Here is a 108,937-nt window from a genome sequence, read left to right as displayed (position 1 = left end):
TTGGCCTTCTCGATCACCATTTCGGCGACCTGCACGTGGCGCGTCGCCGGCTCGTCGAAGGTCGAGGAGACGACCTCGCCGCGCACCGAGCGCTGCATGTCGGTCACTTCCTCGGGCCGCTCGTCGATCAGCAGGACGAGCAGGAACACCTCGGGGTGATTGTCGGTGATCGCCTTGGCGATGTTCTGGAGCATCACCGTCTTGCCGACGCGGGGCGGCGCGACGATCAGCGTGCGCTGGCCCTTGCCCTGCGGCGAGACGATGTCGATCACCCGTGCCGACTTGTCCTTGACCGTCGGATCGGCCGGATCGAGCGTCAGCTTCTGCTCGGGATAGAGCGGGGTGAGGTTGTCGAAATTGACGCGGTGGCGCACCGCATCGGGATCGTCGAAATTGACCGACACCAGCCGGGTCAGCGCGAAGTAGCGCTCGCCATCCTTGGGCGCGCGGATTTCGCCCTCGACCGTGTCGCCGGTGCGCAGGCCGAATTTGCGGACCTGGTTGGGCGAGACATAGATGTCGTCTGGGCCGGCGAGATAATTGGCCTGGGCGCTGCGCAGGAAGCCGAAACCGTCCTGGAGCACTTCGATCGTGCCCTCGCCCATGATCTGTTCGCCGTTTTCGGCCTGGGCCTTCAGGATGGCGAACATGATGTCCTGCTTGCGGAGCGTCGAGGCGCCTTCGACGCCGAGCTCCTCCGCCATGCTGACCAGCTCTGCCGGGGGGGTTTTCTTCAAGTCTCTGAGATGCATGGGAGAATCCGAATGCAATGAATGTGGGGAGAGCGTCGGTCGGCTGACAAGCGGACAATCGAGGCTAAAAGGAGGGAGCCGCCCCCGGTAAGGGACGACAGCGCGGATTTAGGTGGGCGACCGAGTCAAGTCAACCGGGATCAGAACGGCTTCACGACGGCCAGCACAACGATCACGACGACCGCCAGCGCCGGCAGCTCGCCGAGCAGCCTGAGCGTGCGGGTCGTGGCCCGGGTCTCGCCCCTCGCCAGCTTGCGCGCATAGCCGACCGCCCAGCCATGATAGCCCGACAGCAGCAGGACGAAGGTCAGCTTGGCATGGAGCCAGCCCAGTCCCGGCTGCCCGTCGACCAGCCCGACATTCAGCGCAAGCGCGATGCCCAGCAGCCAGACGATGATCAGCGACGGCGTCAGGATCATCCGGCGCAGCAGCGCCTCGCGCTTTTCCCAGGCCAGCGCCTCGGGCGTGCCCAGCGCGTCCTGGTGATGGACCAGATAGCGCGGCAGCAGGAACAGCCCCGCCATCCAGAAGATGACGAAGATGATGTGCGCCGCCTTCACCCACAGATAGGCCTGGCCCAGAAAACCGGTCATCGCGTTCCTCTCAGCCGGGCCAGCAGCTGTTCGACATGCGCGATCGGCGTGTCCTGCTGGATTCCGTGGCCCAGATTGAACACATGCGGCCGTTCGGGGAAAGCCGCAAGGATGCGATCGATCGCGCTGTCCAGCGTCGCACCGCCGGCGATCAGCGCGAGCGGATCCAGATTGCCCTGAACCGGCAGCCCCTGCGGCAGTTCGGCATTCGCCCAGGCCGGATCGACCGTCTCGTCCAGTCCGATCGCATCCGCGCCCGTCTCGCGCGCATAGGCGACCAGCTTGCCGCCCGCGCCCTTGGGAAAGCCGATCACCTTCACTGTTGTACGATCGTGCAACGCGGCGATGATCCGCTGCGTCGGGGCGATGACCCAGCGTTCGAACTGCGCTGGCGACAGGCTGCCCGACCAGCTGTCGAAAAGCTGCACCGCCTCGACGCCGGCATCGATCTGGCCGATCAGATAGTCGATCGTCGCATCGGCGATCCGGTCGACCAGCGCCTGCATCAGCCCGGGGTCGGCATAGGCCAGGCGTCGTGCCTCGGCCTGCTCGCGGCTGCCCTGGCCGGCGATCATATAGGTGGCGACCGTCCAGGGGCTTCCAGCGAACCCGAGGAAGGTGACCTTGGGGTCCAGCTCAGCAGCGACGCGGCGGACGGTGGCGTAGATCGGCTCGAACTTCGATGCGTCGGGTTCGAGTCCGTCGAGGATCTCGCGCGCGGCGATCTTCGGCGCCAGGCGCGGGCCCTCGCCGGTTTCGAACCAGAGATCCTGTCCCAGCGCCATCGGCACGATCAGGATGTCGGAGAACAGGATCGCACCGTCCATTTCGAACCTGCGAATGGGCTGGAGCGTGATTTCGGCCGCAGCCTCGTCATCCATCGCGAGGGCGAGGAATCCCCCCTTCTCGGCCCTCAGAGCGCGATATTCGGGCAGGTAACGCCCGGCTTGGCGCATCAGCCACACCGGCGGCACGGTTTGACGGACGCCATTCAGCGTTTCGAGCAGGGGTTTCGCGTCAGGAAAGCGAGTCAGCGGAAATTCCAATAACAATAAGATGAGAATCCAAGAGTTGTTGGAGTCTGTTGGTGCGTGGAAGCCGGGATTTATGCGTCCATCCGGATTCTGCCAACAGCTTGACTCACATCGGCCCTCGGACTCGCCGGGATTCGGCCACGCCATCCCCGTTTTCCACAGCCTGTGGGCGGGAACGCGCATCTGGGGACGGGGTTGTGGATATCCGAGCATGGAATCGCCGATTCCGGGACGCTTGGCCCGTGCCTTGTGTTGCGGTAGCGCCTGTCCCCATGTTTTCCACAGACCTGTCCAGCTGATGCGGCTGCACCTTCATCTCCTGTCGGATTCGACCGGCGAGACGCTCGAGAACATCGCCAAGGCGGCGCTCGCCCAATATGACGATGTCGACATGCAGCGGCATTTCTGGCCGATGGTGCGCAGCGAGGCGCATCTCGAGCGAATCATGGCGGAAATTTCGCAAAATCCGGGACTTGTGCTTTACACGCTGGTCAATCCCGAGATCCGCCGCACGCTGGAAAGCCGCTGCCGCGTGATGGGGCTTCCCGCCGTCGCGCCGCTCGATCCGGTCAACCACGCACTGTCCAGCCTGCTCGGGCAGGAAGCCAAGGCGCGGCCGGGGCGTCAGCACACGCTCGACGCCGCCTATTTCGCGCGCGTCGACGCGATTCAGTTCACCATCGCCCATGACGACGGCATCGGTGCCGAGGATTGGGAGGAGTCGGACATCGTCCTGGCGGGCGTCTCCCGCTCGTCGAAGACGCCGACCTCGATCTATCTCGCCAATCGCGGCTACAAGACCTCGAACATCCCGATCGTGGTCGAGTCCCCGCCCCCGCCCGAACTCTTCACGCTGAAGCATCCGCTGGTGGTCGGGCTGACGACCAGCGCCGACCGGCTGGTGCAGATCCGCCGCAACCGGCTGCTGTCGCTCAACCAGCAGCCCGAGACTGCCTATGTCGACCAGGACTCGGTCGCGCGCGAGATCGCCTTTGCCCGGCGGATGTTCGCCGACAATGGCTGGCCGGTGATCGACGTCACCCGGCGGTCGATCGAGGAAACCGCAGCTGCGATCATCCAGCTGTGCAACGAACGGACCTTGTCCAAGGGGCGCGACGAATGAAGCTGATCCTTGCCTCGCAGAGCGCGTCGCGGCGGGCGATGCTCGATGCGGCGGGCGTGCCCTATGAAGCGGTCTCGCCCCAGGTCGACGAGGAGTCGGCCAAGGCTGCGCTGAGGGCGCAGGGCATTTCGCCGCGCGACCTGGCCGACGCGCTTGCCGAACTAAAGGCGCTGAAACTCTCCCACCTCGATCCGACTGCTCTGGTGCTCGGCGGAGACTCGCTGGTCGCGCTGGCCGACGGGACCTTGCTCGACAAGCCGGTCGATCGTGACGATGCTGCGGCGCATCTGCGCGCCATGTCGGGGACCTCGGTCGATCTCTATTCGGCTGCGGTGATTGCGGAAGGAGGGCGACCGGTCTGGCGCCATGTCGACCGCGCACGGCTGATGGTCCGGCGCCTGTCCGATGGCTTTATCGACTCATATCTCGACCAGGAATGGCCGGCGATCGCCGGCTGCGTCGGCTGCTTCCGGATCGAGGGGCCCGGCGTCCAGCTGTTCGCGGCGACCCAGGGCAGCCACTTCACCATTCTCGGCATGCCGTTGCTGCCGATCCTCGACTATCTGCGCACTCGCGGAGTGATGACGTCATGACTGTCCATGCCGAGGTGATCGGCGATCCGATCGTCCAGTCGAAGAGTCCGATCATCCATGGATTCTGGTTGAAGGCGCTGGGGATCGACGCGGACTATCGCGCCGAGCATGTGACCCCGGACCGGCTGGGCGACTATTTCGCGTCGCGTCGAGACGATCCCGCCTGGCGCGGCTGCAACATCACCCTGCCCCACAAGCAGGAGGCGCTGGCCTTTGTCGAGGATCGCGGCGGCGTCCGCGAGTCGATCGGGGCGATCAACACCGTGGTCCGCGGCGATGACGGGGCGCTGGTCGGCACCAACACCGATGCCGGCGGCTTCTATGCGCCGATCGCGGGGCTCGAACTGACGGGCGCGCATGCCGTGGTGATCGGCGCGGGCGGTGCAGCGCGGGCGGTGCTTTTCGCACTGTCGAAGTTCGATATCGGGCGGGTGACGATCCTCAACCGCAACGTGCTGAAGGCGGCGGCGCTGCTTTCCAGCTTCGGGATCAAGGGCGATGCCGTGCCGCTCGGCGCGCCGCTGCCGCCGACGACGGCGCTGCTGGTCAACACCTCCGCGCTCGGCATGGTCGGCCAGCCGGCGCTCGAGATCGACTTGTCTCCGCTGCCCGAGGACGCAGTGGTCTATGACATCGTCTATGCGCCGCTCGAAACCGATCTGCTCCGCCAGGCGGCGGAGCGCGAGCTCGATACGGTCGACGGGCTCGACATGCTGATCGGACAGGCCGCGCTGGCGTTCGAACTGTTCTTCGGTGCCGAGCCGCCACGCGACCGCGACGAGGAACTGCGCGTGCTGCTGACGTCGTGATCAAGATCGGCCTCACCGGTTCGATCGGTATGGGCAAGTCGACCGTCGCCGCGATGTTCGCCGAACAAGGCGTGCCGGTGTTCGACGCCGATGCCGAGGTGCACCGGCTGCAGGGGCCGGGCGGGCGGCTGTTGGCGCCGATCGAGTCTGCATTCCCCGGGACGACGGGACCGGACGGCGTCGACCGCGCCAAGCTGCGCGAACGGGTCGTATCCGACTCTGACGCCTTCCGCCGGCTGGAAGCGATCGTCCACCCCGCCGTGGCGGAGGGACGCGCCCGGTTCCTGGATCGGCATCGCGAGGCGTCGATCGTCGTGCTCGACGTGCCCCTGTTGTTCGAGGCGGGGGGCTGGGCCGAGGTCGATCATATCGTCGTCGTTTCGGCACCCGAAGCGGTCCAGCGTGCGCGGGTGCTCGCCCGCCCCGGCATGACCGAGGAGCGGTTCGAAGCGATTCTGGCGCGTCAGATGCCCGATGCCGAAAAGCGCGCGCGCGCCGACCTCGTGATCTCGACCGGGGGCAGCCACGAAGAAACGCGCGACGCGGTGCGGGCGCTGATCGCTTGCCTCTCGGGCGCGACAGGAGGATAAGCGACTCACATGCGTGAGATCGTATTCGATACGGAAACAACAGGGCTGAGCTTCTCGGGCGGCGACCGACTTGTCGAGATCGGCTGCGTCGAACTGGTCAACCGAGTGGCCACCGGGCGGCACTTCCATGCCTATATCAACCCACAGCGGCCGATGCCGGTCGAGGCCTTCCGCGTCCACGGCCTTTCCGAGGTCTTCCTGTCGGACAAGCCGCTGTTCCACGATGTGGTCGAGGATCTGCTCGAGTTCGTCGGCGACAGCCCGATGGTGGCGCACAACGCCAATTTCGACTTCGGCTTCGTCAATGGCGAGCTGAGCCGGTGCGGCCGGCCGATCATCTCGCTCGACCGGATGGTCGACACGCTCACCCTGGCGCGGACCCGCCATCCGGGTGCCAAGCATACGCTCGATGCGCTGTGTTCGCGCTATGGCATCGACCTGTCGCAGCGCACGCTCCACGGCGCGCTGCTCGACGCCCAGCTGCTCGCGCAGGTCTATGTCGAGCTGACCGGCGGGCGCCAGATTACCATGGGCCTTGCGGTCGACGTGCCGGTCATGCGCGAAACCGCCGCCGAGGCGCCGAGCCGGGTCCATATCCGTCCGGCGCGGCATTTCGCGCCGTCACCTGAGGAACTTGAGCGTCACGCAGCGTTTCTTAACAAGTTGGAGGAGCCGCTTTGGGGCAAGGCCGTATCGGGCTGAGCCCCGTTTTGGGGGCCCTCATCTAGTGCGGAGGTAAAACTATGGAAATCCGAGTCTCTGGCCATCAGGTCGACACCGGAGAAGCGCTCAAGCAGCTGGTCGACGACCGGCTCCAGGCGATCGCGAACAAATATTTCTCCCGAGCGCTTTCGGCTCAAGTCACCTTCGGCAAGGGACCCCATGACAACGGCTTCACCTGCGACATCGTGGCGCATGTGATGCAGGGGTTGGTGCTCAAGTCCTCGAACTCCGGCATGGAAGCCAATGGCGCATTCGATGGCGCCGCGGACAAGATCGAGAAGCAGCTGCGCCGCTACACGCGCCGGCTGAAGGACCGCAACGCCAGCCAGGCGATCGCCGTCCAGGAGAATGGCGGCTATGACAACGCCGGCTACACCCTGTTCCAAGAAAGCACCGAAGAGGACGAGGCGTCCGATGCGCCGCTGATCATCGCGGAAACGCGGGTCGACGTTCCCGATGCCACCGTTTCGGACGCGGTCATGATGCTCGATCTGCGCAACACCGCCGCGTTGCTGTTCCGAAATAGCGGGACAGGCGCCTTCAACATGGTGTATCGGCGCGGCGACGGCACGATCGGGTGGGTGGAACCTAATCGCGCCGGATGAATTATAGGGGCGCTCGGGGGAGCCCTGTCCGGAACACATCATGACTGATCTGAGTGACCTGCTCGTGCCGGAGGCGATTGCCTCTGCGATGCCTGCCGCCAACAAGAAGGCGCTGTTCCAGCACCTCGGCGCGGTGGCGACACGCGCCTATGGCCTGGACGCCAAACTCGTGGCGGACAGGCTGGCGGCACGGGAAAAGCTCGGATCGACCGGCTTCGGCGGCGGGATCGCGATCCCGCACGCCAGGCTGGACGAATTGCGATCGGTGGTCGCGATGGTCGCGCGGCTCCCCCAGCCGATCGACTTCGCCGCGGTCGACGAACTTCCGGTCGATCTGGTGTTCACCCTGTTGTCCCCCACCGGGGCGGGCGCCGATCACCTCAAGGCGCTGGCGCGCGTCTCGCGCCAGCTGCGCGACCGAAGTTTCGCGGCGAAGTTGCGCGGTGCCGGGTCGGAGGATGCGATCTACGCGATGCTCGTCGGCGTGGAGGCTCGTGACGCTGCCTGACGATCCCGTCGGCGAGGCGGCGCATTTCCGGGCGCTCGAATCGCTCTACGACTCCGCACCGATCAACCACCTGTTCGAGTCGACGCTCGAGATTCCCGAGGCAGGGGTCGCGCGGATCCGCTTCTCGCTCGACGAACGCCATTTCCATGCGGCCGGCGCGGTCCATGGAACGAGTTATTTCAAGATGCTCGACGATGCCGCCTTCTACGCGGCGAACAGCCTGGTCACCGACCGCTTCCTGCTGACGACCGCATTCAACCTGCTGTTCACCAAGCCGCTGGCCGCAGGGCCGGTGGTGGCGGAAGGCCGCTGGGTCAGCGGGCAGCGTCGCGTGTTCGTGGCGGAAGCGCGGCTGATCGATTCTACGGGCGAGGAAGCGGCCCGCGGCACCGGCACCTTCATGCGGTCGCGCATCGCCCTGGCCGGTCTTCCCGGCTATGGGCGCGACTGATGGCGCGCCTGACCAGCGCGATTCTGGTCAACGCGCTGGTGCGCCGGGCCGGACAGCGGGGCGGATCTGCGATGGTGCTCGCACGCGGCGATGACACCGCCGGGGCGATCCTGTTCGTGACCTTGGAAAAAGGCGTGGATCCAAAGCTTTATGAGCGTGGGATTGGTCCCGACGGGCTGCCTGCCCTGATCCCTTCGGGGCCGCGCGACCTGAGCGACGAACGGGAGGCAACCGCCTATTGGCAGCGCCGCCGCGAGCGCGATTCCGACCTGTGGGTCGTCGAACTGGATATCGCAGGCGCGGAACGCTTCATCGCCGAAACGATCTCGCTCGATTGACTTTAAGGTGCAGTGCGGCGAAAGCGCCCGCACATCATAACAGCGTTGTGCCGGACGGGGTGTGAAATCGTTCGGTTACGCAGTCGGGGGGAAGCCCGGCGGTCCGAGGGAGAAAATGGGGACCGGCCGCGCACCACCGCATAAAAACGAACAAAGATGAATTTCGTGACACGCGCTGCGGTTCTCGCAGCTGTGACTTTCTGCGTTGGTGCCTTCGCCAATGCTTCCACGCTCGAACTGAGCGGCGCGCCCCAGGACGCGCAGGTTCAGGACATCAATGCGCAGGAACACCATGTTGTTCCGATGCCCCCGGCGGTCGAACCGACGCTGGCGCGGGCAGGCGAGATCGTCCAGCCGCTGCCCGAAGCAGATCCTGCCTCTCTCCAGTTTGCCAGCCTTTCCGACGCCGTAGCCGCTCAGGACCACCCCGAGAATGAGGGCGAGGACAGCGAGCTTCACTGCCTGGCCGTCGGCGTCTATTACGAGGCCAAGAGCGAACCCCTTGCCGGCCAGCTGGCCGTTGCCGAAGTCATCCTCAACCGTTCCAATTCCGGCCGTTTCGCCTCGTCGACCTGCGGCGTGCTGACCCAGCGCGGCCAGTTCTCGTTCGTCCGCGGCGGCAAGATCCCGACCCCGCCCGCCAATGCGCAGTGGCGCAAGGCGATGGCCGTCGCCCAGGTCGCCCGCAAGGACCTGTGGGAGAGCCCGGCCGAGGACGCGCTCTACTTCCACGCACGCTACGTGTCGCCGGGCTGGAAGCGCCCGCGCGTCGCAACCGTCGGCAACCACATCTTCTATCGCTGAAGCGCCGGGGGGCGCTCCGGCCCGGCGGCACTGCCGGGCCGGACCCTGCAGGTCCGATTGCACGGACGCTTCCCAGCGTTCTTGAAATGTTCTACAAGGCCGACATGGCTGCGCTCTCTCCCCTGCCCCTGACCCCTGTCGCCGCGCTGCAGGCCACGGACGTGGCGCGCGGGGTTTGCCGCATGCTGCTGCGGCATGACTGTGTGGCGATCGCCGAAGTGCCGCTGGCGGACGGCCGACGCGCCGACCTGATGGGGCTCGACGCGCACGGCAACATCATCATCGTCGAGATCAAGGTGTCGCGCGCGGACCTGCTCGGCGACGCCAAGTGGAACGACTATCTCGCGCATTGCGACCGCTTCTTCTGGGCGGTGCCTGAGGGGTTCGACCTGTCCCCCTTCGCGCAGGAAGCCTTTCTGCCGTCGCGCGCCGGTCTGATCGTCGCCGATCGCTACGACGCGGCGGTCGTGCGCGAGGCGAGCACCGTGCCGCTGGCCGCGGCCACACGCAAGAAATGCACGCTGGCCTTTGCCCGCCGGTCGGCGCGGCGGGTAATCAACCTGCTCGATCCCGATTGCGATCCGGGCGGCTGGTAGGCTTCGTCAGTTGCGCGGCCCCATCGCCGCGCTGTTCGCCCCGCCCCTGGGCGCATCTTCGAGCAGCTTGCGAACGGTCGGCGACCGGCGATCATTCTTCGCATAGTCGCGCGCGCTCATTCCCGCGATGATGTCCGCCTTGTCGGGATCGGCGCCGGCGTCGAGCAGCGCGCGGATCATGTCGACATTGCGCATCTGCACCGCGCGGATCAGCGGGGTTTCACCGCTGGAATTGGCCAGGTTCACATTGGCCCGGTAGCGGACCAGGATCGCGACGCCCTCGCTGAAATTCTGCGACACGGCGATCATCAGCGGAGTATTGCCCTGCCGGTCCTGCGCATTGGGATTGGCGTTTTTCTGCAGCATGAAGCGCAGGTAAAGGCTCTCTCCCTTGCGGGCGAGGATATGGAGCGCGGTCTCGCCGGTGTTGCGGTCCTTGGCATTGACGATCGTCGAGCCGGGCTCATTGGCCATCTTAGTATATTTGCCCGTGTCGTCCTTTCGCACCGCGTCGAGGAAATTATAGCTGTCGGACATCTGCTGCGCGAGCGCGGGCGTGGCGCCGATGAACAGCGCCGAGCAGGCGATGGCGATGCGGATGGCTCGAAACGACATGGCGAGATAACCCCTTAGAAAGCGCCGGAAACGCGGCGCCGCACCTTGCAAGCATGGCGCGATCAGATCAAGGCTGGCGGGATGATGAAGCGCGTATCGATTGCAATGGCACTCACGCTCGCCGCCGTCACGCTCGGCGCCTGCAACGGCAACACCGCGGCGCAGGCCGACAAGCCGCCCCTGGCCGGGGCGCGGATCGGCGGCCCCTTCGCCCTCACCGACCAGGACGGCAAGACGGTGCGCGACACCGACTTTGCCGGCAAATACCGGCTGGTCTATTTCGGCTATACCTATTGCCCCGATGTCTGCCCGACCGACATGCAAAAGATGGGCCGCGCGCTGCGCACGCTGGAGAAACAGGATCCGGCCTATGCCGCAAAGATCCAGCCGATCTTCATCACGATCGATCCCGACCGCGACAAGCCGGCGCAGGTGAAGCAGTTCGTCACCGCCTTCCACCCGCGCATCGTCGGCCTGACGGGGACGCCCGCGCAGATCGCCGCGGTCGCCAAATCCTATGGCGCCTATTTCAAGAAGATGGCCCCCAGCGAGCCGGGCGGCGCCTATCTGATGGATCATGCCGCCACCATCTATCTGATGGGCAAGCAGGGCGAGCCGCTGGCGCTGATCACGCGCGAGATGACCGAGCCCGAGATGATTGCCGAGATCCGGAAATGGGCGAAGTAACCCGCCGCTTCTGGGAGGACACGCCGCTCGAGCAGCTCGACCGTGCCCAGTGGGAGGCGCTGTGCGACGGCTGCGGCAAATGCTGCATCCACAAGCTGGAGGACGAGGATACCGGCGAACTGCTCGCGACCAACGTCGCCTGCCGCCTGCTCGATCGCCGCGAGGGCCGCTGCAAGGATTATCGCAACCGCCGCGCCTATGTCCCCGAATGCGTCCGGTTGACCATGTCGAACGTGCGCGAGATCGAATGGCTGCCCTCGACCTGCGCCTACCGGCTGCGCGCGGCGGGCGAGCCATTGCCCGAATGGCATTATCTGGTGTGCGGCGACACCGAGGCGGTGCACCGCGCCGGCGAGTCCACCCGCGGCTGGACCATCTCCGAGGATGACGCCGGCGACTTCGAATTCCATGTGGTGGACCGCAAATTGTGAGCGGGTCGACCGGGATCGAGGTCGTTCGCAATGCCCGGTCCAAGGGCATGCGGCTGGCGGTCGATCCCCGCAGCGGCCGCGTCCGGCTGACGATTCCGCCGCGCGTGTCCGAACGAAAGGCGCTGGCCTGGGCCGAGGAACAGCGCGGCTGGATCGACCAGCAATGCGCCCGTCTTCCCCAGGGTCGGCCGTTCGTCCCCGGCGCGCGCGTGCCGCTGGAGGATGACGAGATCGAGATCGTCTGGCCGTCCACCGTCGGGCGGATGCCCAGGCTCATCGGCGACCGGCTGGTGTGCGGCGGCCCGCGCGAGGGGCTGGAGCGGCGCGTCGAGCGCTGGTTCCGCGCCGAGGCGCTGCGCATCCTGAGCGACGAGACTGCCGAATATGCCGCACGCGCCGGGGTGACCGTCACGCGGGTGGCGATCGGCGATCCGCGCGGTCGATGGGGCAGCTGCGCCGCTTCGGGCGAGATCCGCTACAGCTGGCGGCTGATCCTGGCCCCCAGCTTCGTACGCCGGGCGACGGTGGCGCATGAAGTCGCGCACCGGGTCCATATGGACCACAGCCCGGCCTTCCACCGCTTCACCGAGACGCTGTTCGAGGCCGATCCGACACCCGCACGGCTCTGGCTGCGAAAGCATGGCGCCGGGCTGCACTGGATCGGGCGAAGCTAGACCGCCCCGGCGCGAGGGCGCCTAATAGCCGGGACGCCTCGCTGGCTCGGCATAGGGCTGGTCGCGCGGATCACGGTAGCGGTCGTCCTGGCGTTGCGGCTGGGTCACCGGCGGACGCGGGACGTCGCGCTGCTGCTGCGGCGGCACCTGCTGGTCGCGCGGATCGCGTGAGTCACGAGGATCGCGCGGGTCCCGGCTCGGCTGCGACGGGTCGTCGCGACCGGTGACGCGGTCATACCAGTCCTTGTCCAGCTCGTCGCCGCGCCCACCGGCTGCCGGATCCTGCGCCGACGCGCCCGGGTCGATGGGATTGCCGTCGGGATCGACGAAGGCGCCATTGTCCGGGCCGGAGAAATATTCGCTCTCATTGTCGCCCTGCCATTCGGGCAGTGTGACATTGGTGTCGAACGCTTCCACCGGCCGGCCAGCTACGGCCTTGCGCATATAGGCGGAAAAGGCCTTGGCCGGGGCGGTGCCGCCCTGCAGCCCGCCGACCGGCTTGGCATCGTCGCGGCCCATCCACACGCCGGTGGTCAGGCCCGAGGAGAAGCCGAGAAACCAGCCATCCTTGTTCGAACTGGTCGTGCCGGTCTTGCCCGCGACCGGGCGGCCGATCTGTGCGGCCTTGCCGGTGCCGGTATTCACTGCGGTCTGCAGCAGGTCGATCATCTGGGCGGCGACATGCGATGCGACCAGAACGCGGCTGGTATCGACCTCATGCTGATAGATGACCTGGCCGTTCGCGGTGACGCGGGTGATGCCATAGGGCGTGACCGCGACCCCGCGCTGGCTGACCGACGCGAAGGCGCGGGTCATGTCGATCAGGCGGACGTTCGACGTGCCCAGCACCATTGCCGGCTGGGTGTTGATCGGCGTGGTGATGCCGAAGCGCCGCGCCATGTCGGCGACCGTGCTGTATCCGACTTCCTGGCCCAGCTTCGCCGCGACCGTGTTGATCGAATAGGCGAATGCGGAGCGCAGCGACATCTCGCCGTTGAACCGGCCCGAGCTGTTGCGCGGGCTCCATCCCGCGATGGTGACGGGCTCGTCGACGACCAGATCCTCGGGCCGATGCCCGGCTTCCAGTGCCGCCAGATAGACGAACAGCTTGAACGCCGATCCCGGCTGGCGCACTGCCTGGGTGGCGCGATTGTAGATCGACGCGACATAGTCCTTGCCGCCGACCATCGCCCGCACCGCGCCGTCGCGGTCGAGGCTGACCAGCGCGCCCTGCGCCGCACCCGGCGCATTGGCGCGGATCGCGTCGTCGGCCGCGCGCTGCATGTTCAGGTCCAGCGTCGTCCACACTTCGAGCGGGGCTTCGCTCTCGTCGATCAGCACTTCGAGCTGCGGCAGCGCCCAGTCGGTGAAATAACGGATGCTGTTCTGCTTGGGCTCGGGCGCCATCTTGACCGACTTGGGGTCGGCCGCGGCTGCCTGGGCCGGGGTCAGCTTGCCCGTTTCCTCCATCACCCGCAGCACCACTGCTGCGCGGTCGACCGCCGCCTCGGCATCGGCGGTGGGCGAATAATGCGACGGTGCCTTGACCAGGCCGGCGATGATCGCCGCTTCCGACAGGCTCAGCTGGGTCGCGGGATGGCCGAAGAAGCGGCGCGACGCGGCGTCGATGCCATAGGCGCCGCCGCCGAAATAGACCTTGTTGAGGTACAGTTCGAGAATCTGGTCCTTCGAGAATTTGCGCTCGATCGCCAGCGCCAGCACCGCTTCGCGAACCTTGCGGCCGACATCATATTTGTTCGACAGGAAGATGGTGCGCGCGACCTGCTGGGTGATCGTCGATGCACCCTGGAGGCGTCGGTCGGTGCCGCGATTGCTGATCGCGAAGCGCAGCGCGCGGGCCAGGCCCTTGGGGTCGACGCCGATATGCGATTCGAACCGGCGATCCTCGACGGCGATGATCGCGTCCTTCATCACCTGCGGAATCCTGTCGCTCTCGATCCACTCGCCATAGCTCGGCCCGAGCGAGACGAGGACGGTGCCGTCGACCGCATGGACGCGGATCATCTGGCCGTTGGGCGATCGCTTCAGGTCGCCATAGCTGGGCAGCGAGCTTCGCGTCGTATAGACGGCGATCAGCAGTGCGATGAGGCCGAGCAGGCCGAGTGCGACTGCTCCCCCCATACTCCACAGAGCAAAGCGTTTCCATTGTGCCGTGCTCGGCCAGCGCTTGGGCATGAAGCTCTTTTTCGTCGCCATTGGTGCGGGTGGATTACGCTCTCGGCCGTCCGCTCACAAGCAGCGACGGATCAGGATGGGTTCGACCCGTGCCGAAGCACGACCCGCTCGTCCGTTTCGAGTGGCGTAGCCCAGGTTAGCGCAGGGTGAACGGAAGCGATCGGCATCGGGCACGCGCGACCAGCCGCCGGCCATGAGCCGCCGAACGAGAACCCATGCTGTTGCGAAGCGCGTGCCGACAGGCGGGCGCGAAGCCTATTCCTTCCAGGCCCACCAGAGCTGGGCGGGAGGAACATTCCACCATTCGACCGCGGAATCGATCTTCGGAATATAGGGCTCGAAGAAGTTCCGGACCTTGGGATTGAACTGATAGACCAGGAACGCGCCGCCCGGGCGCAGTGCCCGTGCGGTCTCGCGCGCGATGGAATCGCCCACGCCGGGGGGCAGGGTCGAGAAGGGCAGGCCCGACAGGACATAGTCGGCATGGTCGAAGCCCTGGCTCTTCAGGATCTCGACCACGTCCTCGGCCGATCCCTGGACCAGGACGAAACGGGAATCGTGAAACGACTGCTTCAGATGCTGGACGAAGTCGGGATTGGGATCGATCGCGATATAGGTCGCATCGGGCTTCAGCCGGTCGAGCACCGCCTGGCAGAAGGTGCCGACGCCCGGACCATATTCGACGAAGACGTCGGTATTCGCCCAATCGACCGGGTCGAGCATCCGACGGATCGTCCGCGCCGAAGACGGGACGATCGATGCGACCATCGCCGGATGCTTCAGGAAGTTCTTCAGGAACAGGCCGCGCGAAGAGGCACTGGACGCGGAACGGCGCTTTGAGCGGCCGAGCGAACGGGACGTCGAATTCATGATTTTTCCCATTGCATGGACTTGCCTCGCCAGTCGAGAGGGAACGGCACCGCCAGGCAATGGTTGCGCCGAACTGCGAACGCTATAGGCCGTGTCGACATGAATATGCGACCGGGGCGGTTCGATACCAGTTTCGCGCTTCTATTCGCGGTGATGCTCGTCATCGCGATGGGAAACACCGCGCTGCAGACGGTGCTGCCGGCGCTGGGACGGCGGCTGGGCGCGCCCGACGCGGTGGTCGCGGCGGTCTTTTCGGTCTCCGCGCTGCTCTGGGTGATTGCCGCGCCCTTCTGGGCGGCACGGTCGGACCGGCACGGCCGGCGGGCGATGGTGCTGGTCGGGATCGGCGGCTTCACCATCTCGCTGTTCCTGTGCGGCCTGTTCCTGATGGCCGGGATCAATGGCTGGCTGGCGCCGCTCGCGACCTTCCTCGCCTTCATACTCGGCCGGGTGATCTATGGCAGCTTCGGGTCGGCCGCGCCGCCGGCGGTGCAGGCGCTCGTCGCCGGCCGCACCAGCCGCGAGGAGCGGACCAAGGCGCTGACGCTGCTTGCCTCGGCATTCGGGCTGGGGACGATCATCGGCCCGGCGGTCGCCCCCTATCTGGTGATCGGCGATCTCTGGCCAGGCGGGCCGGAGGTCGGGCTGGCCGGACCGGCCTTCGCGTTCGCGCTGGTCGGCGGCGGCATCTGGATCGCGGTCATGCGCTATCTGCCGCGCGAGGAACCCGCGACGCATGGCGCCGCCACTGCCTATCCGACGATCGGGGGCCAGAGCAGCGGCGCCAGCGTGACCGCCGCGACAGCCGAAGGAGACGTGGTCAAGATCGGCTATTTCGATCCTCGCATCCGCATCTGGACGATCATCGGGCTGGTGATGGGCCATGCCCAGGCGATGACCAGCCAGGCGGTCGGCTTCCTGGTGATCGACCGGCTCGCGGTCGATCCGGTCGCGGCGCTCGAGCCGACCGGGCTGGTGCTGATGATGGGCGCCGGATCGGCGCTGCTCGCGCAATGGGGGCTGATCCCGCTGCTCGACCTCAAGCCGCGCGCGCTCGCGCTATGGGGCATGGGGATCGCCGCGGTCGGCTGCATCGCCACCGGAACCGCGGAATCGCTCTACGGCATCGCGCTTGGCTATGCGCTCGCGTCCCTCGGCTTCGGCTTCGTCCGGCCCGGCTACACCGCCGGCTCCTCGCTGGCGGTGGGTCCGGAGGCGCAGGGGGCAGTCGCGGGCAAGGTCACCTCGATCAACGGGGCCGCCTTCGTTCTCGGCCCCTCGATCGGGGTCGGGATGTACGAGCTGTGGCGGCCCCTGCCCTATCTCGCCACGGCGGTCGGGCTGATCGCGGTGACGGTCTATGCCTGGGTCAGTCTGACCCCTTCGGTCCGCGACCCTGAAGCATCCCCGGGGCAATGAAGCCGATCGGCTGCATCGACACCGCGCTTGCCTTCATCCGGTCCTTGATCGAGGCATAATCGGCTTCCATCTCGGGCGTGACGGTTGCGCGGGAATCGCGCAGCGCCTCTTCGAAATGGTCCATCGTGACCTCGGTATTGGTCAGCGACTGACGCAGCGCCGCGAGGCCGGCCCGACGCACGACATCGCCCAGATCGGCACCGGTATAGCGCTCGGTCCGTGCCGCGACCTCGCCCAGGTCGACGTCGCTCGCCAGCGGCATCTTCGCGGTCTGGATCGTCAGGATGCGACGGCGACCCTCGGTATCGGGGACGCCGACATAGATCCATTCGTCGAACCGGCCCGGACGCAACAGCGCCGGGTCGATCAGGTTCGGCCGGTTCGTCGCGCCGATCACCACCACCGACTGGAGTTCCTCCAGACCGTCCATCTCGGCCAGGATCGTATTCACCACGCGCTCGGTCGCCTGCGGCTCACCCAGCCCGCCGCCACGCGCCGGCACCAGGCTGTCGAGTTCGTCGATGAAGATGACGCAGGGTGCGACCTGGCGGGCGCGGGCGAACAGCTTGGCGATCTGCTGCTCGCTCTCGCCATACCATTTGCTCAGCAGGTCGGACGATTTGGTGGCGATGAAGTTCGCCTCCGCCTCGCGCGCGACCGCCTTGGCCAGCAAGGTCTTGCCGGTGCCCGGCGGGCCATAGAGCAGGAAGCCTTTGGCCGGCCGGATGCCCAGGCGCCGGAACGCGTCCGGATCCTTCATCGGCAGTTCGACGCTTTCCTTCAGGCGCATCTGCGCATCGTCGAGTCCGCCGACATCCTCCCAGCGCACCGTCGGTGCCTGAACCATCACCTCGCGCATCGCCGACGGCTGGACCCGCCGCATCGCCTCGATGAAATCGTCGCGGGTGACCGACAGCGTGTCGAGTACTTCGGGCGGAATCGTGCCCTCGGACAGATTGAGCCTGGGCATGATCCGCCGGACCGCCTCGATCGCCGCCTCACGGGTCAGCGCGGCGAGATCGGCGCCGACGAAACCATAGGTGGTCCCGGCCAGCTCGTTCAGGTCGACATTCTCGTCCAGCGGCATACCGCGCGTATGGATGCCCAGGATCTCGCGGCGGCCGCGATCATCCGGAACCCCGACGACGATCTCGCGGTCGAACCGGCCCGGCCGGCGCAGCGCCTCGTCGATCGCCTCGGGCCGGTTGGTCGCGGCAATGACGACGACGTTGGCACGCGCCTCCAGCCCGTCCATCAGCGTCAGCAGCTGGGCGACCAGCCGCTTTTCCGCCTCGCCCGACACCTGGCCGCGCTTCGGGGCGATCGAATCGATCTCGTCGATGAAGACGATCGACGGCGCGTCCTTGTTCGCCTGCTCGAACACGTCGCGCAGCCGCTTCTCGGATTCGCCATAGGCAGAGCCCATGATCTCGGGGCCGTTGATCAGGTGGAAATTGGCGTCGCTCTCGTTCGCGACCGCACGCGCGAGCCGCGTCTTGCCGGTTCCGGGCGGGCCATGCAGCAGCACGCCCTTGGGCGGATCGACGCCGAGGCGCTGGAACAGTTCGGGATAGCGCAGCGGCAGTTCGACCATCTCGCGCAGCTGGTCGATGGTCGGGCCCATGCCGCCGATATCGTCATAGGTGACATCCGCGCGGCGATGGGTCTGCAGCTCCTCATATTCGGGACGCAGCTCGACCTCGGTATTCTCGTCGATATGGACGATGCCCTTCGGGCTGGCGGTGATCACCGTCAGCCGGATCTCCTGCAGCGCATAGGCAGGCGCGCGCAGATATTGCGCGACATTGGGCGGCATGTCGGCAACGCGCTGCTGTCCGGCAGTGGCGACGGTGTCGCCCTGGCAGAGCGGACGTCCGAAGAAGGTGCGCTTCAGCGCGGTGCCCGAACCCTGAAGCCTCAGATTGGCCTGGGCCGGGGCAAACACGATCCGCGTGGCCGGTTTGGATTCGGCGCGGCGAACCTCGACGAAGTCGCCCGACCCGACGCCGGCATTGGCGCGCTGCAGGCCGTCGATGCGCAGCAGTTCGAGTCCCTCGTCCTCGGTATAGGGCAGCACCGCGCGCGCCGGCGTGGTGCGCTTGCCGACGATCTCGATCACATCGCCTTCGCTCAGCGCCAGCGCCGCCATCAGGCTGCGTGGCACGTGCGCCAGGCCGCGTCCGCTGTCTTCGGGTCGCGAGTTCGCAACCTGCAGCTTGCGTGCGCCGGCTCGTTCATCATCCGCCATGTCGTGTCGTCTCCCTTGGGCAAGGAAGTCGCAAGATAGGGTCCGGGTTCCGCAAGCGCCACGATCGGCGGACGAACGACGGCCAAAAAAATGGCCGCCCCAAGGGGCGGCCTTTGGAAAGTTTTAGGAGAGGATGCCTGAAAGGCCTGCTCTATATGTGTTGCGGCGCAGCATTGTGCAAGTGCGAAAAGAATCCGATACGGTTGCATGACTTGCAATCGTAACATTGCTGTCGAATAAACACCCGGTGAGCGAAGCGGCGGCCGAGGACGTCGCTGAGCTTGCATCGGAATTGACGCAGTGCACAATGGGACACGCGATGCGACGCTTGCCGCCACTGACTGCCATCGAAGCCTTCGTACAGGTCGCGCGCCTGGGGTCGATCAAGGCTGCTGCCGAGGAACTGGCGCTGTCCTCCCCCGCGCTCAGCCGCCGCGTCCAGGCACTCGAGCGGTTCATCGGCAAGCCGCTGTTCGAACGACGGCATCAGGCGTTGAAGCTGAACGACGATGGCGACCGGTTGCTGACGATGATCGCGCCGGCACTCGATTCGATGACCGACGCGGTCGAGACGATGACCAGCGGCACCGAATTGCTTCGTCTGCGTCTCGGCATCCTGCCGCTGTTCGCGACGCAGCGTCTGATGCCGCATCTTCCCGACCTGAAGCGGCGCCATCCGGAACTCCATCTCGATGTCGACACCGGCGGGCACGGCGTCGCGCGTCTGGGCGACGGGCTGGATGCCGCAATCGTGATCGCGCGCGACATCGATCCGGGTCTCTATGCGAAGCGACTCGACCGAAACCGGGTCCATGTCATCGGCGCGCGGTCGCTGGTCGAGGGGGCGAACCCGATTACCCGGCCCGAACAACTCGCCGGGCTGACCGCGCTGGTCCACCGGGACATGGCCGATACCTTCACCCAGTGGCGGGTTGCCGCGGGGCTGCCGGACCTGGAGCCAGCGGCGGTCGATCACTTCGATTCGGGGACGCTGATGCTGGAGGCGGCGGCGCAGGGTCTGGGCGTCGCCTTCATGCTCGAATCGCATTTCGAGGCGGCGCGCGACGACCGCCTTGTCCAGTTGTTCGACCTGACGGTCGAGAGTCATTACAGCTACTGGTTCGTCTGCCGCCCGCGGGCACTGGCGACGCGGCCGGTCCGTATCTTCCATGACTGGCTGATCGCGGCGCTGGGCGTGGTCGATTAGACCTCGGCCGCGAAGAAGGGCCCTTCCCCGCCAGGAGGAAGGGCCGTTTTTCAATTATTCGGACTTATTCGGCGTGCGCCTTCAGGATCTTGCCGGGAGTGTGCGGCGGCTCGCCCTTGGGCAGCGCGTCGACATATTCCATGCCCTGGGTCACTTCGCCCCACACGGTATATTGGCGATCGAGGAAGGTCGCATCGGCCAGGCAGATGAAGAACTGCGAATTGGCGCTGTTCGGATCGGCCGTGCGGGCCATCGAGCAGACGCCGCGGACGTGCGGCTCGCTGCTGAACTCGGCCGGGAGGTTCGGCTCCTTCGAGCCGCTGGTGCCGGTGCCGGTCGGATCGCCGCCCTGCGCCATGAAGCCGTCGATCACGCGGTGGAACACGACATTGTCGTAGAAACCGGAATTGGCGAGCGTCGCGATGCGCTCGACATGCTTGGGCGCCAGGTCCGGGCGCAGCTTGATCACGACGTCGCCGCCGCTGTCGAGGGTGAATGTGAGGGTAGAGAAGTCGGACATGAAAATCTCCTGGAAACTGGCTCGCAGGTAGGCGCGAAGTCACCGACTTGCAAATCCGCCCCTTGCGCGTAAGGCCCGCAAGTACAGGCGCAGTGGACCCGGGAGGTCGGACGATGAGCGAGACCGATACCGACATCCAGGATGCGCCGACCGTCGCCGAGAGCGAGCTGGACGAGGATGATCGACTGAAGCCCGAATTCGTCCGTGCCGTGCTCGACGCAGTGCAGAGCGGCGACGACGAAACTGCCCGCGCGCTGGTCGAGCCGCTCCACCCCGCCGACATCGCCGACCTGTTCGAGCTCGCCTCGCACGAGGAGCGGCGCGACCTGGCGCGCGCGGTCACCGACCTGCTCGACGCCGACGTCTTCGCCGAGATGAACGATTATGTCCGCGAGGACCTGATCGACGCACTCGACCCGCATCAGGTGGCGGACATCGCCGCCGAACTCGATACCGACGACGCCGTCGCGATCATCGAGGACATGGAGGAAGAGGATCAGCGCGCCGTGCTGCGCGCCCTCGACCCCGACGATCGCGCCGCGATCGAGGAGGCGCTGTCCTATCCTGAGGAGTCCGCCGGCCGCCTGATGCAGCGCGAGCTGATCGCGGTGCCCGAGCATTGGACCGTCGGCGACGTGCTCGACTATCTGCGCGGCAACGAGGATCTGACGACCGATTTCTGGGAGATCTTCGTGGTCGATCCGGCGCACAAGCCGATCGGCACCTGCGAACTCTCCTGGATCCTGCGTACGCCGCGCGGCGTGTCGCTGGGCGACGTCATGAAGCGCGAACAGACGCTGATCCCGGTCGAGATGGATCAGGAGGAAGTGGCGCTGCGCTTCCAGAAATATGCGCTGATCTCCGCCGCGGTGGTCGATCCCAGCGGGCGGCTGGTCGGCATGATCACCGTCGACGACGTCGTCCACATCATCTCCGAGGAAGCGGGCGAGGACGCGCTGCTGCTCTCGGGCGCCGGCGATGGCGACATCAACGAGCCGGTGCTCGATTCGTACAAGGCGCGCGTCCGCTGGCTGATCGCGAATCTCGGGACCGCGCTGGTCGCGGCGACGATCATCAGCCTGTTCGAGGGGACGATCTCCCGAATGGTGACGCTCGCCGCGCTGATGCCGATCGTCGCGGGCGTCGGCGGCAACGCCGGCACCCAGACCATGGCGGTTACGGTGCGCGCGCTGGCGACCAACCAGCTGACCGATTCGAACAGCATGCGTACGATTCGCCGCGAGATCCTGGTCGCGCTGCTCAACGGATCGACCATCGCCATCGTGCTGGGCTGTGCGGTCGCGCTGGTGTTCCAGAACCCGCAGCTGGGCGGCGTCATTGCCGCCGCGATGATGACCAATATCCTGATCGCCGGCATGGCGGGGGTCATCGTCCCTCTCACCCTCGACCGGTTCAATGCCGATCCGGCGGTCGCCTCGTCGATCTTCGTGACGATGACCACCGACTCGATGGGGTTCCTCGTCTTCCTCGGCCTCGCGACCGCCGCTGGCCTGACGGCTTGATCGCGGGCGCCCGCGCACCCAGATCGGAACCATGCCGCTCAGCATCACCAAGGTCGCCTTTGGCTGCGACAGCGTCGACACGCTTGCCGCCCGCATCGCGGCGCGCGCCGCGGTTGCCGACCGGTTCGAAATGACGACCCGCTACCTGCCAAAGCGCCATTCCGAAATCGCCGGCGGATCGCTCTACTGGATCGTCAAGCATCAGCTCGCCGCGCGCTCGCCGATCCTCGGCTTCGGCGAGGCGGAGGGCGGGCGCACCGCGATCATCCTCGAATCAAAGCTGATCCTGGTCCAGGCACGGCCGAAGCGCGCGCATCAGGGCTGGCGCTATCTCGAGGCGGCGGATGCGCCGCTCGATCTCGGCAGCGGCGCGGGTGGCGTCAGCGACCTGCCGCCGCATCTGGCGGGCGAGCTCGCCTCGATGGGATTGATCTAGCGCCTATTTCGCGAGCGTCGGATAGGCGGCGCGAAACGCCGCGACCTTCGGCTTGTCCCAGCGCACGATATAGGGGTGCGAGGGATTTCGCCGCGCGAAATCCTGATGATAGGCCTCGGCGGGGTAGAAGCTGCCCGTTTCGACTTTGGTGGCGATCGGCTTGGCAAAGGCGTGGGCCGCGTTCAGCTGGCCGATATAGGCGCCGGCGACGCGGCGCTGCGGCTCATTCTGCGGAAAGATGGCGGAGCGATAGCTGGGGCCGACATCGGGCGTCTGGCGGTTCACCTCGGTGGGATCGTGCGCGACCGAGAAGAAAATGCGCAGCAGCGTCGCGTAGCTGACTTGTGCCGGATCATAGGTGATGCGGATCGCCTCGGCATGGCCGGTGCGCTCGGTCGACACGCGATCATAGGTCGCGTCGGCACGGCTGCCGCCGGCATAGCCCGCAGTGACCGAGCGCACGCCCTTCACCTGTTCGAACACCGCCTCCATGCCCCAGAAGCAGCCGCCGGCGAACACAGCGCTCTGCAGCCCCTTCGCGCCGCCGACATCGACCTTGGATTTGGGGATGGCGACCGCGCCATCGGCACGCGCCATGCTGGCCGGGACGAGCAATGCCAGTCCGGCCGCCGCCAGCAACGAGAAACCACGGGTCATCGGCGCACTCCTCTTCATCCTCGCGCGGGCCGTCCTAAGGTCGGAAAGCCTGCGCGAAGATGCAAGAGGTCAGCGCAGCGCGGCGCAGGCGGTCTGGATACGCTCGCACGCCTCGCGCAGGATCTCGTTCGACGTCGCGTAGCTGATCCGCATCGCCGGCGAGAGGCCGAAGGCGCCGCCATGGACCGCGGCGACGCGCGCCTCGTCGAGGAAATAGCCGACCATCTCCTCGTCAGTCGTGATCAACTTCCCCTTGGGCGTCGTCTTGCCCATCAGGCCCGAGAATTCGGGATAGACGTAGAAGGCGCCTTCGGGCGTCGGGCACGTCATGCCGTCGATCGCGTTCAGCATCGACACCACCAGGTCGCGGCGGCCGCGAAACGCCTCGTTGCGCTCGACCAGGAAGCTCTGGTCGCCGTTCAGGGCGGCAGTCGCCGCCGCCTGGGCGATCGAGCAGGGGTTGGAAGTCGACTGCGACTGGAGCTTGCCCATCGCCTTGATCAGCCAGGGTGCGCCTCCGGCAAAGCCGATCCGCCAGCCGGTCATCGAATAGGCCTTGGAACAGCCGTTCACCGTTAATGTACGATCGTACAACGACGGGCAGACCTGGGCGATCGTCGCGAACTGGAAGCCGTCATAGACGATATGCTCGTACATATCGTCGGCCATGACCCACACATGCGGGTGCCGCTCGAGCACTTCGCCCAGCGCCTTGAGCTCGTCGGCCGAATAGGCGGCGCCGGTCGGGTTGGACGGCGAGTTGAGCACCAGCCACTTGGTGCGCGGCGTGATCGCGGCATCGAGCTGTGCCGGGGTGATCTTGTAATTCTGGTCGGCGCCCGCCTGGATGAACACCGGCGTTCCGCCCGCGAACTGGACGATGTCGGGATAACTGACCCAATAGGGCGCCGGCACGATCACCTCGTCGCCAGGCTGGACGGTCGCGACCAGCGCGTTGAACAAAGTGTGCTTGCCGCCGACATTCACGCTGATCTGCTGCGTGGTATAGTCGAGGCCATTGTCGCGTTTGAACTTGGCGACGATCGCCGCCTTCAGCTCGGCAGTGCCGTCGACATTGGTGTAGCGCGTCTGGCCCGAACGGATCGCCGCGATCGCGGCGTCCTGGATATATTCCGGCGTATCGAAGTCGGGCTCGCCCGCGCCCAGGCCGATCACGTCCACGCCATTCGCCTTCAGCTCGTTCACCCGTGCGGTGATGGCAAGCGTCGGAGAGGGCTGGATACGGTCGAGCGCAGCGGAAGTCTTCATCGGTCAGGGCGCCTGTCTTTTGAGGAGAAAGCGCCGCGCCTATACGCTCGGCTTTGTGCGATGCGCAAATGTAACGGCGGTTACGAGTCCGCGAAGCGCATTGCCGATGAAAAAACCGCCCGCCAGCTCCTCGGGGCGAAGCTCGCCCTCGATCGCACGGCCGCTGTCCAGCAGCTCGGCGCGCAGCACGCCGGGCAGCAGCCCGCGCGACAGCGGCGGCGTCACCAGCCCCCCGCCCCGCTCGACGAAGATCGAAGTGAAGCTGCCCTCCGTCAGAAAGCCCGCCTCGTCGGTATAAAGCGTCTCGAACGCATCCGGCACCCGGGGATAGATGTCGCGGCGGCTGGTCTTGTGCGTCAGGCGGAAATCCTGTCGCGGCACGGTGCGCGGCAGGATCGCCACGGCAACGGGCTCGCGCGGCCGATCGGGCATCGGCGCGATTCCGATCGAGATTGCCCCCGACCGCGCCAGCAGCAGCCGCACCCGCGATGCTTCGCGCAGGCGGAAGGTCGCCGCCTGCAGGTCGTTGCGCGCCGCGTGCCGGTCGAAGGTGAAGCCGAAATGCGCCGCACTCGCCCGGATCCGCGCGAGATGGCGCTCGAGCAGCATGATACCGCATTCCGGATCGAACGCCATCGTCTCGATCAGGTCGAACCCGGTCTCGCCGGCCGTGACGAACGCCCCCTTGGCGAGACATTCGGCCCATTCCTCGTCGACCTGTGAGTCGGCGACGACGCCCGACCCCAGCCCCAGTACCGCCGGAGCGTCCGCCGAATCGATGCTCAGCGTGCGGATCGCGACGTTGAAGCTGGCGCTGCCGTCGGGATCGATCCGCCCGATCGAGCCGGTATAGAGGTTGCGCGGCGCCTGTTCGACCTCGCCGATCACCTGCATCGCCCGGATCTTCGGCGCGCCGGTGATCGAACCGCAGGGAAACAGCGCGCTCAGCGCATCGACCGCGTCGAGTTCGTCTCGCAGCCGTGCGGTGACGGTCGAGACCATCTGATGCACGGTCGGATAGCGCTCGACCTCGAACAATTGCGGCACCGACACCGATCCCGGCCGGGCGACCCGACCCAGATCGTTGCGCATCAGGTCGACGATCATCAGATTTTCGGCGCGCTGCTTCGGATCGGCGGCGAGCGCTTCGGCGAGCGCGCGGTCCTCCGCTTCGGTCGCCCCGCGCAGCGCGGTGCCCTTCATCGGCCGGGCGGTCAGCACGTCCTGATCGAGCGAGAAGAAGAGCTCCGGGGACAGCGACAGCATCCAGCGCTCGCCGGTCGCGATCAATGCGCCATGGCCCGCCGCGGCGCGCGACCGGAGCAAGGCATAGAGCGCCGCCGGTTCCCCCGCCCAGCGCACCGCCGCGCGGAAGGTCAGGTTCGCCTGATAGATGTCGCCGGCCTGGATCAGGTCGATCACCCGCGCGAACTGTTCGCCATAGCGGGTCCGGCCGATATGCGGCTCGGGTGGCCCGGCCCAGGCGCCCGCAGGATCGGGAAGCGCCGCCGGTACGTCGATCTCGTCATAGCGGTCGAAGAGCCCGAACCACAGCAGCGGTGCATCGCCCGGGGCGGCGGGGATCCGTCCTTGCGGCTCGAACGCTGCGCCGGCTTCGTAGGTCAGATAGCCCGCAGCGTAGCGGCCACTCGCGCGGATGCGCGCAAGCGACGCGGGGATCTCGGCCACGCTTCGCGCCTCGACGATCTCGACCGGATGGGCATAGAGGCGCGCACGCCCGTCGGGACGCGCGTCGTCGAGCAGCACGAAGGGGGGATCGGGCAGCATGGGACGTCCGAATGCCGTTCGCCGCCGCCGGGGGCAACCCCGAGTTGCTCGACGGTGCGCCCCTGCCTATCAGCACGGCCATGTCGACTCCCCCGATGCGCGCCGCGATCGTCCCCGTCACGCCGCTCCAGCAGAATTGCACGTTGTTATGGTGCACGCGCACGATGCGGGGTGCCTTTGTCGATCCCGGCGGCGATCTCGACAAGCTTCGCGCGGCGATCCGACACCATGGCGTCACGATCGAAAAGATCCTGATCACGCATGGCCATATCGATCATTGCGGCTCGGCCGGCGCCTTTGCCGACGAGCTTGGCGTGCCGATCGAGGGGCCGCATGAAGCCGACCGGTTCTGGATCGACCGTCTCGAAGAGGACGGTAGCAGATATGGCGTGCCGGGCCTGCCCTTCGAACCGTCCCGCTGGCTGGTCGATGGCAATCAGGTGACGGTCGGCGACCTCGTCCTCGACGTCTATCATTGCCCCGGTCACACGCCGGGCCATGTCGTGTTTCACCATGCGCCATCGAAATTCGCCACGGTCGGCGACGTGCTGTTCCAGGGATCGATCGGCCGAACCGATTTTCCCCGCGGCAATCACCAGGATCTGATCGACGCGATCGTCGGCAAGCTGTGGCCGCTGGGCGGCGATACCAGCTTCGTCCCCGGTCACGGTCCGCTCAGCACTTTCGCGCGTGAGCGGCAATCCAATCCCCACGTCGCCGACTCGGTGCTCGCCCGGCGCTAAACGTCGGCCCCACTCAGTACCAGGCGGTGACGATCGCCGCGATTCCCAGCGCGAGCATCCCGAGCATCGTCGTCGCCGCGCCGAATTGCCGGGCGGGCATGAAGCCGTCCATGCCGAATGGATGGGCGACACGTCCCAGGATGAACAATGCCGCCGCGACCCACAGCCACAGCCTGGTCCCCAGCGCGAGTTCGAGCAGCCCGATCAGGATCAGCGCCAGCGGCACATATTCGGCGAAGTTCGAATGCGCCCGCATCCGCGCGTTCAGCAGCTCGTTGCCGCCATCGCCCACTGAAATCCGCTCCCGGATTCGGATTCGCCCGATCCGCACGCCCAGCCACAGGTTGATCAGCGCCGCAGCGCCCGCCGCGGTCAAGGTCACGGGAAGCAAAGTCATGAAGAATCCCCTTTCGGTCCCGCATACAGCGTCGCATGGCTGTGGACAGCCTTGCAACTGCGTCAGGAATCGGTATAGGCGCACGCTCGCTTCGTGACCTGTCCATCTGGTCCGGCGAGCGGCCGGCCTGGACCGTCGCTTGCCCGGAACTCCCCATGGGCGTATCGCGAACCCGATATTGACAGTCAGTTCTAAGAAGGTTTGCCGAAATGGCCGTTCCCAAGAGAAAGACTTCGCCCTCGCGGCGTGGCATGCGTCGGGCGCACGACGCCCTCAAGGTCGAGGCGTTCCAGGAATGCCCGAACTGTGGCGAGCTGAAGCGTCCCCACGTTCTGTGCGGCGCCTGCGGCCACTATAACGGTCGTGAGATCACGTCCGTCGAGGCCTGAGCCTGACAACAGGGGCCTGACAGCATGACGACACCCTCGCGAATCGCCGTCGATGCGATGGGCGGCGACGAGGGTATCGCCGTGATGCTGGCAGGCGTCGCGGCTGCGCGGCGCCGGTACGAGGGGATTCATTTCTACCTCGTCGGCGACGAAGCGCAGATCCGCGAAGGACTTGCGACTCACCCGAACCTGACGGCCGCGTCCGAGATCGTTCACGCACCTGACGTGATCCGGTCGGACGAGAAGCCGAGCCAGGCGATTCGTCGCGCCCGCACCACATCGATGGGAATCGCCATCGACCTGGTGAAGCAGGGCAAGGCGGGTGCCGCAGTGTCCTCGGGCAATACCGGCGCGCTGATGGCGATGTCGAAGCTGTCGCTGCGCACGATGAAGGGGATCGACCGGCCGGCGCTGGCCGCGCTGATGCCCAGCCTGGGCGAGACCGACACGGTCATGCTCGACCTTGGCGCCAATACCGAGGTCGATGCCCGCAACCTCGTCCAGTTCGCCGTGATGGGCGCTGCCTATGCGCGCACCGCGCTGGATCTCGAGCGTCCCCGCGTCTCGCTGCTGAACATCGGCACCGAGGAGATGAAGGGCACCGAGAATATCCGCGATGCCGCCGCCGCGCTGCGCGAGGCGGGCCATCTGCGACTCGATTTCCGCGGCTTCATCGAAGGCAACAAGCTGTCGCGCGGCGAGACCGACGTCATCGTCTGCGACGGCTTTTCGGGCAATATCGCGCTGAAGACGGTCGAGGGTACGGCGCGATTCGTCGCCGACCTGCTGCGCCGCGCCTTCGCCAATTCGATCCGCTCGAAGATCGGCTTCCTGATCTCGAAGCCCGCGACCGAATTGCTGCGGCATCACCTCGACCCCAACAACCATAATGGCGCGGTCTTTCTCGGCCTGAACGGCATCGTCGTGAAGAGCCATGGCAGCGCCAACGAGACCGGCGTCGCGACTGCGATCGGTTTCGCCGCGAAGATGCTGCGCGACGATCTGATTCGCCGCATCGCCGAGGATCTGGGTCACATCGAATCGAAGGCGGCTTAAGGCTGGATATGACGTTGCGTTCGGTCATCATCGGTACGGGCACCGCGCTTCCTGCTCGACGCGTTTCCAATGCCGAACTGGCCGAGATGGTCGACACGACCGACGAATGGATCGTCGAGCGCACGGGCATCCGCTTTCGCCATCTGGCGGGTCCGGACGAGACCACCTCGAGCCTCGCGACCGACGCCTGCCGCGCGGCACTGGCCTCTGCCGGTATCGAGGCGAACGATATCGATCTGATCGTGCTCGCCACCGCGACACCCGACCAGACGTTCCCTGCCACCGCGACCAAAGTTCAGGCGGCGCTCGGCATCAATGTCTGCGTCGCCTTCGACGTCGCGGCCGTGTGCTCGGGCTTCCTCTATGCGCTGCAGGTCGCCGATTCGATGATCCGTGTCGGCGCGCATCGTCGCGCACTGGTGATCGGCGCCGAGACGTTCAGCCGCATCCTCGATTGGGAGGATCGCACCACCTGCGTCCTGTTCGGCGACGGCGCCGGCGCGATCGTGCTCGAGGGTCAGGAATCGGACGAGGCGACCGGCCGCGGCATCCTGGCGACCCGGCTCCATGCCGATGGCCGTCACAACGAACTTCTCTACGTCGATGGCGGTCCCTCGACGACCGGGACCGTCGGCAAGCTCAGGATGAAGGGCCGCGAGGTCTTCCGCCATGCCGTCGTCAACCTGGCCGAAGTGATGCAGGAAACGCTGGCGGTCGCCGGCCTGACCGCGGACGATGTCGACTGGGTCGTGCCGCATCAGGCCAATGCCCGTATCCTCGACGCGACAGCACGCAAGCTCAGCCTGCCGGCAGAGCGAGTCGTGGTGACGGTCGACCAGCACGCCAATACCTCCGCCGCATCGGTGCCGCTGGCGCTCGACACGGCGGTGCGCGACGGCCGAATCAAGTGGGGCGACCTGCTGGTGCTGGAGGCGATGGGTGGCGGCTTCACCTGGGGAGCGGCGGTAGTGCGCTTCTAGAACCAGTCGTTGTTGTACCGTAATGTTCCCGTTTGCGGGTTCATCACAATCTGTTAGACTAAAGTTTGATCATTCGCGGAGACTCCGGACCATGGCCGCTGGCGCCACGCTGACGAGAGCTGATCTGGCCGAATCGCTTCACCGCGAGGTTGGTCTGTCGCGTGCAGATGCGGCGCGACTGGTCGAACAGATTCTCAGCCATATGTGCGAAGCGCTGTCCAAGGGCGAGAACGTCAAGATCTCCGGATTCGGCAGCTTCATCCTTCGCGACAAGGGCGAGCGGATCGGACGCAATCCCAAGACCGGCGTCGAGGTGCCGATCGCTCCGCGCCGCGTCCTCACGTTCAGGGCCAGCCAGATGATGCGCGACCGCATCGTCTCGGCCGGCTGACGGACGGGGCCATGCCGGCGCCCGGAAAGGCGGCTGGCGCGCTCCGCACGATTGGCGAGCTGGCCGAGGAGATCGGCCGCCCTCAGCATATCCTGCGCTATTGGGAGACGCGGTTCCCGCAATTGCGTCCGCTGACCCGCGCCGGGAATCGGCGCTACTACCGGCCCGAGGATGTCGAGCTGGTCAAGCGGATCCACCATCTTCTGGCGGACGAGGGCTATACGATCCGCGGGGTCCAGAAGCTGCTGGCCAGCGAAAAGCCCGGCCGCGGCCCGGCGCCCAAGGCGTGCAGCAGCGGATCGCTCACCGCGATTCGCGCGTCGCTGATCCAGGCACTCGAGGAGGATGGCGGCTGACCGCCCGTCCCGTCAGTCGCGATCGGGGCCCAGTGCCGGATCCAGGTCGCGCGGACGGGTGAAGCGGACCAGCTGACCGGTACCGGACTTCAGCTCCGCCCAGCTTTCGACCGCGAACCGCATCTCGGCGAGGCTGGCGGTGGGGAATTTCACCTCAACATCGTCGCGCAGCTGATCGTCGTCGGGGATCAGCGCCAGCACCAGTTCTTCCAGCCCCGGATTATGGCCGACCATCAATACCCGGTCCGCCGCGTCGGGCAGTTCGTGGACAATGTCGAGCAGGGTCGCGACCGATGCCAGATAGACGCGCTGGTCCCAGTCGGGCGCAAGGTCGCTGCCATAGCTTTGCTCGACCTCGGCCAGCGTCTCGATCACCCGGACCGCGGGCGATGCGACGACATGGTCGAAGCCCAGCCCGATCGCCTTCATGTAGCGGCCGACCGCCTGGGCGGCGCGATGTCCCTTCGGATTCAGCGGCCGATCGAAATCGCGCGCGACGGGGTCATCCCAGCCCGATTTGGCATGACGCAGCAAGGTGAGGGTCTTCATGATATCCCCGGATCGGCATCTTCATGGTCGGTCGCGGGTGCGTCATGCCGCAACCCTGTTGCCAAAGAAAGACGAACCCGCGCCACCGCCTCATCCAACGTTACGCGGGCGACCGGCGTTCCGGTGGGGAAGGCGGAAAGCAGCCGCGACGGCATTGCCGCGGACAGAAGGACGAAGGTGCCGCGATCGTCGGCACGCCGGATCAGCCGTCCGAACGCCTGGGCCAGCCGAGCGCGGACGATCCGGTCGTCATGCGCCGATCCGCCGCCCGCCAGCCGCCGCGCCGCATGGAGCACGGTCGGCTTGGGCCAGGGCACGCCCTCCATCACGACGAGCCGCAGCGACTCGCCCGGTACGTCGACGCCGTCGCGCAGCGCATCGGTGCCGATCAGCGAGGCGCGCGGATCGTCGCGAAAGATATCGACCAGCGTCCCGGTGTCGATCGGATCGACATGCTGCGCCATCAACGGCAGCCCTTCGCGTGCCAGCCTATCGGCGATGCGGGCATGGACCGCGCGCAGCCGCCGGATCGCGGTGAACAGGCCCAGCGTCCCGCCATCCGCCGCGACGATCAGCCGGGCATAGGCATTGGCCAGCGCGGGCAGGTCGCCGCGCTTTACGTCGGTGACGATCAGCACCTGTGCCTGGTTGGCATAGTCGAACGGACTGGGCGCTTCGAACCGGCCGGGCGGCCGCATCAGATGCGCTGCGCCGCTGCGCGCCTCGGCCAGTTCCCAATCGCCCCCGGCACGCAGCGTCGCCGAGGTGATCAGCGCGCCATGCGCCTGTTTCAGCACCGTCTCGGCAAAGGGCTTGGACGGGTCGAGCCAGTGGCGGTGCAGGCCGATGTCATATTCGCGCCCCTCGACCCGATCGACCGCCAGCCAGTCGACATATTCGGGATCGGCCGGCCCGCCGATGCGAGCGATCAGCGCCAGCCACGCGCCGACGGTCTCGGTCCGCCAGCCGAGCGATGCGATCGCGCCCTCGATCCGCGCCCGTGCTGCGCCGTCCATCCAGTCGGGCGCCTCCGCCAGCACCGCTTCGAGGCGGCGACCGAGCGTGACCATTGGCCGAACCATTGCCTCCAGCGCGGCGCCGGCCGGTCCGGCCGCCTCGACCAGCGTCCCGTCGGGCTCGGCCAGCTCGGTTTCCAGCCCATAGCCTGCCTCGGCGGCATTCTCGGCGCGCGCATAGACGAGGCCGCGAACCGCCGCGAGCAGCGACTCGACCGGTCCGAAGGGCTGGCCTTCGTTCAGCCGCTGCAGCCAGCCATCGCTCGGCAGCGCCTGCGCGGCGATCACCGCCGCCGAGATCGCCTCGCCGCCCTCCGCGTCATAGCTGGCGACGTCGGACAGCCGCGCGGCCAGACCGCGCCGCCGGCCGCGCGATCCCGATTCGGGGCCGGTGATCCAGCGGCGCAGCTCGATCGCCTCCTGTCCGGTCAGCGCGGCGGAGAACATCGCGTCAGCGGCATCGAACAGATGATGGCCTTCGTCGAACACATATCGCGTCGGTCGTGCCGCGGTCTCGCGACCACGTGCGGCATTGACCATCACCAGCGCATGGTTGGCGATGACCAGATCGGCATCGACGCTGGCGCGCGCCGCGCGCTCGATGAAGCATTTCCGATAATGCGGGCAGCCGGCATAGATGCACTCGCCGCGGCGGTCGGTCAGTGCGGTCGACCCGTTGCGGCGGAACAGCACCGGCAGCCAGCCGGGCAGGTCGCCGCCGACCATGTCGCCGTCGCTGCTATAGGCTGCCCAGCGCGCCACGAGTTGCGCCAGCACCGCCGCGCGCCCGGCAAAGCCACCTTGCAACGCATCCTCGAGATTGAGCAGGCAGAGATAATTCTCGCGCCCCTTGCGGGTGACGATGCGCCGCTTGCGCTCGTCGGGATCGGCGAACAGCCGCTCGCCCTCATTGGCCAGCTGGCGCTGAAGCGCCTTGGTGAAGGTCGACACCCACACCGCGCCGTCCGCCTCCTTGGCCCAGAGCGAGGCGGGGGCGAGATAGCCGAGCGTCTTGCCGATGCCGGTGCCCGCTTCCGCCAGCACCAGGTTCGGCGACTCGCGCATCTCGCGCGGGGCGAAGGCGCGCGCGGCGGCGGTGGCATAGTCGCGCTGGCCCTGGCGCCGCTCGGCACCGCTGCCGGTCAGCCGGGCGAGGCGGTCGGCGACGGCCTCGTCGTTCAGCGTCACCGTCCGCGGCGCCGACCGCGGCGGCTGCTCGCTCCATTCGGGCAGGCGCGAGAACAGCCAGCGCTCGGCCCGCTCGGGCTTGTCGAGCCACTGGCTGACCACTGGGGCCCAAGGCCAGCGTAGCCGGAACAGCGACTGGGCGGCATGCCAGGCACCCTCTCGCTCGGGCCAGTCCCCCTCGGTGCTGGCGAGCAGCGCCTGGGCGGTATCGCGCAGGAACGGGGCGACCTCGGCGTCGCTTGCCGGCGGCTCGATCCCGGCGGCGCGGGCGAGCCCCTTGGGCGTGGGCACCATGAAGCGGGCGGGGCGGAGGAAGGCGAACAGCTCGAGCAGGTCCAGTCCCGACAGCTCGGGATGGCCCAGACGCTGGCCGATCAGCGGCGCGTTCAGCAGCAAGGTGGGGGTGTCGGCGGCGATCCGGATCGCCTCGCCGCGGCCGACGGGGCGGACCTCGCCCTCATATGCGATCCACACGCCGCCATGGCTCGCGTGCAGGGCAGGATAGGGGAGATCGCGCACGTCCAATCCATAGCATGGGAGAACACAAGGGAAACAGCGATTGTGGTGCGGATGAAGTCGCGGCCGCGTCCCCCCGGATACTGGCCCTGACGCCGAGTCTTCGCTAGAGCCCGGCGCATGTTCGACAAGGCACAATTGCGCGACGCCGCGCTCGTTTCGAAGGCTTGGCCCTATGAAGAGGCGCGCAAGCTGCTGAAACGCTATCCCGACGGCGCGCCGGCCAAGGGACATGTGCTGTTCGAAACCGGCTATGGCCCCTCGGGCCTGCCGCATATCGGCACGTTCAACGAAGTGCTGCGCACGACGATGGTTCGTCATGCGTTCGAGGCATTGTCGGACATTCCCACGCGGCTGATCGCGTTCAGCGACGACATGGACGGGCTGCGCAAGGTGCCGGACAATGTGCCGAACAAGGAGATGCTGGCGCAGCATCTCGGCAAGCCGCTGACGCAGGTGCCCGATCCGTTCGGCACGCATGACAGTTTCGCCGCGCATAATAATGCGCTGCTGTGCGAATTCCTCGACCGGTTCGGCTTCGACTATGAGTTCGTGTCGTCGACCGACTATTATCATGGCGGTCGCTTCGACGACGCGCTGCGCGGGGTGCTGCGCAACTATCAGGCGATCCTCGACGTGATGCTGCCGACGCTCGGCAAGGAGCGTCAGGCGACCTATTCGCCGGTGCTGCCGATCAGCCCGAAGAGCGGCATCGTGCTGCAGGTTCCGGTCGAGGTGATCGATGCCGAACAGGGGCTGATCGCGTTCGACGATAGCGGCGACCGGGTGGTCCAGAGCGTGCTGGGCGGCAAGGCGAAGCTGCAATGGAAGGTCGACTGGGCGATGCGCTGGGTCGCGCTGGGCGTCGATTACGAAATGTCTGGCAAGGACCTGATCGACTCGGTCACCCAGTCGTCGAAGATCGCCCGCGTGCTCGGCGGCAAGCCGCCCGAGGGCTTCAACTACGAGATGTTCCTCGACGAAAAGGGCGAGAAGATCTCCAAGTCGAAGGGCAACGGGCTCAGCCTCGAGCAATGGCTGACCTATGGTCCCGACGAGAGCCTCGCCTTCTATATCTTCCGCGAACCGCGCAAGGCGAAGGCGCTGCACATGGGCGTGATCCCGCGTGCGGTCGACGATTACTGGCAGTTCCGCGGCAACTGGCCGAACCAGCCGATCGAGCAGAAGCTGGGCAATCCGGTGCATCATATCCACAACGGCAATGTGCCGAGCGAGACGCTGCCGGTGACCTTCGGGTTGCTGCTCAACCTCGTCGGGGTGATGGGCGGCGACGCGACCAAGGACCAGGTCTGGGGCTATCTCGGCAATTATGTCGCCGATGCCTCGCCCGAAAACTGGCCGGCGCTCGACAAGCTGATCGACTATGCGCTCGCCTATGCCCGCGATTTCGTCGCGCCGACGCTCCAGCGTCGCGCGCCGACGGGCGTCGAGGTCGAGGCGCTCCGGCGGCTCGATGCCGATCTGGCGGCGCTGCCCGCGGACGCGAGTGCCGAGGACATCCAGAACATCGTCTACGAGATCGGCAAGACCGGCGGCTTTGGCGAGCTGCGCGACTGGTTCAAGGCGCTGTACGAGACGCTGCTCGGCTCCAGCCAGGGGCCACGCATGGGGAGCTTCATCGCGCTCTACGGCATCGCCAATTCGCGCAAGCTGATCGCCGACGCACTGGCCAGGGCGGCCGACTGATCGCTCAGCGCTGGGCTGGCGCCTGCCAGCTCAGCGTGACCGTCTCGCCGCTGCCAGGGAGCCGCTGCGCGGCGACACCAGCCTCCGTCAGCCGGGTCACGATCGTTTCCGCCCGAGCGCCCGAAACGCCGATCGGCAGCGCGACCCGCTGACCGGCCCAGATCGCGGTCGCCAGCGCGTCCGCATCGGGCGTGTCGCCATCGAACGCGATGACCGGCAACTCCGCGGCCGGCGGGATCAGGATGATGGTCCAGCCCTGGCTCGACGAGGCGACCCGCTGCTCCAGCGCGCGATAGGCGGCGGCGGTCGCGCCGGGCAGGGGAGCGGCGCGGACCTGTGCCCGGCGGGTGCCGCTGTCGGCGACGACTGCCTCGGGCGCGACGCCAGCGACCAGCGCCAGCCGGTTGCGCAGATCGTCGCCATAGCGCGTATCGCTGGCCTGGGCCGCGGCGATCTGCGCGGCCTCGGTCGATCCGGTCTCCAGCCCGATCCGGACCTGATCGATATGCAGATCGACCGGCGCGCCGAGCGATTCGGTCACGGCGGCGCGGGTGCGCGCATCGGCATCGCCGTGCAGCGTCGGGGTCAGCACCACGGCGCGGATCCGCAGCGGCCTTCGTTCGAAATCGATATCGAGCTGGCTGATCCGGGCTTCGCGCGGAAAGGGGGCGCGAACCGCATCGCGAATCTGGCGCTGGGCGATCGCTTCCCAGGCGATCTGGCGCAGCGCGATCCCGAGCGGAACCGCCAGCGCGAGGAGCCCGGCCACGATCAGCAAGCCCTGAAGCCGCGTCTGGCTGGGCGAGAGATGCCCGCCAAACCCGTATAATCGCCCCATGAGCGCGGCGGTCAGCGCGATCGTGATCAGGTTGGTCAGGAACAGCAGCAGTGCGCCGCCCGCGACGGTCGGGTTGGTCGTGGCGATGCCGAAGCCGACCACCGCGAGCGGCGGCATCAGCGCGATGGCGATCGCCACCCCGACCACCGTCTCGCCGCGACCGCGCACCAGCGCATAGCCGCCCGCGACGGCGGACAGCAGTGCGACGAGCAGATCGAACAGGTTCGGCTTGGTGCGGATCGCGATCTCGGTTGTGATCGTCTGGACCGGCGACAGCGCGACGAAGCCGGCCGACAGCAGGATCGCGATCACCGACCCGGCGGCAAGCGCGAAGGTCGCGCGCTTTATCTCGGCAAGGTCGAAGGTGGCGATGCCGAAGCCCAGGCCGATGATCGGCATCATCAGCGGCGAGATCAGCATCGCCCCGATCAGCACCGCGGACGACGGCAGCAGCAGGCCGAGGATCGAGATCAGCACCGAGATCACGATCAGGAAGGCGTAGCGCGAGCTCCACCGCGCCTCCTCGGCCACCCGGGCGATCACCGCCTCATGATCGACATTCTCGGTCAGGGTGCGGCGCCACCAGCGCCAGAGCGGGAAGCGAAGCGACAAATCGGTCATCCGGTCCCCCTAAGGGCTTCTCTCCGGCGCGGCTACCCGCTCACCCTGGGCCCGCGTCAGCCGATCGACGAGCCGAGAATCGGCGTGCCGGCGGGGTTGCCGGCAGGCTTCTTCCCCCTGCGGTCAGCGAGCACCGCGACGCCCAGCACGGCCAGGCCGCCGAGCGACAGCAGCGCACCGACCCAGCCGGTGGACGTCCAGCCATAGCCGGCGGCGATCGCCAGCCCGCCGAGCCAGGGGCCGAGCGCATTGGCGGTGTTGAATGCCGAATGGTTGAGCGCGGCAGCCAGGGCCTGTGCCTCGCCCGCCACGTCCATCAGCCGCGTCTGGAGCACCGTGCCCAGCGCACCGGCCATGCCGACCGCGAAAACGCACAGGCACAAGGTCCAGAAATTCCCCGCCGCGAAGGGATAGAGCGCCAGCCCGATCGCGCTGCCGGTCAGCAGCACCGCCGCGGTCGGCATCAGCGCCCGGTCGGCAAAGCGCGGCACGATGAGATTGCCGGCGGTCATGCCCAGGCCGAAGATCGCCAGCGCGATCGGGATGCTGCTCGCCGGCGCGCGGGTGACCTCCAGCAGCGTCGAGGCGACATAGGTATAGACGCAGAACAGGCCGCCGAAGCCGATCGCGCCGATCCCCAGCGTCAGCCAGACCTGGCTGTTGGCGAGTGCGGACAATTCCTTCATCGGACTGGCGGCGGGCTCCGGCCGGTCGTGCGGCACGAACGCGACCACCAGCGCGACCGTCAGCATCGCCAGCACCGCGACGACGCCGAAGCCCCATTGCCAGCCCACCGCCTGGCCCAGCCAGTTGGCGAGCGGGACCCCGATCACCGTTGCGATGGTCAGCCCCAGCATGACGCGCCCCACCGCCTGCGATCTCTTGTCGTGCGGCACCAGCGACGCCGCGACCAGCGCGGCGACGCCGAAATAGGCGCCGTGCGGCAGTCCGCTGAGGAAACGGAACACCAGCATCCAGCCATAGGTCGGTGCCAGCGCGCTCAGCCCGTTGAACAGCGCGAAGCTGGCCATCAGCAGAATCAGCAGCGTGCGTCGCGAGAGCTTCGCCGCACCCACCGCGAGCAGCGGCGCCCCGACGACCACGCCCAGCGCATAGGCGCTGATGACATGCCCCGCGGTCGGCGCATCGACGCCGAGACCCTTGGCGAAATAGGGCAGCAGGCTCATCGTCGCGAACTCGGTCGTCCCGATCGCAAACCCGCCCATGGCGAGCGCGAAATGGACGAGCAGAACCGGGCGGGGCCGGGCAGGGGACTGGGAAGCGGGCATCGCTCCCAACTGGCTATGCTGCACTGCAGCGTCAACCACAGTGCGCCGCATGTCCGGTTGCACGAAACGCAATCGCTATGGGCTATACGCCCAGCCACTCCAACGGCGTCGGCAGCGTGCCCGTGGCATAATCGACCTGTACCACCCGCCGCCGTCGCGGCCGCGCCGCTGCGGCAGAGGCGTGGACGATGGGGGTTGCATAGATCCAGACATCCCCGCGCTGCGCTTCGCAAACGCTGGTCCCGCAACGCGCGACCGCCGTGTCGATCTGTCCGTCGGGAAGGCGACCCAGGCGATGCGAGCCCGGCGCTATGAGCAGCGGGGCATTGTCGGCATCTACGGGGTCGAGATGGATGCGGATCGTCCGCATCTGCTCGATCACTGCAAAGGGTGGCTCGACATGCTGCAGTTCCGCCTTGATCGACCATGGGCCATAGCCCGGCACCTCGGCGCGCGCCGCCACCGCGATCGTCCGGTCCTGATGCCAGCCAAGCGCCCAGTTGCTGGCATCGCTCTTGTCGAACAGGATCGCGCGGACGGGGCGGGTGCCGGGACCGAGCAGCTGCACGGCGTGACGTCCCAAGGCGTCGGGGGCGAGCAGCGCCGCGAGCCCCGGAATTGCGTGCAGCCGAACGCCGGCGCGATCGCGCGGCTGGCTGGCGAGCGCGGCTTCGAGCGCGTCGAGAAACGGGACGGCCGCGCCGGGAAGCAATTCTGCGCCATGCTCGTCCAGGGTCATGTCGCCGCTCCCGGCCTGGCGATTTATCGAGCACGCGATGTCGGATGCTTTTCCTCCCCAGGATGCTGCGCATCCGGGGGAGGGGGACCATGCGAAGCATGGTGGAGGGGGTCCACCACGCCTGTTGCAGTCCCCTCCACCACGATGCTGCGCGATGAACAGGTGAGATTGCCCCCGGCAATCTCAGCCCTGTGCGGGGCACAGGGCGACCTGTTCATCCCCCTCCCCCGGAGCCGCAGGCTCCTGGGGAGGAGAGGGTGCCGCTTAAAGCTTTTCGGTGAGCTCCGGGACGATTTTGAACAGGTCGCCCACCAGGCCGACGTCGGCGACCTGGAAGATCGGGGCGTCCTCGTCCTTGTTGATGGCGATGATGACCTTGGAGTCCTTCATGCCGGCAAGGTGCTGGATCGCGCCGGAGATGCCCACCGCGATATAGACTTCCGGGGCGACGATCTTGCCGGTCTGGCCGACCTGATAGTCGTTCGGGACATAGCCGGCATCGACCGCGGCGCGGCTGGCGCCGACGGCAGCGCCCAGCTTGTCGGCCAGCGGCTCGATCAGCGCGTGGAACTGCTCGCCCGAGCCTAGCGCGCGGCCGCCCGAGACGATGATCTTGGCGCTGGTGAGTTCGGGACGCTCGGACTTGGCGATCTCGGCCGATACGAAGCTCGACAGGCCGGCATCGCCGGTGCCGCCGACGGTCTCGACGCTGGCAGATCCGCCGCTGGCCTCTGCCTTGGCGAAGGCAGTGCCGCGCACGGTGATCACCTTCTTGGCGTCGCTCGACTGGACGGTGGCGATGGCGTTGCCGGCATAGATCGGACGGGTGAAGCTGTCCGGACCCTCGACCGAGAGGATGTCGGAAATCTGCATCACGTCGAGCAGCGCGGCCACGCGCGGCGCGATGTTCTTGCCGGTGGTGGTCGCCGGGAACACCGCCGCGTCATGATCGGCCATCAGGGCGACGATCAGCGGCGCCACATTCTCGGCCAGCGCATGCTCATAGGCGGGATCGTCGGCCAGATGGACCTTGGTCACGCCCGCGATCTTCGCGGCCTCGTCGGCCACGCCCGCCGCGCCGCTGCCGGCGACCAGCAGATGGACTTCGCCGAGCTGGGCAGCGGCGGTCACCGCGGCCAGCGTCGCATCCTTGACGGCGGCGTTGTCGTGTTCGACCCAGACGAGCGTCTTCATTTCGCGACTCCCAGCACCTTGAGCTTGCCGATCAGTTCATCGACATCGGCGACCTTCACGCCCGCCTGGCGCTTGGCCGGCTCCTCGACCTTCAGCGTCTTCAGCCGCGGCGAGACATCGATGCCGTAATCGGCAACCGTCTTCTTCGCCACCGGCTTGGACTTGGCCTTCATGATGTTGGGCAGGGTCGCATAGCGCGGCTCGTTGAGGCGAAGATCGGTCGTCACGATCGCCGGGGCCTTCAGGTCCACCGTCTCGAGCCCGCCATCGACCTCACGCGTCACCACGATCCGCTCGCCGTTGACCTCGACCTTGTTGGCGAAAGTGCCCTGCGGCCAGCCCAGCAGCGCCGCCAGCATCTGGCCGGTCTGGTTGCTGTCGTCGTCGATCGCCTGCTTGCCCAGGATCACAAGGCCCGGCTGCTCCTCGTCGCACACCGCCTTCAGCAGCTTGGCGACGCCCAGCGGCTCGACCTCGTCCTCGCTCGCGATCAGGATCGCACGGTCGGCACCCATGGCGCGCGCGGTCAGCAGCACGTCGGTCTCGGCCTTCGGCACGCCGATCGTCACCACCACCACCTCGGTCGCAGCACCCTTTTCCTTCAGGCGGACCGCTTCCTCGATCGCGATCTCGTCGAACGGGTTCATGCTCATCTTCACGTTCGCCAGATCGACGCCCGTCCCGTCCGCCTTCACACGAGGCTTCACATTGTAATCAAGCACACGCTTGACCGGCACCAGAATCTTCATGCCATCCACTCCTGCTGTCGGACCGGCTTCCCCCGGCGTACGGGGGAAGCGGTCAGCGTCGATGTGACGGGCCGCCCCGGATCAGGCCGCCTTCTTCACCTCGGCAACGATCTTCTGTGCGGCCTCGCCCAGGTCGTTGGCGGCGACGATCGGCAGGCCCGAATTGGCGAGGATGTCCTTGCCTTCCTGGACGTTGGTGCCTTCGAGGCGGACGACCAGCGGAACCTGGATGTTCACTTCGCGCGCCGCGGCGACGATGCCCTCGGCGATGATGTCGCAGCGCATGATGCCGCCGAAGATGTTGACCAGGATGCCCTTCACCGCCGGATCGCTCAGGATGATCTTGAACGCCGCGGTGACCTTCTCCTTGCTCGCGCCGCCACCGACGTCGAGGAAGTTGGCCGGGAACATCCCGTTCAGCTTGATGATGTCCATCGTCGCCATCGCCAGGCCGGCGCCGTTGACCATGCAGCCGATGTCGCCGTCCAGCTTGATATAGGCCAGGTCGTGCTTCGACGCTTCGAGCTCCATCGGATCCTCTTCGGTCTCGTCGCGCAGTTCCATCAGGTCCTTGTGACGGAACATCGCGTTCGAATCGAAGCCGACCTTGGCGTCGAGCACCATCAACTTGCCGTCGTCGGTGACCGCCAGCGGGTTGATTTCGATCTGCGAGGCGTCGGTGCCGATGAAGGCATCGTACAGCTTCGACGCGGTCGAGGCTGCCTGCTTGGCCAGGTCGCCGCTCAGGCCCAGCGCGTTCGCGACGGCGCGGCCATGATGCGGCTGGAAGCCGGTTGCCGGGTCGACGGCGAAGGTGTGGATCTTTTCGGGCGTGTCATGCGCCACGGTCTCGATGTCCATGCCACCCTCGGTCGACACGACGAAGGCGATGCGGCCGGTCGCGCGGTCGACCAGCGCCGCGAGGTAGAATTCCTTATCGATGTCGACGCCATCGGTCACGTACAGGCGGTTGACCTGCTTGCCGGCATCGCCGGTCTGGATCGTCACCAGCGTGTTGCCGAGCATCTCGGTCGCGGCTGCGCGAACCTCGTCCTCGGTCTTGGCCAGGCGGACGCCGCCCTTGGCTTCGGCCGGCAGTTCCTTGAACTTGCCCTTGCCGCGGCCGCCGGCATGGATCTGTGCCTTGACGACATAGAGCGGTCCGGGCAGCTTCTTCGAAGCCTCGACGGCTTCCTCGACGGTCAGCGCGGCATAGCCTGCGGGGACCGGGACGCCGAACTTCGCAAGCAGTTCCTTGGCCTGATATTCGTGGATGTTCATGGGGACGCGCCGCCTTTCCAGGTGCAGAAATCGGGAGGGTTTGCGCCGCCTAAAGCACAGCGCGAGAGTCGAATCCACCCCTGCCCTCTCGCGAGTGCAGCATAGCTGAGCTATATCGCATTCATGAACTGGCTTACCGGCATCTCCCTGTTCCTGCTCACCGTCGCCGTGATGGAGGGCGTCGCCTATGCGGCGCACCGCTGGATCATGCATGGTCCCGGCTGGTTCCTCCATGAAAGCCATCACCGCGAGCGGCTGGGGATGTTCGAGCTGAACGACCTGTACGCAGCGATCTTCGCGGTGCCGTCCTTCGTCATGCTGCTGGGCGGGGTCCAGCTCGGCTGGTGGCCGGGCTTCACCTGGATCGGCGCCGGAATCGCTGCCTATGGCGCGATCTATTTCGGCTTTCACGATGTTATCGTGCATCGCCGGGTGCCGCACCGCTATGTCCCGCGCTCGACCTATATGAAGCGGATCATGCAGGCCCACCGCCTCCACCATGCGGTCGAGGGCAAGCATGGCACGGTCAGCTTCGGCTTCCTCTATGCGCCGCGTGCCGAGGTGCTGAAGGCACAGCTCAAGAAAAACGGCGGCGTGCGGCGCTGAGCGTCGCCGCATGATCACCGACTGGACCTTCTACGCCGTTGCGGTGCCGGCGGTGGTGCTGATGGGGCTGGCCAAGGGCGGCTTCACCGGCCTGGGATCGCTGGCGCTGCCGATGCTCGCCTTTGTCATCAGCCCGGTTACTGCCGCGGCGATCCTGCTGCCGCTGCTGATCGTCCAGGACGTGGTCGGCGTCTGGGCGTTTCGCCGGACAGTCGACTGGCGGCTGCTCGGCTGGATGCTGCCCGGCGCGGCGGCTGGAGTCGCGATCGGCTATGTCTTCGCCGCCAGCGTCACGCCGCAGGCGGTGATGGCGGTGGTCGGGATCATCTCGATCCTGTTCGGCTTGTGGCGGCTATGGCTCGAACGCCACCCGCTTCCCGGCGAGACGGCGCGGCTGCCCGACTGGATCGGCGCCCTGTTCGGCATCGCCTCGGGCTTCACCAGCCAGATCGCCCATGCCGGCCAGCCGCCCTTCCAGCTCTGGGTCCTGCCGCGCAGGCTCAGTCCGCCGCTGCTGGTCGGGACGACCGCGATCTTCTTCGCCGCGGTCAACTGGATCAAGGTGCCCGCCTATATCGCGCTCGGCCAGTTCACCGCCGCCAACCTGATGACCGCGGCCATGCTGCTGCCGGTGGCGATCGCCTCGACCTTCGCCGGCGTCTGGCTGGTGCGCCGGATCGACGCCGCGCGATTCTACACCGCCATCTACTGGCTGATGGTCGTGGTCGGCGCCGGGCTGATCTGGGAAGCGACTCGCTAGGCGCGCGCCGCCGCCCTCAATCGAACAGGCTGGAGACCGAGCTCTCGTCGGCGATGCGGCGCATCGCCTCGGCCAGCAGCGGCGCGATCGTCAGGTGACGAATCTTGTCGCTGTCGGCGATGACATTGTGGTTGCCGATCGAATCGGTAATCACCAGCTCGGCCAGCTCCGACCCGTCGACCCGCGCCACCGCACCGCCCGACAGCACGCCGTGCGTACAATAGGCGACCACGTCTTCAGCACCGGCCGCCTTCAGCGCAGCGGCGGCATTGCACAAGGTGCCGGCCGAATCGACGATGTCGTCGATCAGGATGCAGAAGCGGCCCTCGACGTCGCCGATGATGTTCATCACCTCGGACTCGCCGGCGCGCTCGCGGCGCTTGTCGACGATCGCCAGCGGGGCGTTGTCGAGTCGCTTGGCCAGCGCACGGGCGCGGACCACGCCGCCGACGTCGGGCGACACGACCATCAGGTTGCGGTCGCCGAAGCGCGACTTGATGTCCTCGCTCATCACCGGCGCGGCGAACAGATTGTCAGTGGGGATGTCGAAGAATCCCTGGATCTGGCCGGCATGCAGATCGACCGACAGGACGCGGTTGGCGCCCGCGGTGGTGATCAGATTGGCGACCAGCTTGGCCGAGATCGGCGTGCGCGGGCCGGGCTTCCGGTCCTGGCGGGCATAGCCGAAATAGGGGAGGACTGCGGTGATCCGCTTGGCCGATGCGCGGCGCAGCGCGTCGGTCATGATCAGCAGTTCCATCAGATTGTCGTTCGCCGGATAGGCGGTCGACTGGATCACGAACACATCCTCGCCGCGGACATTCTCGAGGATCTCGACGAAGATCTCCTCGTCGGCGAAACGGCGGACGTTCGCCTTGGTCAGCGGAATCTCGAGATAGCCTGCAATTGCCTTGGCAAGCGGCAGGTTCGAATTGCCGGACATCAGCTTCATGGGTGGTTCGGCCTTATCGTGACGGTCGCGTGACGCTCCCTTAGTGCGCGATCCCTGTGGCGCAAGTCGGCAATGCATCCTAGTGCCCCGGGAATGACGGTCATCACCCGCTTCGCGCCCAGCCCGACGGGCCGCCTCCATGTCGGCAATCTGCGCACCGCGCTCCACAACTGGATGTTCGCGCGCGCGCATGGCGGCCGCTTCCTGCTGCGCATCGACGATACCGATCGCGAGCGCTCGGAAGAGCAGTTCGTCGATGCCGCGCGCGCCGATCTCGCCTGGATGGGGCTCCTACCCGATGGCGAGACGCGCCAGTCCGATCGCTTCGCCCTGTACGAGGCGCGGTTCGAGGCGTTGAAGGCGGCGGGCCGGGTCTATCCCGCCTGGGAGACCGCGCAGGAGCTCGACCTCAAGCGCAAGGTGCTGCTCGGCCGCGGTCTGCCGCCGGTCTATGACCGCGCCGCGCTGAGCCTGAGCGAGACCGAGCGCGCCGCGTTCGAGGCCGAGGGCCGCTCGCCGCACTGGCGGTTCCGGCTCGATCACGACTCGCCGATCGAGTGGACCGACCTGGTGCGCGGGCCCCAGAAGTTCGATCCCGCGACGATGAGCGATCCCGTGGTGCGCCGGGCCGATGGCAGCTGGCTCTATCTGCTCCCCTCCGTGATCGACGATATCGACATGGCCATGACCCATGTCGTGCGCGGAGAGGATCATGTCTCGAACACCGCGACCCAGCTGCAGATGTTTGCCGCGCTCGGTGCCGAGCCGCCCGCCTTTGCGCACGAAGCGTTGCTGACCGGCAGCGAGGGCAAGCTGTCGAAGCGACTCGGATCGCTCGGCGTCGATCATTTCCGCGAGGCGGGTATCGAGCCGCAGGCCCTTGTCTCGCTGCTCGCGCGCATCGGGACCAGCGACCCGGTCGAGCCGCAGATCGATCCCGCGCCGTTGATCGCCGGTTTTGACTTCGCCCGGTTCGGCCGCGCTCCGGCACGCTTCGACGAGGCCGAACTGGCCCAGCTCAATGCCCGGATCGTGCACCAGTTGGACCATGATGCGGTACGCGATCGGCTGCCCCACGGCATGGCGGCGGCGGCGTGGATCGCGATCCGCCCCAATGTGTCTACCGTTCGCGAGGCGGAGAATTGGTGGCAGGTGGTCGAGGGGCCGGTCGCGGCCGAACCTGCACCGGAGGATGCCGAGTTCCTGGCGCAAGCCGCGCAGGTCGCCGAGTCGATCGACTGGAGCGACTCGCCCTGGCAGGCGCTGACCGGCGCGCTGAAGGACGCCACGGGTCGCAAGGGCAAGGCGTTGTTCCTGCCGCTGCGCCGCGCGCTCACCGGTCAGGACCATGGCCCGGAAATGGCGGCCTTGCTGCCGTTGATCGGGCGCGAGCGTGCGCTGGAGCGGCTCAAAGGCTGATCCGAAATGGAGCGGTGCGGATCGGAATGGCCTGTCTTTACGTTGATGATGTTACGATGTATCATCACGACGTTCCGGCCTGAAACCGGACATCAGGAGAAGGAGGCCCTGCATGTACGCCAATCGTTCTTCGCTCCCCTTCGGCATCAACCCTGCCGGGCTGGGCGGCGCACTGGTCGTTAATGGACTGATGGTGACGGCGATGATCTTCCTGCTCGCACCGAAGATCGTACCGAAGATCTTTGACGAGGGCACGACCATCGAGGTCATCAATGAACCGCCGCCGCCCCCACCGCCGCCCGCGGTCGAACCCAAAAAGCCCGTCGAACAAGTGCGCGAAACGAAAATCGTGGCGCCAGACCCGCTCATCCCACCGCCGGTTTCCGAGAACAGGAACCCCACGACATCAGTCCCCACCGACCAGCCGCCGCCGATTCCTTCGGGCACCGTCGGCGGGACGTCGGACGGCGTCGTTGCCCCGCCTATCGACCCACCCGCGCCGCCGCCGCTCATCAAGGCGTCGATCGACGCGCGCTACGCCAAGGATTTCCAGCCGGACTATCCCGCGAGCGAACTGCGTGCCGAGCGTAGCGGCACCGTTTCGGTCCGCATCCTGATCGGGACCGACGGACGGGTGAAGGCGGTCGAGCGCATCAGTGCGACCACCGATGCCTTCTTCAACGCCACCCGCAGCCATGCGCTGAAGAACTGGCGGTTCAAGCCGGCCACTCGCGGCGGCGTCGCGCGGGAAGAGTGGAAGGTCATGAACGTCCGCTTCAACATCACCGACGTCCAATAACCGGGGGGGGGTGGATGCGGGGGCTGGCTCCCAAGCCCCCCCATCCCTATTTGTCGACCAATGGGTTTCTTCCGTTCCGTATCGCCGACCGGCGCCTTCAGCGATCTCCGCACCTTTATCGGCAGTCGCAAGAAGCACGAGATCTGGCTGTTGCTTCCCGCGCTGTTGATTACGGCAGGGATCCTCTGGGCTTTCTACCTCGACTCGCGGGCGACCCCGGAATGGAAGCGGCCCGAGATCATCTGGGTGCGCGACTGGCGGCTCGACCGGTCGAGGGACGAGATCGAGGCGCAGCAGCTGATTGACATGAAGATCCGCGCCGCCGCCGAGGCCGAGCTGGAGAAGCGGCGCAAGGCGCGCCGCGACGAATTCAAGAAGATCGACGACGGCTTGAGAGGGATGGGGCTCTGACCCGCGACGCGCGGTTCATGGCTGCCGCGCTGGCGCTGTCTCAGCGCGGGCGGGGCCGGACCGCACCCAATCCCAATGTCGGTTGCGTGATCATCGCGCAGGGTCGCGTGATCGGTCGCGGCTGGACCCAGCCCGGCGGACGACCCCATGCCGAGGCGATGGCATTGGCCGAGGCAGGCGACGCGGCGCGTGGGGCCATTGCCTATGTCACGCTCGAACCCTGTGCGCATGTATCGCCGCGCGGACCCGCCTGCGCCGACCTGCTGGTCGAGGCGGGCATTGCCCGGCTGGTGGTTGCCTTGCGCGATCCCGATCCGCGTACCGATGGCCTGGGGCTGGCGCGGCTGCGCGACGCGGGGGTCGAGATCGTCGCCGGCATCGGTGAAGCCGAGGCGCGCGAGGCGATGGCCGGTTTCCTCACGCGCCGGCGGCTCGGTCGCCCGCTCGTCACGCTCAAGCTGGCGACCTCGCTCGACGGACGCATTGCGCGGCCCGATGGCGAGAGTCGCTGGATCACCGGAGCCGAATCGCGCGTCCACGCCCATCTCGAACGTGCGCGGCACGAGGCGATCCTGATCGGGCGCGGCACGCTGGACGCCGACGCGCCGCGACTCGATGTCCGGCTCCCGGGCTTGGAGGATCGTGCACCGCGCCGGATCCTGCTGACCCGCGGCGCGGAGGTTGCCGGCTGGGAGCGTATCGCCGATCCTGCGGAGATCGCCGGCCTTGCCGGCGTCGATCATCTGCTGGTCGAGGGCGGCGCCGAGACTGCCTCCGCCTTCCTGCGGGCCGGGCTGGTCGATCGGCTGCTGCTGTACCGCGCGCCGATCCTGATCGGCTCGGGCAAGGCCGCGCTGGGCGACATCGGGCTTGATCGCCTGGCGGATGCCCATGGCCGCTGGCGGCTCGCCGATTCGCGACAGCTTGGCAGCGACCGGCTTGAGGTCTACCGGGCTGGCTGAGATGTTTACCGGAATCGTCACAGATATCGGCACGATCGAAACCGTCCAGTCGCAGGGCGACCTGCGTGTGCGGGTCTCGACCGTGTACGACACCGCCACCGTCGACCTGGGCGCCTCGATCGCCTGTTCGGGGGTCTGCCTCACCGTCGTCGACAAGGGGACTGGCTGGGTCGCGTTCGATGTGTCGGGCGAAACCGTCTCGCGCACCGCCCACGATATGTGGTCCAACGGCCGCCGCCTGAATCTCGAACGCGCGCTGCGCCTGGGCGATGAACTGGGCGGACACATCGTCACCGGCCATGTCGACGGCATCGGCACCGTGACCGAGGTGACGGTCGAGGGTGGTTCGCACCATGTCGTCATCGCCGCCGGGCACGAACTGGCGCCCTTCGTCGCGCCCAAGGGGTCGATCACCGTCGACGGCGTCTCGCTGACGGTCAACGCGGTCGAGGACACGCCCGACGGCGTCCGCTTCCACCTCAACATCATTCCGCACACTGCGGAAGTGACGACCTTCCACACGATCGCGCCGGGGCAGCAGGTCAATCTCGAGATCGACGTGCTCGCCCGCTATCTGCAGCGCATGGAGTCTCTTCGTGGCAAAAGCTGAACTCGCCCGCCTCAAGCACGCCTTCCTCTCCTCGCCCGAGGAGATCATCGACGAGGCGCGCAACGGCCGGATGTTCATCCTGGTCGATGACGAGGATCGCGAGAATGAGGGCGATCTGGTCATCCCGGCACAGATGGCGACGCCCGATGCGATCAACTTCATGGCCAAGTACGGCCGCGGCCTCATCTGCCTGGCGATGACCAAGGAACGGGTCGAGACGCTCGGCCTCGAACTGATGAGCCGCGCCAACGGCACGCGTCACGAAACCGCCTTCACCGTGTCGATCGAGGCGCGCGAGGGGGTGACGACCGGCATCTCGGCGGCCGATCGCGCCCGCACCATCTCGGTCGCGATCGACGCGTCGAAGGACAAGAGCGACATCGTTACCCCGGGCCATGTCTTCCCGCTGGTCGCGCGCGACGGCGGCGTGCTGGTGCGCGCGGGCCATACCGAGGCGGCGGTCGACGTCTCGCGGCTGGCCGGGCTGAATCCTGCGGGCGTGATCTGCGAGATCATGAACGAGGACGGGACGATGGCGCGGATGGACGACCTCGTCACCTTCGCCCAGTATCACAACCTCAAGATCGGCACGATCCGCGACCTGATCGCCTATCGCCGCCGGCACGACCATCTCGTCGAGCGCCGCGCCGAATCGCGCTTCGTCAGCCAGTGGGGCGGCGAATGGACCGCGATCGCCTTCTGGAACCGCGCGACCCAGACCGACCAGATGGTCCTGCTCAAGGGCAAGATCGATCCGGACAAGCCGACCCTGGTGCGCATGCATGCGGTGTCGCCGCTGCCCGACCTGTTCGGCGAGGCAAGCGACCGCCGCGACGTGCTGCAGCGCTCGATGGAGATCATCGGCAAGGAAGGCGCGGGCGTGATCGTCGCGATCAATCGCCGCCGCAACGATGCCTTCACACTGGCGCTCGAAGCGCGCGAAGGCGTACGCAAGCCCGACATGGAGGAGCTGCGCGATTATGGCGTCGGCGCGATGATCCTCAGCGACCTGGGCGTGCAGGACATGATCCTGCTGTCCAATACCCATCACACGCTGGTCGGCCTCGACGGCTATGGTCTGTCGATCGTCGGCGAGCGCAGCCTCGATACCGGAGAAGACTGACTTGGCCCGCGTCCTTATCGTTGAAGCGCGCTTCTATGCGCATCTGAACGACCTGCTGCTCGAGGGCGCCCGCGCCGCGATCGAGGCGGAAGGCCATAGCCACGAGACGATCACCGTCCCCGGCGCGCTGGAGATTCCCGGCGCGGTCGCGATGGCGGCGGAGAGCGGCCGTTATGACGCCTATGTCGCGCTGGGCGTCGTGATCCGCGGCGAGACCTATCATTTCGAAGTCGTCTCGAACGAGAGCGCGCGCGGGCTGATGGCGCTGGCGATGGACTCGCTGCCGATCGGCAACGGCATCCTGACCGTCGAGAACGAGGCGCAGGCGCTGACTCGCGCGCGTCCGGACGAGAAAGACAAGGGCGGGGAGGCGGCCAAGGCCGCGCTCGCCATGCTCGCGCTGCGGAACCGCTTCGGTTGAGCTGATCCGATGGACATGCCCCCCACCCGCTACCGAGTCGTGGAGAAGGGGCGCCGGCTGATCGTGATCGATCGGCTGCGCGGCGAGCGGATCGAGTCCCGCATCGTCGATACGCTGGAAGGCCGCAGTCCCCGCCGCATCGAGGCGCGGGACCGGCCAATGTCTGCCCCGGTCTCGGCTCCCTCGCCTGCGCGCCGAGCCGAGCCGCGCCGGTTGGCCGGATCCGGCACTCAGACCGGATCGGGCATGGTGGTGTCGACCCAGCGCTGGTTCGATGACCGCGGCCCGCGCCGGATCCGGGTCGACACCGACGGCGAGGGCAAGCTCGCCATCGCTGCGGTCGGCGCGGCGGTCATGGCCGTTCTGACGATCGTCCTGCTGATCGCGACGGGCTGGATCGCGCTGCCGATCCTCGCCTTGGTCGCCTTCCAGTCCGGCCCGCGCAAGGCGGTGAGGTCCCGGGTGACCGACTGGCTGACCGGACTGGGCGAGCAACTCGACTAGATCGCCGCCGCCTCCAGCGCCGGATAGTCGGTATAGCCCTCGGCACCGCGCGCGTAGAAGGTCGACGGGTTAGGCTCGTTCAGCGGCGCGTCGCGGCGCAGCCGTTCGACCAGGTCGGGGTTCGCGATGAAGGTGCGGCCGAACGCGATCGCATCGGCCAGGCCCGAGGCGAGGTCGCCCTCGGCGCTCGCCAGGCGATAGTCCTGATTAAGCACCAGCGGCCGGGTGAACACCTTGCGGATCTCGGGCGACAGCGGCGGCACGCTGCTGGTGACGAAGGTGGATACCGCCCGCGATTCGCGCAGCTCGAGGAACGCGATCCCCTGCGAGTCCAGCCACTGCGCCGCGGGTACGAACACACTCGTGGGATCGCTGTCGTCGGTCCCCTGAACCTCGCCATTGGGCGACAGCCGCACCGCGACCCGGTCGGCGCCCGCCTCGTCGATCAGGCGGCCGGTCGCCTCGCGCAGAAGCCGCGCGCGATTCTCCGGGCTGCCGCCATACTCGTCGTCGCGAAAGTTGGAATTGTCGCGCAGGAACTGGTCGATCAGATAGCCATTGGCGGCGTGCAACTGGACCCCGTCGAACCCGGCGCGCAGCGCGTTGCGGGTGGCGGTGGAGTAATCGTCGAGCACCCGGGCGATGTCGTCCGCGGTCGCCGCGCGTGCCTGTCCATAGGGCCGCTTGTCGTCGCCCGACTGATAGGTGCGCATCGCGCCGGGCGCGGTCGTGGCGGAGGCGGACAGCGGTGCGGCGCCGTCCAGGAAATCGGGATGGACCAGCCGGCCCATATGCCAAAGCTGCGCGAAGATCCGGCCGCCCGCCTTGTGGACCGCATCGAGCACTGGCTTCCAGCCTTCGACCTGGTCCTCGGTCCACAGACCCGGCGCATAGGCCCAGCCCAGTCCCTCACGGCTGATGCCGGTCGCCTCGGAGATGATCAGCCCGGCGGTCGCGCGCTGGACATAATAATCGGCCATGATCGGCGTCGGCACATGCTCCTGCGTCGCGCGGCCGCGAGTCAGCGGCGCCATCAGCACGCGGTTCGGCGCGGCAATAGCGCCAAGCTGGATCGGATCGAACAGTCGCGACATTCGGGTTGGTCTCCGTCAGGGATGGTCACGGCAAAATAGGGCGCTACAGGGCCTCATGCACCGGAACGGGTCCCAAACAAAAACTCATATCGGGCAAAGCGCGAGTGCCTTGCCGCTTGTCGCATGCTTGATCGGCAATGTGACGCTGGCGTTCGGCCCGTGGTTCGTGCGGCTGACCGATGTCGGGCCCGTCGCTGCGGGCTTCTGGCGGATCGCGCTCGCGGTGCCGTTCCTGCTGGCGCTTAGCTATGTCGGTGCGCGCCGGCCGTTCGCTGCGGCAAAGGGGCTGTGGCTGGTCCTGCTGCTGGGCGGGGTCGCTTTTGCCGCCGACTTGGCCAGCTGGCATCTCGGGATCCTGCGGACCACCCTGGCCAACGCCACCCTGTTCGGCAATTCGGCGACATTGATGTTCCCGATCTACGGCTTCCTTGTCGCCCGTGCCTGGCCGACGCGGTCGCAGGGGACGGCTCTGATCCTGGCCGCGATCGGGGCGGCGCTGCTGCTCGGCCGGTCCTATCAGCTGTCGCATGAAAATCTGGTCGGCGACCTGCTCTGCCTGCTCGCCGGCACGCTCTACACCGTCTATTTCATCATGATGACCCGCGCGCGGGCGGTGATGGCGCCGCTGCCGGCGCTCGCCATGTCCAGTGTGGCGAGCATGGTGCCGCTGCTGCTGTTCGCCATCGCGCTTGGCGAGCGGATCGTGCCCGATCATTGGGGCATCCTGCTCGGTCTCGCGCTGGCCAGCCAGGTCGTGGGGCAGGGGCTGATGATCTATGCGATCGGCCATTTGTCGCCGCTGGTCGTCGGCATCGCGCTGCTCAGCCAGCCGATCGTCGCCGGGCTCGTCGGCTGGTTCGCCTATGACGAGCGGCTGGGCTGGCCCGACCTGATCGGCGCGCTGCTGGTCGCCATCGCGCTGGTGCTGGTCCGTCGCGGGCCGGTTGCGTCCGCGGCGCAAGCCACTAAGTCGGAAGCCGAAGGAACGGTGTGATGACCCTGCCCCAGGACCCGACTCTCGACGAAATCCGCCTCGCGCTGGCGCCGCACGTGGCCGCCAACGCCGCGTTCGACGGCTGGAACGCGCGGGCGGTGGATGCCGCCGCTGTGGCGCTCGACCTCGATCCGGCCATCGCCCAGGTGGCCTTTCCCGGCGGCGCGATCGAGATGATCGACTGCTGGTTCGCCTCGGTCGATGCCGAGATGCTGGAGCGGCTCCCGGCGGAGCGGCTTGCGTCGATGAAGATCCGCGACCGCATCACTGCCCTTGTCGAGACCCGGCTGGAGATCGTCGCGCCGAATCGCGAGGCGCTGAACCGCGCGCTGTCGATTCTCGCCATGCCGCAGAATGCGCCGCGCGCCGCGCGGCTGGGCTGGCGCTCGGCCGACGTGATGTGGCGTGCCGCCGGGGACACTGCGACCGACTATAATCACTATACGAAGCGCGGCATCCTCGCCGGCGTCTATGCCGCGACGATCACCGTCTTCCTCCACGACGAGAGCGACAACTGGGCGGAGACCCGCGCCTTCCTCGCGCGGCGGATCGAGGGGATCATGCGCTTCGAAAAGGCCAAGGCGAAGCTGCTCGGTCGCGACACCCATCGCCCTAGTCTCAGCCGCTTCATCGGGCGGTTGCGCTATCCTGCGGTGTGATTGGGCTGGCGCGAGCGGCCGGTTATTGATAACGACTCGCAATCATGAACCTGTCTGAGCCGTCCACCCTGCTGGCAACGCTGCCGCGTGCCACCAGCGCCTCCGTCACAGCGATCGACTGGCACCTGCTCAGCGACAGCGAAGCGCGGCGGCTGCGCGAGTTCGGGCTGGATGACGGCGTCGAGGTCGAGCTGCTCCAGCCCTCAGGCCTGCTGCGCGGGCCGCTGTCGGTACGGATCGGGCGGATGACGATCGCGATGCGCCACCACATCGCCGGCGCGATCCATGTCTCTGTGGGGCCGCGGGCCGCGCAGGCGGCGGCATGAACGCTGCCCCGCTCGTCGCGCTGGTCGGCAACCCCAATGCCGGCAAGAGCGCGCTGTTCAACGCCCTGACCGGTGCCCGGCAGAAGGTCGGCAATTATCCCGGCGTCACGGTCGAGCGCCATTCGGGCCGCATGGCGCTGAACGATGGGCGGCCGGTCGAGCTGGTCGATCTGCCCGGCACGTACAGCCTCGATCCGTCAAGCCCCGACGAGCAGGTCACGCGCGACGTCGTGCTGGGCCGGCAGGCGGGCGAACGGCTTCCGGATGCGCTCGTCGTAGTTGCAGATGCAAGTAATCTTGACAACCATCTGCGCTTCGTCCTGCAGCTTCGCGCCCTGGGGCGACCGATGGTCGTCGCGCTCAACATGGTCGACATGGCCGAACGCGACGGGCTGAAGATCGACACCGAAGCCCTGTCGCGCGAGTTGGGCGTCGCGGTCGTCGCGACGGTCGCGGTGCGCAAGCGTGGGATCGACGGGCTGAAGGACGCGCTCGGCGCGCTGCTGGCGAGACCCGCGGCGAAGGTGCCGCCGGTGGTCGATGCCGACATCACCCATTTCCAGCGCGAGGCGCGCCGGATCGCCGGCGCGGCGATCGTCGAACAGCCGCGCGGGCGCGCGGTCACCCGCGGCGTCGACCGGCTGGTGCTGCATCCGGTCGCCGGGCCGATCATCCTGCTGACGATCCTGTTCGTGATGTTCCAGGCGGTGTTCAGCTGGTCCGAAGCGCCGATCGGCTGGATCGAGGGCTTACAGGGCTGGCTGGCCGAGGTGTCGGTCGCCAATCTGCCGGACAGCTTCCTGCGCAGCCTGCTGGTCGAGGGGATCATCAACGGCGTCGGATCGGTCGTCGTCTTCCTGCCGCAGATCCTGATCCTGTTCTTCTTCATCCTGATCCTGGAGGCATCGGGCTATATGGTCCGCGCGGCGTTCCTGATGGACCGGCTGATGGCGGGGGTCGGCCTGTCGGGGCGGGCGTTCATCCCGCTGCTGTCCTCCTTCGCCTGCGCGATTCCCGGGATCATGGCGACGCGGTCGATCGACGATCCGCGCGAGCGGCTGACGACGATTCTGATCGCGCCGCTGATGACCTGCTCGGCGCGACTGCCGGTCTATGCGGTGATCATCGGCGCGTTCATTCCCGCGCGCACCGTCGGCCCCGGCATCGGCCTCCAGGGGCTGGTGCTGCTGGTCCTGTATCTCACCGGCATCCTCGGCGCGGTGCTCGCCGCGCTGGTGCTGCGCCGGACCGCGACCCGCGGTGCCGGTGGCGGCTTCATGATGGAGATGCCGCGCTACCAGCTGCCGTCGGTTCGCGACGTGCTGATCGGGCTGTGGCAGCGCGCCTATGTCTTTCTGCGGCGTGCGGGCACGATCATCATGGGCGTGACCGTGGCACTATGGGTGCTGACCTCCTACCCGGTCGCGCCCGAGGGCCAGAAGCAGAGCGAATATTCGGTCGCTGGCCGGATTGCGTCGGGGCTGGAAGTCGTGCTGCGCCCGATCGGCTTCAACCACGAGATGAGCCTGGCGGTGATCCCGGCAATGGCGGCGCGCGAGGTCGCGGTCTCGGCGCTGCAGACGGTCTATTCGATCGATGCCGCCGACGAGGAGCAGGGCGCGCAGGAACTGGGCAACCGCCTGGCCGGGCGCTGGTCGCTGCCGACGGCGCTGGCGTTCCTCGCCTGGTTCGTGTTCGCGCCGCAATGCCTGTCGACGATCGCAGTCGCCAGGCGCGAGACCAATGGCTGGAAATGGCCCGCGGTGATGATCGCCTATCTGTTCGCGCTCGCCTATATCGCGGCCGGCGCGACCTTCTGGACCGCGACCGCGCTGGGGCTCTAGTCGCGCTTTGACTCGTCGAGCTGCCGGTCGATCCGCGCGCGCTCGGCGGCGTCGGCCTGCTTTTCGGCTTTGGTCCGGCCGAAGCGCACCCGGTTTTCCTCAGCTTTTATCGCCGAGGCGGCGCGGGCGCGCTGTTTCCGGGCCCGGTTGATATTGATGATCTCGGCCATCGAGTGTACCCCGTTCGTTCGCGGCGCATCTTGCGCAGGGGAAAGTGCGCGCGCGCATCTCCCGATATCGATTTTCAGACGGAGTTTCCATGGCGGGCAGCGTCAACAAGGTGATCCTGGTCGGCAATCTGGGGCGTGACCCCGAAAGCCGCAGCTTTCAGAATGGCGGCAAGGTGGTGAACCTGCGCATCGCGACCTCCGAAAGCTGGAAGGACCGCAACAGCGGCGAGCGCAAGGAAAAGACCGAGTGGCACTCGGTCGCGATCTTCTCCGAAGGTCTGGCGAACGTCGCCGAGCGCTATCTGCGCAAGGGCAGCAAGGTCTATCTCGAAGGCCAGCTCCAGACCCGCAAGTGGCAGGACCAGACCGGCAACGACCGCTATTCGACCGAGATCGTGCTGCAGGGCTTCGACGCGAAGCTGGTGATGCTCGACGGTCCCGGCGGCGGCCAGGGCGGCGGCAGCCGCGGCGGTGACGAATGGGGCGGCGGCGACGAGTTCGCCGGCCAGTCCTCGGGCCGCGGCGGCGGCAACTTCAACAGCGGCGGCGGCTCGCGCGGCGGCTTTGGCGGCGGTTCCGGCGGGTCGGGTGGTTTCGGCGGTGGCGAGTCGGGCGGCGGCAGCCGCGGCGGCTTCCCGGACGATCTCGACGACGACGTCCCGTTCTGATCGGGGCGGGTGTGATGTCGCTTCGACGGGCGATCCCGGTATCGCTGCTGCTCGCGCTCGGCGCGTGCGGCGGCGACAAGCCGGTCGACGGGGCGAACCTGTCGATCGCCAACGCCAATCTGGACGTCACCACCGGCGATGCGGCTTGCAGCCAGCGTCCGGCGCACGCGCCGGTCTATGCCGACGCGACCTATATCACCTGCGCTGCCGGCGCGATCAGCCCGACCAGCAAGGTCAGCGGCACGGTCGTCTATGAAACCGCGGCCGCTCCTGCTGCGGTGCTGGCCTGGTCGAAGGCTGAGGCGATCAAGGCCGGGCTGACCGAGAAATTGTCGAGCGCCGACATGATCTCCGCCAGCGAGGGCGACCGCACGGTCATGGTCATGGCTCAGCCGCGCGGGTCGGGCAGCATGGTCACGGTCAATTGGGGCAGGGCGCCCTAGGCGAGGCCGCGCCGATCAGCCGCGGCGCAGCTGGAAAACGGCATGTTCGGCCAGGAAATTGGCTGCAGCCGAACTGGTCCGCCGGTCGCGGCTGAGGAACCAGGCGCCCTCCACCACGATGCCGCGCGACTTCACGAAGGCGCGGAAATCGTCGATCGTCACATGGTGGATGTTCGGCGTGGCATACCATTCGAGCGGCAGCAGCCGCGTCACCGGCATCCGCCCGCCCCACAGCAGCGACGCGCGTACCCGCCAATGCGCGAAATTGGGGAAGGACACGACCGCGCGCTGCCCGATGCGCAGCAACTGGTCGAGCACCCAGTCGGGCCGGCGCGTGGTCTGCAGCGTCTGGCTGAGGATCGCATAATCGAAGCTGGCATCGGGATAATCGGCCAGGTCGGTGTCTGCATCGCCCTGGATCACCGAGAGCCCACGCCCCACCGCCGCGGCGACATCGTCCGCCGACAGTTCGAGCCCGCGCGCGTCGCAGCCGCGCTCGTCGCGCAGCGCCGCCATCAGCGCGCCGTCGCCGCAGCCGACGTCAAGCACGCGCGATCCCGGCGCGACATTGGCGGCGATGATGGCAAGATCGGGACGCAGGCTCATCGCCGGTAGATATCCTCGACATGGCGCTCCATGCAGCGCTCGGGATGGCGGAGCGGCTTCCAGCCCAGCTTCTCGTACAATGGCTGCATGTCGCGGGTGACCAGCATCCAGCGGCGCAATCCCTGAAGTTCGGGATGTGCCTGCAGCGCCTCGATCATCGCCCGGGCGACGCCCTGGCCGCGATGCGCCGGCAGCACGAAGACGTCCGCCAGCCAGGCGAAGGTCGCGCGGTCGGTGATCAGCCGGGCAAAACCGATCTGCTCGTCCTCGCCCGCCTCGTCAGGGGCATAGGCGCCGACGCACAGCGAGCCGGCGATCGACCGCTCGACCAGCTCGCGCGGGATGCCGGCCGCCCAATAGCTGCCCGAGAGGAAGGCGTGGATCAGCTCGATGTCGAGCTCGGCCGGATCGAACGAAACCCTCATTGGCGTTCCCCTGCGCGCAGGAAGCCGTCGACCACGCGGTTGAGTTCGGGCGAGTCGAGCAGGAATGCGTCATGGCCGAAGGGCGAGCGCAGCTCGACGAAGCTGGCCGGCGCGCCGGCGGCGTTCAGCGCATGGACGATCGTGCGCGACTCGGCAGTGGGATAGAGCCAGTCGGTATCGAAGCTGACGAGGCAGAAGCGCGTCGCCGATCCGCGAAACGCATTGGCCAGCACGCCGCCATGTTCCTCGGCCAGGTCGAAATAGTCGAGCGCGCGGGTGATGTAGAGATAGGAGTTGGCGTCGAACCGGTCGGTGAAGCTCAGCCCCTGGTGGCGCAGATAGGATTCGACCTGGAAGTCGGCGTCGAAGCCGAAGGTCTTGGCCTCGCGCGATTGCAGCTTGCGGCCGAACTTGGCGGTCAGCCCCGCCTCGGACAGATAGGTGATGTGCGCCGCCATCCGCGCGACTGCCAGGCCCGCGGCGGGGGGATCGTTCGCCTCGTAATAGTCGCCGCCGCGCCATTTGGGATCGGCCATCACCGCTTGGCGCCCCACCTCGTGAAAGGCGATGTTCTGCGCCGAATGGCGTGCGGTCGCGGCGATGACCACGGCCGAGGCGACTCGCTCGGGATAGGTCGCGGCCCAGCTGAGCGCCTGCATCCCGCCCATCGATCCGCCGACCACTGCCGATAGCCGCTGCACGCCGAGATGATCGAGCAGCATCGCCTGCGCGCGGACCATGTCGCGGATGGTGATGACCGGGAAAGCCATCGCCCAGGGCTTGCCGGTCGCCGGATTTGTCGTCGCCGGCCCCGAGGAGCCGAGGCAGCTGCCCAGCACGTTCGAACAGATGATGAAATGGCGCGCGGGATCGATCGGCTTGCCCGGCCCGACCATCTTGACCCACCAGCCGGGCTTGCCCGTCACCGGATGGTCGGAGGCGACGTGATGGTCGCCGGTCAGCGCGTGGCAGATCAGGATTGCGTTGCTCGCATCGCCGTTCAGCGTGCCATAGGTTTCATAGGCGATGTCGAGCGGTGACAGCAGCGCGCCGCCGTCGAGCCGCAGCGGCCCCGGCAGCGTGACCTTGCGGCGAAGGCCGAAGCGCGCATCGTCAGACATGGCCGCGCGTTACGGCGCGCCGCGCCGCGGTTCAAGTCGCCTCGGCGCTCGGCGATCTTGCTATTGCGCATCCGTTCCGCCAATCGCCTGCGCATGACTGGACCCGTACCCAAGCCGTGGATCATGGAAATCGCTCCCTATGTGCCGGGGCGGGCAACCACCGACAGCGGCAAGAAGGCGATCAAGCTGTCGTCGAACGAGAATCCGTTGGGAACCTCGCCCGCGGCCCGCGCCGCGTTCGAGGCCGCGTCGGACAATCTCGAACGCTATCCCGACGCGAGTGCGACCGATCTTCGCGAGGCGCTGGCCGCGCGCCACGGCCTGGATCCTGCGCGGATCATCTATGGCAACGGATCGGACGAGGTGCTGCACCTGGCCGCCGGCGCCTTTGCCGGGCCGGGCGACGAGGTGATCTTCGTCAAATACGGCTTCGCGGTGTACGAGATCGCGGCGCGCCGCGTCGGCGCCGTGCCGGTGATCGCGCCCGATGCCGATTACGCGACCGATGTCGACGCCATCCTGGGGGCGGTGACCGAGCGCACCCGGATCGTCTATATCGCCAATCCGAACAATCCGACCGGCACCTATGCCAGCAAGGAGGAGATCGCCCGGCTCCATGCCGGCTTGCGGCCCGACATCCTGCTGGTGCTCGATCACGCCTATGCCGAATATATCGATGGTGAGCATGACGATGGCGGCATGGCGCTCGCCGAGTCGGCGCCGAACGTGCTGGTCACGCGTACCTTCTCGAAGATGTACGGCCTTGCCGCCGAGCGGATCGGCTGGGGCTATGGCGCGCCCGCGCTGATCGAGGCGATGCACCGCATCCGCCTGCCTTTCTCGATCACCATCGCGGGCACCGCGGCGGCGCTGGCGGCGCTGGGCGACACCGAGTTCGTCGAGCATACCCGCGCGCATAATGCCGAGTGGCGCCGCTGGTTCTCGGACGAGGTCGCGAAGCTGGGCAATGCCGGGCTGCGCCCGGTGCCGAGCCAGGCGAATTTCGTGCTGGTCCTGTTCGAAGGCACGCTGACCGCCGAGGCCGCGTACAAGGGGCTGATGGAAGCGGGCTATATCGTTCGCTGGCTGCCCGGCCAGGGCCTGCCCCACGGTCTGCGCATCACCATCGGCACCGAGCAGGAAACGCGCGGCGTCGCCGACGTGCTGCGCGACCTGGTCGAACGGGCCGGCTGATGCTGCCCTTCTCGCGCGTGACCATCGTCGGGCTTGGCCTGATCGGCTCGTCGATCGCGCGCGCGGTGAAGGCCTATATGCCGACCGTCCGGGTCACCGGCTATGACCGAGACCCCGAGGTGCGCGAGATCGCGACCCGCATCTCGCTGTGCGACGACGTGACCGATACGCCGGGCGCGGCGGTGATCGATGCCGACCTGGTCATCCTGTGCGTGCCGGTCGGCGCGATGGGCGCGGCCGCGCTCGACTTCGTCGCCGACCTGCCCGCCGATGCGATCGTCAGCGATGTGGGATCGTGCAAGGCGAGCGTCGTCGAGGCGCTGGCAACCGCGCTGCCCGGTGCGATCGTGATCCCGGCGCATCCGGTGGCCGGCACCGAGAATAGCGGTCCCGAGTCCGGCTTCGCGTCGCTGTTCCAGCATCGCTGGTGCATCGTCACGCCGCCCGAGGGGGTGAGCGCCTTCGCGGTCGAGCGGGTCAAGGAATTCTGGCGCCAGCTGGGCGCCGAGGTCGAGACGATGACCCCCGCGCACCATGACCTGGTGCTGGCGGTGACCAGCCATCTGCCGCATCTGATCGCCTATACGATCGTCGGCACCGCGTCCGACCTGGAGGAAGTCACCCAGTCGGAAGTGATCAAATTCTCCGCCGGCGGCTTTCGCGACTTCACCCGGATCGCGGCTTCGGATCCGACGATGTGGCGCGACGTGTTCCTGGAGAACAAGGACGCGGTGCTCGACATGCTCCAGCGTTTTTCAGAGGATCTGTCGGCGCTTCAGCGTGCGATCCGCTGGGGCAAGGGGGACGAATTGTTCGACCGTTTCACCCGCACCCGGGCGATCCGCCGCAGCGTGATCGAGCAGGGCCAGGACGATTCGCGCCCCGATTTCGGCCGGTCGCACGACTGAGCATCACGGCGCGGCGCCAGCAGCGCGTCAGCGCTGGAGCGCGTTGATTCCCGCATGCACCTTCGCCTCGACCTCGGCACGCGGCAGGCCGGGCGGGATGGGTTCGCCGAAATGGAAGACGACGGTGCCGGGATGCTTGGCGCCCTTTTTCGGCCAGACATGGCCGCTGCGCACCGCGACCGGCACCACGGGCAGGTTCAGCATCCGGTATAGGCCGGCAAAGCCCGATTGCAGCGCCGGCGTCTCGCCCGGCAACACTCGCGTGCCCTCCGGGAAGATCATGATCGACCGCCCCTCCGCCATCGCCGCCCGGCCGTCCGTCAGCATCGCCCGAAGCGCGGTCGCGCTGGCGGCGCGATCGACCACGATCACGCCGTAGCGGCGCGCCGCCCAGCCCCAGATCGGGATCATCGCCAGCTGCCGCTTCATGACGGTGGCGGGCGCGTTCAGCAGTCGGGTCAGCTCGATCGCCTCGTACAGCGATTCATGCTTGGCGGCGAAGATGACCGGGCCATCGGGAATGGTGCCTTCGACCCGCTGCTCGATCCTCAGGAAGGTGCGTGCCGACCAGCGCATCAGGCCCGCCCAGCTATTGGCGTAGCCGCGCAGCGCCTTCCGCCCGAACAAGGCGGAGAAAGGCACGAACAGGACCATCGGCACCGACAGGCCATAGAAGAAGACCGAGAAGGCGATCGTGCGAAGCAGGTCCAACTCAGCTTCCCCCCAAAGTCAGCACGATCCAGCGCACCAGATATTTGTGATATTCGCGCACCAGCGTGCTGAAGCGCGGCGAGCTGGGCACCGGATCGCCGATCAGCGTGACGTCGTCGCCCAGCCGGGCCGACAGCTCCAGCCGCGCGCGCGGCATGTGCCAGTCCGATGTGACCAGCCGGACGGTGCGATAGCCATGCTCGTCCACCCAGGTCGCGGTTTCGTCGGCGTTCGAGCGGGTGTTGACCGCTTCCCAGCCGAGATCGACGCAGCATTCGAACAAGGTGCGCTCATGATATTGCGCGGCCAGTTCGCGCGGCTTCACGCTGGTGTCGACGCCGCTGACCAGCATCCGCGTCGCCGCCTTTTCGCGCATCAGCGCCAGGCCGCGATCGATCCGGCCCGGCGCACCGGTCAGCACGACGATCGCATCGGTGCGCTCGGTCGCCGGCAGCGGCTTGCCCAGCGACATCAGGAAGATGCCGAAGCCCAGCGCCCAGAGAAGGACGGGGATGGCGAGGATCCGGAAGATCACAGCCGCGCCCTCAGCGTGCGCAGCACGGCGACGCGCGCGAACAATGCGGCGAGCAGGGCGAAGCCGAGCGGAAGCAGCAGGAGCAGCGCCCAGTCGCGCGGCGACAGCGCAATGCCGGACATGACCTCGGACCCCAGCATCAGCACCCGGCCCTGCAGGACCCAGGTCACCGCCAGCGCCAGCACCGTGCCGATCGCGCCGCCGGCCAGCGTGTCCAGCGCGATGCGGCGCTGGAACAGCCGGGCAAGCTGAAGGTCGGTCGATCCGAGCATGTGCAATACGTCGATCGTGTCGCGGTGCGTGTCCAGCCCTGCGCGCGCCGCCAGCAGCACGACCGCGCCGGTAGCGGTCGCCATCAGCAGCACCAGAGCGGCGGCGAGCCAGGTGAGCGTCGAGAGGAAGCCGCGGACCGGGGAGAGCCATTGCGCGTGCCGGTCGATCCGCGCCGCGGGGGCGATGCCGCGCACCACCCGTTCCGCCACGGCCACATTGGCGTCGCCGCGCACGTCGATATCGATCATCGCCGGCATCGGCAGATCGGGGTCGAGCCCGGCATCGCCCAGCCACGGCTTCATCAGCTCGGCAAGATGGGCCCGGTCGACTTCCACGACACGGTGAACGCCCGGAGCGGCGCGGAGTGCCGCCGCGATCCGCCGGGCGCGGGCATCGCGCTGCGCCGCGTCGCTTTCGACGATCTGGACGGTCAGCCGGCCCGCCAGCGCCCCGTCCAGTTGCCGGGTGGCGGCTGCCATGCCGAGGCCCAGCGCGCCCGACAGCACCGTCAGAAACAGCATGATCGCCATGATCCAGGTCATGACATGGGTTCGCCTGCCCGGATCGAGCAGCCGCTTGCCGGGCGGGGTGGGGCCTAGGCCGACCATCGCGCTCAGCGTCCGGGCGGGTGGCGAAGATCGCCGGTCGGATCGTTGAGCTGGCCGTGCTCCAGGCGCATCATCCGGGCATTGGGGATGCGGTTGAGCAGATGGAAGTCGTGGGTCGCGACCACCACCGTCGTGCCCAGCCGGTTGAGCGAGTCGAACAGGTGGAGGAGCCGCTCCGCCATGTCGGGATCGACATTGCCGGTCGGCTCGTCGGCGACGAGCAGGTCCGGGCGGCCGATCACCGCGCGTGCGATCGCTACGCGCTGCTGCTCGCCGCCCGAGAGTGTTGGCGGCTTCGCGGTTGCGCGGTCCGCGAGTCCGACCCAGTCGAGCATGTCGCGGACCGGGCCATCGACATCGCTTTCCGGCATGCCGGCGATCCGCAGCGGTAGCGCGATATTGTCATGTGCGGACAGGTGCGGGACCAGCCGGAAATCCTGGAACACCACCCCGATCCGGCGGCGAAAGCCGGGCAGGCGGTTGCGGGCGAGGCCGCCCGCATCCTCGCCGAACAGCCGGATCACGCCGCGGGTCGGCCGCTGCGCGAGATAGAGCAGTTTCAGCAGCGACGTCTTCCCCGCGCCCGACGGCCCGGTGAGGAAGTAGAATGCGCCCGAGCTCAGGGTGAACGAGATGTCGGTCAGGGTTTCCGCACCATCGCCGTACCGCAGGCCAACATTCTCGAACTGGACGATATTGGCCATTCGTTTCCGCAAATTCCCCGAGCGGCGAGCCATCGCATAGCGGCGGGCGGCGCTCAAGCACGTCCCGGCTTTCCGGCGCTTGCAGCCCGAGTCGCGAAGTGCTTAAGATTCGCCATGATCCTCGAATGCAGCCAGTGCGGAACCAAATATCTGGTTCCCGACAGCGCCGTCGGCCCGGACGGCCGAACCGTTCGCTGCGCGAACTGCAAATATAGCTGGTTCCAGGCCCCGGCCGCCCAGCCGGCACCGGCCGTGCCCGAACCGGCGGTCGAGGCACCGCGCCCCGCGCCGGTCGCACCCCCGCAGGCCCAGCCCGTGGCGACCGCTCCCGCCGTGCCGCCCGCTGCTGCCGAACCCGTCGCGCCGCGGGTCTTCGACGATTCCGCGATCGCGCCGCGGCCGCCCCAGTCGCCCCGGGCTCAGGATCCCTTTGCGCACGAGCCGCCATTCAAGTCGCGCCGCAATCCGGCGCGGCGCTGGACCGCGGCGGCGGTCGTTGTGGGACTGTCGATGCTGCTGGGCGCTGGTGCGATCTCTTATTCGAGCGCGCCCGGCATCCTCTCGTGGTTCGGGCTGGGCGGCGGCGAGATCGAAACCCCGCTGGTCTTTGGCGACAAGGCGGTCGAGCGCCGCACGCCGCCGGGCGGTGGCGAGCTTTTCGTGGTTTCCGGCAAGGTGACGAACCCCACGACCAGTACGCAGCGCGTTCCCGACATCCAGATCCAGCTGCGTGACGATGCGGGCAATATGGTGCACAGCTGGCGAGTGACGCCCGAAACGCGATCGATCGCTCCCAAGGCGTCGATCGACTTCAACAGCGCCAATCTGAACGTCCCCGCCAATGTCCGGGTGGTGCAGTTCAGCTTCGCGAACGAAATCGGCGGCTGACCTGCCACAGTCTGGATCCGTGCAGGATCGCGGCGGCCAGCATGCCGACGCCTGACGCATAGGCCAGGCCGATCGCGCCGAACCCGAGATGGACCAGGATCAGCCCGGCACCGCCGGTGATGACGAAGAAGGCGAGGATGGAGTTGATGCCCGCCGCCACCTGGTCGCCGAGCGAGCGTAGCGCATAAACGAACACGATCTGGACCCCGTCGAACAGGATGAACGGCGCCCAGGGCGCTAGCATCGCCGCCGCGATCAGATGGACGTCATGCGACGCGGGAAACAGGGTGACGACCGCGCCGGGAAGCGCAAGCAGCACCATTGCCTGCGCGCCGATCACCAGGGCCGCCATCGCCGCGGCGATCCCGGTGCGCCAGGCGGCTGCCTCCGGCACGCCTTCACCCACGGCATTGCCGACGCGGACGCCCGCAGCCGACCCCAGCCCCAGCGCCATCGCGAAGGTCAGGTTGTGGATGCCGAACACGATCTGAAAGGCATGCGCGGTCGGATCGCCCAATTGGGTCGACAGCGCGATCAGGATCGAGAAGCCGGCAAGCTCGAATCCCGAGGCAAGCCCCGGCACGAACCCGAATCTGGCCAGTGCCCAGGCGCCACGCCGCGTCTGGCGGGTGATCAGCCGGCGCAGGTCATGCACCCCGCGCTCGGCCGCGCGCGGCAGCGTCCAGGCGGCGGCGAGCATTCCCGCTGCGCCGATCGCCGAGGCGATCGCGGTCGCCCCCGCCGCCCCGGCCGCGCCCATGACCGGCAGACCGAGATGCCCGCCCGACATCGCCCAGGCGAGCAGTGCGTTGAGCGGGAGGATCGACAGATTGACCACCGCCACGCGTCGCGGCCGGCTGACGCCCTCCAGGAAGAAGCTGGCGGTGACGATCATCAGCTGAAACGGATAGGCGAAGGCCATGACGCGCACGACATGGGCGGCGCCGGGTACGACCGATGGCGCGACGCCCAGTCCGGTCAGCATCGGATCGGCCAGTGTGAAAAGCAGCACGAAGCTGGTCAGCCCGAGCAGCGCCGCGAGCAGCAGCCCCTCATGCAGCAATCGCCCGGTCGCGGGCAGGTCGCGTGCGCCGTCGGCACGGGCGACATGGACCAGCACGCCCGACAGCGCGCCGATCGCCATGACGATGCCGATATAGGTCAGCGAGCGGCTGGCCCCTAGGAACGCCGCCTCGCCGGTCCCAGTCATGCCGACGACGATCACGTCGGTCAGGTGGAGGATCGTCCAGTTGAGGCTGGTCAGTACCACCGGCCAGGCAAGCGACAGGATGCGGCGCGTCTCGGCGGTCAGGGCGGGGGAGATGCGCATCGCCGGGCTCGCCTAGCCGCATCCGACTTTTTGCGAAAGTGCGGCTTCGGGAGTTGCCAGCCCCGATCGGCTTTGCTAGGGGCCGCTGCCTTACCAGCCTCCGGCGCCGTCCGGTGGATTTCACGTGCGGTCGTGGCGGAACTGGTAGACGCGCAACGTTGAGGTCGTTGTGGCCGAAAGGCCGTGGAAGTTCGAGTCTTCTCGACCGCACCACTTTTCTGAAATCGGGTAGAAGCGACAGGGAACCGGGAAACCGGGATCCCTTCGCTGCGTTCGGATCCCGCCGCCCGGGGCAGGGCGCGCAGTCTTTTTTGGGGACCGGCACAATTTTGCGACAAGTCGACCGTAGCGATCCGCGGATGGATACGCGCAATCGAATCAATGGACTGAAATTGGGATGTGCGGTGGCCGCGCTGCTGGCGGGCGCGCTGCCCACCTCGGCATGGGCTCAAGCGGCGGACCCCGCCGCAGCGCCCACGCCGGCGCAGGACCAGCCGCCGGCCCAGGACGAGGAGATGGAGCAGGCCGACGAGATCGTCGTCGAGGGGCAGCTGCGCGGTGCCGTGCAGGGCGACATCAAGCCCGAGCTTCAGCTGAGCCCGGCCGATATCCGCGCCTATGGCGTCAGCTCGCTGTCGGACCTGCTCAACGAGCTGGCCCCCCAGACGCGCAGCGACCGCGGACGCGGCGGCGGCGGACCGGTGATCCTGCTCAACGGCCGGCGCATTTCGGGCTTTTCGGAACTGCGCGACCTGCCGCCCGAGGCGATCGAGCGGGTCGACATCCTGCCCGAGGAGGCCGCGCTGAAATTCGGCTATCGCGCCGACCAGCGCGTGGTGAACATCGTGCTGCGCCAGCGGTTTCGCTCGATCACCAGCGAAGTGTCGCTCGGTGGACCCACTGCGGGCGGATTCACCACGCAGCGCGGCCAGGTCGGCGTCGTCCGGATCAACCGCAACGGACGCGTCAATGTCGACATGCAGTATAATGGCTCGGGCCGGCTCACCGAGGACGAGCGCGATATCGATTCCCCGATCGCCAGCCGACTGATCGATGCCGAGGGCAATATCGTCGACGTCCGGCCGTACCGGACGCTGGTGTCGCCCACCGACACGCTGGCGATCAATTCGGTGGTGAGCCGCAACCTGTCGTCCAAGGTATCGGCGACCGTCAATGCTCGGCTGGAGGCGACGACCACCCAGTCCTGGCTGGGCCTGGGCGGGGTGGATCTGGCGGTGCCGGGCAGCAATCCCTTTACCGCGACCGGACAGGACGAGCTGGTCCCCCGCTATATCGACGGCAGCGGACCGCTGACACGGACCGTGCAGGGGCGCACTGCCCATGCCGGGTTCAGCGTGAATGGCGACGCGCTGCCGTGGCGCTGGTCGGTGACCGGCAATTATGACCGGGTCACGTCGAGTGCGATCACCGATGGCGGATTCACCGGCGGGGCGTTCCAGTCGCGCGTGACGGCGAACGACCCGACCGCAAACCCATTCGGCATCGTTCCGATCGATCAGGTCGGCATCCTTCCCGCGCAGATTGCCAAGTCCACCTCCAGCGTCGCGTCGATCGACGGACTGGTGACCGGCCCGCTGGCCAAGCTGCCGGCGGGCGAGCTTCGCACCAGCCTGCGGCTGACCGGCGAGACCAATGATTTCGCGAGCGAGTCCTTCCGCCTGGGCGTGCCGCGCAGCGGCGACGTGTCGCGCGACCGGGGTAGCGCGCAGCTCAATGTCGACCTGCCGATCACCAGCCGCCGGCGCGGCGTGCTCGACGCGATCGGCGACCTCTCGCTCAACGCCAATATCGAGGTCGAGCAGCTGTCCGACTTCGGCACGCTGGTCACGACCGGCTATGGCGCGGTGTGGAGCCCGATTCCGCAGATCCGCCTGATCGGCTCCGTCACCGACGAGGAAGGCGCGCCGACCGCGCAGCAGCTGGGCAACCCGGTGCTGATCACGCCCAATGTCCGGATCTTCGACTATGTCCGGGGCGAGAGCGTCGACATCAACACGATCACCGGCGGCAATCCCGGACTGACCGCCGACAGCCGCAACGTGGTGAAGATCGGGGCGAACGTGACGCCCTTCTCCAAGCTGCAATTCAACCTGAGCGCCGACTATATCCGCTCGACCACGCGCAACCAGATTACCGCCTTCCCCGCGGCCACGGCGGAGATCGAGGCGGCGTTCCCCGATCGATTCGTGCGGGACGGCGACGGGCAGTTGTTGAGCATCGATACAAGGCCGGTCAATTTCGCGCGTGCCGAGCGGTCCGAGCTGCGCTGGGGCTTCAACCTGTCGGTGCCACTGGGTTCGACGATCGAGAAGCGCATCCGCGAGCGCCGCGCCGAATATGAGCGGCAGCGCGAGGAAGCCGAGCGCAATGGAACGCCGCCGCCCGCGCCGCCCGAGGGCATGTTCGGGCGCCGCGGCGACGGTCAGGGACGCCCCCAGGGTCAGGACGGCCAGGCAGGGGCAGATGGTCCGCCGGCTGGTGAGGGTGGTCCGCGGCGGTTCGGCGGTCCGGGCGGCGGCGGCGGTGGCTTCCGCGGATTTGGTGGTCGCGGCGGCATGGGCGGCCGGGCGCAGTTCAGCCTGTACCACACGGTTCGCTTCATCGACCGGATCGAGATTCGCCCGGGCTTGCCGGTGCTCGACCTGCTCGACGGGTCGGCGACCGGCAATAGCGGCGGCAATTCGCGCCACCAGATCGAGGCGCAGGCAGGCTATTCCAAGGATGGCTACGGCCTGAGGCTGGTCGGCAACTGGCAGAGCGGGACCAGCGTGACGAGCGGCGCACTGGGCAGCGGCGACCGGCTGGACTTTTCCAGCCTGGGGACGCTCGGCGTTCGCGCATTCATCGACATGGGGCAGCAGCTCCGGCTGGTGCGCGACCATCGCTGGCTGCGCGGCATGCGGATCACGCTGGGGGTCGAGAATCTGTTCGACGCCCGCCAGCGGGTGACCGACCAGAATGGCGTCGTGCCGCTCAACTATCAGCCCGACCTGCTCAACCCGACCGGCCGCACCGTCCGGCTGAGCGTGCGCAAGCTGTTCTTCTGACGGGTCGTGCGCGGCGGCCGGCTCAGCCGATCGTCGCGCGCAGGAAGTCGAGCAGGCGGGCGCGATAGATATCGTCGTCGAGCCCGCATACCTCGCCATGGTCGCCGGTGGGGGCGAGCCACAGGCCGCGGCGCCCCGGTGCTGCCGCGTGGAGCGCGCGCGTCTCGTCCGGCGGGGTCGCGCGGTCGCCGACACCGCCGATCACCAGCACCGGGCCGGGATAGCGGGCGACCGCATCGATCGGCGAGAGCCGGCCGGGCCAGACGCCGAAGCGCAGGCGCGACTGGAGGCTGAGCAGCGGTTCCAGCAGCGTCGCGATCGGCCGACCGGTCAGGGTGGCAATGCGGTTGCGGATCGCGTGACGAATATCGGGATAGACTGCCTGCAGCACCAGCGCGTCGGCCGGAATCGGCCCGTCCTCGCCGATCAGGCTGGCCGCGCCGCCCAGCGAAATGCCTAGGATCGCGACGCGGGCGCCGTGCTGATGCCGCTTGAGCCAGTCGAACGCGGCGCGGGCATCGCGCACCTCGTACAGGCCGAAGCTGCGCGGGGTGATGCTCGATCCGCCATGGCCGCGAAAGTCGATCGCCAGCGTCGCATAGCCCTGGCGCGACAACCATGCGGCATTGTCGGCCATCGCAGCGCGCGATGCGCCGACGCCGTGAAGCAACAGGACCGCAGGCGAATCGGCCCGGGCGCCAGGGCGATAGGTCGCCGCCAGCGTAAGCCCGTCGTTGGTTCGGATCCGCAGGTCGGTGGCAGGCGCGATCGCGGACGGGACCGGCGCAGCATGGCCGCGGCTCATCGCCGTCCCGGCCAGCCAGCTCATCGCGAGCCCGACGAGCAGGATAATTGCCACACCAGCGATCATCACGCGCGCTGCCCTCCGCATCCGTGGATCGTGGCCGGCAATTGCACCTCCGGCAAGCTTTCCGGCTGGGCGCTGGGCACCGGCGTGCTACGGCAGGGCGTGCGTCGCCACCTCTATCTCGTTGCCGGGTTCGTCTCGCTCGGTCTGGCCGTCATCGGTGCGCTGCTGCCGGTCATGCCGACGACGGTGTTCGTGATCCTGGCGGCATGGTGCTTCGCGCGCAGTTCGCCGAAGCTGGAACAGCGACTGCTCGATCATCCGACATTCGGGCCGCACATCCTGCGCTGGCGGGAGCGCGGGGCGATCAGCCGCAAGGGGAAGGTAGCGGCGACGATCGCCTTTGCCGTCAGCATCCTGATCGGGGCGATCTTCGCGCCCTGGCCCTGGTCGCTGGCGCCCGTGGCGGCTGCGCTGGTGATCGGCGGCTGGATCTGGTCGCGGCCCGAAACCTGAGCGCCCGCGCCGCTGGCATCCGCCGCGGCTTTGCGGTAGCGCGGCAGACGATGTCCGCACCCCATATCGTCGCGATCGGCGGCACCCTTCGACCCGAATCCTCTACCGGCCGGTTGCTCGGCGCGGCGCTGGCGCTCGCCGAGGCGCGGGGCGCGCGCACCACCTTGCTGACCGGACCGGCGATCGCCTTTCCCCATTACGAGCCCGGCGCGGCCGAGGGGCACGAGGAGATTGCCCGTTTCCTCGAGGCGCTGCGGACCGCCGACGGCGTGATCGTCGGGTCGCCCGGCTATCACGGCACGCTGTCGGGGCTGGTGAAGACGATGCTCGATTATGTCGAGCAGCTGCGCGGCGACGCGCGCCCCTATCTCGACGGGCGTCCGGTCGGGCTGATCGCGACCGCCGGCGGGTGGCAGGCGGCGGTGTCGACGCTGCAGGCGCTGCGCACCGTGGTCCATGCGCTGCGTGGCTGGCCGACGCCGATGGGGCTGGCGATCAACACCGCCGAACCCGATGATTGTGTCGAGGCGGCGCGGCCGCAGATGCAGTTGATGGTCGACCAGATGTTCGACTTCATCGAGCGCTGAGCCGAAAACCGCGCCCCGGGGGTCCCGGAGCGCGGTATCTGCGCGTCACTCGGCCGCGACGGCCTCGGTGCGATCGTCCAGCGGCCAGGGGAGCCGCTCAAGCATTTCCTTGGGCACGACCTGCCAGAACTGGCCGACAGCGCGATCCCAGTCGTCGAGCAGGCCCTTTGCCCATTCGCTGTCGGTCGCCTGGACATGTGCCTCGACCAGATCGCGCAGCTTCGATTCCCAATAGGCGGAGGCGATGCGCCGCCAGGTGATGTTCTCCGGATTGGCGCGCGCGACGAAGCTGTCATCGGCATCGTAGATGAACGCCATGCCGCCGGTCATGCCGGCACCGAAGTTCATGCCGACCTTGCCCAGCACCACCGCGGTACCGCCGGTCATGTACTCGCAGCCATTGGCGCCGCAGCCCTCGACCACCACATCGGCGCCCGAATTGCGCACCGCGAACCGCTCGCCCGCCTGACCCGCCGCGAAGAGGCGGCCCGAGGTCGCGCCGTACAGCACGGTGTTGCCGATGATCGTGTTGTCCTGGCTGGCCAGCGGTGAGCTGACCATCGTGCGAACCACGATCATGCCGCCCGACAGGCCCTTGCCGACATAGTCATTGGCCTCGCCGAACACTTCGAGCGTGATGCCCTTGCACAGGAAGGCGCCCAGCGACTGGCCGGCGCTGCCGCGCAGCCGGACATGGACATGACCGTCCGAGAGGCTGGACATGCCGAACTTGCGGGTGACTTCGCTCGACAGCCGGGTGCCGACCGCGCGGTGCGTGTTGCGCACCGTATAGGTCAGCTGCATCCGCTCGCCGCGGGCGAAGACCGGGGCTGCGTCCTTGATCATCTGCGCGTCGAGGCTGTCGGGCACTTCGTTGCGGAAGGTCGACAGGCTGAAGCGACGCTGGCTCTCGTCGGCATCGACCTTCGCCAGGATCGGATTGAGGTCGAGATCGTCGAGATGCTCGGCACCGCGGCTGACCTGGCGCAGCAGCTCGGTGCGGCCGATCACCTCGTCGAGGTTGCGGAAGCCCAGCCGTGCTAGGATCTCTCGCACTTCCTCGGCGATGAAGGTCATCAGGTTGATGACCTTTTCGGGCGTGCCGACGAACTTGGCGCGCAGCCGCTCGTCCTGGGTGCAGATGCCGACCGGGCAGGTGTTCGAATGGCACTGGCGCACCATGATGCAGCCCATCGCCACTAGGCTGAGCGTGCCGATGCCGAATTCCTCGGCGCCGAGGATCGCGGCGATCACGATGTCGCGTCCGGTCTTCAGCCCGCCATCGGTACGCAGCTTCACCCGGCCGCGCAGGCCGTTGAGCGTCAGCGTCTGGTTGACCTCGCTGAGGCCCATTTCCCAAGGCGTGCCGGCATATTTGACCGAGGTGACCGGCGACGCACCGGTGCCGCCGACATGGCCGGCGATCAAGATCACATCGGCATGCGCCTTAGCCACGCCCGCCGCGACCGTGCCGATGCCCGCCGACGAGACGAGCTTCACGCACACCCGCGCCTTGGGGTTGATCATCTTCAGGTCGTAGATCAGCTGCGCCAGATCCTCGATCGAATAAATGTCGTGATGCGGCGGCGGACTGATCAGCGTCACGCCCGGGGTGGCATGGCGCAGCTTGGCGATGAACTCGGTCACCTTGAAGCCGGGCAACTGACCGCCCTCGCCGGGCTTTGCGCCCTGGGCGACCTTGATCTCGATCTCGTCGCAGGCGTTGAGATATTCGGCGGTCACGCCGAACCGGCCCGAGGCGATCTGCTTGATCACCGAATTGGCGTTGTCGCCATTCTCGTACGGCGTGTAGCGGACCGAATCCTCGCCGCCCTCGCCCGACACCGCCTTGGCGCCGATGCGGTTCATCGCGATCGCCAGCGTTTCGTGCGCCTCGGGGCTGAGCGCGCCGAGCGACATGCCGGGGGTGACGAAGCGCTTGCGGATCTCGGTGATCGCCTCGACCTGATCGATCGCAATCCCTTCGGTGGGATAGTTGAACTCGAGCAGGTCGCGCAGATAGACCGGCGGCATGTCGCGCACGCCGCGCGAGAATTGCAGATAGGTCGAGTAGCTGTCGCTCGACACCGAGCTTTGCAGCAGGTGCATCAGCTGCGCCGAATAGGCATGCGTCTCGCCACCGTTGCGATGGCGATAGAAGCCGCCGATCGGCAGCGTCGCGACCGCAGCGTCGAACGCCGCCTTGTGACGGATGATCGCGCTCAGATGCAGCGAGGCATAGCCTTCGCCCGAGATCTTGGCCGGCATGCCGGGGAACAGGTCGTTGACCAGCGCGCGGCTGAGCCCGACCGCCTCGAAATTATAGCCGCCGCGATAGCTGGAGATCACCGCGATCCCCATCTTCGACAGGATCTTCAGCAGGCCCTCGTCGATCGCCTTGCGGTGGCGCGCCAGGCACTCGTCGAGCGTCAGCTTGCCGAACAGGCCGCGCGACTGGCGATCGGCGATCGCCGCCTCGACCAGATAGGCGTTCACCGTGGTCGCGCCGACGCCGATCAGCACCGCATAATAATGGGTGTCGAGACATTCGGCGGTGCGGATATTGACCGACGCGTAGGAGCGCAGGCCCCGGCGGACGAGATGGGTGTGGACCGCGGCCGCCGCCAGTACGCCGGCGATGGCGACCTTGTCCTCGCCGACATGCTCGTCGGTCAGGAACAATTCGGTGCAGCCGGCGCGCACCGCCTGCTCGGCCTCATAGCGGATGCGGGTGATCGCCTGGCGGAGCGTGTCCGGCCCGCCCTCGGCATCGAAGGTGCAGTCGATCTCGGCCGACTGGTTGCCGAAATGCGCCTTCAGCCGGTCCCAGTTCGAACAGGTCAGCACCGGCGATTCGAGCACGAGCACCGGATTGGGCGTGCCCGCGGTGTCGAGGATGTTCGCGAGATTGCCGAAGCGGGTGCGCAGCGTCATCACCTGACGTTCGCGCAGCGGGTCGATCGGCGGATTGGTCACCTGGCTGAAATTCTGGCGGAAGAACTGGCTGATCAGCCGCGGCTTGTCCGAGATGACGGCAAGCGGCGTATCGTCGCCCATCGACCCGATCGCTTCCTTGGCGGTTTCCACCATCGGCGCGAGGATCAGCTCCATGTCCTCGAGCGTCTGGCCGGCGGCGACCTGACGACGGGTCAGTTCTGCGCGGCTGTACTGCGGCGTCGCGACATCTGCACCGGCCAGATCGTCGATCGACAGGAACTTGCCGATCATGTTCGGATAATCCGCCTCGGCGGCGATCCGGTCCTTGATCGCGCCGTCTTCGAGCAGTTCGCCGCTGTCCAGGTCGACCGCGATCATCTGGCCCGGGCCCAGCCGGCCCTTGGCCAGCACCGTGCTCTCGGGCACCACGACCATGCCCGCTTCCGAACCGACGATCAGCAGTCCGTCGGAGGTGCGGGTATAGCGCAGCGGACGCAGCGCATTGCGGTCCATGCCGGCAACCGCCCAGCGGCCGTCGGTCATCGCCAGCGCGGCGGGGCCGTCCCACGGCTCCATCACGCTGGCCAGATATTTGTACATCGCCAGGTGCGATTCGGGGGTCTGGTCGTCCCATGCCTCGGGCACCAGCATCAGCTTGGCGGTCGGCGCATCGCGTCCCGAGCGGCAGATCGCCTCGAACGCGGCGTCCAGCGCGGCGGTGTCCGACGCGCCCGCCGGGATCACCGGCTTGATGTCCTCAGACTGCTCGCCAAAGGCGAGGCTGGCCATCTTGATCTCGTGGCTCTTCATCCAGTTCTTGTTGCCGCGGATCGTGTTGATCTCGCCATTATGGGCGAGGCAGCGGAACGGCTGGGCCAGCCACCATTGCGGAAAGGTATTGGTCGAATAGCGCTGATGGAAGATCGCGACGCGGCTCTCGAACCGCGTGTCGCGAAGGTCGGGGTAGAAGTCGCTCAGGCTCTCGGCCAGGAACAGCCCCTTGTAGATGATCGAGCGGTGCGACAGCGAGCAGATGTAGAAGCCGCTGACCTGCGATTCGATCACCTTCTTCTCGATCCGGCGGCGGACGAGATACAGGTTCTTCTCGAACTCGGCCGCGTCCTGATCGTCGGGCAGCGGACCGGCGATCATGATCTGCTCGATCTCGGGCCGGGTCGCCTGCGCCTTCATGCCGATCACCGACACGTCGACCGGCACCTGGCGCCAGCCATAGATGGTGTAGCCGGCCTCGATGATCTCGCTCTCGACGATCGTGCGGCAGGCCTCCTGCGCGCCGAGGTCGGTGCGTGGCAGGAAGATCATGCCCACCGCCAGCCGGTTCGGCAGGACGCGGTGGCCGCTGGCGGCGATCGCGTCGTCGAAGAAGCGGACGGGCAGGTCGACATGCAGTCCGGCGCCGTCGCCGGTCTTGCCGTCGGCATCCACCGCGCCGCGGTGCCACACCGCGCGCAGCGCATCGATCGCCGACTGGACGACGCGGCGCGATGCCGTCCCGTCGGTCGCGGCGACCAGGCCGACGCCGCAGGCATCACCCTCATATTCGGGGCGATACATGCCTTCACGGGCGAGGCGGTTGCGTTCGGCGTCGTTCGTCATCTTCGGATCCTGTCGGTCGATCCGGCGTCAGGGGCCGGAACGGTAAAGTCGATATGCGGTCAGTGGACGGTCGGCTTGACGGCGTCCTGCTCGTTTGCTGAGCCTGCCGAATCCTGGAGCTTGTCCTCCTCCACGCCCAGCAATTCCGCGAGGCGTTTGCGCTCCTGCGGCGTCAGATCCTCGATCTTGCGCGGAGGGGGGATGTCCTTGGTCGCCTTTTCGGAGAGCGCCATCATGTCCGGGATGCGCTTCATCATCGCCGGCATCATTTCGTCGGTCATCGATTTCATGACCGTCGGGCTCATGAACAGCGCCAGGGACCGCGAGGCATAATGGGCGCCGGCCGGGGTGGCGAAGAACCGGTCGAGCTCGGTCAGCTCGGCAAGCGTGAACTCGGCGGCATAGCCATTGGCCATCGCCTCGCGGAACTTCGGCTCATACTCGGCCACGAGATCGCCGATCATCCCGCCAAAGGCATCCATCGTTGCCTTCATCCGCGTCTTCCAGTGCGGGTCGTAGATCTCCATGATCTCGCCAATCCGCTGATTGCCGAGCGCCTTGGCCTCGTCGTGGGTCAACCCCCCAATGACGGCAATCTCGGCGACCGGCAGGTCGTCGATCGAATTGACGGCCATGTCGAAGCTCGATCCCATCGCCTGCCGCGTCAGCTCTGCATAGGAACCTTCGGGCATCAGCTTCGTCATCACCCGGCGGGCGACTTCCAGCCGGGCCGGATCGGCAGGTGCCGCGACCGGCCTGGGGGGCAATGCGCTGTTCTGCGCCAGCGCCGGCGCTGCAGTCAGGGCGGTGCCCAGCGCGAGTGCGGCAATTGCGACGCGGGAGAGCGGCCGTGCCATGTCAGGCGGCCTGCGATGTGGCGACGGGTGCCGTAGCCGCGGTTCGGGCGCGCATCCAGGCGTGCATGTGCGCGGCCACGTCGCGGCCGTCGCGGATCGCCCACACCACCAGGCTGGCGCCGCGGACGATGTCGCCGGCGGCGAAGACGCCGTCCAGGCTGGTCATCATCGTCTTGCCGTCGGTCCGCACCGTTCCCCAGCGGGTGACGCCCAGTTCGGGCGCATCGAACAGCCGCGGCAGATCCTCGGGATCAAAGCCCAGCGCCTTGATCACCAGATCGGCCTCGACGGTGAAGCCGGCACCCGGATCGATCTCGGGCGCGCGGCGGCCGCTGGCATCGGGTGCGCCCAGCCGCATGCCGCTGGCCTTCACCGCGCTGACCTTGTCGCCGCCCTCGAAGCTCTCGGGGGCGGAGAGCCAGACGAACTCGACGCCTTCCTCCTCGGCATTGGCGGTCTCGCGCTTGGACCCCGGCATGTTGGCGCGGTCGCGGCGATAGAGGCACTTTACCGAGGTGGCGCCCTGGCGCACGGCGGTGCGGACACAGTCCATCGCGGTGTCGCCGCCGCCGATCACGACGACCTTCTTGCCCTGGGCATCGAGGCTGCCATCGTCGAAGGCAGGAACGGCATCGCCGAAGCTCTTGCGGTTCGACGCGGTCAGATAGTCGAGCGCGTCGACGATCCCGTCCGCTTCGACACCCTCCGCGCGGATCGCGCGCGGCTTGTACACCCCGGTCGCGACCAGCAGGCTGTCATGGCGCTGGCGCAGTTCGGACAGGCTGGCATCGCGTCCGACCTCGAAGCCCAGATGAAAGACGATTCCGCCCGCCTGAAGCCGCTCGACCCGGCGCGTCACGACGGGCTTTTCGAGCTTGAACCCGGGAATGCCATAGGTCAGCAGCCCGCCCGCGCGGTCGTAGCGGTCATAGACATGCACGTCATAGCCAAGCAGCCGGAGATACTCGGCGGCGCTGAGCCCGGCAGGGCCCGCACCGATGATCCCGACCGACATGCCGTTGGCGCGGCCCGGCACCAGCGGCTCGACCCATCCTTCTTCCCAGGCGGTGTCGGTGATGAACTTCTCGACCGAGCCGATGGTCACCGCGCCGTGGCCGGAGAATTCGATGACGCAATTGCCCTCGCACAGCCGGTCCTGCGGACAGATGCGACCGCAGATCTCGGGCATGGTCGAGGTGCTGTTGGACAGCTCATAGGCTTCGCGCAGCCGCCCCTCGGCAGTCAGGCGCAGCCAGTCGGGGATGTGGTTGTGAAGCGGGCAATGGACCGTGCAATAGGGCACGCCGCATTGCGAGCAGCGCCCCGCCTGCTCCTCCGCTGCCGGGACCGAATAGTGGTCCGCGATTTCGCGGAAATCCTCGCGGCGATAGGGTGCGGGTCGCTTCTCCGGGAACGATTGCCCCGTGTCCACGAATCTGAGCATCACTTCATTTGCCATGACGCGGCGATAAATCACCACGCGCGGCACTAAAAGTCAGCAATGCTGACCTAATTAAACATTTATCGAGCTATGTCTGCATTTCGGCGAAGATCGCGCAATATTCTATGGCCGGATCGGACCTACCGCATCGTGAGCCAGATCAGTGCGATGGTGCCCGCGACGATTCGATACCATGCGAAAGGCGCGAAACCATGCTTGCTGACAATTCCAACGAACCACTTGATGACGAGTAGCGCAACGATGAACGACACGATGAAGCCGACGGCAATCTCGTCCCATCCGACGCTGCCCTCCAGCACCACGCCCTTCTTTGCGAGCTCCAGAGTGGTGGCGCCGAGCATCGTCGGGATGGCGAGGAAGAAGCTGAATTCGGCAGCGGTCCGGCGTTCCACCCCCAGGCTGAGCGCGCCCATGATCGTCGCGCCCGAGCGGCTGACGCCCGGGATCATCGAGATGCACTGGATCAGGCCGATGCCGATCACGCGCACCACCGGGATTTCGGCGATGCCCGTAATCGTGGCCGACTTCAGCGCCCGCTCGATGACCAGGATCGCGATGCCGCCGACGATCAGCGCCCAGGCTACCACCCGGGGCGACCCCAGCAGCAGCTCGATCTTGTCATGCAGCGCCAGGCCCAGAACCGCGGCGGGAATGAAGGCGATCACCAGGTTGCGCAGGAAGCGCCACGAGACCGGATTGAGCTGGATCAGCCCCATCGCCACCGCCCAGAAGGTTCGCCAGTACAGGACGATGACCGCGAGGATCGCGCCCAGCTGGATGATGACGTTGAACATCGCCCATTGCTCGGCATTATAGCCGAGCAGTTCGGACGCCAGGATCAGGTGCCCGGTCGAGGAGACCGGAAGAAACTCGGTGATGCCTTCGACGATGCCGAGGATGACGGCGACGATAAGCTCGGTCATGAGGTCATGCCCTTTTGTGCCGGACGACCCTCAGGATCGCCCGGACGACATCGGAAGGAACGCGATCAGGCAGTCGCGCGGCGACCGAAGCGGCCGTTGCGGCGGAAGCGAACCAGCCAGGTCGGTGCGACCGCGGCCAGCAGCTGCGGTTCGATGCCCAGCGCCTCGAATCCCTGCGCGCCGGCCGACACCACCGTGTCGCGGCCCAGCATCTTCCACTGATCCGAGGTGATCGGCGTGCCGGGCAGCGAGGCGAGGATCGATCCGATCGCGTCCGGCACCTCGACCAGCACCGGATCGCGGCCGATCTCGCGACCGATCCAACGGTTGAGCTCGGTCATGGTCAGCACGTCGGGGCCGCCCAGTTCATAGGTCTTGCCGCCATGCTTGTCGGGATCGGCAAGCGCGACCGCAACCGCCTCGGCCACATCGGCGACATAGGCCGGCTGGAACTTGGCGTCGCCGCGCAGCACCGGAACGACCCCGAACGGTGCCGCGGCGATGATGCCGGCGAAGCGGTTCACGAACTGGTCCTCGCGCCCGAACAGCGTCGAGGGACGCAAAATCGTCGCGTTCTGAAACGCCTCGCGGACGGCGGCCTCGCCAGCCGCCTTGGACTGACCGTATTCGGCCGGCGATTGCGGGTCGGCGCCGATCGCCGAGAAATGGACCATCGCACCGACACCAGCGGCGCTGGCGGCCTTGGCGATCGTCCGCGCCCCTGCCTCATGCACCTGCCAATAGGCATTGCGGGCAAAGGTGCCGGTCAGGTTGACCACCGCATCGGCGCCGACCAGCGCATTGGCGATCGTCGCGGGCCGGCTGACATCGGCCGCAACGAACTGCGTCTGGCCCAGTCCGCCCAGCGGCCGGACGAACCAGGCGTCGCGCGGCCGCCGCTGTGCGATGCGCACGCGTGCGCCTGCCTTCAGCAGTTCCTGCGCGACATAGCGGCCCACGAAACCGCCGCCGCCGATCAGGGTTACCAGCTTGTCCTTCATGCCTTGCCTCAGATGCGAAACTACAGGAGGTCCCATGCCTCTCGGGGACACAAACGGCAAGGCTGGTGCGACAGTTTCCCGCGTGGGCCGGAGCATCGAAGTGCGGACGTTGCCTCGGAACAGGCGCTGCTGCACGCGGGAGCGAAGCAAGTTCGAGCCGCAACCACCTGACCGGGGCCGAAATCCGCCTCACCCGAGAAAAATCACGCCGATCCCGAATTAATCGTGCCGGCCGGCGATTGGCCGGTTGACAACCCCCGGCACCCCCCGTAGAGGCCGCCGCCTACCCCGTGCCCAGATGGCGGAATTGGTAGACGCACCAGCTTCAGGTGCTGGCGGTCGCAAGGCCGTGGAGGTTCGAGTCCTCTTCTGGGCACCATTTTCCAGTCCATTGACGTCCATCAGCGTCGCGTAAGTGGCTGGGTTAAAAGCCTTCTTCCAAATATCTTTCCGACGAGATTTGGGCGCGTCCGCCGACAAACCACCAACTTTGGTGGTACAAATCGGCCGTGGATTCGCCCGTTTTCGGACGGAGATACCACCATGGCTCTTACCGCACTCGCGATCAGGAATGCGCAGCCCCGGGCAGCGCCCTACAAGCTTAGCGACGAGCGATCCTTGTTCCTTCTGGTGATGCCCAACGGCGCTAAATACTGGCGCCTTCGCTATCGATTTCTCGACAAGCAGAAAACTCTCGCGCTCGGCGTCTGGCCGGAAGTCAGCCTCGCCCAGGCACGCGACAAACGCGATTCAGCGCGCAAGATGGTCGCCGATGGTGTCGATCCGATGGTCGAGAAGAAGCGCCGGAAGCTGCGTGCGCAGCTCGATGAGAACGTCACCTTCAAGGGTGTCGCCGAGGAATGGTTCGTCAAGATCACCCGCGAGGAGCGGGCCGAGGTGACGCTCAGCAAAGTCCGATGGCTGCTGGAGAAGGTCTATCCATTTCTCGGCGATCTGCCGCTCCACGAGATCGAGGTGCAGGAAGTGCTTGCCGTCCTGCGCAAGATCGAGGCGACCGGCCGCTATGAAAGCGCGCGGCGGATGCGCAGCGTGATCAGCCGCGTCTTCCGCTATGGCATCGCCACAGGGCGAGCCAAGGTCGACGTCGCCCGTGATCTGCGCGGCGCAATTATAGTTCCCAAGACCAAGCACTTTGCCGCGATCACGCGGCCGAAGGAAGTGGGCAAGCTGCTTCGGGACATCGACGATTGTCCCGGATACGCGATCACCAAGCTCGCGCTGCGGATGACGCCGCACGTCTTCGTGCGCCCCGGGGAGCTTCGGCGCGCCGAATGGAGCGAGTTCGACCTGGAGCGCGCTGTGTGGTCGATTCCGGCGGAGAAGATGAAGATGCGCTGGCCACATCAGGTGCCGCTGTCGCGGCAAGTGCTCGACCTGCTCGATGAGATACGACCCCTGACCGGCCACAGCTCCTATGTCTTCCCGGCCTCCCATACCTGGAAGCGCCCCATGTCGGAAAACACCGTGACGTTCGCGCTCCGCCGGATGGGTTATAGCGGCAGCGAGATGACCGCGCACGGTTTTCGCGCGATGGCGGCAACGCTGCTCAACGAGATGGGGCTCTGGAATCCCGACGCCATCGAGCGGCAACTCGCGCACATGGAGAATAACGGGGTGCGTCGTGCCTATGCGCGCGGGCAATATTGGGAGGAGCGCGTGCGCATGATGCAGCATTGGTCCGACTATCTCGACCAGCTCCGCGGCGGGGGCGATGCCGACAAGTCAGCCCACGACAGCAAGGTGGTCACGGTCGACTTCGGCGGGCGATCAAGACGGTCGGCTAAGTGAGCAAACTCAGACCTAGCCGCTGGCCTAGACAGGCCGGCGGCAGCTTCGCGCCCTAATCCCGGTCATCCCTCACGGAGCGTGTCGATCCTGAAAGCTGCCGTCCGTTCACGTCGTACGCAAATGGCTAAGACTGGGACTTTGCTGCCGTTCAGTTGCGGCATATCGAACGACAGCTCTTGTCAGAAGCCGATGTTCAACGTTCGCTCGACCGGCATCTCGGAACGTCAGAACCTGGGCCGATTGCGGTCGGGCAGCTTTCGGTGTGAAATTGGCGACTGCGGCCGGAAGCCCGATCGGCGCATCCTGTGGCAAACCCGTCATTTCGGGAGGAACCCGGAAGCGCCTGCTTTCAAAGAAACCAGTCATCCGGCCCAGCGCATGGGCGGGCATCGCGAAACACCGTTTGTCGTCAGCCTGCGGCTTTCCCGCAAATGAGCTTTTGGGAATCTGCTCTTTCGGCCGCGGTGCCATTTATGGCAGATAGAGCCGTACCAATTAGATGTTGCGAAAGCGGTAGATTCGGCCGTCAGGTGCGTAGGCGAAGCTTACATGACGTGCTCGGCCATTGCGGGTTATTCTGTAGCGCCGGACGTGGCCGCCAGGTTCGGCATGATGCCCGACAAGGCGAAAATCGATACCCGTCGTGTCCGCTCCAAGCTTGAACGGCACGACGACGCCAGCAGCTCGGCCTTTCATCAACGCGGAGATTTCGGGTGTGAACAGACCTGGGTCCAGTGGCCGGTTGCCACGCGTCAACAGGGCAAGCGCCTGCGCCGTGACCTGCGGCGCGTCGTCCTGGACCGGAACCAGCCCTAAAGGGGTGGACCCCGGAGCAACGAACTCGGCCAGCATCAGGCAGGCCTCTTCGATGAAACGCCCAGCTAGTCCGCTTTCGATGTTGACCATGACGGTGACCGCAGTGCGGGTAGACGGCGCGCGCCAGGCGAAGGTCAGAAAGCCCGTGACACTGCCGGAATGATACTGAACCGCCCGGCCATTGATTTCATCGGTGAACCAGCCCGCGCCATAGGCTGCGCTGCGACCTGAGGACATAAGAACCGGACGCAGCAGTCTCGCAACCGTCGCTGGCGACGGGACCGGGCCGGCCTGAAGTGCGTGTTCCCATCGCGCCGCGTCGCGCGCCGACATCAATACCCCGCCGTCAGCCGATTGCGAATAGTCGGAACTCATACCAACGGCGTGCCGCGTGACATTGTCTTCCAGTACGTAAGGCTCCGCGCGTCCGGCGATCACGGCACTCGCGTCGTCCACCCGGGCATCGGGCAGGCCGACACGCCTGAGCAGCCGCTCGGTCACGAGGTCGCGATAGGATTTCCCGGTGACATCGGCGATCAGATAGCCGAGCAGCACATAGCCTGTGTTGGAATAGGCCCAGGCACGGCCCGGTTGGAAGTCGAGCGGAACTGCAGCTACGCCGGTCAGAAAAGCCTCGCGCGTGATCGGGCGATCGGCGTCGAACCCGGGCAACCCTTCATAGTCCGGCACCCCCCCGGTGTGGTTCAATAATGCGCTGATGGGAATCGCAGCAAAAGCATCCGGAACGTCTCGCGTATAGCGCCCGATCGGACCATTCAGATCGATCGTCCCGGCTTCGGCCAACTCGCAGACCAGAGCAGCCGTCACCTGCTTGCCCACTGATCCAAGATGGAAGAGCGTCTTCTCGTTCGCGGCAACCTCGAATGGCAGGGAGGCCGTGCCCAGACCTGTGGCCACAATCGTGACGCCATTATGCACGACAGCAATCCCCGCAGCGGGTATCCGCCTGTCGCGCATCATCTCACGAACGCGGTCTAGCACCTTGGGTGGTAATCCGCTTCCTTGCGATGCCATTGCGAAGCGTGGTGCCGCCAATACCCCGGCACCTACGGCCATCACCGACCGTCGATTCCAGCCACCCATGCTCTTGGACACTCTCAATCCTTATTATTACGAGGAGGTCAAACCTGTTTAACATGCCACCGTAATAACTGAAGAAGGAGTTCCGCACGCGAAGCCATTGGGCACCTATGATCTCCGTCAGTGATAAGAACGGTCTTTTCGTTCGCATCGCCCGGGTCATAGAGTGACGCGGCGAAACGCTCGAACTTAACTGCGCGAGCAAGCTCAGGCCTTCGAAAGGTAGCAGAGGGTACGTGCTGCTCGCATCCGCTTCGATCATATCGATCGGCAGCTTCGGCCACGACCCGACGTTCAGTGGGACGGCGCTGAACGACTAGATCTGGTCGGAAGCCGTCACAGCCGGTATGCGCTTGGGAATGGCCGCTATCCCAAGTCGGCTACCTGAAACTTGCCAGTCCGTAGACGGCCCAGTTTCAGACGTCGGCCCAGCGTGCGTGCTCAAGCTGGGCCAACGCAAATCGTGTCAGCTGCGTTCGAACAGCCGCTTCAGGCTTGGATAGAGGATGAAGGTCGATCGCCCGATCTTCACGGTCTCGATCGTCCCGTCGCCGATGAGCTCGTAGATGGTCGAGCGGCAGATGCCGGTCAGCTTGACCGCAGTGGAAATCCGCACGCTGATTGGCTCGAGGTTCACATCCTCCGGTGCCATGCCGAGGCTCATTTCGACCTCCCCTTGGCGAAGGCGCGATCGCTTTCGAGGAAGGCCGCCAGCATCGCCGGTATGAGATCGACCACCGGCTCCTCGCGCCCATAGGCCTGGGCGTAGAGTGCGGCGTAGGCGACGAGCGCCTGGTGCAGGTCCGGCATCACCGAGATGCCGAGCTTGACCGGCGTGCGGTCGGGAAGTTGCGCAAGCTTGAGTTCGGGCATCTTATTGCTCCTGGCCGGGCCATGGCGCGAGGACGATGTCCTTGTGCACCACGACGCGGAGTGGCCAGCCGGGCCGCACCTTGATGGTCGGCTGGACGTTGAGGTTCTTGGTGACAATCTGGTCGCCAGCGCGCGACGCGCCCTGCTGAGCGGATTCGCGGATCGCGCGCACGAGGTCGCTTTCGCTGTCGCCCAGGCTCAGCTCAGTGCCGATGCCCAGCAGCGTCGAGAGCGCCACGCCCTTGAGCAGCTGCCAGCTGTGGGTATCGACCTTGTCGGCAAGCCCAGCATAGCCGGCCAAGTCAGTCGCGGGCACATTGTCGATCCGGATCGAGCTGCCGTCCGGCAGGACGATGCGCTGCCAGACGACAAGGGCCCGGCTTTGCCCATAGGCCACCACACTGTCGTAGCTTCCGATCAGCCGGGAACCTTGCGGGATCAGCAGGATGCGCCCGGTGACGCTGTCATAGGCATTTTCGGTTACCTGCGCGGTGACGAGCCCAGGCAGATCGGAGTTGATCCCTGTGAGCAGGCTTGCGGCGATGATGCTGCCCGCACTCAGTGTGTAGGGCGATGCCAGTGGCACCATCGCATGTGGGTTGATGTCGCCGGTCTTGTCTATGCCGGCAAGGAAGTCTGTTCTGCGCCGCTGGCCGCCGGGATCCCGTACCGGATCCACGGCGATCGCCCCCGAGGACGTGTCTCGCGCTGGAGGAGCGTCCGGGGCAGAGGCGTGCAGAGCCGCGACAGCTGCGCCCTGAGCATCGCCAAGCTGCATCATGATACCCGATTCCCGGGCCGCCTTGCGCTCCGCCAAAAGCCGCTGGCGCTCGGCTTCGGCCGCCTGCGCGGCCTGGTCCGGAGAGCCCGCAGACGGCAATGCGCCAAGTGCTTCCTGCCGGCGCAAGATCGGACGCCCGAGGTCGCCCGGAAGCGGGGGCCCGAGCTTGGGTACGTCGCCATAGCTTTTCGGCGCGCCGGCGAGTGCGTCATCGGTTGTTCGGGTGGCGATATCCTTCTGGTCATCCGCGCCAGCGACGATCCGGAAGGTCGCGGGCTTGAGCGCGATCCATGTGACCCCCATGATGGCGGTCGATCCCAGCGCGGCGATCGCGATGATCGCGCCGCGGCGAAAGCGGATGATCCGGCTCGGGCGACCGCGCAGCACCAGCGTCTCCGGATCGAGCTTGGGCGCGGTCGCGGCGGAGGGCGCGGCCTCGCTCATGATACCCTCCACCGCCGGTTCCGGCCGGTTTCGGCGCGGCTGATGCGGACGACGACTTGCTTCTTCCCGCCGAGTCGGAGCTCGGCGGCATCGAACAGCCGGTCAATCACATAGAAGCGGCCGATCATGCGGTAGTTGACGAGCTGGGCATCGCCGCGGTCGCCGATGACGAACAAAGGCGGCGCCTCGCCGACTCCGACGGTCGCCGGGAACTCGACGAATGTCTGTCGTCCGTCGTCGAACGCGCGCAGCGGCCGCCAGGCCGGCTTGTCGCCGGTCACCACATAGCCGAAGTCGAGCCGCTCGACTGCGAGGCCCGAAGCGACCGGCCTTGCCGCTTCCTCCGACGCCTGCTGGCGGCGGATCGCGATCATCTCGTCCTGCGGATAGGTCCAGGACAAGGCGGCCATCGCGGTGGCGGGCGTGCTGTCGAGCTGCAGATGATAGGCGCGCCGGTCGGTCGTGATGACGAGGTTGGTCGATAGCCCGGCGGCGAATGGCTTGACGAGGATGTGGACGCGCTTGCTTTCCCCCGCGCCGCTCGTCGTGTCGCCGACGGTCCAGCGCGCCGTGTCGCCCGCCGCCACCGAGACGATCGCCTCGCCGGGCTGCAGGGCGATGTCGCTGACCCGTTCGGGCGCAGCGAACAGGCGGTACAGGACGCCCTCGCCATAAGGGTAGACCTGCACGGCGTTGACGAAGGCCGGGGTCGCAGGCTCCCGGGTCGCCTTGGCGTTCGCCGTGCGAACCCGAAGCTCGGCCGGTGACGGCTTGCGGTGTCGAGGCGCTGGTTGTTTTGCCACCGGCGGGGAAGGCGCAGCGACCGGCGCTGGCGGTGCCGGCGGAGTTGGGTTTGCCGCAGTCATGGGCGGCGTCTGGGGTGGCGAGGTCTGGGCGAATGCTGGCACTGCGATCAGCGCACTTGCCGCGAGGAGGATGTGATTCATGAGCGTGTCTCCGTCTTCTCGTGAATGAGCTCGGCCAGGCTGGGGTCGAGCGGAGATCCGCTCGGTATGCCGGGGTTGGGCGGCGGCGCGGCCGGGTGGTCGACCGGGGTCTCTAGCTCCCGGCTCCAGTCGATCGCGTCGACATAGAGGCCGAGTGGGTTGCGTCGCAGCGTCTCGGCATCGCGCGGCGGCTTCACCATGACGGTGATAATCGCGGTCCAGCGCGACGTGCCGGCGATGCTTCCCCGCTCATAGGCGCGCTCGGACCATTTCACCTGGAAGCTCGCTGCGGACGCACGCACGACGCTGGTCACCTGGACCGAGACGGTCTTGTCGCCCACACTCGCGAACGGATCGGCCGAGCGAGCATAGTCGCCCAGGAAGATCGCACCGCGCTTCGTGGCGAAATCATAGGCCTGCAGCCAGTTCTCCCGCATCAGCACGGCGTCGAGCGAGCGCCCCCGGATGTCAGTGATGAACCGCGCAAGAAACCATGCGATCTGGGGATCGGTCGGGCGATAGTCGCTTGTGGCGGGCGCGATCGCCTGCGCTTCGCCGAGGCTGTCGACCGCGACCACATAGGGCACGACGTGGCTCTGCATCGACTGCCAGACGAGCGCGGCCGACAGGCCAGTGGTGAGCGCCAGCCCGCCGAACGCCATCACCCGCCAGTTGCTCGCCTGCGCCCGGGCGGTACCGATCCGCTCGTCCCAAAGCTGGCCGGCTCGCCGGTACGGTGTCTCGGGTTCGTCCGTACGCCCGTAGCGCTGGACGGCACGTTTGAAGCGCATCAGTCCTTCTCCTTGATGTCGGGGGTTGCCCCGCCGCCGCCGCGATCCGATCCCTGAAGGGCGTGGATCGCAGCTTGACGATGGTGGCGGCGGGATTGGGTGTTCTGGAGGTCCCGCGCCCAACCCGGCACGGCGTCATGCGCCGGAGCCGCGGGGTTGCCCGACCCTGGCTGTCCGCCCGTCGTGCCGGCATTCCAGGCGGCCTGCCGGCCTTGGGCGGCTGCCGCTTGAAGCCCGAGGCCGCCGCTCAGGCGCTGGGCGAGGGCCCCTCGGGCGGCGGTCGCGATGCCGCTCATCCCGGCGGCCATCGACGTCGAACCGGAGGTTTCCTGGCCGAGTTGGTACGCGGTCGACGCAGCCGACCCCATCGCCGTGCCCGCGCGGATCGCGCTGAGCCCGGCCCCACCCGCGCCTTTCGCCGCCGCCGCGCCGGCACCCCCGGCGACCGCCATGCCGCCGGCTGCGAGCGCCGTCGTCGCGACTGCCGATCCGGCGCCGAGTTGCGGCCCACCGGACACGAGGCCTGAGGCGATGCCTGGCCCGAAGATGCCCAGGCCAAGCAGCGCGAGGCTGGCGAGAACCAGACTCATCGCCTGGCCGATGTCGGGCTCCTGACCCTGTAGGGCAGCGACGAACTCGGTGAAGAATCCGGCCCCGATGCCGACGATGACGGCCAGCACCATCACCTTGATGCCGGACGAGATGACGTTGCCGAGCACGCGCTCGGCGAGGAAGCTGGTGCGATTCCACAGTGCGAACGGCACGAGGATGAAGCCGGCGAGCGTCGTCAGCTTGAACTCGAGGATGCAGACGAACATCTGCACCGCGAGAATGAAGAAGGCGACGATCACGATCAGCCACGCGATCAGGAGCACCATGATCGTCAGGAAATTGTCGAAGAACGACATGAAACCGATCATGTCCGATGCCTGGTCGAGCAGCGGCCAGGCGGCCTGGAAGCCGGTGCCCGCGAGTCGGCCGGGGCGCAGCAGGTCGTCGGCAGAAAGCGTTCCCCCGCCGGCGGTCAGCCCTGCCTGGGCGAAGGAGCGAAAGATGATATCGGCGAGCGTCTGGAAGCGATTCAGGATCAGCGCGAAGACGCCGATATAGAGGATCTTCTTGAGGAAGCGGCCGATCACATCGTCTTCGCCGCCCATCGCCCAGAACAGTCCGGCGAGGGTGATGTCGATGCCGATCAGCACCGATGTCAGGAAGCCGACATCGGGTCCAAGCAGCCCGAAGCCGCTGTCGATGTAGCGGACGAAGTCGGCCATGAACCGGTCGATGACGTTGAGGTCGTTCACGGGTCTGTCCTTGCTCAGGGTGCCGCGGGGCCCTGGCGGGGGAGCGGTGGCCAGGGCCCCGCGGCTGCGACCGCGGCTGCTGGGGGCTTCGTCCGCCGCGGCCGGTCTCGCTAGCGCTGCGGTGTGTAGGCGGTGCCGATGCCCAGGAACCTGCGCGTCGCGGCGCGAGCCGCTTCCGCCTCGGTCAGCTGGCGCTGTTTCTCGAGCGCATCGGCCCGGAACTGCGCGGCCATCATCTGCTGGAGCGCCATGCCCTGCTTCGCGGTGATCGCGAGCAGCTGGTTCGTCGCCTGGCCGACAGCGAGTGCGCCCTCCGCCCCCTGGCTACGGGAGATGACCTCGGCCAGCGCTTCGGCATCCTCGCGCGCCTGCTGGACGATACCGCTCTGTACGGTCATCGTCCGATGCAGCGCATCGGTGCTCGCATCGTATCGCGCCCGGGCGGCCTGCAGCCGCTGATCGCGCGACGAGCCGGGATCGAAGCTTCGCGGATACAGCGTCCGCAGCCTTGCCTCGAGCTGGTCCATCTCGAAGTCCACACCCTGTGCCTGCTTCATCAGCCGGTCGATCCCGCGCAGCTTTTCGAGCAGCGCCTGGAGTTGCGGAAAGGGAATGGTCTTCAGATTCCGGTCCAGCCGCAGCAGCATCTGCGCCTCGTTCTGGAGGGACTGGATCTGGTTGTTGACCTGCTGGAGCGTGCGCGCTGCGGTCAACAAGTTCTGGCTGTAATTGCTGGGGTCGAATACCGCGATCTGCGCATGCGCGCGCGTCGCGAAACCCATGGTCAGCGATCCGACCGCGCCCAGGCCGAGCGTGGCGGGGATCAGATATTTGCGGGTGAGGACAGGCATCACAACTACTCCTTCGCTTGGGGATCGGGGAATTGGGCGAGCAGCGCCGCGGCCCAGTCGAGCCCGGCATCTTCGAGGAACCGAGCGGCGAATCCGGCCGGGCCGTGCTCGGCGAGCAGCGCGTCGATGCGCGCCTGCGTGGCGGGATCGGAGGCGCCGCACAGCGCGAGCGCGACGGGGCCAAGGCCGAGCTCGAAGAGGCGATTGCCGGCGGCGGACTGGAGGTAATAGTGCCGCTTGGGCGTCGCGCGGCTGATGAGCTCGATCTGCCGGTCGTTGAGCCCGAAGCGCTGATAGGCGGCGCGCCCCTGCGGCTCGATCGCCGCGGCATTGGGAAGCAGGATGCGCTGCGGGCAGCTCTCGATGATGGCGGGCGCGATGCCGCTCTCGGCGATGTCAGCGAGGCTCTGGCTCGCGAAGATCACCGCGACATTCTTCTTGCGCAGCGTCTTCAACCACTCGCGGATACGCGCGGCGAAGAGCGGATGGTCGAGGAACTTCCAGGCCTCGTCGAGGATGAGGAGCGTCGGGCGCCCGGTGAACCGCGCCTCGAGCCGGTGAAAAAGATAGGTGAGGACGGGCGACACCGCACTGCCCGCGCCCATCAGCGCCTCGGTCTCGAAACACTGGATATCGGCCATCCGCAGATCGTCCTCGGCCGCATCGAGAAGCGGGCCGAAGGGACCTTCCAGCGTGTAGGGCGCCAGCGCCGAGCGGAGCGCGGTCGACTGGAGCAGCAGCGAGAGGCCGGTGAGCGTTCGCTCCTCAATGGGCGCGCTCGCCAGGCTCGTCAGCGCCGACCAGACGGCCTCCTTGATCTCCGGCGTGACCGCGACTTTCTCATGTGCAAGCAGCGCCGCGATCCACTCGGCTGCCCAGGCGCGCTCGCCGGCATCGTCGATGCGAGCGAGCGGCTGGAACGCGATCGTCTCGCCGGCCTCGCCGCCGAGCCCGAGGCCGTGATGCACGCCGCCCATGGCCAGCACCGCCGCGCGCGCCGAGCGGCCCATGTCGAAGACGTAGATCTGGCTGCCCGGATAGCGACGGAACTGGAGCGCGATCAGGGCGAGCAGGACCGACTTGCCGGCGCCGGTCGGCCCGACGATCATCACGTGCCCGACATCGCCGACATGCGTCGAGAGCCGGAACGGGGTGGATCCGCTGGTCTCGGCATGGAGCAGCGGCGGCCCGGCCAGGTGGCGGTTCTGCGCGGGCCCCGCCCAGACGCTCGACAGCGGCATCAGATGGGCAAGGTTGAGCGTATGGACCAGCGGCTGCCGGACATTGGCATAGACCTGTCCGGGCAGGCTCGAAAGCCAGGCCTCCACCGCATTCATTCCTTCGCGGATGCAGGTGAAGCCGAGCCCGCCCACGACCCGCTCGACCGCGCGGACCTTGTCCTCGACACGGGCGCGATCCTCGTCGGCGACGGTGATGGTCGTCGTGAAGTATCCGAACGCGACATGGTCGCCGCCGAGCGCTTGAAGTGCCAGGTCGGCATCGGCCATCTTGTTGTCGGCGTCGCTGTCGAGCAGCTGGACCGGCTGGTTGTAGATGACCTCGCGCAGGAGCGCGGTGACCGACTTGCGCTTGTTGAACCATAAGCGGCGCAGCTTTGTCAGCGCCCTGGTCGCATCGGTCTTGTCGAGGGCGATGAACCGCGTGACCCAGCGATAGCCGAAGTCTTGGTGGTTGAGCGCGTCGAGGATCCCGGGCCGGCTGAGGCCGGGAAAGCCGAGGATCGTCAGCGTGCGCAGATGCAGCTTCCCGAGCATCGGCTCGAGCCCGCCCGTCAGCGGCGTGTCGGCGAGCAAACCGTCGAGATACATCGGCGTCTCGGGGACGCCCACGCCGTGGCGTCGGGTCGAAATCGTACCGTGGAGAAGGGTGAGCGTCTGCGCGTCGTCGAGGGCTGCGACTTCCGGCATAAAGCCCGAGAAGAGGTCGAGTGCGCGATCGGTCTCGGCGACAAACCAGGCCAACGCCTGGCGCCAGTCGCGGCCCTTCCGGGCGTCGGCGCGCTCGACGAGCGCTCGCCCCGCGCTGTCCGCCTGGTCCGGCGGCGGCAGGAACGTCAAGGTGAGATGATAGCGGCTCTCGAAATGGCTTCCGGCTGCTTCGAAGGCAGCGCGCCGTTCCTCGTCGACGAGCCAGGACGCCGCGTCGGGGAAGCTGCTTGCCGGATAGCCGGGCGCCTCGCGGCGCTCGGCCTCGATGTGCAGCGCCCAGCCCGAGCCGAAGCGCTTGAGCACATTGTTCGCGCGTGCGCATGCCGAGACCAGCTCGGCCTCGGTCGCCGATTCCAGGTCGGGACCGCGCAAGCGCAGCGTGCGCTGGAAGCTGCCGTCCTTGTTGAGCACGACGCCGGGTGCGACCAGCGCCGCCCAGGGCAGGTGATCTGCCAGCCGGTCGGCGTGGCTGCGATATTCGCGCAGGTTCAGCATGCGAGATATCCCCGCTGCCGCAGATGGCGCGTGAGCACCGCTGCGAAATCGGGATCGCGCTTGGCCGCGAACACCGCGACCGTGTGGCCGACTGCCCATACCGCCGCGCCGGCGATCCACTGCTGGAGTCCCAGGCCAAGCGATGCAGCGACGGTGCCGTTGATGATCGCAATCGCACGCGGGGCGCCGCCGAGCAGGATCGGCTCGGCGAGCGACCGGTGCAGCGGCGCCTCGAACCCGTCGAGATGCTGGCCGCCAAATGCATCCGGCCCGATCATGCCAGCAGCGCCCCGCCGCCGAACGAGAAAAAGGACAGGAAGAAGCTCGAGGCGGCAAAGGCGATCGACAGGCCGAAGACGATCTGGATCAGCCGGCGGAAGCCGCCGGCGGTCTCGCCAAAGGCCAGGGTCAGCCCGGTGACGATGATGATGATCACCGCGACGATCTTGGCGACCGGGCCCTGCACCGACTCGAGCACCTGCTGGAGCGGTTCCTCCCAGGGCATGCCGGTCCCTGACGCATATGCCTGGGCTGCGGCCAGCAGGGCGACAGCGGCACCGGCCAGCAAGGGCAGCTTCGCGCGCAAGGTCATCGTCTTCATGATCGGTCTCCTTGTTTGGGGGGCAGATGGAAGGGAGCGAGCGCGTAGGCGCCGGTGTCGGGATCGACGCCGACGACACGCGCGATCGCGTCGACCGAGCGCTGGGCGCCGCGGCCGGCGATGAAGACGATGAGGTCGATCGCCTCGGCAATGAGGCGTCTGGGCACGGTGACCACCGCCTCCTGCACCAGCTGCTCGATCCTATAGAGCGCGGCCTCGGCCGAATTGGCGTGCACGGTCGCGATTCCGCCGGGGTGCCCGGTGTTCCAGGCCTTGAGCATGTCGAGCGCCTCGGGACCTCTCACCTCGCCGACGATGATCCGGTCTGGCCTGAGGCGCAGGGTTGAGCGCACCAGGTCGCTCATCGAGACGAGGCCCGGACGGGTGCGCAGCGCCACCGTGTCGGGCGCCGGGCTCTGCAGCTCGCGCGTATCCTCGATCAGGAGGACGCGGGCGTCGGCCCAGCGCATCTCGGCGAGCAGGGCGTTCGCGAGCGTGGTCTTGCCCGAGCTGGTTCCGCCGGCGATCAGGATATTGAAGCGCTGCGCCACCGCTGTGCGCAACATGCCGGCCATTGTAACCGACATGATCCCGTCCGCGGCATAATCGTCGAGCGTGTAGAGACGCTGCGCGGGTTTGCGGATCGAGAAGCAGGGAGCGGTCGAGACCGGCGGCAGCACGCCTTCGAACCGTTCGCCGGCACGCCCGTCGGGATGCGCCGGCAATTCGGCCGAGAGGATCGGTTGCCCGGCATGCGCTTCGGCGCGCGCATGGCTGGCAACCAGCCGCACGATGCGCTCGACCTGCGCGGGCTCGAGGACGATACCGGTGTCGATCCTGCCTTCACCGAGCCGGTCGAGGCGCAGCGAGCCGTCGGGGTTTACCATGACCTCGACCACCTGGCTGTCGGCAAGGGCCGAGGCGATGTCCGGGCCCATCGCGGTCTGGAGCATCGCCCGCCGGCGATGGGACGAGAGTGTCTCGCTCATCGTCCCTCCTCCCCGCGCAGAAGCGTACGCCGACCCGTCGCGACGGCGCGGCCGACCTGGGTGACGAATGCCTCGAAACGCTCGCGGGCGAGCGCACGGCCAGCCAGGTCGTTCTCGGCGAGCGGCGCCTGGATCGCGAGCTCGAAGCGGATGAAGAGTGCGAGCGTCTCCAGCACGACATGTTCGTCGCGCTCGATGCGGCCAAGCGCATTGGACATGCGGTCGAGTCGCAGCGCGAAGCGCTCCTCGAGCTCGGACGCGCCGCGACGGTTCAGCCAGGCGGTGACCGCGTCGGCGAGGATCGCGGACTTGGTGGCGCCGGGCGCGGCGGCCAGCGCCTCCAGCCGGTCGCTGGTCGCTTTCGGCAGGAACAGCTGGTGGCGGACGCGGTCGGCCATCTCAGAAGTCCAGCTCGAGATTGCCGGGCCGCGTATCGGTCATGTCGATTGCATAGGCACGCCGGGCGGTGCTCGCGGCCTGATCCATCGCGCGCTTGTCGGCGGCGGGGTCGCCTTCATCCTCGCCCAGGCAGAACGGGTCGGCGGGCATCTGGTCGATCGGCGCCGCGATCGTCACTTCCTGGGCGGGATGGCGCACCTGCTCGAGTCCGCCTGCGTCCTCGTCTTCGTCAGCCACAACTTCGGCGAGTCTTGCGTCGACCGGGCGAACGCGCTCCTCCCAGTCATGAGGGCGCCTTGGCGGCAAATCGCCAGCCCCGTCTTTGCCGAGCGCCGGGGGCGGCAGGATCCGCAGCTTGAACTGCGCGTCCTCGAAGTAGCGCAACTTACTGGCGCGCACCGGCGGGCAGCCCGCGACGAGCACAACCTCGTCGGTCGGCGGCAGCTGCATGACTTCGCCAGGCGTCAGCAGCGCGCGTGCGGTCTCCTGGCGGCTGACCATGACGTGCGCGAGCCACGGGGCGAGGCGGTGGCCGGCATAGTTTCTCATCGAGCGCTGCTCAGTGGCGGTGCCAAGCGCGTCGGAGATGCGCTTCGCGGTCCGTTCGTCGTTCGTCGCGAAGGCGACGCGGACATGGCAATTGTCGAGGATGGCGTTGTGTTCGCCATACGCCTTCTCGATCTGGTTCAGGCTTTGCGCGATCAGGAAGGCGCGCACACCGTAGCCGGCGAGGAACGCCAGGCTGGTCTCGAAGAAATCCAGGCGGCCGAGTGCCGGGAACTCGTCCAGCATCATCAGCAGCCGGTGGCGGCTGGGCGTGCCCGCGGCATGGAGCTGCTCGGTCAGGCGACGGCCGATCTGGTTGAGCACCAGCCGGATCAGCGGCTTGGTGCGACTGATGTCCGAGGGCGGGACGACCAGATAGAGCGAGACCGGATGCCGTGCCGAGACAAGGTCCTCGACCCGCCAGTCCGAGGCCGCGGTGACCGCGGCGACAGTCGGGTCGCGGTAGAGGCCGAGAAAAGACATGGCCGTCGACAGCACGCCCGAGCGCTCGTTCTCGGACTTGTTGAGCAGCTCGCGCGCGGCCGAGGCGACGACCGGATGCACCAGGGGCATTTCCTCGCTGCCGAGGTGGTTGGTGGTCATCATCGCGCGAAGCGTCGCGACGAACGGGCGCTCGGGGTCGGACAGGAAGGTCGCGACCCTCGCGAGCGTCTTCTCCTCCTCGGCATAGAGGATATGCAGGATCGCGCCGACCAGCAGCGAGTGGCTGGTCTTCTCCCAGTGGTTGCGGCGTTCGAGCGCACCCTCGGGATCGACCAGGATGTCCGCGATGTTCTGGACGTCGCGGACCTCGTCTGTGCCGCGGCGCACCTCGAGCAGGGGGTTGTAGCGCGCCGAGCGCGCATCGGTCGGATTGAAGAGCAGGCAGTGCGAGAAGCGCGAGCGCCAGCCGGCGGTCAGCTGCCAGTTCTCGCCCTTGATGTCGTGGATGACCGCCGAGCCGGTCCAGCCGAGCAGCGTCGGCACCACGAGGCCGACGCCCTTGCCCGAGCGGGTCGGCGCGAATGCCATGACATGCTCGGGCCCGTCGTGACGCAGATAATGGGACGCGAACCGGCCCAGAAACACGCCTGCCTCGGCGGTGAGCCCGGCGGCGCGGATGTCGCGCGGACTTGCCCAGCGCGCCGAGCCATAGGTCGTAACGTTGCCTTGCTGGCGTGCGCGCCAGATCGAACCGGCGACCGCTGCGCCGCACCCCAGCATCCCACCGGCCGCGGCGATCGCGCCGGCTTCGTCGAACACGACCGGGGCGTAGGCGTCGAAATGGAACCACCACGGGAAGATCGACCAGGGCGCGTAGACGGGCAGATCGCCCAGCTCGAACCAGGGCGCGCCGAGCTCGGGCTGGTAGGCGAGCGCCGCCGCCGCCCACTGGGTGGCGGACCAGATGCCCGCGATGACGATCGCGGCGACAATCAGCATCTGACCAATGAGGAGTTTCGTCGGTGTCATCCGGGCCTCCGCCCAAGCGACTCAGCGTCTTGGGTTCGGGCTCAAGAATCGCCGGATTCCGATCTTCGCGTCAGGCCCCGGCTGGTGTCTGGAAGGTCATCTCTGGGGCATTTCGGACATGCTCTCGAAGTCGAGCTGGCTTTCGGCTTCGTCGTCGCGCTGCTGGCGGGGGTTTTGGAAGTCGCAGACCGGGAGCCGCAGCGGGCGGAGTTGAGGGATCGCGGATCGGGAAATCTCAGCTGGATGCGCGTGGCGAGCGCCCGCCTGACCTGTTACGAAATGAAACCGTTGAGAGCTTTGCATCCGTCGGTCTGGCGGTGCCATATGACTGCGACCACCATGAACGCCGTCCAGGGCTTGTCGATGGATTCGGAGGCACCCTACGATGACCGTCGTGATCCCACCCGGCTGGCAGCCGCCCCGCGCCTATTGCGAGCTCAACTATCTTCTTGCCAGGAATCTCGTGATTGTCTCGCGCCGCGCGTCCGGAAGCTTTGTCGCCCGCAGCCTGGGAATCGGCTTCAACGAAGCCATGACTCACCTCGATCGCATGGAACGCGCAGGCGTAATTTCCGCAGCAGATGAGCGAGGCGTCCGCTCGGTCCTTGCGAGACCCCCGCAGCTCGAGCCCGTTCAAGCGGGCAGCCCATGAAGCGCCGGTCGCTTTTCTGCGCAGCTATCCCGTTCGATCGAGGCCAAGCCAAAGGGCTTCCCGACTGTTCGAAGATGGTCGCGCCGCACATGCTTGGCTTCAACCGCCTGCGGCATTGCACCGGGTCGGCGAGCTCAAGCGAGCTACGATGAAACCCCCGGCTGGCATCGCAACGGCGATCGACGAGGTTTTCACATAGTCGCACCGCCGCAGGGGGTCAGATCGACGAGTTCGGTAGTTGCACGCCGACTGAGCGCGCTTCCGCGCTGGGACGCCCTGCGCAGACTTCCCTATTGATCCCGAGCCCTGCCGTTGCGGCCTGGCTTCGTCAGCAGCCGATCCTCGACAAGCCATGCGAGGTACATCAGCAAGGCGGCGCGCCAGTCGAAATAGATCGCGCAGCCGATGAACGCGAGGCACGACAGTGCCACCGCCAGATCTCTTCCGTTCCTCACCATTGTCAGAAGAACCGCCTCGGCGAACATTCTGTTATCATGAATTAGGACATATTGCGCGCGCCGGATATCGGCAAGCGATCGGCAGAGGGAGACCGGTGTGAGATCGCCAATGTGGGAAAATTCGGGACCCTCCGCTCATCGATTGGCGTGTCAGGTTCGCCAGGTGCCAGCAAATAGGCATGAAATCTCGAACCTTGATGACGCCTGCGCGGTGGCGGTTTCCAGTACAAAAAGGGCACGCGCACGCCGCTGTGACCGTTTCCAACCGTCAGGCTTTGCTTAACTTACCAGAGGGGCGGCACGTCGTCTTTCGGCGACAAGGATTGGCGGCTCGGGAAGCTCGTCGCGCATGATCGCCCGGCATGTGGTCCGTTAAATCCGGAAGCCGCACAGGCCAATCTATTTGCCCGTCGACCCACGCGCCTTCGCATGATCGGAAATTGATTATTACGTTTTCGTAACGACTATTTAAGCTCTCCTTACGGATTGGGGGGCGAAGAATGAGGCTGACACTCTTGGTGGGCGCTGCTGTGATGCTTGCGGCGCCTGCGGCTGCGCAAAGTGGCGCGCTCTCTACCGCACACATCAAGCAGCGGCTGATCAAGCAATCTATCGCGAGCTATCCTGGCAATTGCCCGTGCCCCTACAACTCGGCACGCAATGGCAGCCGATGCGGTGGTCGCAGCGCCTGGAGTCGCGGCGGTGGATATGCGCCCTTATGTTTCGCAAGCGACGTTACCCCTGCGATGGTCTCTCGATATCGGCAGGGTAGGTGAACGGGCCTGGCCTGAACCGAACATAGGTCTGATAACGGGACGGCCGGCAACCCGTCCGGCAACGAGATAGATTACCTTTGAGCCGCCGGAAGCGCGTCAGGGCAGAGGCGCGCTACCCGGTTCGCATCGTCCCAGTCCTTGCGGTAGATCGCCTGGCGCCGGCTGAGCTGCCAGCATGAAAGATCGCCCCTGCTGCTTCGCACGAGGGCCAATGTCCGACCATAGCGATCCTGCCCGAGCCTCTCGATGGTCAACGTCCCGCGCATCGCCGCCTGCAGGCTGGCAGCAGATGCCACAGGATCCCCGGGCGCGCATTTCCTCCCTGGGCGGCATGTCCCGGCCTTCTCGGGAGCGTCGATCGCAAGAAGCCGGATACGCTCTCCCTCGCAATTCAGCGTGTCGCCGTCGACAACCCGGCAGCCCGTCAATCTGTCGGTGGCCCACGCATCCGATGGGGCTCGGGGAGGGGCAGGTATCGCGAAGGCACCCAACGTGATGCCGACCAGCACGGTGGTAGCGAACAGGAGGCGGAACGTTCGACGCTTCATCCTGTCGGACCTAGCGCCTCACCTGTCGCCGCAAAAGCTCGCAGCTTTCTCACCCCGCAATAGTCACGCGCCTGTAGGAGCGATCGACGCCTAGCGATAAGATGCCGCTGGCTCGGATCGGCGACCGTCACTGGCGCAGTGCGGCTCGGGAGGTAACCGCTGCGGGTGAAGTGCCTTCCGGCGTATCGACCGGCGGCTCTTCTAGCCCCGGCAACGCACGATCGAAAGGGACCCTAAGTACCCGGCCTAATCGTCCGTGAGCCCGCCGAGCTGCAAGAATCCGGAGTCGCTTTCGGCTCGACCAACCGGGTTCCCGCGAGTGTCGCCGCTTACCGAACAGCTCGATCACCTGCATATCTTCCGCAGTCATCACTTTTCTACTCTTCTGGCTCTGGCCTTCACAACTTTTCCGGCGCCCGGTCGCCTGCGCGGCTTTACGACCAGACGCCGCACCATGCTTCGGCGTTGACGAGTTCGAGCAGGCGCACATTCTGCTCGGCGCTTGTCGACCGATCCGGCCGCAATGCTTCGTCGATCGCGCCAGGATCGAGAATCCGACGAGCGACGAGCTGTCCGTCCAGCAGCCGCTCACGCAGTTCCTCGCGCCTGCGCTGGACGATCTCGCCGCAGAACGGGTCAGGCGTGCCCTTGACCCTGCGCGCCAGGATCGCGTCAGGAAGCCGACCTGCAAAAGCGGTTCGGACCGCGGCGCGGTCGCGTCCACCTTCGCGCCACTGCCAGCTCGGAATGCTGAGGCACGCCTCGACGATCGGCTGCGCCAGCAACGGATTGACGAGCGGGGCGATCCGGCTGCGATCCGACTCTAGGGTGAGATGGGCACGCAACAAGCCGGCGATATGGGCCGCCTTCCCCGGCAGCGCGCCTGGCGGGGCATCGAGCCAGCGATGCGCGAAGACGCGGCCGCACAGCGCGTCGACTAGGTTGGGGTGGAGAAAGCCCAGGCTCGGCTTCCAGCTATAGGCGGCGGGCTGTCGTGCGATGCGCGCGGCCGCGCGCGTGACGCGTAGCGGCCCCGCACCGGTCTGCCGGCAAATATCGCGCAAGGTGGCGAAAGCGCCGGCGCCCGGTCCCTCGTACAGCGCTCGGTCCGCCAGCGCCGCGGCCGACTGCGAGAAGCCGAAGACATTGTCGCCGCCATTGCCACTGAAAAAGGCATCTGCGCCCTCACGGGCAGCGACTGCGCGGTGGGCTGCCTCATAGGGTTGGGCCTCTGCCCGGCCCACCGGAAATGGGAGATGCGCGCCAAGGGCGCGGCCCAGGTCCACATTGCCCAGGTCGTAGCGGCATGTCGCAAGCGGCAGGCCGAGCTCGGTGCACAGCGTCCCGGCAAATCCGCGCTCATCGCCGGCCGGGTCATCGGTGTACATGGTGAGGCAGGACGCGGTCCGGCCGGCGCGTGCCAGGCACGCCGCGACGATCGAGGAATCGAGGCCACCCGACAGGCTGACCAGCGGATATCTGTAGCGGGCGGACAATCCCGCGACGCAAAGCTCGATCGTGCGGCGCAGCCTTTCGACCGTAGCACCCGGCTCTTCGGCGCGCGGCTCGACGACATCCCAGGGCGACCAGCCCGGCGATGCGCGCTCGGATTCGCCACCCAGAAGCACGGCATCGCCGGGCAGGAGCACGCTTACGCCTTCAAGTGCGGTCTCGGTCGTGGGGAGCCCGCAGCTATGGAGGAAGCGCCCGAGCGCATCCCAGTCGATCGCGAGAGGGTCGCCTTTCGCCTGCGCCAGCAATTCGACGTCGGACGCGAAATATGCTGTGCGTCCCGAGTGCGCGCGGTAGCAAGGCAGCGAGGCCGAGGGATCGCGCAGGATCTCGACAGCGTCGCCGCGCATCAAGAGCGCAAGATAGCCGCCCCAATAGGATCGCAGCAGCGCTCGCGTGCCGTCACGTGCCAGCGTCACTTGTTCCGCTTCGCCGAATGCCTCGATCGGCCGGGCGGGGCCATGGCGATGAAACAGGGTGCCGACCACTATCGCCTGGCTATCGATGTCGAGACAGCTGCAGGAATCGTTCACCAATATTGCGACGTTCGGGGCGGTCCGGGTCAGGTGCAGGCCAGTTGCCTGCGCGACGCGGCTCGCCATGGGCACTGCTTCGGGGCCGACGATCAGGATGTAGCGGGGCCTCATCGCAGCACCAGGATCGGCGTGTAGAGCCGCACATTCTCGAGATCGCCGACGATCACTGCATCGCCTGCCTGGACCCAGCTATGCGCCGCAAACGGATTGAGGCGGACTCCGAAAACCAGGGCCGTGTCCAATCCCTGCCGCTGACACATTCGCTGCGCCGCGACAGCGCGGGGAAGGCATTCGTCGGCCGCGCGCAGCACCATCAAACTGGTAGCGAATGCGCTGGCGACGCGGCGGTGGCGCCTTTCGTCCAGCACAAGGTTTGCCGCGGTCGCGCGCTCTGCGACGAGGCGCGCCACGATGCTCGCGATCGGATGGCGCCTGAGGGCATGGCGCGCCCGCAATTGGCTGCCGATCGCAGCGATGACGTGCCGGAGCGCAGCGCGATGCTTATTGCCAAGCGCGAAGTCCCTGATTGCCGGCGTATGTCGGGCAGGGGGCACCGGTCCGCAGCCGCCGGGCTCGAGAATCCCGCGCGCGACGAGAGGCGCGAGGTCACCGGTGGCGATCTCCTTGCCGGCCGCCCAGCGCTGGAAAAGGCCGTCGAGTGTCTCCGGCAGGCGAAAATATCGATCGCCCTTGAGGTCGAGAAAGACTGCCTGATGCGCACAGACGCACCACGACAGCCCGGCGCGCAGGCTGAGCGGCATGGCTGAACCTCTTATATGGGAAAGGCGCGCGCCCGTTGAGGCACGCGCCAGCTTCCATCAGTCGTCGCTGAGGCCGATCGGCTTCAGCTGGCCGTTATCCTGGTCGGCACCGCCGACGAAGAGGCCCTTGGTGTCGATGCTCACGACGCCGAGTTCGATGGTGTCTTCATGTTCGCGTTTCATGGCAGTTCTCCATTGCGAGAAAAGTCATGGCCATGACCATTCCGAAGATACTCGGCTTTGTCGGGATAAGAAGCTAATAATCGGATTATAATTCGATTGTTTCGATCTGCCTCTCGCACCGTATAGCCGGGCGAGGAAAGCGTGCGATGGGGACACGCGCCACCACCTTTAGCCATCAGGCTTGGACATAATGGCGGCCACCCGGCCGCATTTGTCTATACGGCTCACGGATCATCGATTGTTATATTGGTAATCTGTGGCCGCAAGAGCACCTCACCCGCGAAGTGACTTCATCTGTAACTTGGGCGCTGAGCATGGCCCGCAGCGTGCCGCGTGCTGTTTTCGCGAGCCTTTGCCTCCGGACCGCTCAATCGCCCACAGTGCCGGCTCCCGCTGAGGCCAGCACAATCTCCGCGGGGTTACTGGCGTCCACCTTCCGACCGAACAGCGCGCCGAGCCGCCTTGCCAGCCTTTCGCTATCGTCGAGGCGGAACCGGCCGGAGACCCGCTCGCCGGCGAGCGAGACATCGGCCAGCCGGATCGGGCGCCCGGACCCGCTATTCGCGAGCGCGATCAGTTCCCCGACGCTCACTCCCTCGAACTCGCGCGCAGTGGCCGCGGCCCTTGGCTCCGAATTCGTGCGCGGCGTGGACGTCGCTAGAGGCACGAGCAGCGCGTCGAAGGAGACCCTCTCGCCGGCCGCCAGCTTGCGGACGGGCGGCTTTTGCGAAGCCTGTTCCCGCGGAAGCGCGACATCGATCGCGCCTTGCAGCAGGCGAACATCGACCTTTCCAGCCGCCGTCAGCGCGACGTCGAAGACGGTGCCGCGCGCGGTGACGCTGCCGCCACCTGCATGGACAATGAAAGGACGCCCTTCGTGTGCGACCTCGAACCGGGCCTGACCGTGCGACAGTCTCAAGTCACGCTGGCCGCTTTTGATGTCGACCTCGAGGATGGTGGCGGTGCCGAGATGCACTGTCGAGCCGTCCGCCAGCCGCACGACGCGCGTCTCACCCGCTACGGTCGCAACCCTGCGATGATCTTCGATGCCGGCGGCGACCGCGCGCTGATCCGCGTCGGGTCCCGACCGATGGAACACCGCCCATCCGCCCAGGCCGATGACGCAAGCCGCGACGCTCGCCAATACCATTGCAGAAGCCCTGCGGCGCTCGGCGGGTGCGAGCGCAGAGGTTTCGTGTGTGGGTTCCGGCTTTGACGAGCCCGTGGGAACCGGCTGATGCGGCTCCGAGAGCAGCTTGCCCATCGCGAAGATCTCGGCGGCGCGGTTGTACGCGGACCGATGCTCGGATCCCTTCGCCAGCCACGTCTCGAACTCGGCGCGGCTGTCCTCGGCATCGGGGCCGCGAAGCCGCGCGAACCAGTGCGCGGCCTCGCGCTCGAGGGTTTCGCGATCCTCACCTGCCGGCCCGCCGGCGATGGTCATTGTCCTAGGTCCTTGCCGATCCGCACCAGCGCCTCGCCGACATGCCATTCGACGGTGCGGATGCCAATGCCGAGCTGAGTCGCGATTTCCTTGTAGCCCAGCTCGTCGGCACGGTGGAGCAGGAACACCTGCCGCGTGCGCGGTGGCAGCGCATCGACGGCAGTCCGGTAGCGCTCGCGCATCTGTGCCAGCTCGATGACATCCCCCTGGGTGGCGCGAGTCGCGGGTTCGTTCGTCTCGTCGATCGGCACATGGGCCGTTCGGTTCGATGCCCGGCGCGAGCGGTCGATCAACAGGTTGCGCACGATCCGGTTGAGGAACGCCTCCGGTTGGCGCAGGCTCTCCCGGGCATCTGAGCCGAGCAGTCGCGAGAAAGCGTCCTGCACCAGGTCGTTTGCTTCCTCGCGCGATTTCAGGCGCGCATCGAGCCAGCGCCGCAGGCGCGGTGCCTGCTCGCGGTAGAGCGCGTCGAAGCGTGCCTCACCGCTGCCGCTTCGAACGCCGGCCTCGCTAGGATCCTTGTCGGGCTGCCCCATTCGCGTCACCGCGGGCAGCTGCCGCCGCGCATCGCGCGGGCATGGAAATAGGGTCGCACGAGAACCTGTCTCGTGCCGGGCGGTGCCTCGGAAGATTACCCCCGACCGCCATGGCCGGAAGCGCTTGATGCCTGGCGGTCAGTCCGCAGCGGGCTGCCGGCTCGATACCGCGCTGCGGTCGGAGTCTGCGTCAGTTTGCAGGCGTTCGCAACAGGTGACGAATGGTGCAGGGCATCGCCTCTTCCGCTGGCCGTGACCGGGCGCCGCGTTTCGGGCACGCCGCGGTGTCCCGCAACCCGGCGGTGCCGGGTGCTCCGCTTCGCTTCGCCCTTCGGTGCGGGCCACCGCTCCTGGCGTGCCCGGTTCGCGTGCTGTCGGCCCCTTCTGGCCGGCGGAAGGAGCATTCCGATGAACGAGGTCCGTCCCGAACCAGCTGCTCTACTGCGCGAAGCGCTTGGCACGCTACCACCGGCGGAGCGGACGGTGTTCGAGCTTCACGCGGTCGATGGCCTGGATTATTCCGCGATCGCCGAGCGGCTCGTGATCACCGTTGCCGAGGTCGAACAGCTGTTGGCATCGGCGCTGTTCCGGCTCGGTCGCCATCTGCCACCAACCGACCGATGAGACCGATCGAAAGTGGCGCATGATTGCCCTTCTGGCGGTTGCATCACCGCCTCACGCGTCTAGGATTCTTGAATGCGTACCGATCTCGATCACCTGCCACCGGCCAAGCAGCGCGAGCTCGAGCGCGTGGTGCAGATCGTGTTCGAGGAGTTTAGGGACGCCACCGCGACCGCTACAGTCGAATGGAAGCGCCAGGCACGCATCCTCAAGGTCATCCTCTACGGCAGCTATGCCCGTGGCGGCTGGGTGGACGAGCCGCATACGGCGAAGGGCTATCAGTCCGACTTCGACCTGCTGATCATCGTCAATCATGACAAGCTGACCGATCGAGCCGCCTTCTGGTCCACGGCAGAGGATCGGCTGAACCGCGAGTTGGCGGTTACGAAGACGCTTCGTACGCCGATCAACTTCATCGTGCACACCTTGCACGAAGTGAACGACGGCTTGGCGCATGGACGCTACTTCTTCATGGACGTCGCTCGGGATGGGATCGCGCTATACGAAAGCGACAGCACCGAGCTGCACGAGCCGAAGCCCAAGACGCCACAGCAGGCGCTGGCGATGGCGCAGGAGTATTTTGCGGAGTGGTTTCCTGCTGCGAACGGCCGGGACAAGCTCGCCAAGTACGCCGTGCAGCAGGGCCTACTCAAACACGCTGCGTTCGAATATCATCAGGCTGTCGAGTGTCTCTATCATTGTGTCCTGCTGGTCTGCACCTTCTACACGCCCCACGTACACAATCTCGGCTTTCTCCGGACACAGGCTGAACGCATTGATCCGCGTCTGATAGATGCGTGGCCGCGCGATACTCGAGCCGATCGGGGCCGCTTCGAACAGCTCAAGGAAGCGTATGTGAAGGCACGCTATTCAAAGCACTACCGCATCAGTGTCGAAGAGCTCGCCTGGCTCGGCGACCGCGTTGAGGCGCTTGGTCGCGCAGTGCGAGTGATATGCGAGGAGCATATTGGTAAACTCGAATGTAGTGCGGCGGTTTGATAGATTGCCCCGCCGAAAACGGCTCATTCCTAGCAGCTTAGCGCTCAAGAAGCACCGTTCAGGCACAGCCGGCGCACGCCGGAACCCACCGTCAGTCACGCCGCTGAGAGCCGACTGCCGGAGTGACCGAAACTGGGAACAATCCCGTCATTCCCGGCGGCCTGCAACAACGACGGCTTTCGTCAGGATCGGTCATTTCTCGCCCAATCGTACCGGCGGCGAGTTGCCAACAGGGCTGGCTGATCGCGGACTGCCAACTTTCGGACAGCGGAATAGGGAAGCGGCCGATCAAGCCCTGGCGGCAGCTAAGCGAGCGCATCCTGCGAGAGAATATCCGCTTCCGGAAAGAGCCCGAGCCCGCGAATATGCGCTATCGCCGCTGCCGGATCGGCCACGAAAAGAACGACAACCAGGTCTTGCCGAGCACGTGTGCAGCAAACGTAGAAGAGCCGCCTCGTTCGCTCGACGCTGGTTTCACCCCCTTCTTCCAATATCTTTTTGTCCCGCGCGGAAGGCTCCTTCAGACCAAAGTATTTTTCGTAGGAGAATTGAAGGTGCGTGCCTTCGTCGTCGTCGAGCACAACAAGCACGCGATCAAACTCAGCCCCCTTTACACCTTGCTGAGTGGAGAAAGGCGACTCCTCGCTGACGTAAGCCTGATAAGACCGGAGTTGATTGGCCGGGCACTTGAGGAACGCGGCCATCGCATTGATCTCGTTTGAAGGATCTTCCTCCCCCTCCGCTTCGCCGTCTTCGTTCCCTTCGGCGTCGGGTTCGTTCGCTGCGACATCTTCTAGGTAAGCGGACAGTCGGGGGTCAAACGCTACCAAGCGCCTTTCTTTGGCAAGCACCAGCACGTCACGGATGGTCGCCTGCGAATCCGGCCCCATCAGCTCACCAATCTGGGTGCTCACAACCTGAAGTTGATTGAGGCGCTCAGCGACGTTCACTCCTTGCAGGTTAGCCTTCACGAGCAACGGTGAATGGAGGCGAAGCAGTCGCATCGTATCGAAGTCTCGCCCGTCGCGGACCGCCTCCGCAAGCGGCAGAAGAAACGAAACCAGCGGTCGCAGCGGCCAAGCCGTCGCGTCCAGAAATCCATTTTTGAAGGCGTCCGGCGCCTTGTCGTTGAGCGCTGCGTAAAGGTCTCCGAAACCCAATCGCTTCGCCGCCATGCGATGGACGATCACTAGCATCTTCACCGGATCGTTCTGGGCGGCGGGCTGCCAAATCTCGTCATCGTTTGCGTTGGCAACCCACGCCCGAACTTGCGCCACGCGTTCGTCGCGATGGGCGTCGGTAGGCAGGACGAACAGTCGCGCCGTGCCTACGACCGGCACTTCCTCCCCGCCCTCTTTTTTCTTCCGGCCACCGACCTGAACCAGATCGTCGCCGTCGCGCCGGATGGCGTTCGCGAGGTTCAACACCGTGGTCGGCGAACGGAAATTTTCCGGCTTGGGAATCGCCCGCCAATCCTCGGGTTTGGGAACCGTACCGATGCCGGTGGGATAGATGCGTTGCATCGGATCACCGAAGAACCCGAGGCAAAAGCGGTCCTGCTCCTGCCGCTGAACCACCATCAATGCTTCGACGATGACGGGGAAGGTATCCTGGCTCTCGTCCACGAAAACGAACGGAAATTGCTGCGCGACGAGAGTTCGGAAAAGCGGGCGATGGATCATCAACTGCGAAGCCATCTTTATGATGTCGTCGTGACCGAGGATGCCCTTGGCATAGTCACTTCCGGTTCCGTAAGTGAAGGTACGAACCCGAGTGATTGCTTCGCGCTGCTGCTCGTAGCGCACGATATCGCGGGCGTTCTTGTCTCGCGTTTTCTGCTGAACGCGAGTGCCAAAATTGGCGGCGGCGTGCTGCAATTCATCGATCCTCTCGCCGATCCTGGTCGCAACCCAAGCGGCGATGTCTTGCTGGAAGCCGCGCGCGATCGACCAAAGGAAACTATGGATCGTGGAGACGTGAATGATGGGGTTATTCCCCACGTCCGCCCAAATCTCCCCGGCCGCGATCTCGGTATAGGTGATGCAAGCCACGCGCTGCCTCCTCAGCCGCAAACGCTCGCCGTGGATGGCGAGGATGGAGGAGAGCCCCTTAATCAGCGACGTGGTTTTACCCGAACCCGCCCCGGCGACCATATTGAAGCTGGTTGGCGGCTGTGCTCCCAGGCATTGCCGAAGATCTATGTCAGCTTGCGTATCGGGCTGTTGCGCGCGGCTATTCATCGACCACCGCCGCTTCCAATTCGGCCTCTACTTCGAGATCGACCTGTGCCTTGAGCCAAATGAGACCATCCCGAATGTACGCCGGAACCTGCCACTCCTCCGGTCGAGCCGTAAGCACCCCAAGGGCGAACTTAGTCTTGTCGAACTTGTCACCACTGACCCGCTTGTGAAGCCCCGCCGCCAGCGCCGCAGGATCAACCAGCGCACCGCGTAAGCGCAGCCCCAATTTCCTCTGTTGTGCGCTCTGGCACCATGCGGCGTTCTCGAGCCCGAAGGCTTCTTCCAAAGTCCGCCCGGCCAGCTCGGCGTTATGACCATTCCACACGACCGGCACGGGCGTCTGATAGGCCACCCGGACGCGGGTCGTGCCGTCCACCGGGGTTTCCTTTTCCTGCTCCGTCGCCGCGAAAAGATCATAGATCGATTGCTTTGCCGGAAGCCATTTCACGAGAGTCTGGTTAGAAGTGACCGCCCCGGCCACGCCCGGCAGACATTTCCTACCGTAGCGACGGGCGGGCGCAGGGTCGGCGGCTTCGCCAGCCGGTGCGGGCGGAACGTCACCGCCCAACAACGCCTCGAAATCATCCACGCCTTCCTCTTCTGGCGCCTCGACTTCGATCTCAAGCTCGTCATCGTCGTCATCGTCGCCGTCATGGTCCGCAGGCAACAGGGTAACGCTGTCCACGTCGGTGATAATCAGCGTGACGATCCCGAGAAACTCAATCAGCGACTTGAATTTGTGACCGAAGGCACCGCCAACCTCCAGAATGCAGATGCAGGAGGATCGCAGCGATGTCGCCGCCTTCGATATCATAATCGGGAGCAACAGTCGCTCGACGTTGCCCTCCACGAGCACGGCGGCATCCGAGAAAAACAAATCGCAGTGGGTGAGTTTCAGATACCGTTGCAAGAAATCGCGATGTTCTGTTTCCTGCGCATAGAACGCGGAGAGGTTGAGCACTTCGGTTACCTGATCGTTTCCTACCAAATCGCGCCGGAAGTAACGGATCGGCTGAAAGCCGCGCTCGTACAGGATGTGCGGCGAGTGCGTCGTAATGACCGCTTGGCTGGCGAATGATCCCCCGGCCTCACCCGGTATGACCAGCAGGTCGAGTATGTTGCGAATGAATACCTGCTGGAGTTGTGCGTGAAGGTGCGCCTCGGGCTCCTCGATGAAAATGAGATGGAGGGGAGCGCGCTTCTCCTCTTCGGCCTTCCAGCGCTCCTGAAGGTCGAGCACTTCGACCACCATATAAATCAGGTTTTTGAAGCCGAGCCCGTTGTAGGTGTCGGGCAGCATGATCGTCTGCGCGCCGTCGCCCAAGATATAGTGGACGCGCGCGTCCTGCGTCATGATGGACGCAGGATTCAGGGCCGACTTAATTTCGAGCCGTGGGTTATTGAGGCCGGGATAACCCAAGCGCGCCAATCGCTCCAACGTGTCCTTAAAAACTTCCGCGAGATGCTTGTCGAGGCCCACCTCAGACTCGAACAGCGCCTTGAGCGCCTGATGGTCGTCTTGGCGCTGATCGAGATTGCGCTGATAGAAGCGGCTTAGACGCTTCGACAAATCCTCCGAGCGACCGCCGCCGCCGGACAC

General features: G+C 66.8%; 112 protein-coding genes and 2 tRNA genes (2 of these 114 running past the window's edge). 54 read left to right on the top strand and 60 right to left on the bottom strand.

Annotated elements, in window-relative coordinates:
• The 3 genes from rho to hemE all read right to left on the bottom strand — a co-directional run.
• Positions 1-752, bottom strand: partial view of a transcription termination factor Rho gene (gene rho, locus ACZ1H8_RS08730; RefSeq protein WP_346247626.1) — the 5' portion only. Its footprint begins 505 nt before the window's first position; the window shows 752 of its 1,257 coding nt (coding positions 1-752); it begins with the start codon at positions 750-752; the stop codon falls past the left edge of the window.
• A 140-nt stretch (positions 753-892) separates the two neighbouring features.
• Positions 893-1,345 carry a CopD family protein gene (locus ACZ1H8_RS08725; RefSeq protein ID WP_465180920.1) on the bottom strand — a complete coding sequence of 151 codons (453 nt, stop codon included), beginning with the start codon at positions 1,343-1,345 and terminating at the stop codon, positions 893-895.
• Positions 1,342-2,301 carry a uroporphyrinogen decarboxylase gene (hemE, locus tag ACZ1H8_RS08720; RefSeq protein ID WP_465180919.1) on the bottom strand — a complete coding sequence of 320 codons (960 nt, stop codon included), beginning with the start codon at positions 2,299-2,301 and terminating at the stop codon, positions 1,342-1,344. Before hemE ends, ACZ1H8_RS08725 begins: the two co-directional genes overlap by 4 nt.
• Before the next feature lie 376 nt (positions 2,302-2,677).
• Here hemE and ACZ1H8_RS08715 point away from each other — a divergent pair, with 376 nt between their 5' ends.
• The 11 genes from ACZ1H8_RS08715 (at position 2,678) to ACZ1H8_RS08665 (ending at position 9,519) form a co-directional block, all read left to right on the top strand.
• Complete coding sequence (locus ACZ1H8_RS08715) at positions 2,678-3,502, top strand: pyruvate, water dikinase regulatory protein (protein WP_465180918.1); 825 nt, start codon at positions 2,678-2,680, stop codon at positions 3,500-3,502.
• Entirely contained in the window at positions 3,499-4,095 is a 597-nt protein-coding gene (locus ACZ1H8_RS08710; RefSeq protein WP_465180917.1) for a Maf family protein, read from the top strand. Before ACZ1H8_RS08715 ends, ACZ1H8_RS08710 begins: the two co-directional genes overlap by 4 nt.
• Entirely contained in the window at positions 4,092-4,904 is an 813-nt protein-coding gene (locus tag ACZ1H8_RS08705; protein ID WP_465180916.1) for a shikimate dehydrogenase family protein, read from the top strand. The genes ACZ1H8_RS08710 and ACZ1H8_RS08705 overlap by 4 nt, the downstream gene beginning before the upstream one ends.
• Positions 4,901-5,494 carry a dephospho-CoA kinase gene (gene coaE, locus ACZ1H8_RS08700; protein WP_465180915.1) on the top strand — a complete coding sequence of 198 codons (594 nt, stop codon included), beginning with the start codon at positions 4,901-4,903 and terminating at the stop codon, positions 5,492-5,494. Before ACZ1H8_RS08705 ends, coaE begins: the two co-directional genes overlap by 4 nt.
• 9 nt (positions 5,495-5,503) lie before the next feature.
• Complete coding sequence (gene dnaQ, locus ACZ1H8_RS08695; RefSeq protein ID WP_465180914.1) at positions 5,504-6,196, top strand: DNA polymerase III subunit epsilon; 693 nt, start codon at positions 5,504-5,506, stop codon at positions 6,194-6,196.
• 41 nt (positions 6,197-6,237) lie between these two features.
• The gene (gene hpf, locus ACZ1H8_RS08690) at positions 6,238-6,822 is read left to right on the top strand and encodes a ribosome hibernation-promoting factor, HPF/YfiA family (protein WP_465180913.1); all 585 of its coding nucleotides are present in this window, start codon (positions 6,238-6,240) and stop codon (positions 6,820-6,822) included.
• A gap of 40 nt (positions 6,823-6,862) precedes the next feature.
• Positions 6,863-7,330 carry a PTS sugar transporter subunit IIA gene (locus ACZ1H8_RS08685; RefSeq protein ID WP_465180912.1) on the top strand — a complete coding sequence of 156 codons (468 nt, stop codon included), beginning with the start codon at positions 6,863-6,865 and terminating at the stop codon, positions 7,328-7,330.
• Positions 7,317-7,781, top strand: coding sequence for a PaaI family thioesterase (locus tag ACZ1H8_RS08680; protein WP_465180911.1), 465 nt, complete (start codon positions 7,317-7,319; stop codon positions 7,779-7,781). The genes ACZ1H8_RS08685 and ACZ1H8_RS08680 overlap by 14 nt, the downstream gene beginning before the upstream one ends.
• Positions 7,781-8,119 (top strand): DUF1491 family protein, encoded by a 339-nt coding sequence (locus ACZ1H8_RS08675; RefSeq protein ID WP_465180910.1) that lies wholly within the window; start codon positions 7,781-7,783, stop codon positions 8,117-8,119. The genes ACZ1H8_RS08680 and ACZ1H8_RS08675 overlap by 1 nt, the downstream gene beginning before the upstream one ends.
• A gap of 192 nt (positions 8,120-8,311) precedes the next feature.
• The gene (locus ACZ1H8_RS08670) at positions 8,312-8,923 is read left to right on the top strand and encodes a cell wall hydrolase (RefSeq protein WP_465180909.1); all 612 of its coding nucleotides are present in this window, start codon (positions 8,312-8,314) and stop codon (positions 8,921-8,923) included.
• 86 nt (positions 8,924-9,009) lie between these two features.
• Positions 9,010-9,519: an MmcB family DNA repair protein gene (locus tag ACZ1H8_RS08665; RefSeq protein ID WP_465180908.1), complete on the top strand. Its 510-nt coding sequence runs from the start codon at positions 9,010-9,012 to the stop codon at positions 9,517-9,519.
• Positions 9,520-9,525: 6 nt separating this feature from the next.
• Here the strand turns inward: ACZ1H8_RS08665 and ACZ1H8_RS08660 are convergent, their stop codons facing one another.
• Positions 9,526-10,134: an ankyrin repeat domain-containing protein gene (locus tag ACZ1H8_RS08660; RefSeq protein WP_465180907.1), complete on the bottom strand. Its 609-nt coding sequence runs from the start codon at positions 10,132-10,134 to the stop codon at positions 9,526-9,528.
• Between the two features lie 81 nt (positions 10,135-10,215).
• On the opposite strand from ACZ1H8_RS08660, the gene ACZ1H8_RS08655 reads away from it, so the two are divergent.
• Genes ACZ1H8_RS08655 through ACZ1H8_RS08645 form a run of 3 tightly spaced genes read left to right on the top strand, consistent with a single transcriptional unit; the run spans position 10,216 to position 11,926 of the window.
• Positions 10,216-10,821 (top strand): SCO family protein, encoded by a 606-nt coding sequence (locus tag ACZ1H8_RS08655; protein WP_465180906.1) that lies wholly within the window; start codon positions 10,216-10,218, stop codon positions 10,819-10,821.
• Complete coding sequence (locus ACZ1H8_RS08650) at positions 10,809-11,252, top strand: YcgN family cysteine cluster protein (RefSeq protein ID WP_465180905.1); 444 nt, start codon at positions 10,809-10,811, stop codon at positions 11,250-11,252. The genes ACZ1H8_RS08655 and ACZ1H8_RS08650 overlap by 13 nt, the downstream gene beginning before the upstream one ends.
• 47 nt (positions 11,253-11,299) lie before the next feature.
• Positions 11,300-11,926, top strand: a complete 627-nt coding sequence (locus ACZ1H8_RS08645) for a M48 family metallopeptidase (RefSeq protein ID WP_465181369.1) — start codon at positions 11,300-11,302, stop codon at positions 11,924-11,926.
• A 21-nt stretch (positions 11,927-11,947) separates the two neighbouring features.
• Here the strand turns inward: ACZ1H8_RS08645 and ACZ1H8_RS08640 are convergent, their stop codons facing one another.
• Complete coding sequence (locus ACZ1H8_RS08640) at positions 11,948-14,143, bottom strand: transglycosylase domain-containing protein (RefSeq protein ID WP_465180904.1); 2,196 nt, start codon at positions 14,141-14,143, stop codon at positions 11,948-11,950.
• A 234-nt stretch (positions 14,144-14,377) separates the two neighbouring features.
• Complete coding sequence (locus ACZ1H8_RS08635; RefSeq protein WP_465180903.1) at positions 14,378-14,992, bottom strand: class I SAM-dependent methyltransferase; 615 nt, start codon at positions 14,990-14,992, stop codon at positions 14,378-14,380.
• Between the two features lie 105 nt (positions 14,993-15,097).
• On the opposite strand from ACZ1H8_RS08635, the gene ACZ1H8_RS08630 reads away from it, so the two are divergent.
• Positions 15,098-16,411 carry an MFS transporter gene (locus tag ACZ1H8_RS08630; protein WP_465181368.1) on the top strand — a complete coding sequence of 438 codons (1,314 nt, stop codon included), beginning with the start codon at positions 15,098-15,100 and terminating at the stop codon, positions 16,409-16,411.
• Here the strand turns inward: ACZ1H8_RS08630 and ACZ1H8_RS08625 are convergent.
• Entirely contained in the window at positions 16,362-18,659 is a 2,298-nt protein-coding gene (locus ACZ1H8_RS08625; RefSeq protein ID WP_465180902.1) for a CDC48 family AAA ATPase, read from the bottom strand. The genes ACZ1H8_RS08630 and ACZ1H8_RS08625 overlap by 50 nt on opposite strands.
• Before the next feature lie 319 nt (positions 18,660-18,978).
• Here ACZ1H8_RS08625 and ACZ1H8_RS08620 point away from each other — a divergent pair, with 319 nt between their 5' ends.
• The gene (locus tag ACZ1H8_RS08620) at positions 18,979-19,866 is read left to right on the top strand and encodes a LysR substrate-binding domain-containing protein (protein WP_465180901.1); all 888 of its coding nucleotides are present in this window, start codon (positions 18,979-18,981) and stop codon (positions 19,864-19,866) included.
• Positions 19,867-19,930: 64 nt separating this feature from the next.
• Here ACZ1H8_RS08620 and ACZ1H8_RS08615 read toward each other — a convergent pair whose 3' ends face one another.
• On the bottom strand, positions 19,931-20,386 hold the full coding sequence (locus tag ACZ1H8_RS08615; protein ID WP_465180900.1) for a peptidylprolyl isomerase: 456 nt from the start codon (positions 20,384-20,386) through the stop codon (positions 19,931-19,933).
• A gap of 113 nt (positions 20,387-20,499) precedes the next feature.
• Between ACZ1H8_RS08615 and mgtE the strand changes: the two genes are divergently transcribed.
• Both mgtE and ACZ1H8_RS08605 read left to right on the top strand, forming a co-directional pair.
• Positions 20,500-21,909, top strand: a complete 1,410-nt coding sequence (mgtE, locus tag ACZ1H8_RS08610; protein WP_465180899.1) for a magnesium transporter — start codon at positions 20,500-20,502, stop codon at positions 21,907-21,909.
• A 31-nt stretch (positions 21,910-21,940) separates the two neighbouring features.
• Positions 21,941-22,345 (top strand): DUF1489 family protein, encoded by a 405-nt coding sequence (locus tag ACZ1H8_RS08605; RefSeq protein WP_465180898.1) that lies wholly within the window; start codon positions 21,941-21,943, stop codon positions 22,343-22,345.
• Between the two features lie 3 nt (positions 22,346-22,348).
• Here ACZ1H8_RS08605 and msrA read toward each other — a convergent pair whose 3' ends face one another.
• The 3 genes from msrA to pabB all read right to left on the bottom strand — a co-directional run bounded on the left by msrA (position 22,349) and on the right by pabB (position 26,059).
• The gene (gene msrA / locus ACZ1H8_RS08600) at positions 22,349-23,002 is read right to left on the bottom strand and encodes a peptide-methionine (S)-S-oxide reductase MsrA (protein WP_465180897.1); all 654 of its coding nucleotides are present in this window, start codon (positions 23,000-23,002) and stop codon (positions 22,349-22,351) included.
• Positions 23,003-23,071: 69 nt separating this feature from the next.
• Positions 23,072-24,271, bottom strand: a complete 1,200-nt coding sequence (locus tag ACZ1H8_RS08595; protein ID WP_465180896.1) for a pyridoxal phosphate-dependent aminotransferase — start codon at positions 24,269-24,271, stop codon at positions 23,072-23,074.
• A 39-nt stretch (positions 24,272-24,310) separates the two neighbouring features.
• A complete protein-coding gene (gene pabB, locus ACZ1H8_RS08590; RefSeq protein ID WP_465180895.1) occupies positions 24,311-26,059 on the bottom strand; it encodes an aminodeoxychorismate synthase component I in 1,749 nt (582 codons plus the stop codon).
• An 80-nt stretch (positions 26,060-26,139) separates the two neighbouring features.
• Here pabB and ACZ1H8_RS08585 point away from each other — a divergent pair, with 80 nt between their 5' ends.
• A complete protein-coding gene (locus ACZ1H8_RS08585; RefSeq protein WP_465180894.1) occupies positions 26,140-26,802 on the top strand; it encodes an MBL fold metallo-hydrolase in 663 nt (220 codons plus the stop codon).
• Positions 26,803-26,815: 13 nt separating this feature from the next.
• Here the strand turns inward: ACZ1H8_RS08585 and ACZ1H8_RS08580 are convergent, their stop codons facing one another.
• Positions 26,816-27,199 carry an MAPEG family protein gene (locus ACZ1H8_RS08580; RefSeq protein WP_465180893.1) on the bottom strand — a complete coding sequence of 128 codons (384 nt, stop codon included), beginning with the start codon at positions 27,197-27,199 and terminating at the stop codon, positions 26,816-26,818.
• A 209-nt stretch (positions 27,200-27,408) separates the two neighbouring features.
• Here ACZ1H8_RS08580 and rpmF point away from each other — a divergent pair, with 209 nt between their 5' ends.
• The 5 genes from rpmF to ACZ1H8_RS08555 all read left to right on the top strand — a co-directional run bounded on the left by rpmF (position 27,409) and on the right by ACZ1H8_RS08555 (position 30,371).
• Complete coding sequence (rpmF, locus tag ACZ1H8_RS08575; RefSeq protein ID WP_346247652.1) at positions 27,409-27,588, top strand: 50S ribosomal protein L32; 180 nt, start codon at positions 27,409-27,411, stop codon at positions 27,586-27,588.
• A 24-nt stretch (positions 27,589-27,612) separates the two neighbouring features.
• Positions 27,613-28,644 carry a phosphate acyltransferase PlsX gene (plsX, locus tag ACZ1H8_RS08570; protein WP_465180892.1) on the top strand — a complete coding sequence of 344 codons (1,032 nt, stop codon included), beginning with the start codon at positions 27,613-27,615 and terminating at the stop codon, positions 28,642-28,644.
• An 8-nt stretch (positions 28,645-28,652) separates the two neighbouring features.
• Positions 28,653-29,624: a beta-ketoacyl-ACP synthase III gene (locus ACZ1H8_RS08565; RefSeq protein ID WP_465180891.1), complete on the top strand. Its 972-nt coding sequence runs from the start codon at positions 28,653-28,655 to the stop codon at positions 29,622-29,624.
• Between the two features lie 91 nt (positions 29,625-29,715).
• A complete protein-coding gene (locus tag ACZ1H8_RS08560) occupies positions 29,716-30,015 on the top strand; it encodes an integration host factor subunit alpha (protein ID WP_346247655.1) in 300 nt (99 codons plus the stop codon).
• An 11-nt stretch (positions 30,016-30,026) separates the two neighbouring features.
• Positions 30,027-30,371, top strand: a complete 345-nt coding sequence (locus ACZ1H8_RS08555) for a MerR family transcriptional regulator (RefSeq protein ID WP_465180890.1) — start codon at positions 30,027-30,029, stop codon at positions 30,369-30,371.
• Between the two features lie 12 nt (positions 30,372-30,383).
• Here ACZ1H8_RS08555 and ACZ1H8_RS08550 read toward each other — a convergent pair whose 3' ends face one another.
• On the bottom strand, positions 30,384-30,920 hold the full coding sequence (locus tag ACZ1H8_RS08550) for a SixA phosphatase family protein (RefSeq protein ID WP_465180889.1): 537 nt from the start codon (positions 30,918-30,920) through the stop codon (positions 30,384-30,386).
• On the bottom strand, positions 30,917-33,643 hold the full coding sequence (locus ACZ1H8_RS08545; RefSeq protein ID WP_465180888.1) for an ATP-dependent DNA helicase: 2,727 nt from the start codon (positions 33,641-33,643) through the stop codon (positions 30,917-30,919). The genes ACZ1H8_RS08550 and ACZ1H8_RS08545 overlap by 4 nt, the downstream gene beginning before the upstream one ends.
• A gap of 117 nt (positions 33,644-33,760) precedes the next feature.
• Here ACZ1H8_RS08545 and ACZ1H8_RS08540 point away from each other — a divergent pair, with 117 nt between their 5' ends.
• Positions 33,761-35,347, top strand: coding sequence for a lysine--tRNA ligase (locus tag ACZ1H8_RS08540; RefSeq protein ID WP_465180887.1), 1,587 nt, complete (start codon positions 33,761-33,763; stop codon positions 35,345-35,347).
• 4 nt (positions 35,348-35,351) lie between these two features.
• On the opposite strand, the gene ACZ1H8_RS08535 is transcribed toward ACZ1H8_RS08540, so the two are convergent.
• From ACZ1H8_RS08535 to sucC, 6 genes are all read right to left on the bottom strand, one after another.
• Entirely contained in the window at positions 35,352-36,806 is a 1,455-nt protein-coding gene (locus tag ACZ1H8_RS08535) for a DUF389 domain-containing protein (protein WP_465180886.1), read from the bottom strand.
• A 56-nt stretch (positions 36,807-36,862) separates the two neighbouring features.
• On the bottom strand, positions 36,863-38,095 hold the full coding sequence (locus tag ACZ1H8_RS08530; RefSeq protein ID WP_465180885.1) for an MFS transporter: 1,233 nt from the start codon (positions 38,093-38,095) through the stop codon (positions 36,863-36,865).
• An 82-nt stretch (positions 38,096-38,177) separates the two neighbouring features.
• A complete protein-coding gene (locus ACZ1H8_RS08525) occupies positions 38,178-38,834 on the bottom strand; it encodes a phytanoyl-CoA dioxygenase family protein (protein WP_465180884.1) in 657 nt (218 codons plus the stop codon).
• 264 nt (positions 38,835-39,098) lie between these two features.
• The gene (locus ACZ1H8_RS08520; protein ID WP_465180883.1) at positions 39,099-40,028 is read right to left on the bottom strand and encodes an electron transfer flavoprotein subunit alpha/FixB family protein; all 930 of its coding nucleotides are present in this window, start codon (positions 40,026-40,028) and stop codon (positions 39,099-39,101) included.
• Positions 40,025-40,777 carry an electron transfer flavoprotein subunit beta/FixA family protein gene (locus ACZ1H8_RS08515; protein ID WP_465180882.1) on the bottom strand — a complete coding sequence of 251 codons (753 nt, stop codon included), beginning with the start codon at positions 40,775-40,777 and terminating at the stop codon, positions 40,025-40,027. Before ACZ1H8_RS08515 ends, ACZ1H8_RS08520 begins: the two co-directional genes overlap by 4 nt.
• An 81-nt stretch (positions 40,778-40,858) precedes the next feature.
• Positions 40,859-42,058, bottom strand: a complete 1,200-nt coding sequence (gene sucC / locus ACZ1H8_RS08510; RefSeq protein ID WP_465180881.1) for an ADP-forming succinate--CoA ligase subunit beta — start codon at positions 42,056-42,058, stop codon at positions 40,859-40,861.
• 123 nt (positions 42,059-42,181) lie between these two features.
• Between sucC and ACZ1H8_RS08505 the strand changes: the two genes are divergently transcribed.
• Both ACZ1H8_RS08505 and ACZ1H8_RS08500 read left to right on the top strand, forming a co-directional pair.
• Positions 42,182-42,664: a sterol desaturase family protein gene (locus tag ACZ1H8_RS08505; RefSeq protein WP_465180880.1), complete on the top strand. Its 483-nt coding sequence runs from the start codon at positions 42,182-42,184 to the stop codon at positions 42,662-42,664.
• A 10-nt stretch (positions 42,665-42,674) separates the two neighbouring features.
• On the top strand, positions 42,675-43,424 hold the full coding sequence (locus ACZ1H8_RS08500) for a sulfite exporter TauE/SafE family protein (RefSeq protein WP_465180879.1): 750 nt from the start codon (positions 42,675-42,677) through the stop codon (positions 43,422-43,424).
• Positions 43,425-43,440: 16 nt separating this feature from the next.
• On the opposite strand, the gene ACZ1H8_RS08495 is transcribed toward ACZ1H8_RS08500, so the two are convergent.
• Positions 43,441-44,376, bottom strand: a complete 936-nt coding sequence (locus ACZ1H8_RS08495; RefSeq protein WP_465180878.1) for a ribose-phosphate pyrophosphokinase — start codon at positions 44,374-44,376, stop codon at positions 43,441-43,443.
• A gap of 93 nt (positions 44,377-44,469) precedes the next feature.
• Here ACZ1H8_RS08495 and ACZ1H8_RS08490 point away from each other — a divergent pair, with 93 nt between their 5' ends.
• The 8 genes from ACZ1H8_RS08490 (at position 44,470) to ACZ1H8_RS08455 (ending at position 50,625) form a co-directional block, all read left to right on the top strand.
• The gene (locus ACZ1H8_RS08490; RefSeq protein ID WP_465180877.1) at positions 44,470-45,795 is read left to right on the top strand and encodes a glutamate--tRNA ligase; all 1,326 of its coding nucleotides are present in this window, start codon (positions 44,470-44,472) and stop codon (positions 45,793-45,795) included.
• Positions 45,796-45,907: 112 nt separating this feature from the next.
• Positions 45,908-46,594, top strand: a complete 687-nt coding sequence (locus tag ACZ1H8_RS08485; RefSeq protein WP_465180876.1) for an energy transducer TonB — start codon at positions 45,908-45,910, stop codon at positions 46,592-46,594.
• A gap of 60 nt (positions 46,595-46,654) precedes the next feature.
• Positions 46,655-47,005 carry a hypothetical protein gene (locus tag ACZ1H8_RS08480; RefSeq protein WP_110152462.1) on the top strand — a complete coding sequence of 117 codons (351 nt, stop codon included), beginning with the start codon at positions 46,655-46,657 and terminating at the stop codon, positions 47,003-47,005.
• 17 nt (positions 47,006-47,022) lie between these two features.
• On the top strand, positions 47,023-47,967 hold the full coding sequence (ribD, locus tag ACZ1H8_RS08475) for a bifunctional diaminohydroxyphosphoribosylaminopyrimidine deaminase/5-amino-6-(5-phosphoribosylamino)uracil reductase RibD (RefSeq protein WP_465180875.1): 945 nt from the start codon (positions 47,023-47,025) through the stop codon (positions 47,965-47,967).
• Between the two features lies 1 nt (position 47,968).
• Entirely contained in the window at positions 47,969-48,577 is a 609-nt protein-coding gene (locus ACZ1H8_RS08470; protein ID WP_465180874.1) for a riboflavin synthase, read from the top strand.
• Positions 48,564-49,700, top strand: a complete 1,137-nt coding sequence (gene ribB, locus ACZ1H8_RS08465; protein ID WP_110152465.1) for a 3,4-dihydroxy-2-butanone-4-phosphate synthase — start codon at positions 48,564-48,566, stop codon at positions 49,698-49,700. The genes ACZ1H8_RS08470 and ribB overlap by 14 nt, the downstream gene beginning before the upstream one ends.
• A 1-nt stretch (position 49,701) precedes the next feature.
• Positions 49,702-50,121, top strand: coding sequence for a 6,7-dimethyl-8-ribityllumazine synthase (gene ribH, locus ACZ1H8_RS08460; protein ID WP_346247674.1), 420 nt, complete (start codon positions 49,702-49,704; stop codon positions 50,119-50,121).
• A gap of 9 nt (positions 50,122-50,130) precedes the next feature.
• Entirely contained in the window at positions 50,131-50,625 is a 495-nt protein-coding gene (locus ACZ1H8_RS08455) for a hypothetical protein (protein WP_146233706.1), read from the top strand.
• Here the strand turns inward: ACZ1H8_RS08455 and ACZ1H8_RS08450 are convergent.
• A complete protein-coding gene (locus tag ACZ1H8_RS08450; RefSeq protein ID WP_110152468.1) occupies positions 50,622-51,719 on the bottom strand; it encodes an alkene reductase in 1,098 nt (365 codons plus the stop codon). The genes ACZ1H8_RS08455 and ACZ1H8_RS08450 overlap by 4 nt on opposite strands.
• Before the next feature lie 55 nt (positions 51,720-51,774).
• Here ACZ1H8_RS08450 and ACZ1H8_RS08445 point away from each other — a divergent pair, with 55 nt between their 5' ends.
• Genes ACZ1H8_RS08445 through feoB form a run of 4 tightly spaced genes read left to right on the top strand, consistent with a single transcriptional unit; the run spans position 51,775 to position 55,542 of the window.
• Entirely contained in the window at positions 51,775-52,713 is a 939-nt protein-coding gene (locus tag ACZ1H8_RS08445) for a DMT family transporter (RefSeq protein ID WP_465180873.1), read from the top strand.
• Positions 52,713-53,372: a COQ9 family protein gene (locus tag ACZ1H8_RS08440; protein ID WP_465180872.1), complete on the top strand. Its 660-nt coding sequence runs from the start codon at positions 52,713-52,715 to the stop codon at positions 53,370-53,372. Before ACZ1H8_RS08445 ends, ACZ1H8_RS08440 begins: the two co-directional genes overlap by 1 nt.
• A gap of 44 nt (positions 53,373-53,416) precedes the next feature.
• Positions 53,417-53,698, top strand: coding sequence for a FeoA family protein (locus ACZ1H8_RS08435; RefSeq protein ID WP_110152471.1), 282 nt, complete (start codon positions 53,417-53,419; stop codon positions 53,696-53,698).
• Complete coding sequence (gene feoB / locus ACZ1H8_RS08430; RefSeq protein WP_465180871.1) at positions 53,695-55,542, top strand: ferrous iron transporter B; 1,848 nt, start codon at positions 53,695-53,697, stop codon at positions 55,540-55,542. Before ACZ1H8_RS08435 ends, feoB begins: the two co-directional genes overlap by 4 nt.
• On the opposite strand, the gene ACZ1H8_RS08425 is transcribed toward feoB, so the two are convergent.
• Complete coding sequence (locus ACZ1H8_RS08425; protein WP_465180870.1) at positions 55,539-55,712, bottom strand: DUF4169 family protein; 174 nt, start codon at positions 55,710-55,712, stop codon at positions 55,539-55,541. The genes feoB and ACZ1H8_RS08425 overlap by 4 nt on opposite strands.
• 89 nt (positions 55,713-55,801) lie before the next feature.
• Here ACZ1H8_RS08425 and ssb point away from each other — a divergent pair, with 89 nt between their 5' ends.
• Positions 55,802-56,380, top strand: coding sequence for a single-stranded DNA-binding protein (gene ssb / locus ACZ1H8_RS08420; protein WP_465180869.1), 579 nt, complete (start codon positions 55,802-55,804; stop codon positions 56,378-56,380).
• A gap of 14 nt (positions 56,381-56,394) precedes the next feature.
• Positions 56,395-56,823, top strand: coding sequence for a hypothetical protein (locus ACZ1H8_RS08415; RefSeq protein WP_465180868.1), 429 nt, complete (start codon positions 56,395-56,397; stop codon positions 56,821-56,823).
• Between the two features lie 15 nt (positions 56,824-56,838).
• On the opposite strand, the gene metW is transcribed toward ACZ1H8_RS08415, so the two are convergent.
• The 3 genes from metW to metX are packed head-to-tail and all read right to left on the bottom strand — an operon-like array spanning position 56,839 to position 58,975.
• Positions 56,839-57,429 (bottom strand): methionine biosynthesis protein MetW, encoded by a 591-nt coding sequence (gene metW / locus ACZ1H8_RS08410; protein WP_465180867.1) that lies wholly within the window; start codon positions 57,427-57,429, stop codon positions 56,839-56,841.
• Positions 57,426-57,854, bottom strand: a complete 429-nt coding sequence (locus tag ACZ1H8_RS08405) for a GNAT family N-acetyltransferase (RefSeq protein ID WP_465180866.1) — start codon at positions 57,852-57,854, stop codon at positions 57,426-57,428. The genes metW and ACZ1H8_RS08405 overlap by 4 nt, the downstream gene beginning before the upstream one ends.
• Positions 57,851-58,975: a homoserine O-acetyltransferase MetX gene (metX, locus tag ACZ1H8_RS08400; protein WP_465180865.1), complete on the bottom strand. Its 1,125-nt coding sequence runs from the start codon at positions 58,973-58,975 to the stop codon at positions 57,851-57,853. The genes ACZ1H8_RS08405 and metX overlap by 4 nt, the downstream gene beginning before the upstream one ends.
• Before the next feature lie 93 nt (positions 58,976-59,068).
• Here metX and hisC point away from each other — a divergent pair, with 93 nt between their 5' ends.
• Both hisC and ACZ1H8_RS08390 read left to right on the top strand, forming a co-directional pair.
• Entirely contained in the window at positions 59,069-60,169 is a 1,101-nt protein-coding gene (hisC, locus tag ACZ1H8_RS08395; RefSeq protein WP_465180864.1) for a histidinol-phosphate transaminase, read from the top strand.
• Positions 60,169-61,077, top strand: coding sequence for a prephenate/arogenate dehydrogenase family protein (locus tag ACZ1H8_RS08390; protein ID WP_110152478.1), 909 nt, complete (start codon positions 60,169-60,171; stop codon positions 61,075-61,077). The genes hisC and ACZ1H8_RS08390 overlap by 1 nt, the downstream gene beginning before the upstream one ends.
• A gap of 27 nt (positions 61,078-61,104) precedes the next feature.
• Here ACZ1H8_RS08390 and ACZ1H8_RS08385 read toward each other — a convergent pair whose 3' ends face one another.
• Genes ACZ1H8_RS08385 through ftsE form a run of 4 tightly spaced genes read right to left on the bottom strand, consistent with a single transcriptional unit; the run spans position 61,105 to position 63,908 of the window.
• Positions 61,105-61,788 carry a lysophospholipid acyltransferase family protein gene (locus ACZ1H8_RS08385; RefSeq protein ID WP_465180863.1) on the bottom strand — a complete coding sequence of 228 codons (684 nt, stop codon included), beginning with the start codon at positions 61,786-61,788 and terminating at the stop codon, positions 61,105-61,107.
• Between the two features lies 1 nt (position 61,789).
• On the bottom strand, positions 61,790-62,323 hold the full coding sequence (locus tag ACZ1H8_RS08380) for a YdcF family protein (RefSeq protein ID WP_110152480.1): 534 nt from the start codon (positions 62,321-62,323) through the stop codon (positions 61,790-61,792).
• Entirely contained in the window at positions 62,320-63,204 is an 885-nt protein-coding gene (locus ACZ1H8_RS08375; RefSeq protein ID WP_465180862.1) for a cell division protein FtsX, read from the bottom strand. Before ACZ1H8_RS08375 ends, ACZ1H8_RS08380 begins: the two co-directional genes overlap by 4 nt.
• Positions 63,205-63,209: 5 nt before the next feature.
• The gene (ftsE, locus tag ACZ1H8_RS08370; RefSeq protein WP_465180861.1) at positions 63,210-63,908 is read right to left on the bottom strand and encodes a cell division ATP-binding protein FtsE; all 699 of its coding nucleotides are present in this window, start codon (positions 63,906-63,908) and stop codon (positions 63,210-63,212) included.
• Between the two features lie 114 nt (positions 63,909-64,022).
• Here ftsE and ACZ1H8_RS08365 point away from each other — a divergent pair, with 114 nt between their 5' ends.
• Positions 64,023-64,796, top strand: a complete 774-nt coding sequence (locus ACZ1H8_RS08365) for a zinc-ribbon domain-containing protein (RefSeq protein WP_465180860.1) — start codon at positions 64,023-64,025, stop codon at positions 64,794-64,796.
• Here the strand turns inward: ACZ1H8_RS08365 and ACZ1H8_RS08360 are convergent.
• Complete coding sequence (locus tag ACZ1H8_RS08360; RefSeq protein ID WP_465180859.1) at positions 64,768-66,126, bottom strand: MATE family efflux transporter; 1,359 nt, start codon at positions 66,124-66,126, stop codon at positions 64,768-64,770. The two genes, ACZ1H8_RS08365 and ACZ1H8_RS08360, sit on opposite strands and share 29 nt — an antisense overlap.
• A 126-nt stretch (positions 66,127-66,252) precedes the next feature.
• Between ACZ1H8_RS08360 and ACZ1H8_RS08355 the strand changes: the two genes are divergently transcribed.
• Both ACZ1H8_RS08355 and ACZ1H8_RS08350 read left to right on the top strand, forming a co-directional pair.
• Positions 66,253-66,339: transfer RNA gene (locus ACZ1H8_RS08355), tRNA-Leu, on the top strand.
• A 191-nt stretch (positions 66,340-66,530) separates the two neighbouring features.
• Positions 66,531-69,194 (top strand): TonB-dependent receptor, encoded by a 2,664-nt coding sequence (locus ACZ1H8_RS08350; protein WP_465180858.1) that lies wholly within the window; start codon positions 66,531-66,533, stop codon positions 69,192-69,194.
• A 22-nt stretch (positions 69,195-69,216) separates the two neighbouring features.
• On the opposite strand, the gene ACZ1H8_RS08345 is transcribed toward ACZ1H8_RS08350, so the two are convergent.
• The gene (locus ACZ1H8_RS08345) at positions 69,217-70,086 is read right to left on the bottom strand and encodes an alpha/beta hydrolase (RefSeq protein ID WP_465180857.1); all 870 of its coding nucleotides are present in this window, start codon (positions 70,084-70,086) and stop codon (positions 69,217-69,219) included.
• A 78-nt stretch (positions 70,087-70,164) separates the two neighbouring features.
• Between ACZ1H8_RS08345 and ACZ1H8_RS08340 the strand changes: the two genes are divergently transcribed.
• Both ACZ1H8_RS08340 and ACZ1H8_RS08335 read left to right on the top strand, forming a co-directional pair.
• Entirely contained in the window at positions 70,165-70,518 is a 354-nt protein-coding gene (locus tag ACZ1H8_RS08340; RefSeq protein WP_465181367.1) for a YbaN family protein, read from the top strand.
• 50 nt (positions 70,519-70,568) lie between these two features.
• Positions 70,569-71,105 (top strand): NADPH-dependent FMN reductase, encoded by a 537-nt coding sequence (locus ACZ1H8_RS08335; protein WP_465180856.1) that lies wholly within the window; start codon positions 70,569-70,571, stop codon positions 71,103-71,105.
• 45 nt (positions 71,106-71,150) lie between these two features.
• Here ACZ1H8_RS08335 and gltB read toward each other — a convergent pair whose 3' ends face one another.
• The 5 genes from gltB to ACZ1H8_RS08310 all read right to left on the bottom strand — a co-directional run bounded on the left by gltB (position 71,151) and on the right by ACZ1H8_RS08310 (position 79,902).
• Positions 71,151-75,659 (bottom strand): glutamate synthase large subunit, encoded by a 4,509-nt coding sequence (gene gltB, locus ACZ1H8_RS08330; RefSeq protein WP_465180855.1) that lies wholly within the window; start codon positions 75,657-75,659, stop codon positions 71,151-71,153.
• Between the two features lie 59 nt (positions 75,660-75,718).
• A complete protein-coding gene (locus tag ACZ1H8_RS08325) occupies positions 75,719-76,516 on the bottom strand; it encodes a DUF2059 domain-containing protein (RefSeq protein WP_465180854.1) in 798 nt (265 codons plus the stop codon).
• A gap of 1 nt (position 76,517) precedes the next feature.
• The gene (locus tag ACZ1H8_RS08320; RefSeq protein ID WP_465180853.1) at positions 76,518-77,975 is read right to left on the bottom strand and encodes an NAD(P)-dependent oxidoreductase; all 1,458 of its coding nucleotides are present in this window, start codon (positions 77,973-77,975) and stop codon (positions 76,518-76,520) included.
• A 122-nt stretch (positions 77,976-78,097) separates the two neighbouring features.
• The gene (locus ACZ1H8_RS08315) at positions 78,098-78,901 is read right to left on the bottom strand and encodes an undecaprenyl-diphosphate phosphatase (protein ID WP_465180852.1); all 804 of its coding nucleotides are present in this window, start codon (positions 78,899-78,901) and stop codon (positions 78,098-78,100) included.
• Between the two features lie 65 nt (positions 78,902-78,966).
• A complete protein-coding gene (locus ACZ1H8_RS08310; protein WP_465180851.1) occupies positions 78,967-79,902 on the bottom strand; it encodes a complex I NDUFA9 subunit family protein in 936 nt (311 codons plus the stop codon).
• Between the two features lie 292 nt (positions 79,903-80,194).
• Between ACZ1H8_RS08310 and ACZ1H8_RS08305 the strand changes: the two genes are divergently transcribed.
• From ACZ1H8_RS08305 to ACZ1H8_RS08295, 3 genes are all read left to right on the top strand, one after another.
• Positions 80,195-80,281 (top strand) — tRNA-Leu (locus ACZ1H8_RS08305).
• A 164-nt stretch (positions 80,282-80,445) separates the two neighbouring features.
• Positions 80,446-81,711: a tyrosine-type recombinase/integrase gene (locus ACZ1H8_RS08300; RefSeq protein ID WP_465180850.1), complete on the top strand. Its 1,266-nt coding sequence runs from the start codon at positions 80,446-80,448 to the stop codon at positions 81,709-81,711.
• Positions 81,712-81,789: 78 nt separating this feature from the next.
• Complete coding sequence (locus ACZ1H8_RS08295; RefSeq protein WP_465180849.1) at positions 81,790-82,146, top strand: hypothetical protein; 357 nt, start codon at positions 81,790-81,792, stop codon at positions 82,144-82,146.
• A gap of 60 nt (positions 82,147-82,206) precedes the next feature.
• Here the strand turns inward: ACZ1H8_RS08295 and ACZ1H8_RS08290 are convergent, their stop codons facing one another.
• The 14 genes from ACZ1H8_RS08290 to ACZ1H8_RS08225 all read right to left on the bottom strand — a co-directional run bounded on the left by ACZ1H8_RS08290 (position 82,207) and on the right by ACZ1H8_RS08225 (position 96,071).
• Complete coding sequence (locus ACZ1H8_RS08290; RefSeq protein ID WP_465180848.1) at positions 82,207-83,643, bottom strand: serine hydrolase domain-containing protein; 1,437 nt, start codon at positions 83,641-83,643, stop codon at positions 82,207-82,209.
• A gap of 451 nt (positions 83,644-84,094) precedes the next feature.
• Positions 84,095-84,292, bottom strand: coding sequence for a helix-turn-helix domain-containing protein (locus tag ACZ1H8_RS08285; protein WP_465180847.1), 198 nt, complete (start codon positions 84,290-84,292; stop codon positions 84,095-84,097).
• Positions 84,289-84,501, bottom strand: coding sequence for a DUF2274 domain-containing protein (locus tag ACZ1H8_RS08280; RefSeq protein ID WP_465180846.1), 213 nt, complete (start codon positions 84,499-84,501; stop codon positions 84,289-84,291). Before ACZ1H8_RS08280 ends, ACZ1H8_RS08285 begins: the two co-directional genes overlap by 4 nt.
• Position 84,502: 1 nt before the next feature.
• Positions 84,503-85,726 (bottom strand): TraB/TrbI/VirB10 family type IV secretion system protein, encoded by a 1,224-nt coding sequence (locus ACZ1H8_RS08275; protein WP_465180845.1) that lies wholly within the window; start codon positions 85,724-85,726, stop codon positions 84,503-84,505.
• The gene (gene trbG / locus ACZ1H8_RS08270) at positions 85,723-86,673 is read right to left on the bottom strand and encodes a P-type conjugative transfer protein TrbG (protein ID WP_110152726.1); all 951 of its coding nucleotides are present in this window, start codon (positions 86,671-86,673) and stop codon (positions 85,723-85,725) included. The genes ACZ1H8_RS08275 and trbG overlap by 4 nt, the downstream gene beginning before the upstream one ends.
• Positions 86,670-87,464, bottom strand: coding sequence for a conjugal transfer protein TrbF (gene trbF, locus ACZ1H8_RS08265; RefSeq protein ID WP_465180844.1), 795 nt, complete (start codon positions 87,462-87,464; stop codon positions 86,670-86,672). Before trbF ends, trbG begins: the two co-directional genes overlap by 4 nt.
• Positions 87,464-88,768: a P-type conjugative transfer protein TrbL gene (trbL, locus tag ACZ1H8_RS08260; RefSeq protein WP_465180843.1), complete on the bottom strand. Its 1,305-nt coding sequence runs from the start codon at positions 88,766-88,768 to the stop codon at positions 87,464-87,466. The genes trbF and trbL overlap by 1 nt, the downstream gene beginning before the upstream one ends.
• Before the next feature lie 110 nt (positions 88,769-88,878).
• The gene (gene trbJ / locus ACZ1H8_RS08255) at positions 88,879-89,619 is read right to left on the bottom strand and encodes a P-type conjugative transfer protein TrbJ (protein ID WP_465180842.1); all 741 of its coding nucleotides are present in this window, start codon (positions 89,617-89,619) and stop codon (positions 88,879-88,881) included.
• Between the two features lie 5 nt (positions 89,620-89,624).
• On the bottom strand, positions 89,625-92,063 hold the full coding sequence (gene trbE / locus ACZ1H8_RS08250; RefSeq protein WP_465180841.1) for a conjugal transfer protein TrbE: 2,439 nt from the start codon (positions 92,061-92,063) through the stop codon (positions 89,625-89,627).
• Entirely contained in the window at positions 92,057-92,341 is a 285-nt protein-coding gene (locus ACZ1H8_RS08245; RefSeq protein WP_465180840.1) for a VirB3 family type IV secretion system protein, read from the bottom strand. Before ACZ1H8_RS08245 ends, trbE begins: the two co-directional genes overlap by 7 nt.
• Complete coding sequence (locus ACZ1H8_RS08240; protein ID WP_465181366.1) at positions 92,338-92,655, bottom strand: TrbC/VirB2 family type IV secretion system protein; 318 nt, start codon at positions 92,653-92,655, stop codon at positions 92,338-92,340. The genes ACZ1H8_RS08245 and ACZ1H8_RS08240 overlap by 4 nt, the downstream gene beginning before the upstream one ends.
• Positions 92,656-92,660: 5 nt before the next feature.
• Positions 92,661-93,653, bottom strand: coding sequence for a P-type conjugative transfer ATPase TrbB (gene trbB / locus ACZ1H8_RS08235; RefSeq protein ID WP_465180839.1), 993 nt, complete (start codon positions 93,651-93,653; stop codon positions 92,661-92,663).
• Complete coding sequence (locus ACZ1H8_RS08230; protein WP_465180838.1) at positions 93,650-94,051, bottom strand: CopG family transcriptional regulator; 402 nt, start codon at positions 94,049-94,051, stop codon at positions 93,650-93,652. Before ACZ1H8_RS08230 ends, trbB begins: the two co-directional genes overlap by 4 nt.
• Before the next feature lies 1 nt (position 94,052).
• Positions 94,053-96,071 (bottom strand): conjugal transfer protein TraG, encoded by a 2,019-nt coding sequence (locus ACZ1H8_RS08225; protein ID WP_465180837.1) that lies wholly within the window; start codon positions 96,069-96,071, stop codon positions 94,053-94,055.
• Positions 96,072-96,456: 385 nt separating this feature from the next.
• On the opposite strand from ACZ1H8_RS08225, the gene ACZ1H8_RS08220 reads away from it, so the two are divergent.
• Positions 96,457-96,723, top strand: coding sequence for a DNA translocase FtsK (locus ACZ1H8_RS08220; RefSeq protein ID WP_465180836.1), 267 nt, complete (start codon positions 96,457-96,459; stop codon positions 96,721-96,723).
• Positions 96,724-97,013: 290 nt separating this feature from the next.
• Here the strand turns inward: ACZ1H8_RS08220 and ACZ1H8_RS08215 are convergent, their stop codons facing one another.
• The 7 genes from ACZ1H8_RS08215 to ACZ1H8_RS08185 form a co-directional block, all read right to left on the bottom strand.
• Positions 97,014-97,208 (bottom strand): hypothetical protein, encoded by a 195-nt coding sequence (locus tag ACZ1H8_RS08215; RefSeq protein WP_465180835.1) that lies wholly within the window; start codon positions 97,206-97,208, stop codon positions 97,014-97,016.
• A gap of 820 nt (positions 97,209-98,028) precedes the next feature.
• The gene (locus tag ACZ1H8_RS08210; RefSeq protein WP_465180834.1) at positions 98,029-98,505 is read right to left on the bottom strand and encodes a thermonuclease family protein; all 477 of its coding nucleotides are present in this window, start codon (positions 98,503-98,505) and stop codon (positions 98,029-98,031) included.
• A 434-nt stretch (positions 98,506-98,939) separates the two neighbouring features.
• Positions 98,940-100,664: an asparagine synthase-related protein gene (locus ACZ1H8_RS08205; protein ID WP_465180833.1), complete on the bottom strand. Its 1,725-nt coding sequence runs from the start codon at positions 100,662-100,664 to the stop codon at positions 98,940-98,942.
• Entirely contained in the window at positions 100,661-101,314 is a 654-nt protein-coding gene (locus ACZ1H8_RS08200) for a lasso peptide biosynthesis B2 protein (RefSeq protein ID WP_465180832.1), read from the bottom strand. The genes ACZ1H8_RS08205 and ACZ1H8_RS08200 overlap by 4 nt, the downstream gene beginning before the upstream one ends.
• A 57-nt stretch (positions 101,315-101,371) precedes the next feature.
• A complete protein-coding gene (locus ACZ1H8_RS08195) occupies positions 101,372-101,497 on the bottom strand; it encodes a benenodin family lasso peptide (RefSeq protein ID WP_465180831.1) in 126 nt (41 codons plus the stop codon).
• 367 nt (positions 101,498-101,864) lie between these two features.
• On the bottom strand, positions 101,865-102,941 hold the full coding sequence (locus ACZ1H8_RS08190) for a FecR family protein (RefSeq protein WP_465180830.1): 1,077 nt from the start codon (positions 102,939-102,941) through the stop codon (positions 101,865-101,867).
• Positions 102,938-103,477, bottom strand: coding sequence for an RNA polymerase sigma factor (locus ACZ1H8_RS08185; protein WP_465180829.1), 540 nt, complete (start codon positions 103,475-103,477; stop codon positions 102,938-102,940). The genes ACZ1H8_RS08190 and ACZ1H8_RS08185 overlap by 4 nt, the downstream gene beginning before the upstream one ends.
• Before the next feature lie 408 nt (positions 103,478-103,885).
• Here ACZ1H8_RS08185 and ACZ1H8_RS08180 point away from each other — a divergent pair, with 408 nt between their 5' ends.
• Complete coding sequence (locus tag ACZ1H8_RS08180) at positions 103,886-104,101, top strand: RNA polymerase sigma factor (protein WP_465180828.1); 216 nt, start codon at positions 103,886-103,888, stop codon at positions 104,099-104,101.
• Positions 104,102-104,173: 72 nt separating this feature from the next.
• Entirely contained in the window at positions 104,174-105,097 is a 924-nt protein-coding gene (locus tag ACZ1H8_RS08175) for a HEPN domain-containing protein (RefSeq protein ID WP_465180827.1), read from the top strand.
• 305 nt (positions 105,098-105,402) lie between these two features.
• Here the strand turns inward: ACZ1H8_RS08175 and ACZ1H8_RS08170 are convergent, their stop codons facing one another.
• Together ACZ1H8_RS08170 and ACZ1H8_RS08165 are read right to left on the bottom strand one after the other, a co-directional pair.
• Positions 105,403-107,337 (bottom strand): UvrD-helicase domain-containing protein, encoded by a 1,935-nt coding sequence (locus ACZ1H8_RS08170; protein WP_465180826.1) that lies wholly within the window; start codon positions 107,335-107,337, stop codon positions 105,403-105,405.
• Positions 107,330-108,937, bottom strand: partial view of an ATP-dependent nuclease gene (locus ACZ1H8_RS08165; protein ID WP_465180825.1) — the 3' portion only. The gene runs 690 nt beyond the window's last position; only the last 1,608 of its 2,298 coding nucleotides appear in the window; its start codon lies beyond the right edge, outside the window; its stop codon occupies positions 107,330-107,332. Before ACZ1H8_RS08165 ends, ACZ1H8_RS08170 begins: the two co-directional genes overlap by 8 nt.

Source organism: Sphingomonas sp. BL-S-25, from assembly GCF_055521555.1.
Note: the sequence above shows the minus strand (reverse complement) of the source record. Positions and strands in the feature narration are given on the sequence as shown.

Bases quoted from the DNA above. Each gene is read 5' to 3' on its own strand.
- ACZ1H8_RS08280 (WP_465180846.1), bottom strand. From the start codon at position 84,501: ATGCCCGAACTCAAGCTTGCGCAACTTCCCGACCGCACGCCGGTCAAG.
- ACZ1H8_RS08580 (WP_465180893.1), bottom strand. From the start codon at position 27,199: ATGACTTTGCTTCCCGTGACCTTGACCGCGGCGGGCGCTGCGGCGCTG.
- ACZ1H8_RS08505 (WP_465180880.1), top strand. From the start codon at position 42,182: ATGAACTGGCTTACCGGCATCTCCCTGTTCCTGCTCACCGTCGCCGTG.
- ACZ1H8_RS08405 (WP_465180866.1), bottom strand. From the start codon at position 57,854: ATGAGGGTTTCGTTCGATCCGGCCGAGCTCGACATCGAGCTGATCCAC.
- ACZ1H8_RS08615 (WP_465180900.1), bottom strand. From the start codon at position 20,386: ATGTCCGACTTCTCTACCCTCACATTCACCCTCGACAGCGGCGGCGAC.
- pabB (WP_465180895.1), bottom strand. From the start codon at position 26,059: ATGCTGCCCGATCCCCCCTTCGTGCTGCTCGACGACGCGCGTCCCGAC.
- ACZ1H8_RS08525 (WP_465180884.1), bottom strand. From the start codon at position 38,834: ATGACCCTGGACGAGCATGGCGCAGAATTGCTTCCCGGCGCGGCCGTC.
- ACZ1H8_RS08320 (WP_465180853.1), bottom strand. From the start codon at position 77,975: ATGGCAAATGAAGTGATGCTCAGATTCGTGGACACGGGGCAATCGTTC.
- ACZ1H8_RS08480 (WP_110152462.1), top strand. From the start codon at position 46,655: ATGGGTTTCTTCCGTTCCGTATCGCCGACCGGCGCCTTCAGCGATCTC.
- ACZ1H8_RS08365 (WP_465180860.1), top strand. From the start codon at position 64,023: ATGATCCTCGAATGCAGCCAGTGCGGAACCAAATATCTGGTTCCCGAC.
- ACZ1H8_RS08685 (WP_465180912.1), top strand. From the start codon at position 6,863: ATGACTGATCTGAGTGACCTGCTCGTGCCGGAGGCGATTGCCTCTGCG.
- ACZ1H8_RS08220 (WP_465180836.1), top strand. From the start codon at position 96,457: ATGACCGTCGTGATCCCACCCGGCTGGCAGCCGCCCCGCGCCTATTGC.
- ACZ1H8_RS08715 (WP_465180918.1), top strand. From the start codon at position 2,678: ATGCGGCTGCACCTTCATCTCCTGTCGGATTCGACCGGCGAGACGCTC.
- ssb (WP_465180869.1), top strand. From the start codon at position 55,802: ATGGCGGGCAGCGTCAACAAGGTGATCCTGGTCGGCAATCTGGGGCGT.
- plsX (WP_465180892.1), top strand. From the start codon at position 27,613: ATGACGACACCCTCGCGAATCGCCGTCGATGCGATGGGCGGCGACGAG.
- ACZ1H8_RS08565 (WP_465180891.1), top strand. From the start codon at position 28,653: ATGACGTTGCGTTCGGTCATCATCGGTACGGGCACCGCGCTTCCTGCT.
- ACZ1H8_RS08535 (WP_465180886.1), bottom strand. From the start codon at position 36,806: ATGACCGATTTGTCGCTTCGCTTCCCGCTCTGGCGCTGGTGGCGCCGC.
- ACZ1H8_RS08415 (WP_465180868.1), top strand. From the start codon at position 56,395: ATGTCGCTTCGACGGGCGATCCCGGTATCGCTGCTGCTCGCGCTCGGC.
- trbE (WP_465180841.1), bottom strand. From the start codon at position 92,063: ATGCTGAACCTGCGCGAATATCGCAGCCACGCCGACCGGCTGGCAGAT.
- ACZ1H8_RS08375 (WP_465180862.1), bottom strand. From the start codon at position 63,204: ATGGTCGGCCTAGGCCCCACCCCGCCCGGCAAGCGGCTGCTCGATCCG.
- ACZ1H8_RS08285 (WP_465180847.1), bottom strand. From the start codon at position 84,292: ATGAGCCTCGGCATGGCACCGGAGGATGTGAACCTCGAGCCAATCAGC.
- msrA (WP_465180897.1), bottom strand. From the start codon at position 23,002: ATGACCCGTGGTTTCTCGTTGCTGGCGGCGGCCGGACTGGCATTGCTC.
- ACZ1H8_RS08230 (WP_465180838.1), bottom strand. From the start codon at position 94,051: ATGGCCGACCGCGTCCGCCACCAGCTGTTCCTGCCGAAAGCGACCAGC.
- ACZ1H8_RS08630 (WP_465181368.1), top strand. From the start codon at position 15,098: ATGCGACCGGGGCGGTTCGATACCAGTTTCGCGCTTCTATTCGCGGTG.
- ACZ1H8_RS08495 (WP_465180878.1), bottom strand. From the start codon at position 44,376: ATGAAGCTGATGTCCGGCAATTCGAACCTGCCGCTTGCCAAGGCAATT.
- ACZ1H8_RS08515 (WP_465180882.1), bottom strand. From the start codon at position 40,777: ATGAAGATTCTGGTGCCGGTCAAGCGTGTGCTTGATTACAATGTGAAG.
- hisC (WP_465180864.1), top strand. From the start codon at position 59,069: ATGACTGGACCCGTACCCAAGCCGTGGATCATGGAAATCGCTCCCTAT.
- ACZ1H8_RS08275 (WP_465180845.1), bottom strand. From the start codon at position 85,726: ATGAGCGAGGCCGCGCCCTCCGCCGCGACCGCGCCCAAGCTCGATCCG.
- ACZ1H8_RS08555 (WP_465180890.1), top strand. From the start codon at position 30,027: ATGCCGGCGCCCGGAAAGGCGGCTGGCGCGCTCCGCACGATTGGCGAG.
- ACZ1H8_RS08675 (WP_465180910.1), top strand. From the start codon at position 7,781: ATGGCGCGCCTGACCAGCGCGATTCTGGTCAACGCGCTGGTGCGCCGG.
- ACZ1H8_RS08345 (WP_465180857.1), bottom strand. From the start codon at position 70,086: ATGCGGAGGGCAGCGCGCGTGATGATCGCTGGTGTGGCAATTATCCTG.
- ACZ1H8_RS08550 (WP_465180889.1), bottom strand. From the start codon at position 30,920: ATGAAGACCCTCACCTTGCTGCGTCATGCCAAATCGGGCTGGGATGAC.
- metW (WP_465180867.1), bottom strand. From the start codon at position 57,429: ATGAGCCTGCGTCCCGATCTTGCCATCATCGCCGCCAATGTCGCGCCG.
- feoB (WP_465180871.1), top strand. From the start codon at position 53,695: ATGAACGCTGCCCCGCTCGTCGCGCTGGTCGGCAACCCCAATGCCGGC.
- ACZ1H8_RS08335 (WP_465180856.1), top strand. From the start codon at position 70,569: ATGTCCGCACCCCATATCGTCGCGATCGGCGGCACCCTTCGACCCGAA.
- ACZ1H8_RS08530 (WP_465180885.1), bottom strand. From the start codon at position 38,095: ATGCCCGCTTCCCAGTCCCCTGCCCGGCCCCGCCCGGTTCTGCTCGTC.
- ACZ1H8_RS08450 (WP_110152468.1), bottom strand. From the start codon at position 51,719: ATGTCGCGACTGTTCGATCCGATCCAGCTTGGCGCTATTGCCGCGCCG.
- ACZ1H8_RS08325 (WP_465180854.1), bottom strand. From the start codon at position 76,516: ATGGCACGGCCGCTCTCCCGCGTCGCAATTGCCGCACTCGCGCTGGGC.
- trbJ (WP_465180842.1), bottom strand. From the start codon at position 89,619: ATGCCTGTCCTCACCCGCAAATATCTGATCCCCGCCACGCTCGGCCTG.
- ACZ1H8_RS08725 (WP_465180920.1), bottom strand. From the start codon at position 1,345: ATGACCGGTTTTCTGGGCCAGGCCTATCTGTGGGTGAAGGCGGCGCAC.
- ACZ1H8_RS08645 (WP_465181369.1), top strand. From the start codon at position 11,300: ATGCGGCTGGCGGTCGATCCCCGCAGCGGCCGCGTCCGGCTGACGATT.
- ACZ1H8_RS08215 (WP_465180835.1), bottom strand. From the start codon at position 97,208: ATGTTCGCCGAGGCGGTTCTTCTGACAATGGTGAGGAACGGAAGAGAT.
- ACZ1H8_RS08470 (WP_465180874.1), top strand. From the start codon at position 47,969: ATGTTTACCGGAATCGTCACAGATATCGGCACGATCGAAACCGTCCAG.
- ACZ1H8_RS08205 (WP_465180833.1), bottom strand. From the start codon at position 100,664: ATGAGGCCCCGCTACATCCTGATCGTCGGCCCCGAAGCAGTGCCCATG.
- ACZ1H8_RS08170 (WP_465180826.1), bottom strand. From the start codon at position 107,337: ATGAATAGCCGCGCGCAACAGCCCGATACGCAAGCTGACATAGATCTT.
- ACZ1H8_RS08625 (WP_465180902.1), bottom strand. From the start codon at position 18,659: ATGGCGGATGATGAACGAGCCGGCGCACGCAAGCTGCAGGTTGCGAAC.
- ACZ1H8_RS08210 (WP_465180834.1), bottom strand. From the start codon at position 98,505: ATGAAGCGTCGAACGTTCCGCCTCCTGTTCGCTACCACCGTGCTGGTC.
- ACZ1H8_RS08195 (WP_465180831.1), bottom strand. From the start codon at position 101,497: ATGAAACGCGAACATGAAGACACCATCGAACTCGGCGTCGTGAGCATC.
- dnaQ (WP_465180914.1), top strand. From the start codon at position 5,504: ATGCGTGAGATCGTATTCGATACGGAAACAACAGGGCTGAGCTTCTCG.
- ACZ1H8_RS08640 (WP_465180904.1), bottom strand. From the start codon at position 14,143: ATGGCGACGAAAAAGAGCTTCATGCCCAAGCGCTGGCCGAGCACGGCA.
- metX (WP_465180865.1), bottom strand. From the start codon at position 58,975: ATGTCTGACGATGCGCGCTTCGGCCTTCGCCGCAAGGTCACGCTGCCG.
- ACZ1H8_RS08390 (WP_110152478.1), top strand. From the start codon at position 60,169: ATGCTGCCCTTCTCGCGCGTGACCATCGTCGGGCTTGGCCTGATCGGC.
- ACZ1H8_RS08520 (WP_465180883.1), bottom strand. From the start codon at position 40,028: ATGAAGACGCTCGTCTGGGTCGAACACGACAACGCCGCCGTCAAGGAT.
- ACZ1H8_RS08655 (WP_465180906.1), top strand. From the start codon at position 10,216: ATGATGAAGCGCGTATCGATTGCAATGGCACTCACGCTCGCCGCCGTC.
- mgtE (WP_465180899.1), top strand. From the start codon at position 20,500: ATGAGCGAGACCGATACCGACATCCAGGATGCGCCGACCGTCGCCGAG.
- ACZ1H8_RS08485 (WP_465180876.1), top strand. From the start codon at position 45,908: ATGTACGCCAATCGTTCTTCGCTCCCCTTCGGCATCAACCCTGCCGGG.
- ACZ1H8_RS08200 (WP_465180832.1), bottom strand. From the start codon at position 101,314: ATGCCGCTCAGCCTGCGCGCCGGGCTGTCGTGGTGCGTCTGTGCGCAT.
- ACZ1H8_RS08440 (WP_465180872.1), top strand. From the start codon at position 52,713: ATGACCCTGCCCCAGGACCCGACTCTCGACGAAATCCGCCTCGCGCTG.
- ACZ1H8_RS08225 (WP_465180837.1), bottom strand. From the start codon at position 96,071: ATGACACCGACGAAACTCCTCATTGGTCAGATGCTGATTGTCGCCGCG.
- ACZ1H8_RS08445 (WP_465180873.1), top strand. From the start codon at position 51,775: ATGCACCGGAACGGGTCCCAAACAAAAACTCATATCGGGCAAAGCGCG.
- ACZ1H8_RS08300 (WP_465180850.1), top strand. From the start codon at position 80,446: ATGGCTCTTACCGCACTCGCGATCAGGAATGCGCAGCCCCGGGCAGCG.
- ACZ1H8_RS08360 (WP_465180859.1), bottom strand. From the start codon at position 66,126: ATGCGCATCTCCCCCGCCCTGACCGCCGAGACGCGCCGCATCCTGTCG.
- ACZ1H8_RS08540 (WP_465180887.1), top strand. From the start codon at position 33,761: ATGTTCGACAAGGCACAATTGCGCGACGCCGCGCTCGTTTCGAAGGCT.
- ACZ1H8_RS08190 (WP_465180830.1), bottom strand. From the start codon at position 102,941: ATGACCATCGCCGGCGGGCCGGCAGGTGAGGATCGCGAAACCCTCGAG.
- ribD (WP_465180875.1), top strand. From the start codon at position 47,023: ATGGCTGCCGCGCTGGCGCTGTCTCAGCGCGGGCGGGGCCGGACCGCA.
- ACZ1H8_RS08500 (WP_465180879.1), top strand. From the start codon at position 42,675: ATGATCACCGACTGGACCTTCTACGCCGTTGCGGTGCCGGCGGTGGTG.
- ACZ1H8_RS08490 (WP_465180877.1), top strand. From the start codon at position 44,470: ATGACGGTCATCACCCGCTTCGCGCCCAGCCCGACGGGCCGCCTCCAT.
- ACZ1H8_RS08560 (WP_346247655.1), top strand. From the start codon at position 29,716: ATGGCCGCTGGCGCCACGCTGACGAGAGCTGATCTGGCCGAATCGCTT.
- ACZ1H8_RS08705 (WP_465180916.1), top strand. From the start codon at position 4,092: ATGACTGTCCATGCCGAGGTGATCGGCGATCCGATCGTCCAGTCGAAG.
- ACZ1H8_RS08660 (WP_465180907.1), bottom strand. From the start codon at position 10,134: ATGTCGTTTCGAGCCATCCGCATCGCCATCGCCTGCTCGGCGCTGTTC.
- ACZ1H8_RS08595 (WP_465180896.1), bottom strand. From the start codon at position 24,271: ATGAAGACTTCCGCTGCGCTCGACCGTATCCAGCCCTCTCCGACGCTT.
- ACZ1H8_RS08620 (WP_465180901.1), top strand. From the start codon at position 18,979: ATGCGACGCTTGCCGCCACTGACTGCCATCGAAGCCTTCGTACAGGTC.
- ACZ1H8_RS08310 (WP_465180851.1), bottom strand. From the start codon at position 79,902: ATGAAGGACAAGCTGGTAACCCTGATCGGCGGCGGCGGTTTCGTGGGC.
- ACZ1H8_RS08245 (WP_465180840.1), bottom strand. From the start codon at position 92,341: ATGATCGGGCCGGATGCATTTGGCGGCCAGCATCTCGACGGGTTCGAG.
- trbB (WP_465180839.1), bottom strand. From the start codon at position 93,653: ATGAGCGAGACACTCTCGTCCCATCGCCGGCGGGCGATGCTCCAGACC.
- hemE (WP_465180919.1), bottom strand. From the start codon at position 2,301: ATGCGCCAAGCCGGGCGTTACCTGCCCGAATATCGCGCTCTGAGGGCC.
- ACZ1H8_RS08635 (WP_465180903.1), bottom strand. From the start codon at position 14,992: ATGAATTCGACGTCCCGTTCGCTCGGCCGCTCAAAGCGCCGTTCCGCG.
- ACZ1H8_RS08175 (WP_465180827.1), top strand. From the start codon at position 104,174: ATGCGTACCGATCTCGATCACCTGCCACCGGCCAAGCAGCGCGAGCTC.
- ACZ1H8_RS08185 (WP_465180829.1), bottom strand. From the start codon at position 103,477: ATGGGGCAGCCCGACAAGGATCCTAGCGAGGCCGGCGTTCGAAGCGGC.
- trbG (WP_110152726.1), bottom strand. From the start codon at position 86,673: ATGAATCACATCCTCCTCGCGGCAAGTGCGCTGATCGCAGTGCCAGCA.
- ACZ1H8_RS08650 (WP_465180905.1), top strand. From the start codon at position 10,809: ATGGGCGAAGTAACCCGCCGCTTCTGGGAGGACACGCCGCTCGAGCAG.
- ACZ1H8_RS08585 (WP_465180894.1), top strand. From the start codon at position 26,140: ATGTCGACTCCCCCGATGCGCGCCGCGATCGTCCCCGTCACGCCGCTC.
- rpmF (WP_346247652.1), top strand. From the start codon at position 27,409: ATGGCCGTTCCCAAGAGAAAGACTTCGCCCTCGCGGCGTGGCATGCGT.
- ACZ1H8_RS08455 (WP_146233706.1), top strand. From the start codon at position 50,131: ATGGACATGCCCCCCACCCGCTACCGAGTCGTGGAGAAGGGGCGCCGG.
- ACZ1H8_RS08315 (WP_465180852.1), bottom strand. From the start codon at position 78,901: ATGACCGAGCTTATCGTCGCCGTCATCCTCGGCATCGTCGAAGGCATC.
- gltB (WP_465180855.1), bottom strand. From the start codon at position 75,659: ATGACGAACGACGCCGAACGCAACCGCCTCGCCCGTGAAGGCATGTAT.
- ACZ1H8_RS08665 (WP_465180908.1), top strand. From the start codon at position 9,010: ATGTTCTACAAGGCCGACATGGCTGCGCTCTCTCCCCTGCCCCTGACC.
- ACZ1H8_RS08710 (WP_465180917.1), top strand. From the start codon at position 3,499: ATGAAGCTGATCCTTGCCTCGCAGAGCGCGTCGCGGCGGGCGATGCTC.
- ACZ1H8_RS08240 (WP_465181366.1), bottom strand. From the start codon at position 92,655: ATGACCTTGCGCGCGAAGCTGCCCTTGCTGGCCGGTGCCGCTGTCGCC.
- ACZ1H8_RS08605 (WP_465180898.1), top strand. From the start codon at position 21,941: ATGCCGCTCAGCATCACCAAGGTCGCCTTTGGCTGCGACAGCGTCGAC.
- ACZ1H8_RS08435 (WP_110152471.1), top strand. From the start codon at position 53,417: ATGAACCTGTCTGAGCCGTCCACCCTGCTGGCAACGCTGCCGCGTGCC.
- hpf (WP_465180913.1), top strand. From the start codon at position 6,238: ATGGAAATCCGAGTCTCTGGCCATCAGGTCGACACCGGAGAAGCGCTC.
- ACZ1H8_RS08180 (WP_465180828.1), top strand. From the start codon at position 103,886: ATGAACGAGGTCCGTCCCGAACCAGCTGCTCTACTGCGCGAAGCGCTT.
- ACZ1H8_RS08425 (WP_465180870.1), bottom strand. From the start codon at position 55,712: ATGGCCGAGATCATCAATATCAACCGGGCCCGGAAACAGCGCGCCCGC.
- ftsE (WP_465180861.1), bottom strand. From the start codon at position 63,908: ATGGCCAATATCGTCCAGTTCGAGAATGTTGGCCTGCGGTACGGCGAT.
- trbF (WP_465180844.1), bottom strand. From the start codon at position 87,464: ATGCGCTTCAAACGTGCCGTCCAGCGCTACGGGCGTACGGACGAACCC.
- sucC (WP_465180881.1), bottom strand. From the start codon at position 42,058: ATGAACATCCACGAATATCAGGCCAAGGAACTGCTTGCGAAGTTCGGC.